This window comes from Hymenobacter sp. DG01 (assembly GCF_006352025.1).
In the GTDB taxonomy this organism is placed as follows: domain Bacteria; phylum Bacteroidota; class Bacteroidia; order Cytophagales; family Hymenobacteraceae; genus Hymenobacter.
Map to the genome: position 1 here is coordinate 570879 of NZ_CP040936.1, position 113496 is coordinate 684374.

Here is a 113496-nt window from a genome sequence, read left to right on the forward strand (position 1 = left end):
GCCGCCAACAGGCCGGCGGCTCCACCCCCAATAATCAGAATATCAGGTTCAGACATGCAGTACAAAGCACACCTAACGCCGGGGCTACCCCTTTCCGGAACATGAAAGCCGGCTCATGGCGCTGGTGCTGGTTCCGCTTATAACACCAACCGGGGGTAGCAGGTTTACCGCCCGGAGCATTGCGGGGCGGCTGGGCAGCGGCTTTACAGGTTGATCCAGCTGGTGCGGGCGGGCATGGCTACCGGGTGCGACTGCACTACGGCAGTAACTGCCAGGGGCTGGCCAGCCGCATCGTGGTAGCGGACCATGTATTGCGGGGCTGCGCCGGGCGGCAGAATGGCCATGTCGAGGAAGGGGCTGCGGGCGTTGCGGGCCACGCACTGCCAGCCTTCCTGCTGGCAGCGGCGGTACACAAAGGCAAAGCAGCCCGCATCCGTGGTAAAATCGAGGCGGCGGCCAGCCGGCACCAGATGAAGCTGCAGATGAGGCAAGAGAGTAGGGGTAGGCATAGGCATGGTGGGTAAGACGAACAGGACAGCTGGGTAGCACCCTCAGTCTGACAGGTGCCTAAACGAGCCCATCGGGCCTTTAGCTCCCGGGTTTATACGGATTTAGCTCCCGCGAAAACCCCGATTTTCCTCTGCGTATTCCGCCATTCCGGCCCGATTGAGCCTCGATGTACATAATCGGGGGATTCGCTAACTCGCTTGTTGTGAGCTCGTAAAGAGGTAATAAGCGGAATCGAATTGCCCACTTCATCTCCTTATCTCACATGACGACGACCTCATCCTACGCCCTGGTTACGGGCGCCACCAGCGGCATTGGCTACGAGCTGGCTAAACTGCTGGCCCAGGACCACTACAACCTGATACTGGTGGCCCGCAACCCCCAGGAGCTGGAGCAAACCGCAGCTGAGTTTCGGCAGCAGTACGGCGTAGAAGTAGAAACCATTGCCCAGGATCTGTTTCAGCGCGAGGCTCCCTTTGCGGTGTACGAGGCCGTGCAGGCCAAAGGCCTGCAGGTAGAGGTGCTGGTAAACAACGCCGGCCAGGGCCAGTACGGCGAGTTTATTGAAACCGACATCAACCGGGAGCTGGATATTATTCAGCTGAACATTGGGGCCTACGTGGTGCTCACCAAGAAATTCCTGCAGGAAATGGTGGCCCGCAAGCAGGGTAAAATTTTGCAGGTTTCCTCCATTGGGGGCGAGTTGCCGGGGCCGCTGCAGTCGGTGTACCACGGCACCAAGGCCTTTATCACCTCTTTCACGGAAGCCATTCGGGAGGAAACCAAGGAAACCGGCGTCACCATCACGGCCCTGCTGCCCGGCGTTACCGACACCGACTTCTTCAACAAGGCCGATATGACCCAATCGAAGCTGGTGAAGGAAGGCAACCCTGCTGACCCTGCCGAGGTAGCCAAAGACGGTTACGAAGCCCTGAAGGCCGGCAAAGACAAAGTAGTGTCGGGCTTCATGAACAAAGTGCAGGTAGCCGTCAGCAACATCATCCCCGATAGTCTGGTGGCCGCCAACCTGCACGAGCAGGGCAAGCCCAGCGAGAAGTAAGCACTCGGTTTTTGGTGTTTTGACAACAGCCCCTACCCCCGCCGCGGGGGTAGGGGCTGTTGCTTTGCGGTTGCTGAGTAGCGTGGGGGTAGCGTTTTAGGCGTGGTATTCCTCGTCGGCAGAAGGGCCGTAAATGCTGGGCACGGGCACATCGAGCAGGCGCAGGTACACGGAGAGCTGGCCGCGGTGATGCACGCAGTGGTTGATGAGGTGACGTACTACCTCCGCCCGGGTAAGGCGCATGATGATTTGCTCGTGGTAGCGCATTGTCCAGGTTTGCTCGAAGGTTTCGGGGGTAGCAGCCGTGAGGGCGGCGCAGGCGGCCGCCCCGCTTTCCTGGAGGCGCTGCAGCAACTCGGCGGTGCTGGCGGGCAAAGCCAACGCCTGGTCGTCGTAGCTGCTCAGGTCCAGCTCGTCCGTTGCGAAAGTGTTGGCAATGCCTCCAATCAGATCGACGACGTGCAGTACCAGGACGCCCAGCGTCATGGATTTGGGGTGCGGCTGCCAGGAAAACTGCGCTACTGGGGCGCGCTCCAGCACGCGGCGGGTTAGCTCCAGCTCGTGCTGAAGCTCGGGGAGGAGGGCCTGGGTCAGGGGGGCAAGCAGGGTAGCTTCCATGGGTAAGGTTGAAGTGTGGTGGATGATACTTCAAACCTAGAGGCGCCCACTGACAGCCCTATGTCAGGAGGGTAGTAGAAAATTTTCAGAAAGTAACCGTCCCTGCAAAACCCGTGGTTTAGCCGAAATAGGTGTGGGCCTGATTCACCAGCTCGCGCACCTGCTCCCGCAGCTCCGGCGGCGACACGATGGTGGCCTGCCCGGCGAAGAGCAGCAGCCAGCGGGCCAGATAATCGAGATTATGGGCCAGAAACGTGACTTCCCGCCAGCCATCGGGGAGGGCCTGCTCATGCGCCCACCCGAAATGATGCTTGTTTTCCTCTACGTGGGGTAGGGCCTCGGGGCCGAAGCGCACCACGGCGGCGTGGGTCTGGTGGCGTTGGGCTTCCTGGGCCCAGTAGGTTTGCAGGGTGTCGGGGCGGGGCTCGAAGTGCTCCTCGCGCAGGTGCAGGCCGGCAATCCGGTCGAGGCGGAAGTCGCGGAACTCCTGGCGCAGGCGGCAGAACGCCACTACGTGCCAGTACTGCCCGAAGTAGATGCCAATAGGCTCCACGTCGCGGCGGGTGGGGGTGCCGTGGTAGCCGGCCCGGTACTCCAGCGTTACTACCTGGCGCTGGGCAATGCTGGTGAGCAGGGGCTGGTGCAGGTTGGCGGGTGGGTCCGGAATGGCCGGGTGCGCTGGTGGCGGGGCTGCAGAATAGTAATGCGCGGGCTCAGCTCCTCCACGTAGTCACGGTCGGGGCGGCGGAGCACGGCGCGCAGCTTGTCCATGGCGGCGTTGCTTAGCTGGGCCGTGTGCGCATCGGTGAGCTGGTGGGCCAGCTTTTCGGCCGTGAGCAGGGCCAGGGCTTCTTCGCGGCTGAACATCACGGGGGGTAGGCGGTAGCCCTCGGCCAGGCAGTAGCCTACCCCCGCCTCGCCGCACAAAGGCACGCCGGCTTCTTCCAGGGTGCGCAGGTCGCGGTACACGGTGCGCAGGCTTACCCCGTAGCGGGTGGCCAGGTCCTGGGCCTTCACCACACGGCGGGCCTGCAGCTGCACCAGAATAGCCGTAATTCGATCAAAGCGGTTCATTACCTGCAAAGTAAGCAGCGGGGGGTAGGAGCCACTTATCCGGCTACCGGGAAAGTAAGCGTAACGCTGGTACCCCGCCCGGGCCTGGACTGCAGCGTGAAGGTGCCACCCAGCAGCCCCACCCGCGTGCGGATGCCCGCCAGCCCGATGCCGCCACCTGCCGCGGCCGCGCTGGTATCGGCCACGCCCACGCCGTCGTCTTCCACGCTTACGTGCAGCAGTTCCTCTTCGCGGGCTACCTGCACAAACACCTCGTGGGCCTGGGCGTGCTTCATAACGTTGTTGAGCAGCTCCTGCACGCTGCGGTACACGGTGGTTTCCAGGGGGCGGGGCAGGGGAGTAGTCAGGCCCGAAAGGTTCAGGTCGATGGTCAGGACCTGGGGCGGAATGCGCTTCACCAGCTCACGCAAGGCCAGCTCCAGGCCAAAGTCTTCCAGAATGCTGGGGGTCAGCTCGAAGGAAATGGCGCGGGTGGAGCGAATGGCGTCGCTGAGCAGCTGCTGGCAGGTGCGCAGCTGCTCCGAGGGTGGCAGGGTATCGAGGGTGAGGCGGGTAGCATAGAGCAGCTGCCCCACGCCGTTGTGCAGGCTTTCGGAAATGCGGCGGCGCTCCTCCTCCTGGGTGGTAATAATGGCCGACAGTACCTCCTGCTGCTGCCGCAGCTTCAGGCGGGTGGCCTCAGCCTGCATGGCGTTGCGCTCCGTCACGTCGCGGCCCACAATCAGGGCCCCGGTTACGCTGTCGTGGTTGTGCAGGGGCACGAAGTTGAGGTCCAGCACCAGCGTGCGGCTGGGACCAATCCAGTTGGGCACGTCTGTGGCCTCGCCGGCCAGGGCCCGCTTAATATGGGCCACTACCTCCGGCACAACGGCCAGGTTGGGGTGTACCGTCGTGAAGGGGCGGCCCAGGGCGGCGGCTTCCGGTACCCCGGTCAGGGCCACCATGCGCGCGTTCCAGCAGGTAATAAGCATTTCCTGGTCCAGGGCTACCACGCAGTCCACCGTGTTGTTGAGCAGGCTCTGGGTAAATTCTTTTTCGTGCTGCAGCTGGGCCCGGCTTTGCTCCACCTCCGTAACATCAATGGCAAAGGTGATGGCCTGCTGGCGCTGGTGGTCGAAGAAGCCATAGTTCTGGAAGTACACCGGCTGGCCGGCGTGCTCGGCCACGTCAATGAATGCCACCGGCTCGCCGGCGAGCAAGCGGCGGGTAGGCTCGGTCAGGGACGGAAACACCCCGAACACATGGTGGCCCACCAGCTCATTGTCCTGCACATCCAGGCGGCGCAGGCCTTTGCCCGTCAGCTCCAGGTAGGTGCCATCGGGGGCGAGGCGGCCCAGAATAAGAGGCAGCGAAGCCAGGATGTGGTCCAGCAGCTGGGTTTTGTATTCCAGTTCGGCTTCGGCCTCCTGGCGCTGGGTGATGTCGCGCATGAGGCCCACAAAGCGCGCGGCGCTGCCATCGGGCGCGGGCATCACCCGGCCCACCGCCGATACGTAACGCACCGTGCCATCGGGCCACACAATCCGGTGCTCCAGATCAAAGGGAACGTGCTCAGAGGCGGAGCGCTGCAGGGCCCTGGCCACGGCAGGCAGGTCAGTGGGGTGAATGGCATCCTGAATAACCTGGAAGGCAGTGGGCGTGGCGCTGTAGGGCCGCCCGAAAATCTGCTGGCAGCGGGCATCCCAGTGCACCAGATTAGTGGCGTAGTCAATAACCCACACGCCGGTTTCGGACCCATTGAGGGCCATGCTCAGGCGCTCCTCGCTTTCCCGGATGCGGGCCGTGGTCTGCTTTTCGGCCGTAATATCGCGCCAGGCAGCGTGTACCAGATGGCTGCCCGGCTCGGCTGACTCAGCCGGGTCGGGCAGGGCCGTCAGCAGAATGTCTTCCCAGAATACCTCGCCGTTGCTGCGCAGGCGGCACCACTCAAAGCGGCAGTAGCCCTTGCGGATGGTTTCCTCCCAGTAGGCATCGGCCAGCAGCACCGAGAACTGCCCGTTGGGCTGCTTTTCGGGGGAAAAGGCGGCCCCGTGGCGGCCTACCAGGTCGGCTTTGGTGCCCAGGCCCAGCAGGCGCAGGGCGGCCGCGTTGCAGTCCAGGAAGCGGTTGTCGCGCATGAGCAGCATGCCGTCCTGGTTACGCTCAAACAAGGTCCGGAAACGCTTCTCGCTTAGCTCCAGCGCCTGCCGGGTCTGGTGCTGCTCCGTAATATCGGTGAGGGCCAGGCGGCAGGAGGGTGGTACGGCAGCGCGGCTATCAGCCCCGGCGGGGGTAGGCATACCTTCCAGCCGGACCTGAATAGGCAGGCCCGACTCGCGCTGCAGCTGCACCGACACTACCTGGCGGCTCCGGCTCTGCAGCATCTTCTCCAGAAACTCAGTAAACGCGGGCCGGTACTGGGGCGCCACGAACAGGCCCAGGCGGCGGCCCTTGATTTGTTGGCGCGGGGCTCCCAGCAGCTGGCTGGCGCGCAGGTTCAGCTGCTCAATCACCCCATCGGGGGCCACGGTGCAGTAGCCTACCGGGGCAAACTCATACAGGTCCTCGTACTGCAGGCGCAGCGCCTCTGCCTCGGCCTGGGCCACCAGTAGCTCCTCGTTCTGCATTTCCAGCTCAATCTGGTGCACCTGCAGGTCCTGAACCAGCTGCTGCACCATGGCCGGCGTTTCGGGGGGTAGGGGCTGCACTACGTTGTGCCGGCGCTCGGCGCGTTTGCGCAAATCCCGGAGGGTAGCCTGCTGGTTTGGGGCAGAGTTGCTGGTTCCGTTATCAGCCTCACTCATAACGCAGGGGGTTAAAAATCAACAGACACTAGGCTATTCTACGTAGCTATTACGGGGTAGTATGCTTCACAGCCATGGGGCAGCCAGGCAGGAGTACCGGCCGCCCCTGGGCCAGGAAGCTACAGCCGGTTCGGCTGCTCATCCTGCGCTTATATGCCCAGCAGCACCCGGTTGGTAGGCTGGCCCTCGTGCAGCAGGCGGCGGCCGTAAAAGGTAAGCACCCGGCGGCTTTGGTCGGGCAGCTCAGTTGTCAGCCGCAGATTGTCAAACTCAACGCTGGTGGGCGTGGGCTCCAGCAGCTGGCGCAGCGGCTCCAGCAGCTCGGGCCGGTTCAGGCAGCCCTGCCCGATGGTCATCAGGGAAGCATCCAGCAGCTCGGCGGGGGTAGTGCCCAGCAGCTCGGCAAACGAGTGGTTGGTGAAGGCCACGCGCAGGCTGCTGTCCAGCACCAGAATAGGCTGGCGGATGGTTTCCTGCAGGCTGGTGGCCAGCCGGGCGCTGGACTGCAGCCGGGCTTCCAGATTTTTCAGCTCCGTGATATCGGAGAAGGTAATAACGGCCCCGCTGATGTAATTGTCGAGGGTGCGGTAGGGCAGGATGCGCATGGTGTACCACTCGCCCGAGGTGGCCTCAATGTTGGTTTCTACGCTGGTGAGGCGGCTGAGTACCTGCTGCACGTCGCGCAGCAGGTGCTGGTAGCGCAGGTTGGCGGCAAAGTGGCTAAGGGGGCGACCAACATCGGAGGGCAGCAGATGAATGATGTGGCTTACCGGCGGGGTGAAGCGCTTGATGTTGAGGTTATTGTCGAGGAAGATGATGGCAATTTCGGTGGCGTCCAACAGGTTTTTCATGTCGTTGGCGGCCTGGGTCAGCTCATCGGTTTTGGCCAGGTACTGCATGTTCAGAGTCATCAGCTCCTCGTTCAGGCTCTGCATTTCCTCCTTGTTGGTCATGGCCTCCTCGTTGGTGCTTTGCAGCTCCTCGTTGGCCGACTGCAGCTCCTCGTTGGTGCTTTTCAGCTCCTCCAGCGAGCTTTCCATTTCCTCAATGGTGGTCTGGAGGCGGTGGCGCGTGTACTGCAGCTCCTTGTCGAGGGCCGCTACGGCCGCGTCGCGGCTCAGGGCTTCATCCTGCACGCTGGCCTTGCCCAGGCGCACCCGGCGGGGGGTAGGCTGGTCCTGAAAGGCCACCAGCAGCAGGCCGGCCAGGGCCTCGGGCTCCTCCAGATACTTCACCGAGAGGCGCAGCAGCAGCTGGCCCGAGTCGGTTTTCACCTGCACGTTGTCCAGGGTTACGCTCTGGCGGGTTTCGGTGGCCCGGCGCACGGCCGCGCTGATTTCGTAGGTCAGCTCTTCGCGGGCCATGTCGAAGAGGTTCATGCCGCTCAGGCCCGGGGCGGGCTCCAAGTATTTGCCCGTGCGGCCATGCACGTACAAAATCTCGCCCTTGGGGTTGATAATCACCGACGGGGGTGCGTAGGTGTTCAGCAGGGTTTTCTGGACCTGGGCAGCAAAGGGGCCCCCTTCGCGGCGCCCCGTAACGGAAGCAGACATAACAACGGAAGGGTGCGGCGAGGGCAGGTTCTGCCGCGAGAGGTCAAAGGGAAAGTTGAGCAGGCGGGGCAGGGAGCCGGAGGTGGCCGTACGCCGCGAAATCTTCCACTTCACGTCCAGGGGCTGAAACAGATCCTGGAAGGCCGTGATGTTTTCGCTGGGCCCCAGAAACAGCAGGCCGCCGGGGTTGATGGCGTAGTGAAACACAGGCATCAGATTTTTCTGCAGCTCCGCGCTCAGGTAAATCAGCAGGTTGCGGCAGCAAAGCAGATCCAAGCGGGTGAAGGGCGCATCCTTGTTGATGTTGTGCAGGGCAAACACCACCACGTCGCGCACCTCCTTCCGGATCTGGTAGTGCCCGTCGGTGCGGTGAAAAAACCGCTGCAGGCGCTCCGGGCTCACGTCGCCCACAATGTTGTCGGTGTAAAACCCGATGCGGGCAAAGTCCACGGCCTCCGCCGAAATGTCAGTGGCAAAAATCTGCACCTTGAGGTAGCGGGCCGGGTCCATCTCATCCAGCAGCTCCATCAGGGTCATGCCCAGCGAGTACGCCTCCTCGCCGGTAGAGCAGCCCGGAGCCCACACCCGAATGGTGCTGTGCGGCTCCTTGGCCTGCAGAATCGGGCGCAGGTGCTGCTTGAGGTTTTCGAAGGCCTCCGGGTCGCGGAAAAACTTCGTGACGCCAATCAGCAGCTCCTTGAACAGCTGCTCTACTTCCTGGGGGTTTTCCTGGAGGTAGCGCACGTAGGTAGTAAACTCCTTGATCTGGTGGGAGTTCATGCGGCGCTCAATGCGGCGGAATACCGTGTTGCGCTTGTAGTAGCTGAAGTCGTGGCCGGTTTGCTGGCGGATAAGCAGAAAGATTTTCTGCAGGGCGTGGGCCGGCCGGGTCGTAGATTCCGCGTCCTGGTCGCGCAGGGGGCGGCCCAGCGGGGGGCGGTCCACGTAGTCGAGCAGCTTGGCCGGCATCAGCTCCGGGGCCAGCACAAAGTCCACGAACTCCGTGGCAATGGCCGCGCGCGGCATCGAGTCGAAGGTGGCCGTATCGGGGTCCTGCACCATCACCATCCCGAAGTTTTCCATCACCAGCTTCAGGCCGATGCTGCCATCGGAGCCCAGGCCCGAGAAGATAACGCAGATGGCCCGCTCCCGGGCGTCCTTAGCCAGGCTTTGCAGAAAAAAGTCGATGGGCATGCGCTGGGCCGGCGCCTGGGTAGGCGACAGCAGAAACAGCCCCCCGTGCAGCAGGTTCAGGTCCTGGTCGGGCGGAATCACGTACACCTGGTTGGGGCGCAGCTTCACGCCGTCGCGCACTTCCTGCACGGGTAGGGAGGTAAAGCCCTGCAACACCTGCACCAGCTCGCTGCTCTGGGTGGGCAGCAGGTGGGTTACCACCACGAAGGCCATGCCGGAGTGAGGCGTGAGGTGGGTGAAAAAGCGCTCCATGGCCTCAATAGAGCCCGCCGAGCCGCCCAGGGCCACAATCGGAAACTTCTCGGCCTGGGGCGAGCTACCCGGCTGGGACTTGCGGCCGGCGGGGCCGGTAGGGGCGGGCACCGGGGACGCGTCGGGCGTTTCTATGCCTAGCTCCTCAATAGGAAATTCCTCGGCCTCGGAAGAAGCCGGGTTGGTATCAGCTGTCATGCGGGAAATCGAAACCCAAGCCATCAGCGGCCTTTTAGCCGCGCCAGCTGCTCAGGGTGGAACTGGTCATAAACTCAAATGTACCAAAATGCCCCGGCCCCAGGGCAGGGGCCAGCCCAACTCCGCGGCGGAAAATGAAGCTCAACCAGAGCCGCCGGCTCCCAAACCACGTAGTAACGCGTATCCTGAAAAGTACTTAGGATTTTTCTGGCACTCTCCCTTTTTCTCCGTTTTTCGATTTTGTCGTCCGTGCCCTCTCCTGCTTATCTTATCGTTGTTGGTACTTCAGCTGGGGGAATGCCCGCACTGGTTCAGGTTGGTTGCCCAGCTGCCCGCCAGCCTGCCGGCCGCCGTGCTGGTTGTGCAGCACCTGGCCCCCGACTCCTCGGGTGAGCCCCTGCTGGAGCGGCTGAGCCAGCACAGCGACCTGCGCTGCCGCCTACCCCATGACAAGGAGCCCCTGCAGGCCGGTGCGCTGTACCTGGCCCCCCCCCGACCGGCACCTGCTGGTGAAAGACGGGCAGGTGCTGGTAACCAAAGGGCCCCGCGAAAACAACTACCGCCCCGCCGCCGATGCCCTGTTCCGCTCGGCTGCCGTGGCTTACGGCCCCAATGTGGTAGGAGTGGTGCTGACCGGAATGCTGCACGACGGCACGGCCGGCCTGGAGTTCATTAAGCGCTGCGGCGGCACCGCCGTGGTGCAGGACCCCGCAGATGCTGAGTACCCCAGCATGCCCGAAAGCGCCCTGCGCAACGTGGAGGTTGATTATGTACTGCCCATCAGCATGATGGGACGGGTACTCCTGGAGCTGGTCGGGACGCCAGGCCCGGCGCCGGGCTCCGTGCCCATTCCTGAGGATTTGCAGTTGGAAGCGGCTATTGCTGAACGTGTTGTGGGAAATATTGAAGATGTTCGGAAGCTGGGCGACCAGGTGCCTCTTACCTGCCCCGACTGTGGCGGCAGCCTTTGGGAGCTTAAACACGGCAGCGTGCCGCGCTACCGCTGCCACACGGGCCACTCGTTTACCGGTGATGTGCTGCTGGAAAAATCGCAGGAGGTTATGGAGGAAACCCTGTGGGTAGCCCTGCGCATGATGGAGGAGCGTAAAAACCTGCTGATCAGCATGTCCACGCACGGCACCGGGCCCTGGAGCGTGCAGCAGGCCGAAAAGCTGGAGGAAATCAAGCAGCACGTAAACCGACTGCGCGAGTTCCTGCTCAATGGCCATTCCGCCACCCCGCGCCCCGATGGCTCCCGCGAGGACGCCGGGCACTAGGCGGGGTAGGCCTTGGCAGTGGGCTGACGAAGGAGCAGGCAGGGCTACCCCCAAACTCTACACCAACTCCAGACAACGAAGTTGAGGCACGGATCGTTGAGCTGTAATTAGCTGGCCAACAGGGGCTCAGCTACATCATCTTACCTTCTGAATTTTCCCTGCCATGACTACTCACGCTACCGCTGGCCCCGATATCTACGCCGAATTTAAACAGGATGTGAACATGACGGCCAGCGAGCTGAAAAAGTGGCTGCAAACCGACGAGTCTAAGTCAGTGGGCCAGGACAGTGGCGATGGTACCAGCATCGGGCACCACTCCGGGGAGCGGATTATTGAGATACTGGGCAAGAAAAAGGCGGATCTTACGGCCGAAGATGAGGAGCATATGCACAAGGTGCACAGCTACATCAGCCGCCACCGGGCCCAGGGCCCCCACGATAAAAAGGACGTGGAAACCTCCCGCTGGCGCTACTCCCTGATGAACTGGGGCCACGACCCCCTGAAGAGCCACTAAGCCTACCTCCAGTTAAGTGCCCAACCCCTGCCCCGGCAGCCGGCGCGGGTGGGCTCAGGCTGGCGGCAAACTATCGGGGGGGAAGTGCAGGCGGAAGGTGGTGCCGCTGCCGGGCGTGCTCCTGATTTCAATGTGCCCGCCGGCCTGCTGCACAATGCGGTTGACCAGGTACAGGCCCAGCCCCGAGCCGGGAACGTGGTCGTGAAAGCGCCGAAACATCTTGAACAAATCCGGCCCGAACCGGTCCAGGTCCATGCCCAGTCCGTTGTCCTGCACCAGCAGCAGGGGGCCGCCACCGGCTGTTACGCGCGTACTGACGTGCACCACGGGCGGGCGGTCGGGGTGGGCGTATTTCAGGGCGTTGCTGAGCAGGTTGTACAGAATGCTTTGCAGGTTGAGCCGCCCGAACAGCAGACACGGCACGGCCGCAAAGTCCAGGATAAACCGGGCCTGCCGCTCGGCAATCTGGGTGCGCATGCTCTGCATTACGCTGGTGGTCAGGGGTAGCAGCTCCACTACCTCGCGGGGGTGGCCCTGGGTCAGGCGCTCGGCCTGCACCACCTGGGTCAGGCCCTGAATGGTGGCCCGGATCTGGCCCAAGGCATCCTCAAACATGGTCATCAGGCGCTCGGCGTCGGGGTCATGGAAGGTGGCCGTGCGCTTCAGCTCCTCAAATACGCCGGCCATGTTGTGCACCGGCTGCTGCAAATCGTGGGAGGCCGTGTACACAAAGTTGTCCAGGTCCTCGTTGATGCGGGTCAGCTGCTCGTTGGTCAGCTCCAGCTGCAGGTTCGCGGCCTGGGCCTGCTCGTTGGCGGCCCACAGCTCCTTGTTGGAAGCCGCCAGCTTCTGGGTAGCCAGCTGTAGTGCCTCGGCCAGCTCTTTCTGCTCATGAATGTCGGTGTTGGCGCCAAACCACTGGGTTACGTGCCCTTGCTCGTCGTGCAGGGGTAGGGCCCGCACCAAAAACCAGCGGTAGCTGCCGTTGAGGCGGCGCAGGCGCGCTTCGGCCTGGTAGGGCGCACCCGCCGAGAGGGCCGTATTCCATTGGCGGTACAGCTGGGGCAAATCCTGGGGGTGGAAGAACTTCATCCAGCTCTGGCCCAGCACCTGCTCTGGCGCCTGGCCGGTGTAGGCGTACCACTGCTCGTTGTAGTAGTCCACCTCGCCGGTAGGCCCGGCCGTCCAGACCAGGTTGGAAATGGCATTGGTGAGGGTGCGGAAGGCCTGCTCGCTTTGCTCCGTGCGCCGGCGGGCCAGCATCAGGTCGGTTACCTCGTAGGCAAATACCAGCACCCCATCAATGCGGCCATGCTCATCGTAGCGGGGCTGCTGAATGTAAGTGAAGTAGCGGTCCTGGAGCTGTCCGGTTTCGGGCTGCACAATGGGGATATGAATGGCCAGCTCTTGGTGCGTAGCCCCGGTTTCGTACACCTGCCGGAAGGTATGGTACATCTGGTGGCCGGCAATTTCGGGCAGGGCTTCCAGAATAGGCCGGCCCAGCAGCTTCCGGCCCGGAAACAGCTGCTCATAGTTGGGGTTTACCAGCTCAAACACCAGCTCGGGCCCGTCCAGGATGCAAATGGCGGCGGGGGCCTGCATGAAAAACCGCCGTAGGCGGGCTTGTTGGCGCTCGGCTTCGGCCTGGGCCCGCTGGGCCTCCCGGGTGCGCTGCTGCACACGGCGCTCTAGCTCACTATTGGTGGACTGCACTTCCAGGTTGGCCGAAATCAGCTCCTCGTTGGTAACGGTCAGCTCTTCATTGAGGGCCGCCAGCTCCTCGTTGGTTTCGGCCAGCATCCGTTCACTACCCTCGGCCCGCTGCCGGGAAAGCAGCAGCTCCGTTACCTCATTGGCAAACACCAGAATGCCATTTACTTCTCCGGCCTGGTTGCGGGTGGCCTGGTAAATAAAGTTATAGTACCGCTCGCCCAACTGGCCGGTATTGTCGTGGTCGAGCTGAACCTGCATTTCCGAAGCCCGGAAGGTTTCGCCGGTACGGTACACCCGGTCGAGCAGGGCGAAAATAGCCTGGTCCTTAAGCTCGGGCATGGCCTCCCGAATGGGCTTGCCCAGCAGCGGCCGGTTGCCGACCAGCTCCTGATACAAGGGGTTCACCAGCCGAAAAATGTGGTTCGGGCCTTCCAGCATGGTAATCATGGCCGGCGCCTGCATAAACAGGCCGTGGAGCACATTGCGTTGGGCTTCAGCCTCGGCCCGGGCGGCCTTTTCACGGGCCTGGCTTGCGCGCAGGGCCTCTTCTACGGCCGTTCTCGACTGCTCGGCCGTGTCCGTGAAGCTCACCAGCAGGGCCTCGCCCACGCGTCGGGCCGAGAGGTGGAAAAAGTTATCCAGCCCGTCGCCCTGGTAGTTGATGCTGTACTGCTCCTGCCTGCCGGAAGCAAAAGCCCGGCAGTGAAACTCGAATACACCCGTAGCCAAGGTATGGGGGTAAAGCTGCAGGTAGGTTTGGGAGGGCAGCTCCGTGAGGCCCAGAATTTGCCGGGCCTTGGGGTTGAGCAGGGCAAACGTAAAGTCGATGATTTCCGGGCTGACGGGCCTTGCGTAAACCGGTTTGTAGAGGGCCACCCCGGTCAGCGACACGGTCAGCAGGCCCTCCAGCAGGTCTTCCGGGGGCGTAAGGCTCCGCGCGTCTGCAGAATAGGACGTAGAAGCAGGGAAGTCAGACACAGTAAAGCCAAAAACAGAAACAGTGGGGACCCACGCCAGCCGGCGCCCCAGAGTTCAAAAGTACGTTGAAACTGCTGTTGCAGTTCAACTAAGGCCCAGGCCTGCCTCGGCAGAAGGGGAGCGGGTTAGTTTGTGATTAGCTGATAGGTAGATGCATATCCAATAAAAAACCGGAGCGGAAGAGGCTGCCCCTCCGCTCCGGCTACCCCACCGCTTACAGGGTATTGTAGTAAGTAAGCAGCTTAATCAGGTCGGCTTCCTGGCCCAGGTCGAGCTTCTGCTGGGCTATATACTGGGTTAGGGCCGCCGTATGGGTTGGGCTCAGGGCGGCCAGAACGGCCTTTTCGCTAAGCCGGATGGGCTGCAGCGTATTGTCGGGCTGCTTGAGGTAGTAGGCCGTGGTTTCCTGCCACACGTTGCTGGGCCGCGTGGCCAGGGACGGGCTGGTGCCCTTCTGAACCAGAAGCCGGGTGCGCTGCCGCAGCAGGCCGGTGCGGTCGGCATCGTAGCGAACCTCAAAAAACGGATTGCGGGAAGCCCGCTTCAGCTTTTGCGCCGCCGGGTACTGCCGAAACACAAACGGGCCGCCCTGCGCGGGGTCGCCGAGGGAAAACTCCTGCACATCGGCCGCCGATAGCTCCAGGGAGTCGGCGGGGGCACGCCGCCACAGCAAGCGGCCGTCCTCGGCCAGGTCGTACTTCAGCCAGGCCTGAGGCACCCGCCCGCGCGTAGTCAGAACGTTGCCCTGGGTCCAGGTGGGTACCAGATAGGGGCTGCCGGTGGTAACGGCGCCTCCCCGGGTTTTCCCCTTGTCCATTTCGCGGGTTATAAACTCGGCATTGGTGGCCCCGGTGGCGGTCCGACCAATCTGGGCCTGCGCGGTTACGGCCGTGCCCGCAAGTACCGCGAAAATCAGGGTAGGTTTTAACAAAGGATACATAAGCGGAAAGGATAAGAGACAATTACTGCAACAATATAGCAGGCTTTCTATGATGCAGTAAGTGCCGCCGGGCCCGAGGAGCCTAGCTGCTTTCGGCGGTAATATCCTGCACGGCAAACCCGGCGGCCTGCAGGGCCTGCTGCATGGCCTCGCGGCCGGGGTCCTGGGCCGAGGCTACGGCAACCTCAGCCTCGCCGGCTTCAATGCGGTCAACCAGCAGCCCCAGGCCCATCAGGACCTGGCGCACCTGCCCGATGCTGTCAGCGTCGGTAAGGGAAGGTATCTGCAGGCGGTAGCGCAGCAGCTGGGTAGGGTTGTTGTCGGGGGGTGGGGTGTGGGTCATGATAGGCGGGAAGTAACGGTGGCGGCTCCTGCCGGAGCCTATTGGAGTGTACTGAAATAGGCCGGCCAGGTTTTGTTGAGCCGGTGCTACCCCCGTAGTTTACGACAAACCCTTAGCTTCGGGCAGCCGGCGCAACCGTGGCCCCGGAGGCGCGTCTGTAGCCCACTTTCACTTTTCGTTTCCTACCCACACATGACTTCCTTTTTCCGTCCGGCTGCCGTGGCGGCCCTGCTGGCCCTGGCCGCGCCCGTGCTGGCCAAAGCCCCCCGCGAGCTGACGTACACCGTCAGCATGGACCCCGCTACCAACAGCAACGCCTTCCAGGTGAAGCTGCAGCTGCCCAAGCTCAAGAAAGAACAAGCCATTTACCAGTTCGCGGCTACCGCACCCGGTACCTACCAGGTCATGGACATGGGCCGCTTCGTGAGCAACTTCCAGGCCTTCGACGACAAGGGCAAGCCCCTGGAAAGCAAGCAGCTGGGTACTAATCAGTGGCAGCTCAGCCAGCCCGAGAAAACCCGCGAAATCCGCTACACCATTGCCGAAACCTGGGATACGCCGGTAAAGGAGCACAACATCTACCGCATGTGTGGCTCCTCCCTGGAAACCGACCACGCCCTGCTCAACGGCCAAACCCTGCTGGGCTACCCCCAGGGTATGCAGGACAAACCCCTGCGCCTGAAGCTGGAATACCCTAGCGGCTGGAAGGCCGGCTCGGTGCTGCAGGCGGATAAGGATGGCTACTACCACCTCCAGGACTACGACCACGCCGTGGACTCGCCCATTCTGCTGGGCCGCCTTACGGAGGCCAGCACCAAGCTCGGCAACGCCGATGTGGCCTTGTACTGCTACTCGGCTACCGATAAGGTACAGGCTGAGCCCCTGCTGGGCTACATGCAGAAAATGCTCAGCGCCGCCCAGAGCTTTTTCGGGGGCCAGCTTCCCGTGAACCGCTACGCCTTCCTGTATCACTTCGCCGACCGCTCGGCCGGAGCCTGGGAGCACTCCTACAGCTCAGAGTACGTGCTGACTGAGCAGGAGCTCACGCCCGAGTCGGCGCAGGGGGTAGTGGACATTGCGGCCCACGAGTTTTTCCACGTCATGACCCCGCTCAACATCCACTCGGAGGTGATTGAGCACTTCAACTTCGTGCAGCCCACTGGCTCTGAGCACCTGTGGCTGTATGAGGGCACCACGGAGTGGGCCTCGCACATGATGCAGCTGCGCGGCGGCCTCGTGCCCCTGGATGACTACCTGAGCATGCTGCACGACAAAGTGCAGTTCGACCGCACCCGCACCGACACCACCTACAGCCTCAGCCGCCTGGGCCTGAACTCCTTCAGCGACGAGGGGCAGCGCCAGTACGGCAACATCTACCAGCGCGGCGCCCTCACGGCGGGCCTGCTGGATTTGCGCCTGCTGGAGCTGAGCGGGGGCAAGCGCGGCCTCCGCGACGTGCTGCTGGAGCTGGCCAAGCAATACGGCCCCAACAAGCCCATCAGCGAGAAAAACTTCTTCCAGGACTTCACCAAGATGACCTACCCCGAAATCGGGGACTTTTTCAAGCGCTATGTCCAGAACGCCGAGCCCCTGCCGCTGCAGGAGTACTACAGCAAAATTGGGGTGCGCTACGAGCCAATTCAGCACACGGGCAAGCAGGTGGCTACCCTGGGTGCAGTGGGCCTGGCCCCGCGTGATGCCAGCGTGTATTTCACCCGGGTAGGTGGGCCGCTGCAGGCTGCCGGCGTACAGGTAGGCGACCAGCTGGTGGCCGTGGATGGCGTGCGCAACGACTTCACGGCCCTGCGCCGGGTAGCCAGCCGCCAGCCCGGCTCCGAGCTGCCCCTCACCATCAGCCGCAACGGCCAGGAGCAGACGGTACGCGTGAAGCTGGGTAGCACCGAGGACGTGAAGCGCTACATTTTCAGCCAGGACCCCGCCGCTACGCCCGCCCAGTTGGCCCTGCGCCAGGTGTGGCTGAAGAATCTGTAACCCGAAGGTTAGAGCTTCAACACCTAAACAAAAGCCCCGGCAACCTAGGTTGCCGGGGCTTTTGTTTAGGTGTTGAAGCAGGTGGCGGTGCACTCAGGCCCGGCGCACGGGGCGGGCACCCAGGCCCAGGTTTACCGGCTGGCTGTGTCCGGGCTGCGGGGCCTGCACGATGGGGGTTGAGTCGGTGATGTTCCCGGCCGCGTCGCAGTAGCACACCATGTACTCAATTACGCTGCCCGTGGTCGGAACGGTGCGGTCGAGGTGGGGGCTGCAGGCGTTGTGGGCAATACACTTCCAGGTTTGGTTAGCCTGGCGGCGGTACACGTAAGCAAAGCGGCCCGACAGGCGTGCAAAATCAAGCCGACAGCCGGCGGGCACCAGGTGCAACTGTAAATCGATGGTAGTAGCGGTCGGAGTGTTCATGATTTGAAAGAACTAAGATTTTATTGGCTTATTCTGGTTGAAAGATAGACAATGCCCCGCCCGCATTAGCTCCCGGGTTTCTACGTATTTGCCTGCGGGAAAACCCGTAATTTGGCAGGCTCCTCCGGGCCGGTAGGGCAATAATGGGTTTATAGTGACGCGCTTAGCCCCGTTTGCTCCGCTGGGTTAAGCACACGCGGCAGAGGCCACCTAGCAGTTTCCGTGGCAGTGAACAGATGCGAAAGAGCTGAGCCCAAGCGCAGCGGTAGAAGCACGGAAAAGCGTTTCGGGCCCTCTGGGGCAGAACTGCTGGTTAGGCTATGGTCCACCCAGCTTAGTGGGCATGCAGCGTAAGCACAGGGGGCGCGGCGTGCAGGGCCACATTCTCTGAGATGCTGCCTTGCAGCAAATGCCCGATGCCGGTGCGGCCGTGGGTGAGCATTACCACCAGATCGGCGTGGGCCTGCTCCGCGAAGCGCGGAATGCCGGTGGTAGCATTAGGCGCGTCAAACACGTCGGGCTCGTAGTGGGTTAGCTGGTGGCGGTCAGCGAAGCGGTGAATGCGCATCATGGCCGCCGTGCGCTGGTCGGGGTCGGGTACTACGTCCAGCAGGTGCAGCAGGGCCTCCGGAAATACTTCCTGCACCTGGCGCAGGCTGCGTACGGCCAGGTCGGCCTCGGCCGAAAAATCGGAGGCAAAGACGATGTGCCGCACCTCGAAGTGAGGGGTAGGGTGCTTAACCGTGAGTACTGGGCAGGGGGCGCGGCGCACCATGTGTTCGGTGCGCGAGCCGCTGAAAAACTGCTCCCAGGAGCTGTGTTCCTTGGCCCCCATCACTACCAAGTCAATCTGGCGCTCAGCAATGGTTCCCAGCATGGCCTCCTCGAAGTCGGCGGTGTGCACCACGTCGCGGACCAGCACGCCGGGGGCCGTGCGGGCGGCTTCCGATATCAGCTCGTGCATGCGGTGCTTGACCACCTGCAACAGCTTGAGGGTGTACACGTTGTTGAGGCCGCCGCCCCCGGCCAGGCCGCCCGTGGTAGCAAAGCGCGCCGTTTCGGGCAGGTCCACTACGTGCAGCAGACTGATGTTGCCGCCCGTGCGCCGGGCCAGCTGCAGGGCCGCCTCAAAGGCATTGTGAGCGGCGGGCGAAAAATCCGTGGGTACCAATATATTCTTCATAATACAGAAAAATGATGGTGGAAGAAACCCCGGCAGCACCTGGCTAACGCTGGTTTATTTATTGCATAATGTATATAAATAATTGTGTAATCACAAAGAGAGGCGCGACAAACCAGGGTCCTGTTCTACTAGCTTCGGCGCCTTACAGCTGCCCCAGCGCGTAGCGGATTCCGCCCAGCAGATGCCGCATGAACAGGGGCTCAGTGTAGCTTTCCGCAGTGTGGCCCCCAGCCGTGTAAAAGGCCCGGCCTCCGTCGTAGGCGCGGTACCAGGCTATGGGGTGCGCGGGGCCGTTGGTGCCGCCGGAGTAGGTGGTTTCATCCAGGGTAGCCAGAATGGTCAGGCCCGGCCGGATGCTTTTGAAGTTGTACCATTCATCGGTTCGGAGCCAGGCCGGGGGTAGGAAATCGGTGGCGGGGTGCTGCCGGTTGACGACGCGCACAGTAGCGGCTTGCACGGCCGGGTGGCTGCTGAAATATGCGCCCACTAACCCGTTGTACCAGGGCCAGTCGTACTCCGTATCGGTGGCCGCATGCACCCCCACAAAGCCCTTGCCCGCTCGGATGTACTGCTCGAAAGCCATTTGCTGAGCTGGGTTGAGTACATCCTGGGTTGTATTGAGGAAAACCACGGCTCCGTACGTGCGCAGCAAATCCGGGCTGAAACGAGCAGCGTTGTTGGTGGTGTCAACCGTAAAGCCATTCTCTGCCCCTAGTTGCTGAATGGCTCGCAGCCCCGCCGGAATCGACTCGTGCCGGAACCCGGCCGTTTTGTAGAAAACCAGCAGGGCAGGTTTAGCTGGACTGGGAGGGGTAGGCGTTTTGGAGCTGGTGCAGCTCAGCAGCAAGGCAGCCACCAGGCCGGAAGAAAGCCAGAATGTAGTCATAGGTAAGGGGGGTAGGGTGTAGAATGAAGGATGCTCATTACAGTAAGGGAGCCAGCTGCCCACGATGTTGCCCGAATAGCAAAAAGACCGCCCCGCAGGGCTTAACCTTGCATGACGGCCTTCTATTGTCTGGGACCTAGTTGCTACCTAGCGCTCCAGTTTGAAATCGGGGTCCACGGTAACGCGCTGCGGGGTGGCCGATACGACCCAGCCAGTGGCGTACATCCAGCGCGTCATGCGGGTGAGCTTGGCAACGTCAATGCGCGAAGCCTCGTCGCGGGGCGTGTGGTAATCGGGGTGGAGCAGGGTAGTGAAGAAGATGGCCGGAATGCCCGCGCGGGCATAGGGCAGGTGGTCGGAGCGGAAGTACCAGCCCTCGGGGTGCCTAGCCTCATCCCAGGAGGTATCGAGCAAGAACTTGGTGTGGTCCTGGTTGGCTTTCAGGGCCATATCGACCAGGGCCCGGGAGTTGCGGTGGGGCGGAATAGAGCCCAGCAAAGCGGCCGAGTCGGGAGCGTTGCGGCCCATCATGTCGCCATTGAGCACCGCCACGATGGAGGCCTTACTTACGGTGGGGTGCTCGGCGTACCAGCGGGAGCCCAACAGGCCACGCTCCTCGGCTCCGTGCCACACAAACAAGGCCGAGCGGGCACCCGGGCGCTGCTTCCAGGCCCGACCAATAGCCAGCAGAGCCACGCTTACCGTCGCGTTATCATCGGCCCCGTTCCAGATTGAGTCGCCCTGTACGGGCGTTCCGATGCCGTCGTGGTCGTGGTGGCCGCTGAACAGGACGTGCTCCGCGCGGCGGGCCGGGTCGGTGCCGGGGGCGCGGGCTACCACGTTCATGGAAGGGTAGAGGTAGTCGTTGGCGGCCAGCTCGGCTTGCAGGCGGGCACCTTTGGCCTGCAACTGGGTAGCAACCGCCTGGCGCACCAGCAGCACCGGTACCGGGGAGGCGGGCAAAGGCATAGATGGCAACAGGTAGAGGCCATCTTCATAGCGGTGACCCACAAATTCCAGGCTGGGTTCGGCGGTGGCATCGGCAGTCAGCACGATGCCGGCTACCCCGCGGCTACGTAAAGCGGCGCTCTGCTGCCCAATGCCGGCCAGGGTGTAGCGCATGGCCCAGAGGCTCATCTTCGGGGCCGGGAGGGGGGTAGGGGCCTGCAGGGGCATGGCTACAATCTTGCCCCGCAGGTCGCGGCGCACGGTGTCGGCCAAGGAGTTGAGCCATACCACTGGTCCATCAAGGCGGGCATTGAGCGGTGAGGTTACCCAGGCATCTTTCCAGAGAGCCAGCGGCTTGCCACTGATGCTGAGGCGGGTAGAAGCAGCCACCGTTACGCGGCGCAGGGGGTAGAACTGGAAGTAGGTGCCATCGTCGCCGGCCGGTTCGAGGCCAGCTTCGCGGGCCCGCTCGGCTACCCACACGGCGGCGCGCAGCTCATCGGGAGTGCCGGCGCGGCGGCCCCGGAAGTTATCATCGGCCAGGGCAAATAGGTCGCGCTTCACCTCATCTTCCCGAATAGCACTCAGCATGGGCTCGCCGGGGGCTTTGGCAGCGGTGGAGGAGGTAGGGCCAGGAGTACGGGTGCAGGCTGATAGTAGTGCAGTAGCCAGACTCAGGCTCGCCAGGAGGGTAGTAAACCGCATAGGCAGGAAAGGAAGTAAGGTTTAGGAAGTCAGAAGGGGTAGGGGCCTCGCTCCTGAAGGTAGGTAATTCAAGTTATGAGCTATGAATTAGAACTAGAGCTAGTTCCCCTCCTTGGATAAGGAGGGGCTGGGGGTGGTTGACTACTGCTTGAACGACAGATTAATTCTATTTTCTATCTCTAGTTTTTCAACCACCCCCAACCCCTCCTCATCTGAGGAGGGGAGCTAGTTTCTAATTCTAGCTTTGGCTACATACTGAGCAACTTGAACTAGGCCGGGGGCGCCCACCAAAATCGGTGGAATACGGTTCATAGGTATGAACCCGTGATTCTCATTCGCCGCCGTATTTGCTTTTGCCTCCGCCACCGGCATCCATGCGCACAATACGTGGGCGGAAGGAGCCGAGCACGTCTACGAGGTCCTGCTGGTGAGCCATTACCTGGTGAATGTCCTTGTAGGCCTGGGGTGCTTCGTCGAGGCCGCCCCCGATGAGCTCAATGCCCTGGTCCCGCAGGAGGCGGCGCAGTTCTCCCTCGCTTACCTGTTGCTTGGCCTGAGTACGCGAGAGGCGTCGCCCCGCCCCGTGGGAAGCCGACTGAATAGAGTCCCGCTCGCCCCGGCCGCGCACAATGAAACCAGGCGCCGTCATGGAGCCCGGAATTACGCCCAGCACACCCTGGCCGGCGGGGGTAGCGCCCTTGCGGTGCACAATGGCCTCGCGCCCATCGGGCAGGGTTTCCTTCCAGGCGAAGTTGTGGTGGTTTTCCACTTTGGCCAGGGGCTTTTCGCCGAGGGCCAAGCTGAGGCGGCGGTGAATGTCGCGGTGACAGGCAGAGGCGTAGTCGCCGGCCAGGTTCATGGCCCGCCAGTATTCCTGGCCCGCCTGAGTATCCAAATCAAGCCAGGCCAGGTAGCGCGCCTCGGGAGGCAGGGGGCACTTCTGCATGGCTACTTTGGTGTAGTGCTGGGCAATGGCCGCGCCCAGCCCCCGGGAGCCGGAGTGGGAAAGCAGTCCCAGGTATTGGCCAATGGGCACGCCCAGCTCGTTGTCTTCGGTGGTAATATCCACAATGCCCCACTCCACAAAGTGGTTGCCGGAGCCCGAGGAGCCGAGCTGGTTGATGGCCGCTTCCCGCTTGCCCTTCACCACCGGAATTTCCCGGAACTCGGGCCGATCCAGAATGGGGTCGTCGGCGGGATTCTTGAACACTTCCTTGGCCCCAAAGCGGGTGTGGTTGTGCAGCAGCTTTTTCAATTCCTGGGTGCGCTGGTCGAGGTAGCGCGGGGGCAACTCAAACACCGAGAGGGCCATGCGGCAGCCAATATCCATGCCCACGCCGTAAGGAATTACGGCATTATCTACGGCCAGCACCCCGCCAATGGGCAGGCCGTAGCCCTGGTGCGCATCGGGCATGAGGGCCCCATCCAGCGTTACCGGGAGCTTCATGGCGGTGTCCATCTGCTTGCGGGCCCCATCCTCAATAAAGGCCTCGCCGTAGCGGCGGTAGTCCTTTATTTCGGGGCTTAGGGTCACGTCGCGGCTGGGGTCGGGCACGAATTCCTTGGCCAGCTCGCGCCACAGCGAGTCGCGGAGGTAGGCGTAGGGGTCTTCCTTTATTTTTTGAAGCAGAGCCAGGGCGCTGCCTTTGTCCATCTTCTTGAGTTGGCGGTCTTCCAGAATATCCAGGGCCAGGGTAGTGGCGCGGCCTTCGGGGTAGCCAATTTTGCGCAGGTCGTTGCCGCGCAGCTTTTGCGTTGCCATAGGAGGGAGGGGTAGGGTGGTCAGAAGGTTGTAGCGTGATTTCGGGGTAGGGGTTATGGCCGAGCTTTGTTCCCCCTGCCCCGGTCCGATGCCACATGTGCCCGCTTGATTGCCGTTCATGCCTCTAGAGCAACATCCGCCTACCCCCTCTGTCTGCCTGAACCCAGCCGGACACACGCCAACATAAAACCGACCGGGTGGATGCCTCTGGCGTTACACCGGGGTGGGGAAGCGCAGGCTTCAGTACAGGTGCTGAGGTCCAGCTCCCAGGCCGCTGCTACGGTTTAGCTGGCGGGTTTGCTGAACCCGACGGTGGAAACTTGTAGGGTAGTTTCGCGTTTTCGATGTCGTTGGTGCTTGCTTTCGCCGGCGCCCTTTTGCTTTCTTCCTATGTCTGCTACCCCCCAATCAATAGATCAGGCTTCCTTCCAGAATTCCTTTGTAGAGGAGCTGCGCGGCGAAGCTTCCATGGATAAGCGCCCGCGCCAAGTGCCCGGCTACCACTACTCCCGCGTGGACCCTACCCCCGTACAGGACCCGCACCTGCTGGCCTGGTCCGAGGAGCTGGCAGACTTCCTGGGGCTGCAGCGCCCGCCGGAGCGCGGCCCATCCGTAGAGGTGCTGGCCGGCAACCGGCAGGCCGCTACCATGAAACCCTTTGCGGCTCGCTACGGCGGCCACCAGTTCGGCAACTGGGCCGGGCAGCTCGGCGACGGCCGCGCCATTTCTCTGGGCGAGCTGACAGCTGTGGATGGTACTACCTGGGAAATTCAGCTGAAAGGTGCCGGCCCCACGCCGTATTCACGCCGCGCCGATGGGCGGGCCGTGCTGCGCTCTTCGGTGCGGGAGTTTCTGTGCTCCGAGGCCATGTACCACCTGGGCGTGCCCACTACCCGGGCCCTAAGCCTGGTAGCAACCGGCGACGAGGTAATCCGGGACATGTTTTACAATGGCAACGCCCGCCCCGAGCCCGGCGCCATTGTGGCCCGGGTGGCGCCTACCTTCGTGCGCTTCGGCAACTTCCAGATTTTCCTGGCTACCGGCGAAATCGACAACCTGCGTGCCCTGGCCGACTACGTCATCCGGCGCCACTACCCCGAGCTGGGCGAGCCCTCACCCGAGGTGTACGCCCGCTGGTTTGAGGAAGTCTGCCGCCGCACCGCCATCATGATTGCGCACTGGCAGTCAGTGGGGTTTGTGCACGGGGTAATGAACACCGACAACATGAGCATTCTGGGTCTGACCATCGACTACGGCCCCTACGGCTGGCTGGAGCCCTATGACCTTGACTGGACGCCCAACACCACCGACTTCGGCGGGCGGCGCTATGCCTTCGGACAGCAGCCGCGGGTAGCCCTCTGGAACCTGATGCAGCTGGGTCAGGCCATTTTACCCCTGGTCAGTGGGGTAGAGGCTCTGAATCCGTCGCTGGATGTGTACATCAACACCCTGGGTACTACCCGTTACGAGATGATGCTGCGCAAGCTCGGGCTTACGGCCGGCAATCAGGAGGAAGACCAAGCGCTGTTTGAAGCGTTGGAGCAGGCCCTGGCCGAATCGGAAGTGGATATGACCGTGTTCTTCCGCCACCTTTCGCATACGGCCCCGGCCGTGCTGGCCGCCCCGGAAAACGGCGATGCGCAGTGGCGGGAGCTGCTGGCCGCCGCTGCCTACTCCATGGCTCCGGCCGAAGAGCAGGCGCTACTAGGCTGGCTGCAACGCTACTTCGTGCGCCTGCAGCAGGAGCAGGCCTCGCCGGATACTATTCGGGAGAAGATGCTGGCGGCCAACCCCAAGTACGTGCTGCGCAACTACCTGGCCCAGCAGGCCATTGAAGCCGCCGAAACCGGCGACCTGAGCCTGCTGAACCGGCTAATGGAAGTTCTGAAAAAGCCCTTCGACGAGCAGCCCGAACACAACGACCTGGCCGCCAAGCGCCCCGACTGGGCCCGCGAGAAACCGGGCAGCGCTACCCTTTCCTGCAGCTCGTAAGCGGAAGGGGGGAAAAGAACTCTCATTCCGAGCGCAGCGAGGAAGCTGAATTGCTTATTGAAGATTGCCCCAGATTCCTCGCTACGCTCGGAATGACAAGTGTTCTGACGTACTCTCCCACCCCTTTCGGCTACCCCTGCTGTAAGCCATGATGCTCGTCCGGGCTTCGTTTCTCACCTTTGCCGCATGCACACGCTTGCCCAACTACGCGCCGGGGAACTGGCCGGCGCTACCCGGCTCGACTTATCCGAAGGACTAAGAGAGTTTCCGCGCGAAATCTTCGGCCTGGCCGAGACCCTGGAAATCCTGAATCTGACGGGCAACCAACTCTCAGAACTACCTCCGGACCTGGGACGGCTGCGGAAGCTGCACATCCTGTTCTGCTCCGACAACCAGTTTACCTCCCTGCCCGAGGTGTTGGGCGAGTGCCCCGAGCTGAGCATGATCGGGTTCAAGGCCAACCAGATTCGTACGCTGCCGGCCGCCGCTCTGCCGCCCAAGCTGCGCTGGCTGATTCTAACCGACAACCAGATCCGGGAGGTGCCGCCGGAAATTGGAAGCTGCCCGGACCTGCAGAAGCTCATGCTGGCCGGCAACCACCTGACCAACCTACCCGAAACTCTGGCTAACTGCACCAACCTGGAACTGCTCCGGATTGCGGCCAACCGCTTTACCAGTTTACCGGAGTGGCTGCTGACTATGCCCCGCCTGACGTGGCTGGCCTTTGCCGGTAACCCGTTCAGTGAGCCCGCGCAGGCCGCAGCAGAAGCACGCAGCCCTATTCAAGCCATCGACTGGAATGAGCTGACTCTAGAGCACAAGTTGGGTGAGGGTGCATCGGGGGTGATTTCGCGGGCGCAGTGGCAGCCGGCGGCTTCCGCTACCCAGGCCGTAGCCGTGAAGGTGTTCAAAGGCCAGATAACCAGCGACGGGCTGCCCCACAGCGAAATGGTGGCCTGCATCAGTGCCGGCACTCATCCCAGCCTGATTGCGGTCAAAGGGCAACTAACCAACTGTCCCGGCACCGAAGGCCTGGTGCTGGAGCTCATTAACCCGGCGTTTCGCACCCTGGCCGGTCCGCCTAGCTTTGCCTCCTGCACCCGCGACGTGTACGCCCCCGAGGTTGGGTTTACGTTGGAGGCAGCCTTGCGCCTTGCGCGGGGGGTAGCCAGTGCTGCTGCTCACCTGCACGCCCGCGGTATTCTGCACGGCGACCTGTACGCCCACAACCTCCTGACTACAACTACCGGCGAGGCCCTGCTCGGTGATTTTGGAGCGGCCTGCTTTTTTGATCCGGCTGAGGCGGCAACCGCCCGAGCCCTGCAGCAGCTGGAGGTGCGGGCCTTTGGGTGCCTGCTGGAAGAGCTGCTGGAGCGCATCCAGGCCCCGACAGCTACCCAGAACGGCGCGCTGCAACAGCTATGGGCGCTGCAGCGGCAGTGCGTGGCTCCCGAGGTAGCTGCCCGCCCGTTGCCACCGGAAATCGGGCAGGTGCTGGCTTCCATAGCGGAGGCCTGCTAGTCTACCCCCCAATTCGGCCGCTGCCGGCGCTACCAGTTCGGGCAAGAATAGCAGGCCTACGACGGTTGCGCGGCAGCACCCAATGCCCTGAAAGCCGACGGCCTTTGAGGACTGATTGGGGGTAAGGCACGGCTGCGGCTTCCCGGCGCGGAGGCTACGACTGCCGGAGCAGCCAGGCGTAGGCAGTTGCCAGGTCGTCGAAGAGTACTACCATGGGCTGGGTAACAAACTGCATGGCCGTATCCATGGATTTGCGGGCCGACCAGTTGGGAGGGCAGACCCAGGCCACAAAGCGGATGCCCTGCTCGGAGAGGGTTTTGTAGTAGTGGCTGCCCACCCACCGGGAGCCCTCTTCCCAGCCAGTAGTTACCTGGCTGTTGTCGTTGAGCATTTTGCGGCAGGGGTGCAGCTGCAGATGGTGCAGGATTAGCTCGCCGCCGCTTTGGGCTGAAGCGGCCGAATGGGCCCCTTTCCACTCTACGTACAACCACTCGTGGCCGTCATCGTAGAAAATGGAGAGGGGAGGAGAGTCGTAGAGAGTTTCCATCTGGAAACAGAGGGGAGGTGGCAGACACTAATGGGCTTGGCTTTATAAATGTAATATTTTTAGGGCGCCGTATCACTAAAGATGCTGTATGCTTCGCTGGATTGACGTCCTGAAATTTGCCCGATACAGCAACCCCGAGCCCCCGCGTCGCCTGGAGCTACTTGAAACTGAGTGGCAGGTGCAACTAAGCCCCGCCCAATTTCAGGTGCTGCGCCAAAAAGCCACCGAGCCGCCTTACCGCAACGCCTACTGCCGCTCCTACGAGCCCGGCGTGTACGCCTGCGCCGGCTGCGGCACCCTGCTCTTTAACTCCGAAACCAAGTACCACGCCATGTCGGGCTGGCCCAGTTTCACGCAGCCGGTAGCCAAAAACGTCATCCGCTACGCCTTCGATTCCAGCCACCATATGGAGCGCATCGAGGCCCTGTGCAACGTCTGCGGCGGCCACCTGGGCCACGTTTTCCCCGACGGGCCCGAGCCCAGCGGCCTGCGCTACTGCATGAACTCCGAGAGCATGGTGCGGTTGCCGCCGGGCCAGGGGTAGGGTGCCGGTAGTGACTAAGCTACTGGACCCAGCCGGCGCCCTGCAGAAACTGAACCAGGGTCGGATCATTAGCCGATAACGGCGGCAGCCAGATATCAACCCGCTCGCGGTGCCACCATAGGCCCTCGGCGTTGCCCGGTGGGGCAAAGCGGTAGCGGTAACGCACCGCCCGGATGTAGCGCGGGGGCTTGTTCGGGAACGGGGTGCGCGCAAACAAACCTACCGCGCCCGGGTCGTTGTGCAGCAGCTTCCAAACCAGGTGCAGGGTCCAGGGATACTCGTTGGGCGAGGCCATAGCGGCAAACCACATCTGCCAATCGAGGCGCAACTGGTAGGGCGCAACCTGCGGCGGGCGCTGGTCGAGGGCTACGGGCAGGCCTTTGTAAATGTAGGGTTGCCAGTTAGCCTGTTCGCTCGGGTTTTCGTCCAGGGTGCCCTCAAACACCACGTTTAGCCGCTCCTGACCTACCGTCCCGAAGGCTCCGTAGGTGTTTACCAGCTCCAGCGGGTCGAAGGACGTATTCATGATCTGGCCGGGCGAAACCAGGTTCAGCGCCGGCTGAATGCTCAGCAAGCCAATAACCCCTGTTACCACCCAACTCGTCAGGCGCATGGGCCGGGAGTCTTCGGCTTGCTCCGCTGCGGAGGCCGCCTTTCGGACCAGGCGCTGGGGTAGCACCCGGGCCCAGAAGCTGTCATCGAAGCAGGCCAGCGCCGGCACGATGGTCAGCCAGTTCAGAAACGCGAGGTTGCCGCTGACAATGATGTTGAGCTGAAACAGGATAATGGCTCCGCCTGCTAAGTGCCGGGCCAGCCGGGGGCCAAAAACGAAGAAAGGAGCCACCAACTCGGCCAGCCAGTTAAACCACACGCCCGCCTGCAACATCGGGCGCGGCAAAAAGTGAAACCACCGGCTCAGGGGCCCCGGTATGGGTTGGGTTTCGAAGTGGTAATAGAGAGCCGTGCTGTTGCGCCATATTTCGTCGCCGCGCACCTTAATCAGCCCCGCTCCCAGCATAATGCGGAAGGCTAGCCACCGAAACAGCACGATAATGGGGTAGGGCGGTGCGTACGGCGGAAAGGGCCGCATATCGAGCAATGGGCACAGGAAAATAGCCAGGAAACCCGTTTCCAGGAGCTGAATTTCCCAGCCGTAGCCGTACCACTCCTGCCCTACGTGTACAAATGACATGTACAGCATCCAAAGCAGCGCCAGCACCAAGGCGTTGGCGAAGCCCGCCACGACCAGGCAGGAAAGCAGCAGGCCCACCCAGGCTCCCACGAGCAAGGCAGTATCAGAATGCCAGAACCAGAAAAAAGAAGGCAGGCGCGCAAACCCCACCCAATCGGAACCCAGCACCTGGCTTATCTGGCTCAGGTAAGAGCCAACAGGCAAAAGGCCCTGGGAGCCCATCAGGGGTAGTACTTGCTGCACGGCCACCAGAAAGGCCACTGCATACAGCGCCCCCAACAGGCGCAGAAGTACAAACCGGGTAAGCCAGTACGTAGAAGGCGCACCAGGCACCAAACCAAGAGCAGAGCCGCTATCCATGTTGTGTTGAATGCCGGAGCGCAGCCGCATAACAGGACTGCCGGGTAGGATCACCGATACAGTGGGTGCGGCCAGGTAGGGGCAATGAATACCCCTGCCTGACGGTGGCCGTTGGCAACTACATACTACGGAACGGCAGGTTGGTTTTGGTCGAGGTTGGGCAAGCTGAACCGCGCATAGCGCTGTTGAAGCAACCCCAAGCGGAGGATCACGCGGAAATCAGTGGGCAGAATTACCTTACCGATTCCCATTGAACGAGCACTTAGCCTGATGCCGAGTCAATGGGCAGGGAAAAGTATTCTGCAGCGCGTGCAATTGCGGCAGGGGCAGTTAGTGCTGGCGAAAACTCTGAGGGTATAGGCGTGCGGCTTACCCCGGTTGCCAGCCTAAACCTGTTAGGCAGCCATCCGGTCGTCCTCGTCCTCTTGTTCGTCGAGGGCCGGGTGAAGCTCGTACTCGAGCTGTTCCAAAAAATCAAAATCTAGCTGCCCATACTCGTCCATCAGGATGAGCTCAGCAGCGGCAAGGGCGGAAGTGGAGTGCTGGGTCATCATACCTGCCTATACCCATCCGGCGGCGGCGAAGTTTCATGACCGGTTCAGATGCCATCATCTTGTAACCGGCCGCGTATGCATCTTTCGCACCCTTTCCTACCCCCGTCAGCCCCATGAACTACTTCCACGACACGCTGCTGCGCCATGGCTTTACCGAGCAGCGCACGGGTTTCTATACCTATTCCGCCGCGCCCGGCGGCCCCCTCTACTGCCTCATTGAGGAAGGCGGCTACCCCCGGCAGTTGCTGCTCTGGCAGGCGCATAGGGTGTTGCTGCAAGGCGAGGTAGTGACCCTGGCCGCGCTGGAGCAGGTGCTGGCGCGGGTGCTGCCAGTTGCTTAGCATTGTAAACCTTAAGGCGTAAGTAAAAAAGGGGACAGGCGGCACCTTGGTCAGGTGGTAAATGGCTGTCAGACTGAACCCGCAAGGGGGCTTCAGGACTTTCAGCCCAACCAGGGGTAGCAAAACAGGCTATAACCCTGCGGGCCGGAAAAAGGTAACAGCAGAGACTGACCGCGCCCGGGGCCGAAACTGGCGTCCGCTGTCCCGGCTCTGCTGCCTATTACCCCTCCGCTATGGCGAAACCTTCGCAGACTCCTACCCCCGATCCATCCTTCAACGGCTTCGTGCAGGTGCGCGGGGCCCGGGAGCACAACCTCAAAAACATCGACGTAGAAATTCCGCGCGACGCCCTGGTGGTGTTTACTGGCGTGTCGGGCTCGGGCAAATCAAGCCTGGCGTTCGGGACGCTCTACGCTGAGGCCCAGCGCCGCTACCTGGAGTCGGTGTCGCCCTACGCCCGGCGCCTGTTCCATCAGATGGCCGTGCCCGAGGTAGATGCCATTGAGGGCCTGCCCCCGGCGGTGGCCCTGCAGCAGCAGCGCGGTACACCTACCACCCGCTCGTCGGTGGGCTCGGTTACTACGCTCTCCAACCTGCTGCGCATGCTCTACTCCCGGGCCGGCGACTACCCCGCCGGGCAAAGCATTGTGTACGCCGAGGGCTTTTCGCCCAACACCCCCGAAGGCGCCTGCCCCCAGTGCCACGGTCTGGGCCGCATTTATGAGGTGACGGAAGAAAGCATGGTGCCCGACCCTTCGCTGACCATCCGGGAGCGGGCCATTGCGGCCTGGCCCCAGGCCTGGGGCGGCCAGAACCAGCGCGACATCCTCGTGACCCTGGGCTACAACGTGGACATTCCGTGGCGGGAGCTGCCCCAGGAGCAGCGCGACTGGATTCTGTTCACCGATGAGCAGCCCGTAGTGCCTGTGTACCCCGGCTACACCCCCGAGCAAACCCAGCGGGCCCTCAAGCGCAAGGAGCCGCCCAACTATATGGGCACCTTTACGGGGGTGAAGCGCCACGTTTTGCACACCTTCGCCAACACCCAGAGCCCGCTCATGAAAAAGCGTGCCCTGCAGTACATGCTCAGCACCGAGTGCCCCACCTGCCACGGCAAGCGCCTGCGGCCCGAGTCGTTGGCCGTCACGTTTGCGGGGCTGGACATTGCCGATATGTCGGGGCTGCCGCTGAAGCGGGTGGCACAGCTGCTAAAGCCCTACGCTGAGGGCAACGCTACAGGACGCCAGAAGCAGGATGCCGCCCACCCCGAGCAGGCCATTGTGGCCCAGCGCATTGCCCAGGACCTGTGCGCCCGCCTGTCGGTGCTGCTGGACCTGGGGTTGGGCTACCTGCAGTTGGAGCGCAGTACGCCCACCTTGTCGCCGGGGGAGCTGCAGCGCCTGCGGCTGGCCACCCAGTTGTATTCCAACTTGTTTGGGGTAGTGTATGTGCTCGATGAGCCCTCGGCCGGCCTGCACCCATCGGATACCGAAGCCCTGTTGAAAGCCCTGCACAGCCTCAAGCAGGCTGGCAATTCTCTGTTCGTGGTAGAGCACAACCTCGATGTAATCCGGCAGGCCGATTGGCTGGTGGACGTGGGCCCAGCGGCCGGGGAGCAGGGTGGGCAAATCCTGTACAGCGGTCCGCCCGCCGGTCTGGCTAAGGTAGAAGCTTCCCAAACGCGCCGCTTCCTGTTCACGGAGGGCGAGGGGGTAGGGGCCCCGCAGCCCCGCACGCCCACTGGCTGGCTGCGACTGCAGGGCGTGCGGCGCAACAACCTCGAAAACCTGACGGTGGAGTTTCCGTTGGGCGTGTTTACTACCGTCACGGGCGTGTCGGGGTCCGGCAAATCCAGCTTGGTAAGTCAGGTGCTGGTGGAGCTGGTGGCCGAGTGCCTGGGGCAAACCGTGGAGGCCGAGGAGGAAGAAGCCGATCCGCTGGAGCGGGCCGCGCCGCCCGAAACCGGCGGCAAAATCGTGGGCGGCATGGAGTACATCAAGCGGCTGGTGCGCGTCGATCAGAAGCCCATTGGCCGCACGCCGCGCTCCAACATGGCCACCTACACCGGACTCTTTGACCATGTGCGCAAGCTGTTTGCCGCCACCCCCGCCGCCCGCAAGCGCCGCTACGATGCCGGCCGCTTCTCCTTCAACGTGGCCAAAGGCCGCTGCGAAAACTGCCAGGGCGAAGGCTTCGTGATGGTGGAGCTGCTGTTTCTGCCCAGTGTGTACGCGCCCTGCCCGGTCTGTCACGGGGCCCGCTACAACGCCAAAACCCTCGAAATAACCTACCGCGACAAGAACATTGCCGAGGTGCTGAGTCTGACCGTGGACGCGGCCTGGGAGTTTTTCGATGAGGAGCCTACCATTCAGCGGGCCCTCACGGTGCTGCGCGAGGTAGGGCTGGGCTACCTGCGCCTGGGCCAGCCGGCCACCGAGCTGTCGGGCGGCGAGGCCCAGCGCATCAAGCTGGCCACGGAACTGCAGCGGGCCCAGCGCGGCAACTCCCTCTACGTGCTCGATGAACCTACCACCGGCCTGCACCCCTCCGACGTGGAAAAGCTGTTGGTTCAGCTCGACGGGCTAGTGGAAGCCGGCAACACCGTCATTGTGGTAGAGCACGACATGCGCGTGGTGGCCGCCTCCGACTGGGTGATGGATATCGGGCCTGGTGCCGGCGACGAGGGCGGCCAGGTGGTAGCCGCTGGCCCGCCGGCCGAGGTAGCCCGCCACAAGCAAAGCCGTACCGGCCCCTACCTGGCCCGCTTCATGAAAGGCGCCGGGAGTAGGTGATACGCGCTTTTCCCGCACATCATGCGGAGGCGCAGCATGACGCGCGATTCGCCTCACCCCCCCGCCCCCTCTCCCTCTGGAGAGGGAAGCAGATACTTTGGCAACATCAGCACGCGAGATTCCTCGGCAAGCTCGGAATGACGTTCTGGAGAAACACGCGAGATGCCGCGCTTGGTTTGATTGTTAAAGTTTGAGCATAAACCGTTTGCGCGCTACAATAGAAAACTATCCGGACGTTTAAGCCGACTGGCTTCCTACCCCCTCCGCATCCCCCAAACCCTTCCAGCGTCAGTTATGCTTTCTCCTTTTGTTGAAGAGTTCTTCCGCAACCCCGCCACCGTTGGCTCCCTGATTCCCAGCTCGCCGGCCCTGACCAGCAAGGTGATGGAGCCGATTGACTTTGCCACGGCTAGCTGCATTGTGGAGTACGGCCCCGGTACGGGCGTTTTTACCGACGTGCTTATGGGCCGGCGCCGGCCCGAAACGACGCTGGTGCTGATAGAGGCCAACCGCCGTTTTGCCCAGCTGCTGCGCCAGCGCTACGCCGGCCACGCGGGCGTCCACGTTGTGCACGGCTCCGCCGACAAAACCGGGCAGTACCTGCAGGAACTGGGCGTAGGGCAGGTTGATTATGTGGTGTGCGGCCTGCCGTTTTCCTCGTTGCCGCGGCGCCTGGGCTGGCGTATTCTGGAGCATACGGCGCAGCTGCTTGGGCCTGAAGGCCGACTTGTTCTTTTTCAGTATTCGTTGCAGAACAAGCGGCTGTTCGAGCGGTTTTTCCGGCCTTTGCAGGAAGAGCATGTGCTGCTGAACCTACCCCCGGCCTACGTGCTAACCTACGCGCCTACCCCACCAGGTAAGGCGTAACCTACTCCCGGTCGGTGGCCACGCGGTACTCGGGGTCTTCCAGGATGTTGACCTCGATGAGGGCGCCGGCGTTGTGCAGGAGCTGGCGGCAGTCGGGGCTGAGGTGGCGCAGGTGTAGAGTTTTGCCCAGGCGGCTGTAGCGTTCCGTGAGCTTGTTCAGAGCCTCAATACCCGACATATCGGCCACGCGGCTGTCCTGGAAGTCGATGATAACCTGGGTGGGGTCTTGCTGCACATCGAACTTCTCGGTGAAAGCCTGCACCGAGCCAAAAAACAGCGGCCCGAAGATTTCGTAGTGCTTGGCCCCGGCGGCATCCACGAATTTGCGGGCCCGGATGCGCTTGGCGTTTTCCCAGGCAAAGGCCAGCGCCGACACCACTACCCCCAGCAGCACGGCCAAGGCCAGATTCTGGGAAATGGCCGTTACCAGCGTCACGAGCAGCATCACCAGCACATCGGTAAGCGGCATGCGGCGCAGGATGCGCAGGCTGGCCCACTCGAAGGTGCCGATAACCACCATGAACATCACGCCCACCAACGCGGCCAGGGGCAGGCGCTCAATGAGAGAGGAGCCCACCACCACAAACAAAGCCAGCGCCACCGCCGCCACTACCCCCGAAAGCCGCCCGCGCCCCCGGCTTTCCAGGTTCACCATCGTCTGCCCAATCATGGCGCAGCCGCCCATACCCCCGAACATTCCGGAGGTAATGTTGGCCAGACCCTGGGCCACACAGTCCTGGTTGCTGCGGCCGCGGGTGTCGGTTATTTCATCCACCACGGTCAAGGTCAGCAGGCTTTCCGTGAGGCCGACCAAGGCCATAATCACGGAGTACGGGAAGATGATGACGAGCGTGTTCCACGCCAGGGGCACCTGCGGCCAGTGAAACTGCGGCAGCCCACCCGCAATAGAGGCAATATCGCCCACCGACTTAGTTTCCAGCCCGCCCATAATCACCAGCCCTGACACCACAATAATGGCCGTGAGGGAGGCCGGTACCGCCTTCGTGAGCTTGGGCAGCAGGTACACAATGGCCATGGTCAGGGCCACCAGCCCCAGCATCAGCCACAGGGCCGGGCCCGTAAGCCAGTGCTCGGTGCCCGCAGCATCGTGCACCTTAAACTGTTCCAGCTGGGCCATGAAGATGATGAGGGCCAACCCATTCACGAAGCCAAACACCACCGGCTGCGGCACCAGCCGGATAAACTTGCCAAACCGCAGCAGCCCCACGGCCACCTGCAGCAGCCCCATCAGGGCCACAGCGGCAAACAGGTACTCTACCCCGTGCTGCACCACCAAACTCACAATCACGACGGCCACCGAACCGGCCGCACCCGATATCATGCCTGGCCTACCCCCGAATATGCTGGTAAGCAGGCAGATGATAAAGGCCGAGCCGATGCCCACCAACGGGCTGATGTACGCCAGCAAAGCAAAAGCCACCACCTCCGGCACCAGGGCCAAAGCCGTCGTAAGCCCGGCCAGTATTTCGTTTTTGGGGTTGACTTTATACTGCGCGAGGTAAGCGGAAACAGAAAGCATAAGAAGGCTGAGAGAAGGCAAAAACAGAGAAGCCCGCTTCCGGTAGAAAGCAGGGGTAGGAGGTAGGTCGGCCTATTCTCAGGGTGGGGTGAGGGCGAAAAGACGAGGAAGGCAACAGCACATGGGCAGCCGCAAAAGTACGCCTATGTTATGTGCTTTACAGAAGCCTCCGCTAGCTTGTTGGATTGACAGGAATTGGCGCACCGGATTTACGCTGCTGCCACAGGTAGGCACCGGCCGCCGCGGCCAGCAGCGCGGCGCCCCACCAGGTGCCACGGCCGCGCGGGGCAGCGGGCGCGAGCCAGCCTCCGGAAATATCGGAGCCGTGAGGAGCAGGCTGGGGGCGGAACAGGCTGTTTTCGGAAACGGGAGCAGGCTGAGCCTGGGCCAGATACCCCCTGAACAGGCGGGCGGCGGCCCAGGCGGTAGTTTGCGGGGCCAGCTGGTATAGCAGCCGCAGCGCCGGCCCCGACCAGCCCACCATGGTGCTTGGGCGGGGGTGGCGCGTCAGCTTCACAATGGTATCGGCTACTTTTTGGGCCGGAAACACGGGCGGCGCGGGCTTAATCAGGCGGCCGGTATAGTTAGCGCCGTGCTGGAAACCGGGCGTGTCGATGTACGAGGGGTGCACGTCGCAGACGTGAATGTGCGGCTCGGAGCTCAGCTCGGCGCGCAGGGTGTCCATGAGGCCGCGCAGGCCATATTTGCTGGCGCTGTACGAGGCCGTGAAAGGCTCGGGCAGCCAGGACCCCAACGATACCACGTTGATCAGGATGCCGTGGCCTTGCCGCCGGAAGTAGGGTAGCACCGCGTACGCCCCGTAGAGGTAGCCAAACAGATTCAGGTGCAGCACCTGCTCGTGGGCGGCCAGCGGCACCTTATCAAACTCCCCGATGGCCCCGCTGCCGGCGTTGTTTACCCACACGTCAATCTGGCCGCCTCCCAGCGCGGCAGCAGCTTCCGCCAAGTGGTGCACGGCCCGGGCGTCGGTTACGTCGGTAGGTACCGCCAGCGTACGGGCGCCCTGCTGCGCGCACTCGGCGGCTACCTCCGCCAGCACGGCCGCCCGCCGGGCGGCCAGCACCAGCCGCACGCCCGGGCGGGCAAAAGCCAGGGCCGTAGCCCGGCCAATGCCGCTGGAAGCGCCCGTAATAACAATGGTAGCGGAGGCAGGAATAGCGTGGGTCATACACAAAAACCGAGATGGAGCAGCAACCTGCCTATACCTTGTGCCGGCTTCCGAAGTTATGGTTGAGGTAGCCGCTGCGGGCTTTCGCAGTGCCTTCGCGGCCTGATCTTCGCCCTGGAAATACTAAAAACCGTACTACCGTGGGGTCGGGCCCGGGGCTTCAACTCTGCGGTGGCAGCCCGGCCGGTAGCGCCTATGCCTCGGCACAAGAACAAAAAATGAACGATTAGAAAGTAAAATAGCTGCTGGTCAGGGAGTAATGAGTGTCGGATGGCTGGGCGGTATTGGGCGGCACCAGAGCCGGGCATTTGCTATTTTGGGAAAAACCCCCTAAAGTGCTGCTGCGTCTTGCTTAATTTATTTGTGTTGGGGCCTATGAACCGCGACGTACGACAACTATTGGAGGGAAAGAAGCGGTTTTGGTCGTTATTTGAGCATAACCCCGATCTAATTCTCTTTCAGGACGCTGCCGGAGTTATCCTGGATGCCAACCCGGCTTTTCTGGAGGCCGTGCACCAGACGCGGGCCGAGGTTCTGGACCGCCCCTTCCGGGATTTTTTACCGCCCGATAAGGTGCCCCTGTTCGATGAAAAACTGGCCGAGGCGTTTCGGGGAACCAAGGTAGCGTTTGAGGTAAACGTGCAGCTGCTGGGGGCCGAGCCGCGGGTACTGCACGTAACAAAGGTGCCGCTCTGGCTGAATGGGCATATTCCGGGCGTGCACATGATAGCCCAGGACGTTACTTCCGAAGCCGCTTCCCGGGCCATCATCGAGCAGCAGATCAAACGCCTGCACACCGTTCTGGAAAGCATTACAGATGCCTTTTTCCTGCTGGATAAGCACTGGACCTTCAGCTTCATCAACAGTGAGGTGGAGCGCCTGCTGGGCATGAGCCGCGAGCAGCTGCTGGGGCGCATCATCTGGCAGATATTCAAAAACGAGGACCTCAATCAGTTTTACCGCCAGTGCCGCTACGCCGTGGCTACGGGCCAGGCCGTGCACTTTGAGGCTTTCTTCGAGCCGCGTCAGCTCTGGCTGGAAATCAAGGCTTTCCCCTCCCAGGAAGGCCTGTCCGTGTATTTCACCGACATCACCGATAAGGTAAAGGCCCACGAGCAGCTCTACCGTCAAAACAAGGATTTGCAGCAGTTCGCCTACATTGTGTCGCATAACCTGCGGGCCCCGCTCACCAACATGCTGGGGCTGCTGGATTTGCTGGTGGCCCAGGCCGGCAATGCCCCCGAGTATGCGCCCCTGCTCAGCCACCTGCAACTCAGCACCCAGCAGCTGGATACGGTTCTGCACGACATGAACACGATTCTGACCATCCGCGACAAACAGGGGGTATCGGAGCCGGAGCTGGTGCCGCTGGCCGAAGTGATAGAGCAGGTAGTTGTCAACCTGCAGGACCTGCTGGAGCAGTGTGGCGGGCAAGTGCACTGCACCGTGGCGCCCGAGCTGTGCGTGCACGGCAACCGGGCCTACGTGTACAGTATATTCTTTAACCTCTTGTCCAATGCCATTAAATACCGCTCAGAGCACCGCCCTCTGCGCGTAGATGTTACGGCCGCTGCCGGGACCGGCCCCGAGCCAGCCGTGCAGGTAGTGGTGGCCGATAACGGCTCCGGCTTCGATGTGCAGAAGGCCGGCCCCGATGTTTTCCGGCTCTACAAACGCTTTCATTCCCAGCCCGCGGGGCGGGGCCTGGGCCTATACCTGGTGAAAACGCACGTAGAAGCTATGGGCGGTCATATTTCAGTACACAGCGAAGTAGAGGTTGGCACCCGCTTCATTTTACGCTTACCCTAGCATTCTGTATGCACACTGTTTTAATCGACGACGACTCAACCAGTATTTTTCTGATGCGCCTGCTGCTGCAGCGCGAGGAGTTTGCTGACCATATCACGGCCTTCCAGTCGGCGGAGGAGGCCCTGGGCTACCTCCAGCAGGCGCCTGCCACCCAGCTGCCCAAAGTAATTCTGCTGGATCTGAACATGCCCGTCATGAATGGGTGGGAGTTTCTGGAGGCCCTGCAGCCCATCGTTCCCCAGGTACTCAGCCACACCCGCATCTACATCCTGACCTCGTCTCTGGCTCAGACCGACATGGCCCGAGCAGAGCAGAATCCGCTGGTAACGCGCCTCATCCATAAGCCCCTGGATAAGCTGGAGCTGCAGCTCATCAGGGCCGAGGCCGAGCAGGCCGACGATACCGGAGCCCTGTAGGCGCGGCGCGGCAGCGGCTTCCGCCCGGAGCGGGGGGTAGCCCTGAAGGCGCTGTGGCGGGGGCCCGGGCCGATAGCTCAGGCTGCGGGCGCGGCCGTATGAAACAGGCGGCTGAGCTGCAGCAGGTGCAGGCATCGGGCCAGCACCGGGTCCACGTTATGCAGCCACACATCGGCGCCGGCATTGTGCAGCACCAGCAGCTCCGAAACCACGTAGCTGACGCCCAGTGTCCGCAGGCACTTCAGGGCGCCGCAGTCGATGAGCAGGCGGGGGCGGGGCTGCCGGGGGCTGCCCGGCAGGGTGCCGGCCACCTGGGCGGCCGTCATCAAATCCAGATTAATAGCTGTGAAGCCGGGCGTTAGCGGTAGTCGGGAGGTTAGGGACGTGGCAGGCATACAGGTGGCGTTAGAGGTACACAAGTAGCAGAATAGGTGGGCGGCCGGCAGCCGGATAAGTGCCGGACTATCCCAGTATTACAAATCTAGTGCTCAATCAGTCAGATAGATAGGGTTAAAATACTGATTTACTGATCCGTACTTGCCCCCTGCCGCGAACGTAGTTATGCCGCGTGGGCTGCGGGTAGGGCAGGGGGTAGCCCGCCGGGAAACCGGCTCCCGCCCAAGGGGTGATGGGGCTTTCCGCGCATCAGCTGTATAGTAAGGAAGGTAGAGAAAGTTGAACTTAAGCGTCGGGATGCCGCTTGGTTAAAGTACCAGGGCCTTCCAGGGGGGCGGAAGCGGTAGCTTTCCGGGCGCGGTACCCGCTGGCTTCCGGCGTTTCCGCCTGACGGCGCTTTCTGGAGCAGAACTGCTTACCTTGTTGCGCCAGGTAACCCGGGCGGCCGACTTATTTTCTTCTGACTGATTCCTTTTTTCCTATTCTGATGACCGATGTGTACCTGCGAGGCTTAGGCTTTGCCCCCACCGATGAAACCAACAAGGCCAGCCGACCCACCTTCAGCCAGGCCTGGCGCTACCAGCACCAGCGCGTAGCCCAGGATGGCGCCCGGCTGTTCATTGAGCATCCGCTGGGCATTGACTGCTGCCGCCTGAGTGCCGTGGCCGCTCCACTAGCCGCGCAGGATGTATTCGCTACCCTGCCCCTCCACGACGAAGCAGGGCTGGAAACGGCCGTAGCGGCTTACTATGCGGCGCACGGTGGGGTAGGGCCGCTGGCGCCGCATACCAGCCCCTCCATGTACCGGCCCTACCGGCGGCAGGAGTAGGAGCCGCCTTTTCTTTTGCCTTATACCCCACCTATGGACCAGGACCTGCAACTTAGCCTCGCCAATAATGCCAAGGAATGGCTGGCCTTATCCCTCTCAATATCTTCGGCCGAAAAGCAGGCGTTCAGGAAAGTCCACGATGGATTTTTTACCAGCTACGGGGCCAAGTTTATGGCCCATGTTTACCGGACCACCTTTGAGCAGATGCTGCAGAGCATGCCGGATACGGAGCGCAACCGGCTGCTAACCACCCTCCAGTATGTAATGGATCAGGCCATTGATGAGCACTACGGCACCCTGCACGGCTAAGCGCCGACGGTAACCCGCACACCCAGCGCCCTGGCAAACTGCCGGGGCGCTGGCGTTTCCGGCGGCGCGAGCAGGCCCCGGCCGGCTCGTGCTTTCGGCGGCTTCCCCGGGCCCAGGGCCTGAAAAACGAAGCCAGGCTGGCCGCCTTATTCCGGAACCGCTACCTTAGAGGTAGGCGCCGAGGCCGGCACCAGGGCGGTGGCTGGGCCGCGCTTATCTTTTTACAGGCTTGATTGCTCGGCTATGGATGTTCTCAAACGCAACAACGTCACGGTTTCCGGCGCCGGGCAACGGGCGCTGGTGTTTGTGCACGGCTTCGGCTGCGACCAGCGCATGTGGCGGATGGTGGCTCCCGCGTTTGAGGCCCATTACCGGACGGTGCTGCTGGATCTGGTAGGCGCCGGCCACTCCGAGCTGACGGCCTACAACCCGGCCCGGTACAGCACCCTGGCCGCGCACGCCGAGGATGTGCTGGCCGTGCTGGCGGCCCTTCACCTGACGGAGGTAGTGCTAGTGGGGCACTCCGTAAGCGCCATGATTGGGGTGCTGGCCGCTATTCAGGAGCCGGAGCGCTTTTCCCGGCTGGTATTGGTAGCGCCCTCGCCCCGCTTTATTAATGATGCCGGCTATACCGGCGGCTTCGAGCAAACCGATATTGAGGAACTGCTTGAAGCCATGGACAACAACTACCTGGGCTGGTCGGGTGCCATTACGCCCGTCATTATGGGGCACCCCGAGCAGCCGGAGCTGGCGGCCGAGCTGAATGCCAGCTTCTGCCAGACCGACCCCACCATTGCCCACCATTTCGCGCGCGTCACCTTCCTCTCCGATGTCCGGCCTGAGCTGCCGCGGCTACGCACGCCCGCTCTGATTGTGCAGTGCTCCCAGGACGCGCTGGCTCCCCTAGCCGTGGGCGAGTACCTGCGGGAGCAGCTAGCCGGCAGCGAGCTGGTGGTGCTGAATACCTCCGGCCATTGCCCCCACCTGAGCGCCCCGCAGGCCACCACGGCAGCTATTCACCACTATTTGGGCACCGCACCCGCCCCCAGCCAATGAGCACTGCCGCCGATGAGCCCCTGCCCGAGCTGGACCTGCGCCTGACCCAGGAAAACCTGGAAGACCTGTATGAGCATGCCCCCTGCGGCTACTGCAGCTGCCTCCCCGATGGTACGCTGGTAAAGCTCAACCAGACCCTGCTGGGTTGGCTGGGCTACACCGCCCCCGAGCTGGTAGCCCGCCAGTGCCTGCAGCAGCTGTTTACCGTTGGCGGGCGCCTGCACTACGAAATGTACTGCGCGCCCCTGTTGCTGCTGCAAAACCAGGTGCGCGAGCTGAGCTACCTGCTGCGGCGCAAAGACGGAACCACCCTGCCCGTGCTGATGAGCGCTGTGCTGCTGCGCGATACCAACGGGCAACCCCTGGTGGTGCGCGTTACCCTGTTTGATATTACCGAGCGCCGCAAGTACGAGCAGGAGCTGCTGCGCGCCCGCCAGCAGGCTGATGAGCAGCGCGAGCAGGTAGCCCTGGCAAACGAGCAGCTGACCCGGAAAAACGAGCAGCTCAGCCGCATCAACGCCGACCTGGATAGCTTCGTGTACACGGCCTCCCACGACTTAAAGCAGCCCATTGATAACATGACCGGTCTGTTTCAGGAACTGCGGCGCACCGTTAGGTTCTCCGACGCCGAAGCCGTGCCCATGCTGGAAATGTTTGCTGAGGCGTTGCAGCAGATTCTGGGCACCATCCAGGGCCTGACGGAGGTAGTGCAGCTGCAGCGCCAGCTGGAGCAGGTGCCCACCGAAACCATAGAGCTGCGCCCGTTCACCGAGGAAATTGTCCGCAGCCTGCAGCCCTCCGAGCCCGCGGCCACGTTTGCCCTCGATTTTGAGGCGGCACCTACTGTCAGTATGGCGCGCTCCAGCCTGCACAGCATGCTGTACAACCTGCTCAGCAACAGTCTGCGCTACGCCCAGCCCGGGCGGCCGGCCCACATCCGGATTAGCGCCGCGCCGGCGGGTAGTGGGCTGGAGCTCAGGGTGCAGGACAACGGCCGTGGTATTGATCTGGTGCGGCATGAGCGGGAGTTGTTCCAGCTGTTCCGGCGGTTTCATCCGGAGGTAGCCGGCACGGGCATGGGCTTGTACCTGGTAAACCGGCTGGTAAACCAGGCCGGCGGCCGGATAGAGGTAGAAAGCGCCGTGGGCCAGGGTACCACCTTCCGGGTTTTTCTGCCCCACAGCATGGTCGCCCTACCTGCCTCCGGGCCAGGTGCTACCCCCGCCTAAATCCCTTTGCCCGGCTGGGGCCCGGCAGCTTATCAGCAAGTCCTCTCCGCGTCCGGAAAGCAAAAGCCCGGCTACCAGACCCTACTAAATAAGGGTGGTAGCCGGGCTGGGCAGGATAGCCGGCCGCTCAGTCCAGAATCTGGTAGCCAATGGGCTTAAAGGCGTAGTTGTTCGACATTTCCGCCGAGCAGGCCGTCATGCCGATGAGCAGGTCGGTTTTGGCTTCCAGCACCACGTAGTCGCCGGCTTTGCTCTTGGGGGGTAGCACATCCACCTTGCCCGTATTGCCATCCACGGTTACGTGCATGAAAATGTTGAAACAGATAGGAATGGCATCGGGGCTGATGCCGTACTCCTGCAGGGCCTCACAGAGGTTGCCGAAGCAGCCCCGGTGCGGGTGCTGGTGCCCATAAATAATGCGAAACGTATCGGCGCTGCAGGGCGTGAGCAGGAAGTCGTGGCGGCCCACGGTGTCCTCCACCAGCTCGAACATAATGTTGCTGCGGTTGGAGTAGAACGGGTGCCCCTTGGTCAGGAAAATGGTTTCGGCGTAGTCGATGGTGCGTCCCGAGGACAGGTACTCGGCTCGGTCCTCAAGGTTGTAGCAGATAAAATCCGATACCTGTTCGCCCTCTATATCTACTACCTTCAGCTTCTGGCCTTTGCGCAGTACGAAAGCGGTGCCGCTACGCGGCGGAATGATGGTTAACTGATTCATGCTGACTTAAAAAGGGACATTTCCAGGCTTCGGTGTACAGTTTGCCGGTGTATTGGTAGGCCTCCGATGCCTCCCCGAAATCCTGGAGCATGGGGTTGATGGAGCCGGAGTACGCCACGTCGCGGGTGCGGATGGTGTCGCGCAGGTTCTCGTAGCGGCCGTTAGCCCGAATCTGCTCAAACTGGGCGTGGGCATTGAACACTAGGGTGGGGTAGGAAAACTGCCGGGCCGGGCGGGAGCTGCCGGGGTGCAGCCCTATCACAAAGAAGGCCTCCTCTTTCAGGCTGAAGCTGAAATCGGGCGAAGTAGGGTCGGCTACCACCCGCCGGTCGTAGTCGTAGCGCTGGGCATCCAGGTTGGAAAGGGCTTGCAGGCGCTGCCAGAACAGTTCCTCAAACAAGGCCTCGTTGGGCGTTTCGGGACCTTTGAAAATAACAGCGGCGCTGTGGTAGAGCTTGTCCGACTGCCGGTAGTCATCCACGAACTGGTAAATAAAGTCCAGGATAGCGGCGTCGTCTTTGGGGCAGGCCAAGTGGTCAACCACCAAGCAGTGAAGCTGATTCCAGGTCAGGGCCGTCTTGGCGGCTACACACGGGAATTCTTTCTTATTTATAAAAGAAAGATATTCCTTCGTGTATATATTATCTTGTGTATCAATCATGTGGTAAGGCAGGTTTTTCAGGAGAGAATGAAATAGTCATACTTTCCTTTCAGGCTTTTTACGCGTAACCTCGACCAGATGTTGACCCAACAGTAATATGGCCCGGGTGGTAGGGCCTGCGGCCCTACGCTTCAGCCAGCGCACGATACACGGCAGGCACCGAAGCCAACCGCTTAGCTAAGCGGTAGTTACCGGGTAGCATTGCATACGGGTAAACTACCGTTGAGTGACGGAAAGAAGTTTTTACCCAGACTTTCTCAGCGGTAAGTGTCATAAAATCATACACAAAAAATGCCCGGTGGCTGGCCGTGGCCAAAGCTCACCCGGGATTTTAGCGGCTGGCCTGACCCTGCTCACAGGCTATAAAAAACGCAACCGGCCCGGCAAACACCGGCGCCGGTTGCGGCCGAAACCCAGGGTAGGAACTATGCTTAGGCGCTCTTGCGGCTCAGGCCCTTAACAAAGCTCAGCACAGCCTTGCGGAAGGCCGCCGGGGCCTCCACGAAGGGAACGTGGCCGGTTTGGAGCCGGGCCACGCGCTGGTCGGGAAAGCGGAACTGGCGGTAGTGTTCAGGCCCTACGCAGTAATCGGTGGTGCCCGTAATAACCAGCACGGGAGCAGTAATGGCGGGTGTGAGCAGCGTAAAATCTTTGCGGTAGTCGGGCAGGCTGAAGCCGTAGCCGCCAAACTCGCCGGTGCCGGGGTTGCCCTGGTCGGCGGCGGTTACCTTCTGGTGGCCGGCCTGGGTTTGGTACTGGAGCTTAAACCAGCCGTTCTGGGCCGTCAGGTGGGGCATGAGCAAGCCAAAACGCTCATCCAGGGGCTTGCTTTCATCGAGGAAAGCAGCCGGATCGGGCACCTGCACAAACTGCAAGCCGTGGGTTAGGGTGCTGGTCATGGCCTCGTGCAGGTTTAGGGTGCAGTTGATGAGTACCAGCCCACGCACGCGCTGGGGGTAGCGGACGGCATACTCGGTGGCAATGGTGCCCCCGAACGAATGGGCCATCACGACCCAGCTTTCCAGGCCCAGCTGCTGGCGCAGCTCTTCCAAGTCCTGCACCATCCGGTCGAGGGAGTAATTGTGGTCGGGGGCATTCTGGGAGCGGCCGCTACCCCGCTGTCCATCCAAATCATCTGGAGCCGGTCTTCGAGGCTGGGGCCGGCCAGGGCCTCAGGCATGCCACTCCAGGCGCCTGGTCCGCCGTGCACGAACACGCACGGCAGGCCCTGGCCCGATATTTTGGTGTACAGCCGGACCCCGTCGGAGGTGGTGATAAGCGGCGTACCGTTGGGCAGCTGGGTCGGGGTAGGGGCGGCGGCCAAGGGGCGGAAAAGCAGCAGGTGCAGCAGCGCCATAAAAAAACCGAGGCGGAATAAAGGGAGCATAGGAGTAGAGGAGGGTGGAAGAAAACAGACTACTTCCTTACAGACGCCGCTACCCCCGGCAACCGTTGCCTACCCCACTTGGGCCTGGCAACGCCGGGAAATACCGCCCGGCTCAGGCCGAAACTACCCCGGTACCCGCCCTGCGGCCGGCTTAGCCGAAGGTTCTAAAAATAAATGTCGAGCTCTTGATTTTATCTAATAGAGAATTGCTATGTTTAGCAAGTAAATCCACCTATATCATTCTTATATGCAAAACACGCCTACACCTCTTTTTAACGCGCGTACCCCTCTGCTCCGTGCCCTGCAGCGCGCCTTCGGGCTGGCCGTTGTCGCCAACGAGCCCGGAGCCCCATCGGCCGAAGAGCTGGCTGACCTAGCCACTACTCGCACCCGCCGCGACTTTCTGACCAGCACGGCCAAAATGGGCTTGCTGGTTGGGGCCGGGGGGCTACTGGCCGCCTGTGAGGCTGATGTGGTAGCGCCCGCCGCCCCTGCCGGCCAAAGCAGCCTCGATGGCAAAGGCACCCAGCCAAACATTGTGGTAGTTGGGGCTGGCATGGCGGGTCTCAACTGTGCCTACCAGCTGAAAAAAGCGGGTTTGCGCACTACCGTTTACGAGGCCAGCTCCCGCGCCGGCGGCCGCATCTTCACGGCCCGCGACCTGATGGCCCCCGGCCTGACCACCGAGCTGGGCGGCGAGTTTATTGACAGCGGCCACCGCGACATGCTGCAGCTGGCTCAGGAGTTCGGCCTGGACCTCTACGATGTGGAGGCGCCCAGCGAAACGGTGCTAAAAAAGGATGCCTACTTCTTTGGCGGGCGCCAGTACACCGTAACCGAAGTAATTGAGGCCTTCCAGCCCTACGCCCGCCAAATTGGGACCGACATCCGAACTCTGCCGGGCACCATCACCTTCGACAACCTGACGCCCGCTGCTGCCCGCTTCGATCAGCTTTCCATTGCCGCCTACTTCGATTCCATTGGCCTGAGCGGCCTGATCCGGGAACTGCTGGAGGTAGCCTACCTCACCGAGTACGGCCGCGAGGTCAGCGAACAGTCGGCCATTAACTTCCTGTGGCTGTTTTCGGCCGCTACCAACCAAGGCGCCTTCGATATCTTCGGCGTCAGCGACGAGCGGTACAAGATTAAGGGGGGCAACCAGCAGCTCACCGACGCGCTGGCCCAGCAGCTCAGCGGCCAGATTACCCTGCAGCATAAGCTGGTAAAACTAGCTCAGAACTCCAGTAAGGAATATGTGCTGACCTTTGAGCAGAGCGGTGGCCGCCGCCTGGAAGTTACCGCCGACTACGTAGTGCTGACCCTGCCCTTCACCGTGCTACGCAAGGTAGAGCTGCAGGTAGCCCTGCCCACCTGGAAAACTAATGCCATCCAGAATCTGGGGTACGGCACCAACGCTAAGCTATTTCTGGGCTTCAATGGGCGCCCCTGGCGCACCGAGGGGTACACGGGCTACCTCTTCTCTGATTTGCCCGCGCAAAGCGGCTGGGACAGCGGGCAGTTGCAGCCCACGGCCAAATCGGCGTACACGGTGTACCTGGGCGGGCAGGAAGGCGTGCGCGTAGGCGCGGGCACGGCCCAGTCGCAGGTGAGCCGGTACCTGCCAGCGCTGGAAGCCGCCTGGCCAGCCTGCCGCGGGCAGTACAACGGCCGCGCCGAGCGTATGCACTGGCCTACCCACCCCCATACCCTGGCAAGCTACGCCTGCTTCCTGCCGGGCCAGTACAGCACCATTGCCGGCGCCGAGGGCCGGCCGGTAGATAATCTGTTCTTCGCCGGGGAGCATTGCAGCGCCTGGTACCAGGGATTTATGAACGGAGCCGCCGAAACCGGCCGCATGGCATCCGAAGACCTTCAGGCTGCCCTGCGCAAAGGCAACACGGCTCTGCACCGCCGCCTGCGTCAGCGCGAAGCTTCTTTAGCCTAGCAGCATAACCCCTGGCCTAGTCCCTTTAGCACCAAAAAGGCCCCGGCAGTTGCCGGGGCCTTTTTGGTATCGGAGAGCCCAGCGCCACCAGGAAAGGGGTAGAAACGCAACAAAGCAGCCCTGCATTTGGGCTGCATCGCTGCATTTATAAAATACAGATCAATAGCAATGTCTGAAGCGGTATAGACATGCCTACTTACGTCTAATCGTTGAATGACGACGCCTGCCCAGCGCCAGTAGGGAGAAACAAGTAGGCGTCTTTTTACCGCTTCTCAATTCGCAGCCAGCACGCAAGTGTTTGTGTGGTATTTATAATATAATTATATAAATTTGTTCTTTGTTAAGTATGGTATTACGATATTTAACCGACGTAGTCTTATTGCCAACCCTATGAGCGGGTAGTAGTGTTTCTTATGCATCCGGACCAAACGCTCGAATCCCTCCTCCAATCGGCTTTGGCCGGCCCGGCCCTGGTGCCATTGGCTGCGGCTGTGCAGGCCGAGGTACCGGTGCTTCAACAGGCCGCCGCGCAAGTGCTGAAGCTGGTGATTCCGGCCTTCGCGGGGCGCAGCCAGCAGCCCGGTGGGGCCGACGCCCTCTGGAGTTGGATAGAGGCAGGGCCTACCCCCACCTGGCAGGTGGTACTGGCTCCCGGCGAAGCGCACGGCTGGCGGGGGCGCGGCGCCACCCTGTTAGAAGCCTTGCTGGGACCTGCCTACGCCAGCCGTACAGGGTTTATAAGCCAGACCAGCGGCCTGCCGATAGAGGCTATTCCTATGCTGGTAGATGTGGTGGTAGCTGCTACGCTGGGCGTGTTGCGCGAGCAGGCATCAGCCCGGCAGCTGGATGCCGCCGGCCTCAGCTCCTGGCTGCAGCAGCAGCCGGGTGCCGTGCCGCGCCTACCCCCGCCACCTCGCCCCGCAGATACTCCGGAAACGGCTGCCGGTGCCCGCGGCGCAACTTACCGCCTGGGCCTGCTCCAGGCGTGGCAGGTGGCTCGGCGCAGCGCCGCCACCCCCCAGCACTGGGCGCTGCTGCTGTTGCCGGCCGTGGCTTTGGGCTTCGGGATAGGCCGGCTGAACTCTTCGCCTTCCGTTGCCGCCGGGCTGACAAACGGAGCCGCTTTACCGGCCGCTGTTACCGCCGGGCCGGCCACAGGCTTACAACCGACTCTGCTGCCTACCCCCCCGGCCGGCGCCGAACTGCCCGCCGCTCCCGCGAAGTATGTGGGCTTGCCGGCCGCGGCGGCTCCGGCTGCCACGCCGGGAGCCTACGCCATCGGTTCTACCATTTCCCCCTACCACTCTGAGTCGCCCGGCCAGCCCGTGCTGCTCCTGCTCAGCGACGGAACCAGCCAGCGCGTAACCACCCGCTCCACCGAGTACCGGCTCTACCGCCTGCTGGCCGGTGCCGACCAACCCGCTCCGCCTCTGGGCCCCGGCTCCCGCTGGGTTCCGGTGGACCGGGTTTACTTCCGGGCGGGGCAGGCTACCCTGCCTGCGGCGGCGCGGCAGCAGCTGCAAAGCCTGGCCAATATTCTGCGGGCTTTCCCGCGGGCTAGCTTTCAGGTGAAAGGCTACAGCGACAGCCTCGACGGCTATCATGCCCCCCCTAGGCTAAGCGAGTCGCGGGCCTGGGCCGCCGTGCAAACCCTGCGGGAATTTGGTATTGCCAAAAACCGCCTGCAGGTGCGGGCCAGTGAGGTCCGGCCCGAGGAGCTGTCTTCGGCCATGGATGAGGCCGGCAACAGCTATCAGCCCTACCTGAGCTTGCAGTTCATGGGCAACCTGCCGGCCGGCGCTCCGGTACCCGGTACCCCGGGCGGCGGTAAACCCGCAACAGGTAGCACGGCCAGTACAGTCGGCACCGCTGGCCAGGTCGCCCGCCTACGCCGCACCCGCAGCACGGCGGCCAAAGTGCGCGCGCGCCACTTCCGGGCTAAAAAACAGCGCCCGACCAAAGCCCGGCTGTGGTTCCGGCGCCTCGGCCACCGGCTGCGGGGCCAGCACTCGGGCCGGTAAGGCCTCTGCCACCTACAAAACCCACCAGGCCCAAACAAACAACGGCCCCGATGCTATATCGGGGCCGTTGCCATAGGTAAGTACGAAAGCAAGTAACGGGCTGACTTAGCCCAGGAAAGCTGGGGCGTTACTGAATCACGATGCGCTGGGTGCTGGTTTTGTCGCCGGTGAAGCGCATCAGGTACACGCCGGGCTTCAGCTTGTCGCTGTGGATGTTGAGCAGGGTTTGCTTGCCCACGCTCACCTGCGAAAGTACCCGGCCCATCAGGTCCACTACTTCAATGCTTTTTACGTGCAGTGGGTTGGTGCCCAGCTTCACGGTGAGCTTATCGTGGGCCGGATTGGGGAACACATCAATGCCGATGCCGGCCAGGCTGCTGGCGTTTGAGCTAACGGTGCAGTTCATAGCCGTTCCGCCCAGGCCGCTGATAGAAGCCATGGAGGTAGCCAGCACCATCTTATCCAGCTGGGCCCCACCACCGGTGTTGTAGGCAATAGTCAGAGTGTGGGGGCCTGCGGGCAGTACCATGTCTCTGAGCTTGGTCCAGCCCCAGCCGCCGCCGGCATTCACCTCTTTCACGCTCACGTCATCAATGTAATACGTGTTGGCTACCTGGCCCATGTCGAACAGGAAGGTGGTAGAAGCTATGGAAGCCGTGATGGTCCAGGAAACCTGCTTCCACTCCGTGTCAATGGTCTGATCGGCCTGGTACTGGGCGCCCGAAGGACCCGTGGACAGGCGGATGGAGCCCCCGGCCGCGGCCGCTTTTACCCAGTAGGAAATGGTGTACTGCTTGCCTACGGTAGTAGGGAAGGCGGCGCTGGTTACTTGCACTCGCCACTGGTTGCCGGGCTGGGCGGTGGGGTTCACCACTTTCATAGAGCCGGTGCCGCTGTGAGCCTCCGTGGCTACGGTATTGGCCGTGATGGTCGCGCCCGTCGTGTTCAGGGTCGTCCAGCCGGTCAGGCCGTTCTCGAAACCGCCGTTGGATACCAGCTGGCTGCCTACCGACTGGAAGGCCTCATTATCCACTTTGAGCCAGTAGCCATACTCCTCGCCGGCCGGCACGTTCTGGCGCGCCACCAGATTGTAGGTAGCCGCGCTGTCGATCAAGAAGGGTATGGTCAGGTAGGAAATGGCGCCAGTAGGGGCAGTGGTGGGGCTGGTCAGGCCGTTTTTCACCCGCACGTACTTGCCACCCGAAGCGTCAGCATTCGACACCACCTCCCAGTTGGAGCCCACGGCGGCGCATTCGGCTTCCATCCAGAGGCGCTTTCCCAAGGGCTCAGCCGGCAGCACGGCGTTGTTGGTACCCCACCACTTATACCAGCGCTGGTAATCCAGGGCGGGGTAGGGGTGGGTGGTGATGTTGGTGTTTACGCTGGTGTTACCCAGCAGGAATTTGTCCACGAAGGCCTCGATGGCCGGGCGCTGGGTGGTAGGAATGGCGCAGTGGTTGTGGCCGCCGTCGATGTAGAAGCCGAACCGGTCGCCGATGCCGAAGGTCTTCCACACCTCGTGCGCGGCCCTGGCCGATACGTAAGCCGCCGGGTTAGCCAGCCACTCAAAATCGGTGTTGCCGGTTACCAGCAGCGCGCGGGGCGCAATCATGGCCATCAGCTCGTGGTGGTCGTGGGGCAGCTTGTTTACGTTGGTGTTCTCAAACCGCTTCATGTCGTCCTTAAACCAGCGGTAATCGGTAGCACCCAGCTTTTCTACGGCGCCCAGCGTTTCGGAAACGCGCCAGGCCGGCGCCCCGCCCCCGCCCGACTCCTGGGCGATGGTAAGAGCAATCCGCTCATCAAGCGCCCCGGAGAACAGGGCCATTTTGCCGGCGTAGGAGCAGCCCGTTACGCCAATGTGCTTCAGGTCAACGGGCAGCTGAGACTGCACCAGCTCCAGGCCGTCTATGATGCGGCTCACGCCCCAGGCCCAGGCGCTGTACTGGCCCGAGTTGTCGAGGTTCTGCTCGGGGTAGAGCTTATAGTAAGGGTCCGTTATCAGGGGGTTGCCGTAGGTAGTTACCTGATTGTGGCTGAAGGTGATACGGGCCACGTTGCGACTGGTAAAAATATCGGCCGGCAGGCTGCCGTTGGCGCTGTTCATCCCAATAACGGCCGGGAACGGACCGGTGCCCGTAGGCAGGGCTATCTGCGAGGTCAGGACCAGGGTTTGCCCGTTTACCGTCACGTTCACGGTGAGCACGCCCGTGCCGGCGGTGGTACCGGCGGCGTAGCTGGCTGTAATGGTTTCGGGCTTGGCCGGCTTGCGGCCTATCTCATAGTTCTCAATTTCGGCCTTGATTTCGTTGCGGCGGCACTCCCAGTCCGTAAAGCTAGTGGAGCGGCCCCGGCCATCTGACCACATAAACGGGTCGGGGAGGGGGGCAATGGCCGGCAGTTGGTCGAAGCTGGGCAGGGGCGGCGCGGTGCAGGTAGTGCCGGTGTTTTCGGAGGAATACACCAGTGGAATCTGCTGGCCGAAGGAGCTCAGGCCCAGAACGCTCAGCAGCAGGGTAGCAACGGCTGTTTTTGCTATTCGGGCCGGGGCGGCTTGTCTTGTAGAGGTGTTACCAGAAGAGGAAATCATTGTTTTCATGTGGTGGGAGTTTGGATTGGGAAGGGGGGTAGGTCAGGAGCTTGTTTTCATTGGCAGCGGTTAGAGGAAAAGAAGGACAGAAGAAGCATGGAGTAGCAGCCTGCGCCAACAGCGGCGCATCAATTCAGAAAGCAATAAGGCATAAGTACTTCGCCGGAAAATGCAAATACTTAGGTTCGGGCGGCCGGCTATGTACCAGCGTCTGCAACCAGCTATAGAAGCCGCCAGAGCTTATTTGCCTCGGAAGATAGTAGGCTTGCCAAGTGGTAGCAGCCCCTCACACGGCCCCAGGGAAAATGAAAAGACCGAAATCGTTACCGGAAACGTTTGTATATAAAAAGAGGATAAAATATTGTTATGCTGCCATGAGTAATGACTTGCTCACCCTGCATAAAACCGGGCCGCGAGCCACTGGCACCAGCAAGGCCTCCTCTCGGTGGTAGGAGGTAGGCGTACTGGCGGGAGGTAGCCTTTCCTGCGCTGCCCAGCGCTTTGTAGCGTGTACTTGCTGCAACCCAGCGGCCCCGGAAGAGGCCGCAACGGGTAAGCCCAACGGTGCCCTACCTGCCGGCCACGGGGCAACCTATCTAAAAAAGCACCGTTGCAAGTGGGTATGAAAGAAGAAAACAAACTCAGCCGACGTCAGATAATCAGTGGCTTAGGTGCCAGCCTGGCCGTTGCCACCGTAGCACCCATTTTATCCGTGGAAGGAGCCACCAGCTCCGCCAACCTAGCCCCCGAACCCTTGAAAGACCCGACCACCGCCTACCCCCGTCCCCCTTTCAAAAGCCAGACCCAGCCCTGGCCCGGCCTGGCCGGCAAAATGGAGCCCGTGCCCGACCACGGCGAAAAAACCTATAAAGGCTCGGGCCGCCTGAAGGGCCGGAAAGCCCTGATTACGGGCGGCGACTCCGGCATGGGCCGCGCCGCCGCCATAGCCTACGCCCGCGAAGGCGCCGACGTAGCCATAAACTATCTGCCCGCCGAAGAAGCCGACGCCAAAGAGGTAATTGCCCTGATTAAGGCCGCCGGCCAGAAAGGCGTGGCTATTCCCGGCGACCTGCGCGACGAAGCCTTCTGCAAGAAGCTGGTGGAGGAAGCCGTGCGCCAACTAGGCGGCCTCGATATTGTGGTCAGCAACGCCGCGCGCCAGCAGCAGCGCCAGTCCATCATGGACCTGACCACCGAGGACTTCGACGCGACGATGAAAACCAACATCTACGCCCCGTTCTGGATTATTAAGGCGGCGCTGCCCCACCTCAAGCCCGGCTCGGCCATCATCGGGACTACCTCCGAGCAGGCCACCGACCCCTCCGAGGACCTCTATGACTACGCTCAGACCAAGGCCGCAACCACCAACTACGTCCGCTCCCTGGCCAAGCAGCTGGCCCCGAAGGGTATCCGGGTGAACGGTGTGGCCCCCGGCCCCATCTGGACGCCCCTGCAGGTAAGCGGCGGCGCTACCCAGGAAAAGCTTCAGAAGTTCGGCGGCGATACGCCCATGAAGCGGCCGGGGCAGCCCGTGGAGCTGGCCTCCATTTACGTGCAGCTCGCCGACCCGCAGGCCAGCTACGCTACCGGGCAGGTGTATGGGGCCGCCGGCGGCAAAGGCATGCCGTAGCACTCGGAGTTGTTCTGTCAGAATAGAAAATGCCTCGATGGTCATCGGGGCATTTTCTGTTTTTGGGGTAATCAAATAGAGCATATTTCCCTCAGCGCTGACGCCCGTCGGCAAGCCGGAAAGGCTCACTGCGAGGGGAGGGAGCCTGGCGCGCAAACCCATTCACTTTCCGGCTGCGTTAAATATCTTTTGCAGCCCCTTCCGCTTATATGGACCCAAACGCGTCTCTAGCTCAGCAACTGCAGGCCCTGGAAACGGTGCCCGATTCCTACCTGATTCTGTCGCCGGAGCTGATTATTCTTACGGCCAGCAACGCTTATCTGGCCAATACGCTTACGCGGCGCGAGCAACTGGTAGGCCAGTATATCTTTGATGCTTTTCCCGATAATCCGGCGGCATCCCAGGCCAATGCCGTGCGCAACCTGCGCGCTTCCCTGGCGCGGGTAGTGGCTACAGGCAAGCCTCAGCATATGCTGCTGCAACACTACGACGTCCCGGACCCGGAACAGCCCGGTCGGTTTGTGGAGCGCCACTGGCAAGTGCTGAATACACCCGTTTTTGATCGGGAAAGTACCCTGCAGTACATCATTCACAGCACCATAAACGTCACGGAAGCCGATCTCACGCGCCGGGCCCTGCGCCGGAGCCAGCACCGGGAGCACGATGCCCTGGCCGAAGCCGAACGGGATAGGCAGCGCCTGAGCCACCTGGTTATGCGGGCCCCGGCCGCCATCTGCATTCTGCAGGGCCCCGACATGGTGTATGAGCTGGTGAACCCCGAATATCAGGCCCTGTTTCCAGACCGCTTCCAGCAGGGCCGGCCCCTGCTGGAAGCGGTGCCCGAGTTTCGGGATACGTTTTTGTGGGAGCAGCTGCAGAACGTGTTCCGAACCGGACGTACCTACCAGGCGCACGATACGCGCATACCGCTGGTGCGCCTGGCTCAGGCCGATCCGGAAGAAGCTTACTTCAACTACACAATGCAGGCCCGCTACGATGAGCATCAGCAGATAGATGCCGTGTATGTGTTTGCCTTTGAGGTAACGGAGCAGGTGCGGGGCCGACGGCAGGTGCAGGCTCTCAACCACGAGCTGGACCAGGCCAACCGGCAGCTCACCCGCGTTAATGCCGACCTCGACAGTTTCGTGTACATGGCTGCCCACGACCTGAAGGGGCCCATCAATAACCTGGAAGGGCTGGTGCAGGCCCTGCACGGCGCCCTCCCCGCCCCGAAGCCTGCCGATGTGGATGCTTTGCTGGGCATGATGCAGGAAGCGGTGGGTCGTTTCCAACGGACCCTGGTGCAGCTCAGCGACGTGCTGCAGCTGCACCAGGCCTACGAACCCACCGCTCCGCCCGCCGATCTGGCGGCCATAGTCGATGACCTGCGCCAGGACCTGCTGCCTGCTCTGCAGCAAACCGGTGGGGTGTTGGAGGTGGATGCCGACGCCTGCCCTTTGGTGAGCATGCCGGCCAAAAGCCTGCGCTCCTTGCTGTATAATCTGCTCAGTAACGCCATTAAGTACCGCCACCCCGACCGACCACCCCACGTGCGCCTGAACTGCCGCACCCAGGATGGATTTTGGCATCTCACTGTGCAAGACAATGGCCTAGGCCTCGATACCATTCAGCAGGCTTCCTTATTTGCCTTGTTTCGCCGCTTTCACAACCATGTAGAGGGCTCTGGGCTAGGCCTCTACACCGTCAAGAAGATAGTGGAAAACCTGGGTGGCCGAGTGGAGGTGAAAAGCGAGCTGGGGGTAGGCTCCACGTTCTCAGTGTACGTCCCGAGCTGAGGGCGGCAAGCCAGGGGAGCAGAGTGGCGGTGTCTCACAAACCTGAATTATGCGAATTATAGATTTATAGACCCGTCGTGTTTCATACAGCTTCTATATATCGGAGCACGAGGGGCCTATGGTCAATAACTTACTCCTTACTGGGGTATGCAGGCGATACAGTCTGGTCAGTGAAGTAGTGCCCCTGCTCCAGGTCGGCCAGCAGGCCAGTGTGGCCGGGTCGCCAGCCCAGGCGCTGCTGGGTAAGGGAGCTGGAAGCCGCAATGTCAAGGCCCGCGAAGCCTGCCATCCAGCCGAAATGCGCGGGGGCTTCTTGCACTGTTTTGCTGACCACCGGCACGTTCAGATGGCGGCCAATAACTTCGGCAATGGTGCGCAACGGAATGCCTTCATCGGCTACGCCGTGGTAGCGGGCCCCGGCCGTGCCGTGCTCCAGGGCCAGCCGGTAGAGGCGGGCCGCGTCGAGGCGGTGTACGCTGGGCCAGCGGTTGCTGCCGTCGCCAATGTAGGCCGCTACCCCTTTCTCGCGCGCCAGGGTGATAAGGGTTGGCACGAAGCCGTGGTCGTTCTGGTCGTGCACGGAAGCGGCCAGCCGTATCACCATGGCCCTCACGCCCTGGGGCACAAGGGCTAGCGCCGCATCTTCGGAGTGGCGCATGGCGGGCAGGCTGGGGTCACGGGTATCGTCCTCGGTCAGCAGCTCGCCTGCTCGCGTGAGGCCGGCAACGCCCGACGTAGCAATAAACGGCCGGTTCGAGCCGGCCAGAACAGCGCCCATAGCCTCAATAGCGCGGCGGTCGGCTTCGGCGGCGGCAGCGTACTGCGTGAAGTCGTGAATAAACGCGCAGTGAATAACCCCATCGACGGCCGCCACGCCCCGTTGCAGACTGTCGAGGTCATTGAGGGAGCCGCGGTGTGCTTCTGCCCCGACGGCAGTCAGCGCCTGGGCGGATTCAGCAGAGCGGGCCAGCCCGAGCACCTGGTGGCCAGCCCCAAGTAGTTCCTGAACAACGGCCGAGCCCACAAAGCCCGTAGCGCCGGTAATAAAAATTCGCATGTGTGTGGTCCTTTAGTGAAGCGGTGATTTACTCCACAAAGGTGGCCTAGATGGGGTACTGGCAGTTTGCGTTGCTCAAACCATCTACTGAAGAATTCAAATAAACATGCATAGAATGTCATGCCGAGCCCGCTGAGACAGCTCGCGTGCTGCCGTTGCCAACGTAAACTAGCCCAACTAGCACGTCATCCTGAGCTTGCGAAGGATCTTTTCACGTCAGCACGAGTCGCTATGCCAGTTGTTCACGCGTGGGAAGAGTGTTCGTTGCACTCAGGATGACGTGCGATAGTAGTATTCTAGGCCAGTTTGATTACTGGCACACCGTCAGCACGCGAGCTGTCTCAGCAAGCTCGACATGACGTTCTGTTTTCGCCAGTACGTTCAATCTACCCCCGAAACGCTCCCGGAACCAAGCCGGTCTGGCGCTTGAAGAAGTTGCAGAAGTGGGCTACATCCGCGAAGCCCAGGGCGTCGGCAATTTCGGAAACGGTCCAGGTGGTTTGTTTCAGCAGCATCTTGGCTTCCTGGGCTACGCGGCGACTGATAAGGGTGGTGGTGGTGTGGCCTGTAGTTTCCTTTAGTACCCTGTTGAGGTGGTTGACATGCACGGACAGGACATCGGCGTAGTCTTTGGCCGTGCGCAGGTTTTGCTGCTGCTGGGGGGTAGCCAGGGGAAATTGCCGCTCCAGCAGGTCGGTGAACTGCGCTGCTACCCGTGCTGAGGCGTTGTGAGCGGGGACCTGAGCGGGCACAGGCTGCAGCTTCTGGCCGACATGAATCAGCTCCAGCAGGTAGGCGCGCAGCAGGTCGTATTTATAGGCGTAGCCGGAGGCCATTTCCTGCTCCATCTTCTGGAAAATCGCTTCCAGACTAGCATACTCGGCGCTGCTGAGAGGCACTACGGGGCAGCCGCCCAACTGAAAAACCGGCAGCTCCTCCAGGGCCACGCTACCCCTGGCCGGGAGCAGAAACTCCTCCGTGAAGATGCAGAAGTAGCCGCGCTGATCTGGGTCGTGGGGGAGCCAGCGGTAGGGCACCCGCGAGGTCACAAACCACAAGGCGTGCGCGGCTACCTCCACGCTCTGGTCGGCGTACTCGATGCGGCTGCGGCCCTGAATCAGGCTGATTTTGTAGAATGAGCGCCGGTCGAAGGTCATCGGGGGGCGCTCGTGGCGGCGGTTCATCAGCACGGCCACGTTAAACACGTTGAAATGCCCGATTTCCCGCTGCTGCTCCAGTGGAGATAGTGCGCCGGGTTCCGGGCTGTCTTCCGCTTGGAGCTTGGTGTAAAATGCTTCGAGGGAGTTCGGGTTCATAACCAAATAGCCGTTGTATAAATCAAAGGTAATCGATTCGCCGTGGCCTGGCCGTGGTAGTGGGCCACCGTTTCGGTAGTTGTGTTTTCAGGCATGTTGAGAAGCTAGCCGGACATATGCTGCCTGCTCACTACCTTGGGGTAGAATTTTATCTTACTTATCCATTGGAGTATGCGTAGCAAAAGCATTGTGATTCTATTACTAGTTGTGGCGACTGGCCTAGGAGCCTGTTCACAGGCCGACACCCAACAGAATGAACCCAAAGCCGAGGATGTTTCGCTCGTTACTCCTGCAGCAACAGCGGCTACTGCTACCCCTAAAACCGCCGAAGATGTTGTCATCAACGGCAGCAACACAGTGCAAACGCAGGCCTTGCGGGGTCAGAACATTGAGGTAACCGGCGACGGAAATACTGCCACGTTCACGGGCCACAGCCAGGAGTTCAGTATTACCGGCAGCGACAATGTGGTGGTGCTGGAAAACGTGAAAGCCATTGACGTAACCGGCGACAACAACACCGTAACCTGGCGCGGCAGCATGCCCACTATTACCAACCTGGGGCAGCATAACGTAATCGAGCGGGCCAAATAAGTGAGGCGCGTTGTGGCCGGGGTTAGAACTGACCTAGCATAAAGTAGGGGTGATACTTCACTTGCTTTCTGCGTAAGCAGCTTTGCTGGAACTGCATTTCATTCCTACCCCTGCGCTATGCTTATAACCCGCATCTGGCATGGCATCACGGCTGCGCACCACGCTGATACCTATTTACAGTACCTGCAGCAGTCGGGTATTGCTGACTATAAGAACACGCCCGGCAACCTAGGCGTGCAGGTGTTGCGGCGAGTAGAGACGGAGGTCTGCCACTTCTGGACGGTCACGCGCTGGGACAGTTACGAGAGCATCAAACGCTTCGCCGGCGAGCAGTACGAGCAGGCTCGCTACTACCCCGAGGATGCGCAGTATCTATTAGAGTTCGAGCCCACCGTGCTGCACTGCGAGACCTTTGAGTTCTAGGCTACAACTGCAACGCCCAATGGCCTTCCTACATCGAGCATCTGCCGAGGCGCACCGAGATGGCCTAGTGAAGGAGAACAACCCAAACCAGAACGTCATGTCGAGCGCAGTCGAGACATCTCGCGTGCTGAGGTTGTGGTGGTAATCAAATAGGCTTAGAACAACACAACATCCCCAAGCGGAGGACCAGGCCCCGTCGAACAACTGGCCTAGCGCCCCATGCTGAGAAGAGAAACTCTCTCGCGTGAGCGCGAAACGACGGGTTTTATGATAGTTTGCTGCTACAATGTCAGGCACTCGGGATGCTTTGGGCAACTCTATCTGACGGGCTTCTCCACGCGCATCTCAGACAGAAAAAATAGCCATATGGAAGACCACAACAATGAAACGGCCCCTGCCTTCGCGGGCGCCCTACCCCCTAAAGTGACGGGAATCGGTGGGATTTTCTTTGTGTCCGATAACCCCCAGGCCACTCGGGAGTGGTACGCTAACCACCTGGGGCTGGAAACTAACGACTGGGGCGCGAGCTTTACCTCCCGGAGTGCGGACAACCCCGATGAGGTGACATCTCTGCAGTGGAGCCCCTTTCCCAAAGGCAGCGACTATTTCGCGCCTTCTGCCAAGGAGTTTATGATCAACTACCGGGTGCAGAATATTGAAGGCCTGGTAAGCCAGCTCGCCGCCAGCGGCGTAACCATCCTGGACAGCATTACGAGCTACGACTACGGCAAATTCGTGCACATCCTGGACGCCGATGGCAACAAGCTTGAGCTGTGGGAACCCGCTTAACCCCGCAGCCCCGCCAACTGGCAGGAGGGGCTGCGGGACCTAGAACCCGGTGAACTTTCGGTGGCGGCGCTAACACCGGCCCTGGTCAAATACCGGTCTGCCTGCGTTAGTTGCAAGTAATAGCGCAAGCCAGATTCGCTGTGGATGGTGGGCACCTACTGAACGGCACCGTTCGCTTGGTCAGGATCCAGCGTAGGCACCTAAATAGCCTCCAGCCCCGGCAAGCCGAGCACCTCGACGGCGCGGCGCGCCACTGTTTTAACGCCGGCGACATCCGGGCCGGTGATGGTTAGGTGGCCCATTTTGCGACCCCGGCGCGCTTCGGTTTTGCCGTAGAGGTGCAGGTGTGTGCCCGGCAGGCTCAGCACGGCCTGCCAATCCGGCTCCCGTTGCTGACCGGTGGCGTCAAACCACACATCACCCAGCAGGTTGAGCATAATGGCCGGGGAATGCTGGCGCGGCTGCGGCAGGGGCAGGCCCGCCATGGCATGTACCTGCAGGTCAAACTGCGAGGCGTTGCAGGCATCGAGGGTGTAGTGGCCGCTGTTGTGCGGGCGCGGAGCCATTTCGTTGACGACCAGGCCACCGTGCGCGCTGCCATCGTCCACCACAAAAAACTCGACACACAGCACCCCGACATAGCCCAGATGTTGCGCAATAGCCACGGCCGCGTCGCGGGCACTGGTGGCCAGGGCGGGCGGCATATTGCCTTCGTAGGCGTGGGTCACGGCCAGAATGCCAGCTACGTGCACGTTGCGCTGCGGAGCAAAGCTGACCACTTGCCCGTCCCAGCCGCGCGCCACCAGCACTGAGCACTCGGCGGTGAGCGGCAGCATCTTTTCCAACACGCAGGCCACGCCACCCAGCTCCGCCCAGGCGGCAGCCAGCTCAGTGGCAGTCTTAACGCGGATCTGGCCCTTACCGTCGTAGCCCATGCGGGCGGTTTTCAGGATGCCGGGCAGCAAATCCGCCCGCTCGTTCTGGACGGCCTGCAGCTGGGCTGGGGTTTCAATTACGGCGTAGGGCGCGCAGGTTACCCCCGAGATGTCGGCGCAGGCTGTGAAGTGCGCTTTTTCCTCGATGCGGTCTTGAGCAATGCCCACCACGGCCGCTCCGGGCGCTACGGGGCGGGTTTGCGCCAGCGTTTGCAGGGCCTGGGCGGGCACATTTTCAAACTCGGTAGTGATGGCCTGGCACAAATCGGCGAGTTGCGCTAGGCCGGCCGGGTCGTTGTAGTTGGTCTGGATGTGGTGGTGACTCACCAGCCCGGCTGGGCTTTGCGCGTCAGGGTCCAGCACGGCCGTAAAGTACCCCAGGCGCTGGGCGGCATGCACAAACATCCGGCCCAGTTGGCCGCCCCCCATTACCCCCAGCGTAGCCCGGCGGCCGGCGGCGTCCTGGCTGCCCGGAAAAATTGGGGTCATCGTCCTGGCGTTGCTATCTACGCTCATACCGGCAACGTCATGGCGCGAGCGGCCTCTGTTTGTTCGGCGCGAAACGCCTGCAGCTTGGTCGCCAGGTCCGGGTTGTGCAGGGCCAATTGGCTGATGGCGAACAGCGCGGCATTGGCCGCGCCGGCATCACCGATAGCAAAAGTGGCTACCGGCACCCCTTTGGGCATTTGCACGATGCTGTGCAGCGAATCTACCCCCTGCAAATGGCGACTGGCCACCGGCACCCCCAGTACGGGCACGGTGGTTTTGGCCGCCAGCATGCCCGGCAGGTGAGCGGCGCCCCCTGCGCCGGCAATAATAGCCTGCAGGCCCCTCGGGCCGGCCTGTTCGGCGTAGGCAAACAGGTCGTCGGGCATGCGGTGGGCCGACACCACGCGCGCCTCGTGGGCCACGCCAAAGTGCGTGAGAATCTGCACGGCGTGCTGCATGGTGTTCCAGTCGCTGCTGGAGCCCATAACCACGCCGATTAGGGGTACGTCTGGGGTATTGGGGGAGGAAGGAGTAGTCATTGAATTTATTTGGTCGTCATGCTGAGCGAAGTCGAAGCATCTCTACCGCTTCGTTGGGGTCAAGCTCAGTACGTAGGCTTCTTCAGCAACAACGACTGCGTCGAGGCCAACTGAAGAATTAATCGTGCATTTGATGCTACTTTTTTCTTCTTCAAGTATCAGCTCAAAAATGACGTTTTGGTGGCTGAAATAGTCGAACTCCATTTCTTTGATGCCGATAAACTGAAGTTCTATTTTACAGTGCTTGGTAAGCTTGTAATAGCCCTTTTCATCAATCTCGCTTGTTATTTCGAAAGCATCTATGAGGAAAGTAACCGAAGAACGTCCGGTTGAGTGAGCCTCGAAAGTTGCCTTGGTAATTTCGGCGTCGTGAAATTCTGGCCAGTACCCAAAATGTTGAAGAACAATTTCGGAATTGACGATTCGATTTAAGTTAACGCTTTCTGTTTCGGACATAGTATCAAGCTAGTTGCAAGAGCTCTAACGAAGCGGTAGAGATGCTTCGACAAGCTCAGCATGACGGGCTTCTAGCGCTCCAGCAGGACTTCCGTGCCCAACACCACTAGGTCCACACTACCTTTCAGGGTTTGGTCGATGAAGGGGGTGTTTTGGGACTTCGATTTCATGAAATCCCGCGTAAAGGTCGTTTCTGCTTCGGTATCGAACAAAATGCAGTTAGCTTCTTGCCCGACTTCGATGGTGGGCACCGGCAGGTCCATCAAGCGGCGGGGCTCCGCTGAGTAGCGCTTCACCACCAAATCCCACCCAAATTTGCCGGGCTCCACGAAGAAGTGATACAGCGACACCAGGGCCGTATCCAGGCCGGTGATGCCATTGGGGGCGCTGATGAAATCCTGGGCTTTCTCGAAGGGCGTGTGCGGGGCGTGGTCGGTGGCAATGAGGTCGAATACGCCTTCCTTGAGGCCTTCGAGCAGAGCGTCACAATCGGCCTGGGTGCGCAGGGGCGGGTTCATTTTGTAGTTCGTGTCGTAGTCGCCGATGTGCTCGTCGGTGAACAGCAGGTGGTGAGGGGCCACTTCGGCCGTCACTTTTACATCGCCCCTGGACTTCCACCAGCGGATGGTTTCCATGCCCTCCTTGCTGGAAACGTGCTGGATGTGGACGTGCGCGCCCGCCGCCCGGGCCAGCCGAATGTCGCGGTCAATGATGATTTCCTCGGCGCAGGCCGGTGAGCCTTTGATGCCGAGCCGGTAGCTCATCACGCCTTCGTTGAGGGCGCGCGGCCCGGCCAGCTCCGGCACCTCGCAGTGGCTGGCGAAAAACATCCCGAACTCGGTGGCGTACTGCATGGCCCGCAGCAGCACGGCCGGGTCGCTGGTGGTGTCGCCGTCGTCGGTGAGCATTTTCACGCCCAGTTCACGCATACCCTCAATTTCGGCCAGCTCCTTGCCCTCGCGGTTTTTGGTGACGCAGCCGGAAGTATAGACCGGAATGCGAGCCCGGTCGCGGGCGTTTTCCAGCACCGACGCCACCGCAGAGGCCGAGTCGAGGGCCGGGCGGGTGTTGGGCATCATCACCACGCCGGTAATGCCGCCGTTAATGGCCGCCTCGCTGCCTGTGGTAATGGTTTCCTTGTTCTCGAAGCCGGGGGCGCGGAAATGGACGTGGGCATCAAACATGCCCGGCATCAGAATACGCCTGCGTGCGTCGATGACCCGGGCCCCCTCGGGAGCGGTCAGGCTTTTGCCGATGTCCTGGATTTTTCCTTCGACAATCAGGACATCGCCCTCGAGCAGTGCGGGTGAGTTTTCGGAGGCTATGCGGGCGTTTTGAAGGAGAAGCATGAAGAGGGTAGTGGGTTTGGTAAACCGCTTAGGGGTAGGGAAGAAGTAAGGAAAGAACAGAATCGGGTGGCCTAGTCGGTGCTTAGGGCAGCACCACGGACGCGCTGGCCCGTTGCGGGGCGGCATACGCCTGCTGGCGCGGAAACTCCCCGCCCGGCGTGAGCCAGTCGAGCACGGCCATGCGTACGGAAATGCCGTTTTCGACCTGGTTGGTGATGAGGCTGCGCTCGTAGTCCATCACGGCGTCGCAGAGCTCCACGCCCCGGTTTACGGGGCCGGGGTGCATGATGTAGAGGCCCCGGTCGCGGATTTCGGCCAGCCGGGCCGTAGTGATGCCGTACACGCGGTGGTATTCCCGGACGCTGGGGAAGAACTGCACATCCTGGCGCTCCATCTGCACCCGGAGCAGGTACACCACATCGGGCGCCCAGGCCATGGCCGCCTCGTAGTCGGTGAAGCGGCGGATGCTTTCCGGTACGTACTTGGGTACCAGGGAGCCCGGCCCGAGGTAGGCCACCTCCACGCCCAACTTTTGCAGCAGGGTGCTGGTAGAGCGCGCCACGCGGGAGTGCAGGATATCCCCGATGATGAGGACTTTTTTACCCCGGGGGTCGGGGAATTTCTCCCGGATGGTGAAAGCGTCGAGCAGGGCCTGGGTGGGGTGCTCGTGCGCGCCGTCGCCGGCATTGATGACGGAGGCCGTGGTTTGGCGGGCAATCATGCCGGGCAGGCCGGGGTGGCTATGGCGCACCACGATGTAATCGGTGCGCATGGCCTGGAGTGTTTCAATCGTCTCGCGCACCGACTCGCCTTTGCTGATGGAGGAGTGGGCGACGTCGAAATTCGTGACTTCCGCCGAGAGGCGTTTGGCCGCTACCTCAAAGGAGGAGTGCGTCCGGGTGCTGGCCTCGTAGAACAGCATGAGCACGGACTTGCCCTCGAGCGCCGGGATTTTCTTCACCGAATGGGTGAACAGCTTCTTGAAAGACGTGGATTGGTCGAGCAGAAACTCGATTTCCTCGCGGTGAAGGGATGCAATGTCGAGCAGGTCTTTACGTGCCATACCGGGAATGAGGAAAAGTGAGGAGATCTAGCTAAAACGGACAAGTGGAAGTCGGATCGGGCCCTACCCCGGCCAGTGAAGCCAACTCCCGGCGCGGCCCAAAGCAAAGGCCGCCGCCCCGGTTTGGGGCGGGAGGTTGCCGGTCAGGAGAGGGGTAGGAGAAGCCTGGGCGCGCCGGAGGTTGAGTTGGCGGCAGGGGGTAGCCGACGAACTCAGCGGGCATAAAAAAACCGTTTCGGAATCCGAAACGGCGGCGGGGAAATACCCAGAAAAGAAAACGGAAATAACAGAGGCGAAATCAGGAGAACCAAAGGCGGCGTGGGCCTTCTGGCCCACTCGCGGTTCCTTGCCAAGCAGGGTTCCACGCTTCATCAACAGGTTTTTTGGTTGAAGCATACTGCAAAACTACGGCATTGTTCCGGATCCTGTGAGCATGTCAGGCAAAAAAAACCGTTGGGCCGAACGGACGGGGTAGCACCAAACCAGCAAAGCTCCGGCAGCTGAGGACGCCCGGCAGAGGCGTTCCGGGCCGGTTGTGATGTGGCCTAGCGTGGGCGGATAGTGAAAAAGGAACGTCATGCTGAGCGTAGCCGAAGCATCTCTACCTCTGGCTAACTCAACTGGCCTAGGCCTATGGCAACGAAGCGGTAGAGATGCTTCGACAAGCGGACGCCAGATCAAGCATGACGGATACTTCCACAACATCAGCACGCGAGATTCCTCGACTGCGCTCGGAATGACGTTCTTTTTTCTGTTCATACGCCCTAGGCCACTCTCAGAAGTAGCTGCCTAGCGACCAGCAGACTGGCCTAGATACCCGTGAGCTTACCGTCGAGGCTGCGGGCGTTGCGGTTGTGCCAGTACTGCGCTACCTGCTCGGGGCCGCGCTGTTCCATATAGTCGTTCAGCTCGTTGCGCTCGGCTTGGTACTCGAAGAAGGGCACGGCCATGCCGCAGGAAGTTTGCACCAGGTCCACGTCTACCACCACTATCTGCCGGGAGCCGGGCAGGGGCGGGAATAGCGGCAGCAGCTCGGCCCACTCCGCGCCGCGGGGGTGGTACACGGTGGCGGTGCCGTAGAGGCGCAGGATGTTGGGCTTGCCTTCGAAGGCGCACCACATCAGGGTAATGCGGTTTACTTCCAGCAGGAGGGCGGCGGTTTCGTTGCCGCTGCCGGTTAGGTTCAGCCAGGCCACGCGGTTGGCATCGAGTACGCGCAGGGTATCCTGGCCCTTGGGCGAGATATTGACGCGCCCATCCGCGGCAGCCGTGCCCACGAAGAACACGTGCTGCCGCTCGATAAAGGCCTGGGTGTAAGCGCTGATGGCGGGGTATTGCTTGCCCATGCGGAAGAGGATTTAGCCGGGTGGCAAGGTAGAGCGTGTCCTGTGGTGCTAAACAAGGTTGGCAGGACAAATACGACTGTACCCGCTTAATGAGAATGTTTATAATTATTATTGATATAATTATAAACATGGCTATTGTATATTTTTTAATAGCAAATCATAGCGCGGCTATAAGTCATTATATTTAGGCGTCTCACTGTAAAATTTATGATTCATTCTAGTACTGCTCGCTTTGAAGATAGAGTTTTAACATTAAAAGGTTGTTTCGAGGCCAAAAGGATGTTAGATGCTTGGACTAAATATGTGCTACCTGGTTTTAGAAGTCAGCCTATACTAGACTTACATGATTATTATGACTTTCATAAGAATAGAAAAGAAAAAATTGAAGTAATAATTAGGCAAGTAATAGGAGGGACATACAGGCCCAAACCGCCTATTATTGTTCGTCTTGAAAAGAAACATGGAGTTTCAAGGCATTTGCCTATACCTTCTCCAGAGGATGCTGTTATTTTACAGACATTGTCTGATTATCTTTCTCCATATATAGAAAAGAGTCAACCTTCAAAACGAGCCTTCTATTCAAGAGCTCACGGGTTTATCAGTGAAGAGAATATTGATGAAAGTTTTCCATATGCTTGGTGGCAACTATGGCCGGAATTTCAGAAAAGGATATATAAATTTACATCCCAATTTAATTATGTAGTTGTTACAGATGTTTCAAATTATTATGACAACATCCAATTCAAGCATCTTAGACATAATTTGGCAAGTGCTGGCCAGTTTGATGAACCGGTTCTTGATTTGCTTTTTTATTTATTGGAGTCATTTCTATGGCGGCCGGATTATCTTCCAATAACGGGTGTAGGTTTGCCTCAGCTGAATTTTGATGCGCCAAGGTTGCTTGCGCATAGTTTTTTGTTTGATATTGATAAATATCTACATAATAAAACTAAGGGTAATTTTGTTAGATGGATGGATGACATAGATTTTGGCGTAGACTCAATTCAAGAAGCTAAGGTTATTCTTAAAGAGCTTGATGAAATATTATTGGTCAAGGGCCTTCGATTGAATATGGGTAAAACAAAGATCTTATCAAGTGCTGAAGCTAAAGATTATTTTCTTCCTGATGAAAATCGTTGGATAAATGTTATGTCTAATAGAATTGACTATATGTTATCTATTGGAAAGCCTATCAATATCGAGGTAAAGAAGGTGAGAAATAGATTTAGAAAATTTCTTAGAAAACCGCATGTAGGAAGATGGAGTAAAGTCTATTGTAGATATTTTACATTGGCTCATCAAATTAATGATGATTTTCTTGACAAGTATGTTCCTGGTTTACTTGATCATAACCCAGAGATGCGAGATAATATATTTAAATATTATAGTGTAATGGGATATAGTAAGCAGAGGTTGAAATGCTTGATGGATTTCTATGAAGGCTCGCACTGCGTTGATGAATGTACAGTATTTGCTGTAGTAAAGGTGTTGATTGCTTGGAAAGTGAAATGTGGTTCCTCTACGAGAAAGAGCATTGTTGATCTTGCAAATAGAACGTTAAGTATATCCAAAACACATTTTGTGGCTGGGTTATGGTTGCTTGCTAAATATGGACTGGTTACTGATATATATATAGCTATAAATTCAAACGTAGATTTATGGAAGTATTCAGGGTTTATAGCACGTCAAGTTGCATCTATTATACCGCGTATTCGAAACATTAAAGCAGAATATGACCTTATAGTTAAAAGTATATATAGGGCAGGGCAGTTAGATGCATTAAATATACTTTATCATCATGATTCTATGCGTGATAAAGTTCCTTCCACACTAGCTGAGATGTCATATTTTATGCATGGAAGTGCTGCTAATCCTATGTATCCTTTGCAAAAAGTGATTATGATAGAAAATATACTGAGTAATAACGCTCATGATATAACTAAAAGGAGAATGTTTCAAGCTAAAGTATTAACCAGAATAGTTGATCCTGTATACATAGAAATTATTAAGTCAGCTGTGTAATATATGTATTTGGACCTGTTATAATCATTAACCAAAAGATCAAGCTGTTCTTACTTTAATTGTTTAGGAAATGGATTTTTCAATACCTCCCGAATACCACTCAACCCCCCGGCAATGCTTTCCAGCTTATCCAGCATCTGTAGGAGTTGGCCGGCGCCGGAGTTGCGGAGGTTGTCGCGGAAGGTGGCTTTGATTTCCTGCCAGCGGGCCTGCTCGGCGGGGGTGAGCCAGCCCAGCAGCTCGCGCAGCTTGAGCAGGTTGGCTTCGGTGGCGCTGGTCAGGGTTTGGGCTTCGCTTTCGTAGTGGGCGGCCAGCAGGTCGGTTATTTCCTGGTCGTTCATTACGGGGCGCACCTTCTCGGCCAGCTTGTTCATGTTGCGGTAGGAGCCCTGCAACTTAAACGGCGGCTCGGTACGGTAGGCGTCGGCCTGGGCGGCAGAGGCAATGTAGGCCGCATTCACGCGGGCCACTACGTCGCGCAGGCGCAGCAGCTTCTGGAGCACCGCCACGTACTCGTTTAGCTCCTCGGGCGAGTGGTTTCCCTCGAAGCTCAGGCCATCTTGCTGCCCGGTTTCGGCGAGGCGGATGAGGGCGGGCACGTCTTGGGGGCTTTGGGTGGCGAGGCGGCCCAGGGCGGCGTTGCTGGTGAGGGCGTTTTCGAGGTAGGAGAGGCGGAAGGCTTCCTCGGAGCCGGTGCTCAGGATGTCGCCGAGGTTGTAGATGTCGGCGCGGTTGGCCAGCATGTCGGGCAGCTGAAACACGTCGCCGCTTTCGGTGTAGGGGTTGCCGGCCATCACCACTGCCACCTTGCGGCCGCGGAAGTCGTAGGTGCGGGCGCGGCCCTCGTACACGCCCTCAATCTTGCGCTGGGCGTCGCAGAGGGAGATGAACTTCTGCAGAAACTCGGGGTTGCAGTGCTGAATGTCGTCCACGTAAATCATCACGTTGTCGCCCATCTCGAAGGCCAGGTTCAGCTTCTCCAGCTCCTGCCGCGCCCCGGCGTTGGGGGCCTGGGCGGGGTCCACGCTGGTCACGGCGTGCCCAATGGCCGGCCCGTTGATCTTCATAAAAATGAGGCCTAGGCGGTTGGCTACGTACTCCATGAGCGTGGTTTTGCCGTAGCCGGGCGGCGAGATGAGCAGGAGCAGGCCCATGAGGTCGGTGCGCTTGCCCTCACCCGCCGTCCCGATCTGTTTGGCCAGGTTGGCCCCAATCAGCGGCAGATACACTTTGTCAATCAGCTGATTGCGCACAAACGAGGTGAGCACCCGCGGCCGGAAATCTTCCAGGCGCATGTCCTGGGCGGCGCGCACCAGCAGCTGCTTTTTCAGCTCCTGAAACTGCTCGAACTGCGGCACCAGCACCCGGTCGTAGTGCAGCAGCCGGCGGCGGAAGTCGGGGAAGTTGAGGTGGTAGCTGGGAGTTGGGGTCTTCGGGTCTTGGGGGCTTGGATTTTCCGGCGTGACAATGCGCGGGTGGCTGCCCTGGAAGCCGGTGAGATTTTCACGCAGGGGCGTGTGCACCACCCGCGCAGGGTCGTAGGTGGCGGTGAGTAGGAGCACGGCGCACTCGTTGCAGAAGTCGGAGAGGGTAGCGGCGGTCGGGGCTTGGCGCAGGTAGGCCTGCAGCCACTGCCGAATCAGGGGCAGCTGGGCGGCGGGCTGGTCCTGTAGGCTCGTTACCGACTGCTGGAACAGCTCCGTGGCCTGGCGCTCCTGCAGCTGCTTCTGGAACTGCTGGTACAGCTCGGCGGCTTCGGCGGCGATGATGAAGGTGCCGGTGTGGGTCAGCTCGTGGAAGAGGTAGTCGCCGGCTTCCGCTACCTGGCTTAGTATGAAGAGGCCGGTTTGCTGGGCGAAGGTTTCTACGGCAGCTTGCAGCTCGGTTTTCAGCTCGTCGAACTCCTGCGAATCGGGGAACACCTGCAGCAGCACCCCGATGCCCTGGAGCTGACGCTCCCAGTGGGCGCGTTGGTCGGGGTCGGCGAAGCGCAGCCAGTAGAGGGCCGCGGCGGCGCGGGTATCTGCCGGGTAGCGGAGCAGGTCGGCGGTGCGGGTGAGGCGCACCAGGGCCGAGAGCAGCAGGGCGGCGTCGTGGTCGTGTACACCTTTGAGGTAGCCTTCCTGGTAGCGCGCGGCCATGAACTGCTGCACGTAGGCCAGTAGCTCAGCGGCGCTGAGGTGGCCTAGCTCGGTAACGGACAGCCCGGCGGGGGGGCCCGCTTCCGCATCGGCGGGGGCGGGGTGCTGAGCGGCCTGCAGAATGCGCCAGGCCAGGAATTCAGCACGGTACACGTCCTGGTTTTCCGACACGACGGTTTGCTCCCAGACTGGCCTAGCCCCCAGCAGCGTAGGGTCGGTAATCTTCTGGAAGAAGTTCGTGCCGGTGAGGTGGTAGTACAAGGCATCGTCGCGCAACACCACCGTCAGCTCCAGAGGCTGGGTATTCACGGTGAAGGCGTGGGGACCAAACTTGAGGGTCTGGCCACCATCGGCGAACAGGTCGGCCCGGTCGCGGAGCTGGCGCACGGCGTCTTCGCGAAGGGTTTTCAGTCGGCTCTGCACGTCGTCCGACTTCACCGAGTCGCCGAGGTTGATGAGCTCTTGGGCGGTCTGGCGTACCTTCTCCACCATCACGTCGGCGGCGAAGTATCCGTTGATGTCCGCCACCGATTCCAGACGGGTAAGGCGACTTTGCACCGCTTTCAGCAGCCGCTCGGCGCTTTGCAGCAGGGCCGTGGCGCGCTGGTTGCGGGCGGCTACCAGGGCCGTTTTCTTCGATTCGAAGGCTTCTACTACCTGCTCGCGCCGGGTGGTGAGCTGCTCAATAAACTGGTCGAAGTCGGGAAACTTACCTTCCAGCTCCTCCAGCTGCACCATGAGCTTGGTTAGGTACTCGTCGCACTTGGCGGGCGTGTCGGCCAGGTCGAGGTAGTTGGTGAGGGCCTGTTCCAGCAGCTTGAGCTGGGCCGTAAATTCAGCCTGGGCCTCGGTGCCGGCCAACGCCTGCCGCCGCCGCTTCAGCGCCGCCCGAATCTGGTTGAAGCGGGCGTACACCGTCGAGATGTTGTCGATGATGGCCGTGGTTTGGGTCGGGTCGGGGATGGGCAGGTTGCTGACTACCTCAATCAGCAGCTCCAGCTCCTGGGCCACGGCGGTGGTTTCCTGCTCGCGCTGGTCGGCCTCGATGGTTTTCTGCACTTGCTCCACGCCGTCGGCAATGGCCTGCACGCGCTGGGAGTAGGGCAGGAGGGCATCGGGCTTCAGCAGGAAGTCCACGGTTTGGGTGGCTACTTCCTTGCTCAGCTCCTCTAGGCCAGTGGCGTGCTGTTCCACGGCCGGCAGCTCCACGTAGCGCAGCTCCTTGATGGAAATGACTTCGCCCCGCACCCCGCGCAGTTCGCCCAGCAGCTGCACGAACTCCGTCACAGTATCGGGCGCCGAGCGGCGGATGCGGCCTACTAGCTCGTTGGCTTTCTGAAAAACGGTTTGGGTTTGCTGGGAGGTGTTTTTGCGGATGCTCTGCACCTTCTCAAACTCCTCCACGGCGGCCGTGGCCGTCTGCCGAATGTCGCCCAGCGGCTCGGCCAGGGCTTGGGCGGCGGGCTCGCGCAGCCAGTGGTAGGCGTCGGTGAGGGAGGTCGTCTGGCGGATCAGGTCGAGGTAGAGCCCGGCGTAGGAATCGTCCTTGCTAGTCAGCGTCAGTACTTCCTGCACTTCGCTCATAGCCCGTACAATCTCCTTGTTGCCCAGTTTGTAGAGGTAGGAATCGGAGGTGACGGGCAGCTCAAAATCCGGAGCCGTGTAGGGCGTCTGCCAGATCTGCACGGCGTGGTGCTTCTTGGGTTCGTCGTCGGCGCGGAAGTAGCACAGCTCCCCATTCTCAAACAGGGCATAGCCGTGGCACACAATGGGATTATCGACGCGCTGAGCAATGCGGTTGTAGCTCAGCAGCAGGTAGGTGCCCTGGTCCTTGTTGTAAAACACGTACAGGAAATCCTCCCCGTTCGGCGATACCACGCGCTTCTCAAACAGCATCTCCCGCAGCCCGTTGTCGAAGAGCTTGTTGTCGCCGGTTTGCAGGTAGAAGCCGTGGGGGAAAATCAGGCCCTGCCCATCGGGCAGCAGCACGCAGGCATCGGCCAGGGCATCGAGGCGCTGGGCGGTTTTAAGCTTGAAGTTGAAGATGAAGTAACGGTACTGCTGCTCCTGGTAAGGCCGGATCTTGAGCAGAATCAGGTTGCCCACCACGGCGTAGTAGATTTCCGAGTCGTCCAGGGTCTGGTCCTTGTCGTCGACTGGCTCGCTGAGAATACCCTGCCCGGTGCTGGTATTGTCCTCGACTTTGATGGTCAAATCACCCCCGATGGTCTCCACGAACACCTTGTCCTCGATGCTGATGTGGGGGTGCTTGCCGCCGCGCTGCATGTCGCGGGTGGCGCGCTTCCACTGGAACTCGTGCTGGGGCGGGAAGGTGTACTCGTGGTCGGAGCGGTTGTCGAGGTAGGTGAGCGTGTCGCCCTGCACGAGCCACTTGAACGTCTTCACATCCGAGGCGCTCTTGCCCACCCGAAACACCATAAACAGGTGTGTGCCCAGCACCGCGAACTTCACGAACTGGGTGTTCTTGTAGTAGCGGTACAGGTTGCGGAACTCCTCCAGAAACTGCGGGTTTTGCAGCATCTCCAGCCCCAGCGGCCGGAAATCGTGCTCCGCGTACTCGTACACCCCAAACACGTCGGCCAAATCCGGCTCCGCCTTCAGCCCCAGCACCACGTTGTACCCGAAAACGAACTGCTGCCCCACCGGCACCATGTCCCAGGGCACGCAGTTGTTTTCCGTAGTGATGCGGCCGGTGCCCAGCAGGCGCGTATCCACGGCTCCAAACACCTGCTTACGCTCGGTATTCAGCTTGTCCAGGCGCTGCCGTAAATCGGTGCTGCTCTTGAGCAGGCGGTTGCGCAGGATTTCGTAGGTGCCGGTTTCGAGTTGTTCCATAGGTGATAGTGGCCTAGCCCTCATAGCCTCACCCCAACCCCTCTCCGAAAAAGGAGAGGGGCTCTAGTTGTAGCTTGTAGAGGTAATAATTAGAGCTAGAATCTAGTTTTAGATGATCAGAAGTCCGAGCGAGACTCGTATTTCCGGATGCGTAATACCTCGCCGGTGTGAGCGTTTAAAGCTATTTTTCTGATGTCGGACGCAAAATCAGTTTTGCGTTGACGTACAGTGATGATCCACCGTAGCACGCCCAATTCGGGGGAGTAGCTTATTTCAGCTTGAACATCCTCTGGCCGGTCGCTCTTCCGGAGTACCTGTTTGCGCCGTGCTATCTGGAGTGCTGCGCTTCTCGAAATCAAGCGGCCTCTTTCCGGGTACCGGCTTATTTCCGGCAGTGTAAGGTCGTTGACGGGCTGGCCCCATTTGTCGAGTCCCACCTGAGCTGTCGCACCCTGAAAGGCAAAGCAGAGATAATAACTGCACACATTCCACTTGATGTCGTTGGGCTGTTTCAGCACGCTATCCACATCAACAACTCGCCCTTCTAAAAACCTCACCTGGGAATATGCGGCTTCGCCCAGACGGTCCTTCATATAGGAGGCCAGTTTGTAGCGAACATTGGCAGGCAATTTGTCTAGTGACGTTATGGCTGAGGAAGGAGAAATGAGCGGCCCGCAGTACAACGATGTTGTTGGGGTGCTATCCTCCATCAGTTGAGGTTGATAACCCTGAGCACGGACACTATAGGAATAGACTGCTGCTATAAGCAGCGCAGTCCAAAATCGACACAGCATAAAACTAGAAGCTAGTTCCCCCTCGCCTTTTCTGGAGAGGGGGCTAGGGGGGGCGAGGTACCCGTGAGCGCCGTAAGTTTTTACTTCAACTCCAGCATCCGGGCGGGCTTATCCCCAATGCCTAACGCAGTGGCCGTACCGGCCAACTGCGTGATGGTGGCGCGGGTGGCGTCGTCGCCGGCTTGGTTCATCATCTTCAGCAGCAGGGCCGAGACGCTCAGATTCTTCATGTCCTCACTGCTCAGGCCGAACTGGTCCACGAAACGGCGCAGGTTGGTTTTGAAGTCGCCGCCCCCGTCGAGGGAGAAGAAGGCGTCCTTCACAGTGCCCAGCACTTCGGAGTTGTGCACGGCGCGGTCCACCATTTTGCCTTTGGTGATAGAGCCGATAATCTGGTCAAAGAACATGGTTTCCCCACCCACGATGTCGATTTTGGCGGCTTTGAGGGCTTCGCCGATAACGTCGGCCTGGGAAGCGGCAATGTCTTTCTGGATGCTGATCTGGGCCAGCTCCACCGACTTCTCTTTGTCGAGGCGCAGCTTGAACTCCTCGTGGTCTTTGCCCACTCCGTCGAGCTTCTTCATGGCGTCGGCCTTGGCTTCGATGCCTTTAGCTTCCACGGCAAACTTTTGCTCCGACACGGCGGCTTCGGCTAGGCCTTTCTTCTGATCGGCATCGGCTTTGGCCTGAATGATGTCGGCATCGGCGAGGCCTTTCTCGCGGTTTACTTTGGCGGCTACCAGGCCCAGCTTCTCGTCGGCTTCGGCTTGGGCGCCCGCTTTGGCCTGAATGGCCTGGGCCTCGGCAGCAGCGGTGAGCTGCAGCACGGTGGCCTGGGTTTCGCCTTCTTTCTGGCGGGCAGTGGCTTTGGCTTGCATTACCTGGGCTTCGGCCAGGCCTACGGCGGCGGCTTTGCTGGCTTCGGCTTCGGCCAGGGTGCGGATGGCCTGGGCCTTGAACTCGGCGGAAGCTTTTTCAGCCTCGGCGTCGATCAGGGCTTGTTTGGCGCGGAACTCGGCGGCCTGCTTCTCCATGTCGGCGTTGCCTACCAGGGCCACGGTAGCGGCTTCGGCTTGCTGCTTAGCGGCGGTGAGGGCTACCAGCTTTTCGCGGTCGGCCTGAGCCTGGGCGCGGGTGTCCTTGATGCGCTCCTCTTCCTGCACGGTAGCTTTTTCCACTACCACCCGCTCCCGGATAATGGTCTGGATATTCTTCTTTTCTTCTTCCAGGGCCTTTTCCTTTTCAATCTGGGCCAGTGCTACGATCCGCTCCCGCTCGTTGGCTTCCAGGGCCTGGGCCTGCGCCACGCGCTCTGTTTCCACGGCATCGGTGCGCTGCTTGTTGCGCTCAGCCACCAGCACCTGCCGGTCGCGGTTCTGCTCGGCAATGCGCACTTCCTCTTCAGTGGTAATGCGGGCGCGCTCCGATTTCAGGCGCTCCTCCTGCTGAATCTTCTCGGTTTCGGCCAGCTCGCGGGCCCGAATGCTGGCAATTTCGCGCTTCTGCTTTTCCTGGTTTTCGGTGAGCTGCTTGTCGAGTTGCAGAATGGTTTCCTGGGCCTCTACGTCCTGCTTTTTGATGGTTTTCTGCTGCTCCCGCTGAATCAGGTTGGCCTGAATCTTCTGCTCCGAGGTGAGGGCAATAATTTTCTTGATACCCTCGGCGTCCAGAATGTTGTCTTGGTTGAGGGCGGCCAGCGGGGTTTGCTCCAGGTAATCAATGGCGCAGTCGTCGAGCACGTAGCCGTTGAGGTCGGTGCCGATGATGGTCAGGATCTGCTGCTTGAACTGCTCGCGGGAGTTGTAGAGCTCAATGAAATCGAAGTGCTTGCCTACGGTTTTGAGAGCTTCCGAGAACTTGGCGTCGAAGAGATTTTCGAGGGCGGCGGGGTCGGAGGCGCGGTGGGCGCCAATGCTCTGGGCCACGTTGATGACGTCCTGCTCGGTTTTATTTACCCGCACGAAGAAGTTCACCTTCACATCGGCCCGCAGGTTGTCTTTACACACCAGCCCCTCGGACCCGGCCCGGGAAATGACGATGGTCTTGAGCTTGATGTCCATCACCTCCAGCTTGTGCAAAACAGGTACCACCAGGATGCCGCTGAACGATACCTTGGTGTCGCCCAGGCCGGTGCGCACCAGCGCTTCGCCCTGCACGGCCTTCTGATACATGCGGGCCACCAGAGCCAGAAAACCCAATACGAGGACGGCGACGATGACAATCACCGCCAGGGAAAGTTGTTCCAACATGGAATTAGGGGGTAGGAGTAGTAAATAGACTCAGGGAAAAAAGTACCCGCGGCGGGGTGCCGGTTAGCAAAGGGCAAAAGCAGAGCGCTTACCAGGGTTCGGGCCCGGGCAGGGGTAGCCCCTGCAGAGGCTACGGGCGGAGGGCACCGGGCGGGGCCATCGTCTCAGGGAAACAGCCACTCGGCCAGCCAGGCGAACAGGTCGGCCAGCAGCCCATCCAGCAGCAGGTTGCCCAGCCAGTGCCAGAACGCTTTCAGAGTACCCAGCAAATCAATCATGACGAATAGCGGGATTAAGCCGGAGCAGCGCGGCCAGCAACGGCCAGGCCAGCGCAGAATTATACTTGCCGTAGCGAACTTCCAGTCGGGCAGGCGACGGGGCCGGGGAGCTAAGCGGGGTGCGGACGGGCAATCTGGTACGGGGCATCTGCCCGGCCCGCAGGCCGCACACACTGGCTATTTCAGGGGCCGGAAGGGGGTAGCGGGGGCACAGCAATAACACGATCATAAGGGCTAGCGGCAAGACCAGCGGGAGGGCCGCCGCCCGGAACAGGAGGCCGACTACCCCTACCGCAAGCAGCAGAATGAAGCTGAACAGCCACCAGCCGTTTTTTAATTTAAACACCTGATTCATAGTAGAAGCGCAAGTAACCGAAAAACCCGACGATTACCAGCGGTGGGCCGTTTTCGGTGGCCCGCTCAGGGCACTTCGTAAGCCTCAATGAGGTAGCAGCGCCCTTGCTCATCGTAGTCGATAATCAGGGCCGAGTCGCCTTTCTGCAGTTCCGGGGCCGGGGAAGCCAAACGCACGTTCAGCACCAGCGGGGCGCCCTGCCGCACCGGTACCCGGGCCTGGCCCAACCGCTCCCGGCTGGTGGGCAGCAGCACAGTACACACCCGGCCCACAGGCCGCAGGCCCGCATCGTGGTTTTTCTCCAGGCTGGCAAACAGGTGCACCAGGGGTGCCGTCAGCAGCTTGGCCAGCAGTAGGCTTGCTGGCAGCAGTGGTACCAGCAGCACCAGGCCCACCCCGAAGGAAGTGTTGCCGAGGTAGTAGTTCGTCAGGATGCTGCCCACCCATAAAGGCAGCACCACTAGGCTCACCAGCATCATCAGGGGCACCCGGCCCAGGTTGAAAAACGCCAGCACGTGGTTCAGCCATACTACGCCGCCGGTTTCGGTTGTGGGCGGGCCGTGGTGGCCCGCGTCGAAGACGTGGGTGGTATCCAGGTCCAGGGTTTTCATATCCAGCATCCCGGCCAGCACTGTAAGCCAGTACAGCAGCACAAACACCAGCAGGGCCGTGGGCAGCAGGTTGGGCGGGAGCAGGGCCGCGTGGAACAGGTCAGTCATGGTAATACTAAAAGTGCGGGCCGCGTCGCGTTAGCGCATTTCAGGACGGAAAGAAGCGCAAAAGCCGGCAAAGCTCAACTATACCCAGGAAGTGCCCTCCGCTGCCGGCTGCCGCAGCGCGTGGTTTTCCTGCTCCAGCCGCCGCATATAGCGGCTGACACCCACGCCGTATAAGGTGCTGCCAGCCACCAGCATCCTGACTACCGAGGCCGGCGGCAGCTGCTCAAACAGGCTCAGCAAAATAGCCGTGGTAAGCAGCGCCACGCCCATCCAGTGGAACAGTTTTTCGGTGGTATTCATTGGGTTGGGGCTCTGAACAGGGGTAGGAAAATGCCGGGGCGGCAGAAGACGACGCCAGCGGAGCTTTTGGTGCGGCGTTACGGCGCTTTCATGGCCAGCGAATAACGGTTAGTGTCGGGCCTGCAGGTGCTGTCCGCGGCCTCTACAGGCCCAGCTTGGCCTTCAGGGCCTGCAGCTCGGTAGCAGCCTGGCTGCTGCCATCCTGCCCCAGGGCCTGGTTTATTTCCTGCTCCAGCGACTTGCCCTGCTGGGCCAGCTGCCCGTACGACTCGGCCAGAGCCTCCTCGGTGGCTACTTTTTCCTTCATGCGCTCCAGCAGAGCCACCGTCCCCGACGAATCGAGCTGGGTGAGCTGCTGGTTGATGGTTTTAGTGGCCGTGCTCACCGTTACGCGGGCCTTGAGGGTGCGCAGCTCGTTATCCCACTGATTAATGGTGTGTTTTAGCTGCTGCACGTTCTGGTCGAGCTGCTGGGCCGAGGCCTCAAACCTGGCCTGGTCCTGGGTGGCGCGGTCGGCCTGGGCTTCGTGCTGGGTTTTCTGGCGCAGGGCCTCGGTAGCCAGGCGGTCGGCCTCGGCGGCCTCCAGCTCCTGGCGGCCGGCTTTCTGGAGCAGCAGCACGGCCTTGTTTTCATAGTCGAGGGCGCGGGTCCGCTCGGTGTCGGCCTCGTTGCGGCTCCGGATGGCCAGGGCTTTCACCTCAGCCAGGGCATGCAAGGCCTGGTCAAGGTCCTGGCGCAGGTCGCGCAGGGCCTGCTCGGTCATCTTAATCGGGTCTTCAAGCTGATTGACAGCGGAATGGGCTTCGGCTTGCCCGATTTTGAAAAGGCGGTTGAAGAGGTTCATGGGGGTAGGGGTAGGGGGTGGGGGTAGGAACCTGGGGCCTTAGGTACTTGACTGACGGTTTTTCAAGCAGAGTGTCATTGAACATCAACCAAGTCTCTAATCCGCTAAGTCCCCAACTCCCCAATTCCCGGTTTAGAAAAGGCAATTAGCTCGTCGCTGAACTCGCTGAGCAGCAGGGCCAGGGAGTTCAGCACGGCTTCCAGCTCGGGGCGGTCGAGGTGTTCCAGCTGCAGGGTGTCGCGGAAGATGACCTTACGGCCCGACTCGTCGAGCACAAAGGCGCCGTGGATGATGTCGCGGTTTTTCTGCAGCAGCACCCGGTACACCTCGCCGCTGGGGGCGGGCAGCTCCAGCAGGTACTGCTCCAGAATCAGGAGCGGGTCGCCGCAGCTGAGCACCAGGTTCTCAATGCCCAGATCCGGCTTGCTGGCCACCAGCAGGTTACTGTTTTCCTGTTGGTAGCGCAGCTCGAACCCTAGTTCCAGCAGATAGGTCCGGATAAGATGATAGTAGCGGTTGGCCATCGGAGCGGGGGGTAGGAGAGAGAAGGTAGATAGCAAATGGAAGCAGGTAGCTCAAAAAAATAGCAGTCGCTGAAACCGAAGTGCAAAGGTTTGTAGTAGCTTTACGATGCAATCATACGGAAAGTTTGATATGTGCTCAAAGTTTGAGCGAATAATTTTTTTGACTGCATGTCGTACGTAGGAAAAAATATCCGCAAGATCAGAACGGTTAAAAAGCTGAGTCAGGCTGCTTTTGCGGAATTGTTTGGGTTGGCGCGGCCTAGCGTGGGCGCATACGAGGAGGGAAGATCAGAGCCAAAAATGGAAACGCTGATTCAGATTGCTCAGCATTTTGGCCTCTCCGTAGATCTGTTGCTCACCAAAGAGCTTACCGTAAATGATCTCTACGGTTTTGAGCAATATCAGCAAACCCTACTAACTACCCCCGCCGCTCCTGAGCGGGCCGCTTCCGACCAGGACCAGCGCCTGACGCCTTTCGTGCCCGCCGCTCAGCTGCTGGAGTACATTGTGCGCCACCACGACCTCGCGTACATCGACGCGCTGCCTTCCCTCACATTTCCGCATCAGCTTGGGCCCGCCACCCGCGCCTTTGAGCTGCACGGAGCCGACATGCAGCCCACCCTGCGCCACCAGGACGTGCTGCTGACCTGCATCGTGGATAAAACAACGTTGCGCCTGAAGGCCGGGCGAGTGTACGCCCTGGTGCTGCAGAACCGGCTGCTGGTGCGGCGCCTGCAGGAGCATCGCTCCGACAACACCCTGCGTCTGCGCGCCGACAACCCCGATTACCCAGTACAGGACCTGCCCTTCGTGGATGTGCTGGAGGTGTGGGAGGTGCAGGGCGTGTTCAGCACCCACCTGCGGCCGCCAGCCCTAGTAGAAGAGCGTGTGACGCGGCTGGAGCGCCAGGTAGAGGAGCTGCTGGCCCGGCTGGGGTAGGCGCTAACGCCCGGTGACCTTCAGGGTAGTGCCGATGGCGGACCACTCCTCTTCCAGCTCGGCCTCTGCCACGGGGTTGTACTGGCCCACCAGCCAGTCGAGGGCCGGCGGCAGGTGGTGAAAAAACTGAATATCGTAGTGCATCAAATGGCGCCCCAGGTGAATCAGGCTTTCCACTACCAGCTGGTTGTACACGTCGCGGGCGGGCAGCACCAGGCCCACCTGCTGCAGGGCCGGCACCGACACGCGCGGCATCCATTGGGTGGTCAGCCACATCTGGTCCTCGATGCTGATGGAGGGCAGCTCGTGGAGGTCAATAATAAAATCCCGAACGTCTCCTTGTTCCAGCAGGTAGGCCACCGAGTTCAGGCTGGTCTGAAAGCGCGCCATGCTGTGCGTGTCTGCCCGCCATTGAATCCGAAGAAAAGCGACTTCCGGCGAATACTGAGCAATAAAATCGAACAAGGATAAGATCATGGAGAGCGGCAGGTGTACCAAGGCCGGGCAGCCACTTACGCTAACACCAGGCAAACGGATTTAGCGCGAGGCGCGATATTTCGCCCCACCGTCCGGGTACCCGCCGCCCCAATTCGCGGCCGGGCCGCATCTTTGCGGTTAATGACGACATCTGTTCCCGGCCCCGCTGCCTCGCCGCGCTACCCTTCGCCCCCGCCCGCCATCCGCTATCTGCGCCTGAAGTTTCGGCTGCTGGCGGCTATATCCACGGAGCTGGCCTTCGGGGCTGCCTGGAAGCTGTTCACCTCGCCGCGCCGGCTGCCGGAAAAGAAGTGGGAGCCGGCTGCTCTGGTCGGCGCCCGGCACTTTGGGGTAGCCACCGCCCGCGGCCACGTGGCGGCGTATGAGTGGAACCCGGCGGGCCGCCGTACCGTGCTGCTGGTGCACGGCTGGGAGCACCGGGCCAGTTTCTGGGGCTACATGGCCCGGGAGCTGGCGGCGGCCGGGTTTCGGGTGGTGGCTCTGGATGCGCCGGCTCACGGAGCCTCGGCTGGTACGCGCGTGACCCTGCCTGCCTACGCCCGCGCCGTGCAGGCCGTGGCCGATGAGCTGGGCGAAGTGTACGGGGTAGTGGCCCACTCCCTGGGCGGGGCGGCCACGGCCGGGGTGCCGGTGCGCTTCAACAAGGAAAAAGGTGGCGTGCTGCCCCGGCTGGTTTTGCTGGCCGTGCCCGGTAGCACCACGGCCGTGGCCCGGCGCTTCGCTCAGCTGCTGCAGCTGTCCCCGGCCGTGGTAGCGCGCATGAACCGCTACGTACGCGAGCAGCACGGCCGCGACGCCGAGAGCTTCAGCCTGATCCACACCGGCCGCACCTTGCCCGTGGGCAGGGCCCTGCTGCTGCACGACCACGACGACGCCAGCATACCCTTTGCCGAGGCCCAGGAAATTGCAGGCAGCTGGCCCGGCCTCGACTTCCGGCCTACCTCGGGCCTGGGTCACAACCGCATTATGCGCGACCCCGGCGTTATCGGGCAGGTAGTAGAGTTTCTGGGCTGATGCCGGCGCGCCGGTTTTTTGCGTAGGCATACCTGGCCTCAGCGGCCGGCGGCTTTCTGAACCCTCTTTACCGGCTGACGCAGGTTGGCTGCTACCCCCTAACCAATGCGCAACCCCGAATACGATGCCGTGGTGGTAGGCTCCGGGCCCAACGGGCTGGCGGCAGCCATTGAGCTGCAGCAGGCCGGCCTGGCCGTGCTCCTGCTGGAAGGCAGCCAGCAGCTGGGCGGCGGCCTGCGCACCTCGGAGCTGACGCTGCCGGGTTTTCGCCACGATGTCTGCTCGGCCATTCACCCGCTGGCGGCCGGCTCGCCCTTCCTGCAAACCCTGCCCCTGGCCCAATACGGCCTGGAGTATTGTACGCCACCCGTGGCCGCGGCCCACCCCTTCGATGACGGTCGGGCTGCGGCTGTGCTCAACAGCCTGCCCGAAACCGCCCGCCGCCTGGGGCCCGATGAGCGGGCGTACCGGCAGCTGCTGGAGCCCCTGGTAGCAGCCTGGCCGGGGCTGGCAAATGATGTGCTGGGGCCCCTGCAGCTGCCCCGTCACCCCCTGGATATGGCCCGGTTCGGCCTCTCGGCCCTGCAGCCCGCTACCTGGCTAACCAAACGATTTCAGACCCGGGAAGCTCGGGGACTATTTGCCGGTATGGCCGCTCACGCCATTCAGCCGCTTACTAACCTGACTACCTCCGCCATTGGGCTGGTGCTGCTCACGGCCGCCCACCGCCGGGGCTGGCCCCTGCCCAAAGGCGGCTCCCAGGCCATTGCCGATGCCCTGGTGGCGCACTTCCGGGCCCTGGGCGGCACCGTGGAAACGGGCACCTACATCCGCTCCTTAAGCCAGCTGCCGCCCGCCAAAGCAGTGCTCCTGGACGTAACACCGGCCCAGTTGCTCCAGATTGCCGGCCACAGCCTGTCGGCGGTGTACCAGTGGCAGCTGCGGCGCTACCGCTACGGCATGGGCGTGTTCAAGATAGATTGGGCCCTGGACGGTCCGATTCCATTCACGGCCGAAGAATGCCGACAAGCCGGTACCGTACACCTGGGCGGCACCCTGGAAGAAATTAACGCTAGCGAAGCCGCCGCCTCGCGCGGCCACCACCCCGAGCGGCCCTTCGTGCTGCTGGCCCAGCAGAGCCTCTTTGATGCTACCCGCGCCCCCGCCGGCAAGCACACGGCCTGGGCCTACTGTCACGTCCCGAACGGCTCCACTACAGATATGACAGACGCCATTGAGCGTCAGGTGGAGCGGTTTGCTCCCGGCTTCCGGGACCGAATCATCGGGCGGCATACATTTAACACGCGTCAGCTCGAAGCCTACAACCCTAACTACGTAGGGGGCGACATCAACGGCGGCCTGCTGGATGTAACGCAGCTGTTTACCCGTCCGGCACTGCGGGCCTCGTCCTACCGCACCTCTAAGCCGGGGCTTTATCTCTGCTCCTCGGCTACCCCGCCCGGTGGCGGCGTGCACGGCATGTGCGGCTACCACGCCGCCTGCCAAGCCCTCCACGACGTGTTTCACCTTCGGGCCAGTTCGCTTTACCAGGAGGGGTAGGGGCATGACTTATCAGGCTGCGCGGCGACAATTCCAATCCACAGTTTAGAAACTGCCGGAGTACTGTGCTTTTCCGGCAGCGCTAAATCGTTTCGTGGCCTTCGGCGGCCAGTTCGCGCAGTACCTGGCGCAGGCCTTCCGGTTCCTGCATCAGCCGGTGGATATGGGTCAGGTACTCGGCTTCGGCGCGCAGGTGGCGCTTGAGCTGGCGAATTTCCTGCTCCCGCTTCTTGCCGGTGCTCCCCATAAAGCCGTTTTCGCCGAATTTCAGGGCGTTGAGCTGCTGCTTTAGCTCCGTTGTCTGCTGGTGCAGGGCCTGGGTGTAGCGCGTAAGTACGTCCTCGTCGGTAGCCTCGGTGGGGCCGGTTTCGGAGAGCAGTTGCAGTAGGGTGTAGAGGTCGTTGGTTTCGTAGGCTTCCGTGATGCGCTGCATCAGGACGGTTTTCTGCGCTTGCGCGGCCGGGTCGCGGGCCAGGTCGGGGTGATGGATGCGGGCCAGCTGGCGGTAGAGGGCTTTGGTATTGGAAAGCAGGCGCTGCTGCTGCTCGCGGGCCTCCTGAGCGGCGGCTTCTTCGGCGCGTTGGGCCTTTGTTTTGCGGCGGGCGCGGGCGTGCGCGGCGGCCTGCTCATGGGGTGGCAGGTGGGGGTCGATGGCAGGGGTAGGGGCTGGAGCTTCGGCCGCCGGAGCATCGTCGTCATAGTCGTCCACGCGGCGGCGCGGGCCGTATTTGCGCAGCATGTCCTCGGCATCTTCCCCGAACCGGTCCTGCAGGGCCCGCGCGTTGCCCAGAATTACCTCCTGAATCTGGCGGTGCTCCAGGCGGCTGAAGTAGTCGAGCAGCAGCGCTTCTTCCAGCGGCCCGAACAGGGCTCGACGGGCTTCCACTACTGTGGCCGCGACCGGGCCTACCTGCTGCCAATAGCGGCGGCGCGCCTCAGCCTGCTCCTGGCGCAGCTCGCGCAGGCGCTGCCGCAGCCCTTCCACCTGCTCCACCGCCGCCCGAAAGGCCTGCTGGGCCGGCGTGCCCGGTGCTTGTTCGGGCACCGGAACGGGCAGGGCATTGGCGGCGGGTAGGTCGGTAGCGGGGTTGTGCAGGTTCATAGAACAAAGGTAGGGCCGGATGTACCTATGGCATCTTTGTAGTATGAGCAAGAAGCGTAAAAAATCGCCCTATCACCACCCTCAGATTTCTTCCAATCACTAGTACTGGGATCTGTTCCTAGCCACAAAAGCTGTCTTCTTAGTTCTATTGCTGCTATTTATCTGGTGAAGGAGAGAGGCGTTTTTTAATCCACGGCTGGAATATCTTGTCCAAAGCATAGGCAGCGGCAAGGGCCAGCACAAGGTACACAACCGCACGAATTGAAAAAGTGAGTGCCGAGCCAGAAAACGCTACTACTTGGTGGAATAAAACCAGGATGGGGAAATGAATGACGTACAAGCCGTAGCTAATCAGCCCTAGGTCGATTAGCTGCTGTTGGAATAAGTTACTCCAGCGCGAAACCAGTTTAAATTGGAAGAAGAACAGAACGGTGCTTATGGCATATAGCACGCTGGGAATAACAAACTCTTCCATATGGGGCTCCCCCCAATGACGTATCATGTAGAGAACACCTACAGCAGGTATCACCTGCAACACAAGGCCAGCCCAGCGTATGACTACCCCCCTCACTCCAGCTACACATAGCACAATACTGGCCGCATACGGCAGCGCCGCATAATCGAAAATATTGATAATGTAGGTGGCCCAAATGCTGGGTTCCACCAGCTGCCGGGCCTCTAGCAAGTTCACCAGTTTATGTGCTACCGTCGTTAGCGGATTTAGATATTCAATGCTCATAAGCAAGGTGAGGCTGCTAAGCACACGTGACCATTCTACTGGTTGCTGGGGTTGGGGCAGGTTCGATAAAGCCCAGCCCAATGCCCAGAACGAAAACCCGAACAAGTATTGAGTGAGGTGGTCTAGTTAGAGGAGAGAGAATTGGGTGGTAATTTCCGACCCATGGACAAGACTGATAAGCGCCGCAAATACGACGAGGCCTTCAAAGCCGAAGCCCTGCGCGTGGCCCGTGAGAGCCGCTCGGCGCAGGCGGCGGCCCGCGCCCTCAACATTCGCCCGAAGCTGATTTATGAGTGGCAAAAAGCCGCCCAACCGCCGCTGCCCGCCGACCCGGCCGAGGCCGCCGAGGTGCGCCAGCTGCGGGCCGCCAACCGGCGGCTGGAGCAGGAGCTGGAAATTTTAAAAAAAGCCATCGCCATCTTCTCCACCCCACCTGCCCGATGAGCTGCTGGCAATTTATTGACCAGGAGCGTACTAGCTACGCGGTTGAGTTGCTCTGCCGGATGCTGCAGGTGTCCGCCAGCCGCTACTATGCCTGGCGCAAGCAGCAGCAGCCCACCCCGGCTCAGCCGACGGCAGCGAACTGGGAAGAGGCGCTGAAAGAAGCCTTCGGCCAGCACAAACGTTGCTACGGCACCCGCCGCTTACGGGTCGAGCTGCAAGCCCAGGGCCACTGCGTGGGCCGCCAGCGCCTGCGCTCGGCCATGCGGCGGCATGGGCTGCGGGCCTTGCAGCCCCGCGCCTACACCCCGCGCACCACCGATTCGACCCACGGGCTGCGCTGCGCGCCCAACCGGCTGCTCGACCAGCCCAAGCCAACCACGCCTAACCGGGTCTGGGTCAGCGATATCACCTACCTGCCGCTGGCCTCGGGGCAATGGGCCTACCTGTGCGCCTTTCAGGACGCCTGTACCCGGCAGGTGGTCGGGTGGCGGGTGCTCGATACGATGCCCGAAGAGCTGGTCACCAGTGCCTTACGCCAAGCCCTGCTGGCCCGTCGGCCCGCCCCCGGCCTGGTGGTGCACTCGGACCGCGGCGGGCAGTACTGCGCCAACACCTACCGCGCCCTGCTCGACCAGTACGGCTGTCAGCGCTCGCAGAGCCGCCGCGCCGAATGCCTGGACAACGCGCAGGCCGAGAGCCTGTGGTCGCGGCTCAAAACTGAGGAGCTGGGGCCGCGCGAGTGGCCCGTGTTCCGCGACTTAGCCGACGCGCAGCACAGCGTGGCCACTTATTTCGACTACTACAACCACGAGCGCCGGCATTCAGCACTCGCGTATCAGACCCCGCAAACCTTTTACCTCCAACAACTTAAAAATACCGCCCTATTCTCTACGCTCTAACTGGACCACCTCAGAGCAAACCCTCCATATCCACTCAGTAGCAACCCAATGCCGACTAGCGTCGCCAGTAACGTTATCAGCCACGGCCGCGCTCTGATGAGTGAAAGAGGGATAAATGCCAGGTAGAAAATAATTTCATACTGCAGGCTCCACAACGGGTTATTTTCAACTAATACAGGTGACCACCATCCTTGCAGAAACAGTAGGTGCTGCCCAATAGAAGCCCACCCTACAGTAAAGCCACTGGCTGCCACGCCTGCAAATAGAGCTACCACATACATGGGGTACAGTCGCTCGAACCGCTTCCGCACGTAGCTACGCACTTCGCTTCGCTGCATGGGTTCCGGATAGCGCCGACCGATCACGAACCCCGAAAGCAAAAAGAATATTAATACCGCAAAATGGCCTGGGGCATTATAGGCACCGATTCCTGTCGGTGCATAGTTAGGATCTAGCTGGCGCGAATGCACAATCACATGATGCCAGACCACCACCAGGGCCGCCAAGCCACGCAGGGCCTCCAGGTTAAAATCAAATCTTCTTTGAACAGCAGAAGGAAAATCTACTGGCTTAGCAAAAAGCTGTGGCATACAGAGTAAAAGAAATAACGGCATCAAAGATAAGCAGTAGGCTATCTATTGTAGGTCCATTTTGCTTAATGATTCCGTTTCAATGGAGTCTTCCGGCTCTTTCCATTCCACCCAGGCCCGTTGCGCTGCTGGCCTCTTGCGTCTGCGCTAGGCCAAGTCTTAGTTCGCCCGAGCTGACCCGCTGCAACCAACCTGCCGCCACCAATCCTGCCAGTGCATTGCTCACGCTGGTAGTGAACTTTGTGATATCCATCTTCATCACTTTCGGTCTTTTCAGCTTCCCGATGCTGATTTTTCCTTGCCACATGCGCATGCAGTATCACGGTCACATTTTCAGGCACAACGCATGTTAAGATGTGGCCTGCCAGCGTGCTCAGCGGAAGGTGAGGCAATAGGCAGTAAGCTGGGTTATCATCTATACCGCAGGAGAAATCTATTACAGGAGTCCACCCTGGCTTGTTTGTAGTGCTTGGAGTAGCAGGTTGTTGTAGCTTGTTCCTCTACCCATACACCTCATACGCTACCCGGAATGTGTTGCAGTGGGCATCCACAATGTCGGAAAGGCGCTCAGAGTAGCCGCCGCCCATGCTCACGGCTACGGGCAGCCGGTGCTGCTGGCAGAGGCGCAGCACGTACTCGTCGCGGAGGCGGCAGCCGGCCTGGGTGAGGGCCAGCTTGCCCAGCTTGTCGGTGGCCAATACATCGACGCCGGCCTGGAAGAAAATAAAGTCGGGGCGGGTTTGCGCCAGTAGCGGGGGTAGGGTTTCCCGCAGAATCCGGAGGTAGGTAGCGTCGTCGGTGCCCAGGTCTAGGGCCACATCCAGGTCTGACTGCTCTTTGCGTAGGGGGTAGTTGGCGCCGGCGTGCATCGAGAAGGTAAACACGCGCGGCTCATCCCGGAAAATACTGGCCGTGCCGTCGCCCTGGTGCACGTCCAGGTCCACTACCAGCACCTGCCGCGCTAACCCGTGGTGGAGCAAGTGGGCGGCGGCAATGGCAATGTCGTTGAGGACGCAGAACCCCTCGCCCCGGTCGCGGAAGGCGTGGTGGGTGCCTCCGGCCAGACTCAGGCCAATGCCGTGCTCCAGGGCCTTGCGCGCCGACTGCACCGTGCCGGCCGAGCTGCTCAGGGAGCGGCGCACCAGCTCTGGGCTCTGGGGTAGCCCCAGCCGCCGCACTTCAGCTGGCGTCAACTGCAGGTCGCGGACGCGGTGCCAATAATCTTTGGAATGTACCCGCAAAATGTCCTCTTCGGCGCAGAAACCTGGGTCGTAAAAATCCTCGGGTGGCGCAATGCCCTGCCACAGCAGCTGCTCCCGAATCAGGGCGTATTTGGCAATGGGAAAGCGGTGGCCGGCCGGCAGCTGAATACTATACCGGTCAGAAGTAGCAAGGCAGGGCATGCGGGAATGGGCAGTAATATGCAGCTCCCTGTACGAAGAGAAGCCGAAAGAAGGCGAAAGAGCCGGTTTACACCTTCCTAACCCGCCTCAACCTCTTCATCGTTTTAACTTAAATCGAGCAGCCACTGCGGCGGCTCAGCTTCCAGCGCCAAGGCCGCTAGGTTAAGCCAGGCCCCTGCCCGGTCTAGCACCGCCGAATCGGAAGTCACGACAATATCAGTGGTTTCGGCTAGCACATTATCGGGGTTCATTACTACCTCCACCGTCCAGGGCAACCCGAGCACTGGGCCCAGCTCGCGCAGGCGCGCCGCCAGCCGGCCGCTGTTAGACACGGGCTGATCCAGCAGCCACCGCACGGGGCCAGGCGCAAGGGGGAACAGGGCCGCCGCGGCCAGCCGAATGGCCCGGTCAGTTTCCTGCACGGCCCGGTAGGTGCCGTGTATGCTCGATAGGTCGCGTAAAGCTCCGTCGCGGCCGCGCAGCACCACGCCCCCGCTCAGAGCCGTTTCCAGGGTAATCAGCAGGTTGAATCCATCAATGGACACCGGTCGGTTGCCGAGGTTGGCGGCCGGGAGCTGGGTAGCTCGGCGCTGCTGGTACTGCTCGTCGGTGCAGGCGGCCCGGCCCACGGCCCAGCGCTGCCGCTCGGTCAGGGCGTATCGGTTGCCGACCAGCTGGAGGGTAGCCGCCGGTGGATACCCGCGTGTGAGGAGCCAGGACAGCTCCCCAACGGCCTTGCGTAATACCGGTACCCAATTGGGAGCAAACAGTTGGGTATCGGCCGGGTGGGGGCCCCGGTGGCGCGTGTCGGCAGGTCGCATAGTAGGCGTTGTGGATAATGGACAGCAAAGAAAGAACGTCATATCGAACTGGTCGAGACATCTTGCGTGCTGATGCTGTAGTACTACCCCAACGATTCGAGCGAGATGTCTCGACAAGCTCGACATGACGTTCTTAAGTACTTATATAAGTATTGTTCAGGTGATGCTACCTGTTCACAAACTTTGGTAAGAACGGAGGGGTAGCGAAGGCAGGATGCGCGGTAAAGCACCGGATTTCTCCGGCAACGCCTGCCCGTCAAATACACCACTTCACAAGTTCACCATCTAGTGCATGTTGCGCTCCTCGATCAGCTTGAAAAAGGCCTCCGCGTACGACTCGCCGATGGGAATGATTGCCTCGCCCATGTAGATGCGGTTTTTGCGGATGGAGTCGATGTGGGCCAGGGCCACGATGTAGGAGCGGTGCACACGCACGAAATCCTGGGGTGGCAGGCGGTCCTCGAAAGCTTTGAGGGAGTTAAGGGTGAGGATGGGCTTGGCGCCGGCGTAAATCTTGATGTAGTCCTTGAGGCCCTCCAGGTAGCGAATATCGCGCAGGTTGAGGCGCTGGGTGTGGTAGTCGGCCTTCACGAAGATGTAGTCGTCGTGTGGGGTTGGGTTGGGGGCTGGCGCGGGGGTAGGAGCTGGGGCGGCCGACTCGGGCGGGTGAGGCGTGAGCCGGTCCTGGGCTTTCTGGGCCGCTCTCACGAACCGCTCGAAGGCAATGGGTTTCACCAGGTAGTCCACGGCATTCAGGTTGAAGCCTTCCAGGGCAAACTGCTCATAGGCGGTGGTGAAAATTACGAGGGCCTGGGGCTGCATGCTGCGCACAAACTCTATGCCCGTCAGGTCGGGCATCTGAATATCCAGAAACAGCACATCTACGGCTTCGCGCTGGAGCACCGTCATGGCTTCGAGGGCGCTACGGCAGGTGCCCACCAGCTTCAGAAACGGCACACGCTCCACGTAGCTGGTTAGCAGGCGCAGGGCCAAGGGTTCATCATCAACGAGCAGGCACCGGAGCATGGGCAAGGGTCAGGGTTAGTTCTACTAGAAATTCATCGTCGGTTTCCTCTACGTGCAGTAGGTGACGGCCGTCGGGGTAGAGCAGGCTGAGGCGCTGGCGCACATTGGGTAGCCCGATGCCCGAGTTGGGGTCGGGGGAGCCGGTGCGGGGGAAGCGCGAGTTCTGCACCGTAAACAGCAGCTGGTTTTCGCGCACGATTATATTCACGGCAATGCGCGAGAAGTTGCGGGCGCTGATGCCGTGCTTGAAAGCGTTTTCCACGAAGGGAATCAACAGCATGGGCTCAATCAGATGCCCATCCAGCGGGCCATCCACGGTAAACCGGATGTCCACCTGCTCGGGGTCGAGGCGCAGGCGCTGCAGGTCGATGTAGGTGCGTAGGTACTCCGTTTCGCGGGCCAGCGGCACCCTAGCGGCGGCCGACTCATAGAGCATGTAGCGCATGAGCTGGGAGAGCTGCATAATGGCCTCCGGTGTATCATCGGACTTGAGCTGGGCCAGGGAGTAGATATTGTTAAGCGTGTTGAAGAGAAAGTGCGGGCTTACCTGCGACTTGAGAAAGGCCAGCTCGGCCGTGAGCTGCTTGTTTTCCAGTTCGCGCCGGGCACCTTCCGCATCAAACCACGCGCTAGTAATGCGCATGCCGCTGCTGATAATCCAGACCAGAATACCCATCAGCCACATGCCGTGCGGGGGCCGGGAGTAGCGCATGGCGCCGGGCGGCGGTCCATGGTGCAGAGGCTGAATCAGGCCCGTAACCCGAAGCAGCAAGGGCATATACAGCAGCGCCAGCAGCCCCAGGGCCACCAGGAAATACAACGCGAACTTCCTGCGGGCGAAAAGGCGCGGAATCAGCACGTAGTAGTTCAGGTAAAAGTAGCCGGCCAGCAGCAGCGGCAGCACTAAGTGCCGGGGCTGAAACGGCGGCGGGTTATCTGACAGCAGCCGCGGAATGGCCGCTACCCCCACCCAGGCCGCCACGTGCACAATCACGCGCAGTATCCGCTGACGGGTGGTTTTGTCTTGGTTGAACATGCAGTAGGTGGGTAACTAAAAGCTGGTAAGAATACGAAGGGTACTAATAAACCTATCATCCTGAGCGCAGCGAAGGACCTTCTCACGTCCGAACAGGCTATGGGGCGCTTATCGTGTAAGCGTGAGAAGGTCCTTCGCTGCGCTCAGGATGACAGTCTTTTCGTAGGCCCTGGCTAGCGGGTACCGCCGCCCTGAGGGCCGGGGCGGCGCATGCGCTCCTGCTTTTTGGCCTGGTACTTCTGCAACTGCTCGGGCGTGAGCACGTCCTTCAGCTTGGCATCGGTGCCTGCCTGGAGGCTTTGCATTTGTTGCATGCGGGCCTGGCGGTCGGTGGTTTCGCCGCTGGCGCGCAGGCTCTGCATTTGCTGCCGCTGCTCCTGCTGAATGGCAGCTACTTTGGTTTGCTGGTCGGCGGTGAGGTTCAGCTCCCTGGTCATTTCAGCCAGCAGGTTGCCGCGTCCGCCCCGGCCCCCACCCGGAGCTCCGCGGCCCTCGGCGGGGGTAGCAGCTTCGGCCGTGCCTTTGGCTTTCACTTTGTCTTTTTTGGCTTTGACTTTGGTTTTGGCGGGAGCCGTCTGGGCCAGCGCGGCGGGAGCGGTAGCACCGGCCAACAGGCCGAGCAGGAGGGAAGCTGCCAGAAACTTTTTCATGGAGTTGTACAGAGAGAAAGAAGAAGTTGAATGCTGATCTGGTTTGGTAGATCAGTGCACAAACCTACCCTGCAGCCTTCCTGGCCCACGAAAAACATCTACCAACTCCGCCGTTTCCTCGACGCTACCCCCACTTGGCTGCACAGAAGGGTGACATAAGGCAGCCTACTCCCGCTCCCAGGGCTAAAGACGGCCAGCTTACACAAGGCCATGCAAGTAAGATAGTGGGCATATGCCTGCCATCTTGAGTCACTAGGATGCTGCTGGCTTTACCAGGAACTGATAAAGTAGATTATCAACCGATAAAAACTACTGCGGTATGGGTATTTGCGTTCTTGTCGAATATAAATTTGAATTTAAATCATTCTAAATAATGATCAAAAACGCCGAGCATATAATCTAAAACAACATTTTTGCGCAGGGTGAAAAATATTTTATAAAATTTTTGAACTCGTATTGTATATAAGAAAACAACTTTTCTACCTTTGTCACGTTCAACAGCCCAAACGCTAACGACTTTACGCCTTCCTCTGTCATGCGCCGCCACTTTAATCAATATATGCCATCACTCAGCAAGCTGGATCGGGAGATTCAGCCGGGGTTCGGCGCGCCAGCAGACAGGTAAGGTTTCTATCTTAGGACCATCCTCCGCAAAACGCCCGAATCCTACCAGGTTCGGGCGTTTTTGTTTTCTTCATTACCCTATTCTGACTTCCTGCCATGTTATTCTTCCTACCCTCACGCTCCATTCCTACTACCGTTACTTGTCACGTACTATCAGGGGTAGCACCTTGGCAAAAGGGTAGTAAACCGGAGTAACCGCACCAGCTAACGGCTTACGTTTTCGCGCAATCAGGCGCCGTGTAAGCCCGGTTTGGTTAATTAATTTTTCTGGTGATTACATACTATGCGCTGCTGATTTGTAGCGCAAATGAAAATTATTGCCTCTGATTTTTAGGGCTATTGCTTAATAATTCATTGCGTGAATTATGCTGGAAAAACTACGCGCTTTTCTGAGTAATAATTACGAGTTATTAATTCTGCCTGCCAGCTTTCATCCACTACTCACTACCTGATTTTCCATCCGATGCGTTTCAACTTACCCTTCCGCCGGCCTTCTCCGGCTCCGGTGCTCAACCACGAGGGCGCACCGGCCTATACCCTCACCCCCGCCTTGGAGCTGTACGCCGCCGTGGCTACCGCCGCCCTCAGCGACCAGTTCTACGAAACCGCCGACACCCGCCTGGTGCGCCTGCGCGAGCTGGTAGCCCGCAACGACCCCGAGTTTGTGGCCCGCTTGGCCGTATATGCCCGCGAAAAGCTGCATCTGCGCTCCGTGCCGTTGGTGCTGGCCGTGGAGCTGGCCCGCCAGCACCAGGGCACCAACCTGGTTAGCCGCCTGGTAGCCAGCGTGGTGCAGCGCCCCGATGAAATCACGGAACTGCTGGCCTACTACGCCCATGCCAACGGCCGCACCGGCCTCAAAACACTGAATCGCCTCTCCAAGCAGGTGCAAAAAGGGTTGGCCCAGTCCTTCAACCGCTTCGATGGCTACCAGTTGGCCAAGTACGACCGGGCCGGCGCCGTGCGCCTCCGCGACGCGCTGTTCCTGGTGCACCCCCGCCCCGCCGACGAGGCCCGGCAGGCCCTGTTCAACCAACTGGTGGCCGGCACCCTGCCCAGGCCCTACACCTGGGAAACCGAGTTGTCGGCCCTGGGGCAGGTAGGCTTTGCCACGGATGCTGAAAAAGCGGCTGCGTTCCGCCAAAAATGGACTGAGCTGATTGGCAGCGGTAAGCTGGGCTACATGGCCTTGCTGCGCAACCTGCGCAATATTTTGCAGGCCGGCGTGCCCGCGGAGGTAGTAACGCAGGTGTGCGCTACCCTGGCCGATGCCCGGGCCGTGGCCCGCAGCAAGCAGCTGCCTTTCCGCTTCCTGGCTGCCTACCGCGAGGTGCTGGCCCTGGAAGAAGGCACGCTGAAGTCGGTGCTGGCCGCCGTGGGTTTGCGCCAAAGCCCGGTGCCGCAGGTGCTGGCCGCCCTGGAAGCCGCCATTGGCCACAGCGCCGCCAATCTGCGCGGGTTTGGTCCCGAAACCCGGGTAGTAGTGGCCTGCGACGTGTCGGGCTCCATGCAACAGCCCATTTCTCCGCGCAGCAAAGTGCTGCACTATGATGTAGGCCTGGTGCTGGGGATGCTCTTGCAGAGCCGCTGCCAAAACGTGGTAACCGGCATGTTCGGCAACACCTGGAAGCGGCTGGCCCTGCCCCGCGGCCCGGTGCTCGGCAACGTGCAGGAGTTCTACAAGCGCGAAGGCGAGGTAGGGTACAGCACCAACGGCTACCTCGTTATCGAGGACTTGCGCCTGCGTCGGGAGGTGGTGGATAAGGTGATGCTGTTCACCGACTGTCAGCTCTGGAACTCTCACTTCAACGGCTCCAGCGTAGCCAAAGAGTGGGCGGAGTACCGGCGCATGGTCGCCCCGCAGGCCCAGCTCTACCTCTTCGACTTGGCCGGCCACGGCACCACGCCCCTGCAGGTACACCCCGAGCACGGCGCCGCCCTGATTGCCGGCTGGTCGGATAAGATTTTCGACGTGCTGGCGGCCCTCGACAACGGCGGCTCCGCCCTCACCGAAATCGAGCAGATCGAGCTGTAATACTCATAGAGTGCCACTTCAACCCTACTTACTTCATCCTTCCCGCTGCATCACTAGCCCCTATTCCTACCCCTCTATAGCTACTAAACCATGCGGCCCCGGGAGTGGCTTGCGGCAGCCCAATAGCGGTGCCACTCCCGGGTCACGTCCCGACAACCTGTACTTCAATGAACCGAGAAATACGACAACGCATAGCCCACAGCACCCTTGACGCTTTGCAGCGAGGTAGCTACGAAAACCCGGCCGGCCAGCCGGTGCTCCTGACGGAATACCAGCAAGCCGCCGAAACCGGCAGCTGCTTGTACCGCCCGGAAGATGGAGCGGACCTGCTGCGCGAGTTTGATCAGCCCGCGGGTGATCCGGCTGAGTTGAGGGTATATCAGGCTACGACCCTCGAAGCGGCCGCCAACCTGGTGAGCCAGTTCGAGCGGGTAGGTTGTCTGAACTTCGCTTCGGCCCGCAACCCCGGCGGCGGTTTCCTGGGTGGCAGCCAGGCCCAGGAAGAAAGCCTGGCGCGCTCCTCGGGGTTATATCCGTGCCTGACGCAGTTCAAGGAAATGTACCGCCACAACAGCCTTCCCGGCAGCACCGGCCTCTACAGCGACTACCTGGTGTACTCGCCCCAGGTGCCCGTGCTGCGCGGCGAAGCGGGGGAGTGGCTGCCCCAGCCCTTCCGGCTGGACGTGCTGACGGCCCCGGCCGTGAATGCCGGCGCCCTGCGGCGCAACTCCCCGGAGTTGCTACCCCAGCTGGAGCCCGTGATGCGCCACCGCCTGCGGCTGGTGCTGGCCGCCGCTGTCCGCCACGGCGTGGAGGCGCTGGTCCTCGGAGCCTGGGGCTGCGGGGTGTTTGGCAACGACCCAGCGCAGGTAGCTGGGTTATTTGCCGAAGCCTTAGCTGACCCGGCCATCCGGGGCCGTTTCCGTCGCCTCGACTTTGCCATCTTCGACCCCAAACCGCCCCACGCGGTGCTGACAGCCTTTCAGCAGATAATTCATTCTCCGGCTGCGAAAACCTAGTAGAAATACAAACACGGCAGTAACAGAGTAGCCAGGTGCTGCTACCCCTGTAAAGAGGCCTAAACCTAGCTGAAGCGTAGTTTTTTTACGCTTTTTATCATATCATAATCACCTGTTGTCACGTTCATACCCATGAAGTCTTCTTGCCAAACTCCTCTTATAGTAACATAACTACTCCCAGAAGCCACGGCTTCTACTGATTGGGGCGGCGGCTGACCACTTGATGGCTGCCGCCGGCCGGGGCGGCATACCGCCGGGGCACTGAGCTCCGGCGGCCCGCTCCAAACCGGCTGACCTCTGCCCGTTTGGGTGCCATAGGCAGGCGTTACTTCGTCTTGGTTGAATACGCCGGTGCTCCCGGTGTAGGGTTCGATTCCCACCCCGCAGCTCCGGCTGTGGGGTACTCGCCGGCCGCTAGTTGCCCCAAACGCCGAGGTGCAGCCGAAAAATCACCCTGCCGGGTGTCGTAGCGCAGCGTTACTTCGGGTCGCCCGTTCGATTCGGGCCAGTCCAGCCCCATTTTTTTACCTTGGACTGTAGCTCAGTTGGTAGAGCAGAACGGCCTTCGGGCTGGTCATTTCGCTGCTCGTTCGTTGCCCCGGTAGGTTTTATTTTTCCGTGGGAGTAGGTGCCGTAACCAGGCCCTACTTCGCGCTCTTAACGCCCAGGTCGCGGGTTCAAATCCCGCTGGTAGCTGTTTCACAGTTGCTGTAGCTCAGTCAGGTAGAGCAGGACAGAAGGCCCGGTGCTTGTTGCCCCACCCCCGCGGAAAACAGAAAGGTGAGTGTCGTAGGAAAGCGCTACTTCGTCGGTTGGCCTTCTGTGGCCCGCGGGTTCGAATCCCGCCTTGCTCCCTAGCGTGGGCAAGTGGCTGAGTGGTCAAAACCGCCCAGTTTACAGAACGCTTTCCGCTGGTTACCTCACCTCTACTAGTATCTGTTCGGGTGCCGTAGGGCGGCCATACTTCGCATTTGGGTCGCCCGGGTCGTGGGTTCGAGTCCCACCAGTTGCTACCCTCGGGTAGGAGCTGTAGCTCAGCTAGGTAGAGCAGGATACAGGGGCCGCCCGCCTGTTGCCCCGAACAGATGGTATTGATTACTCCCGAGCGGCCGGCCGGTGTCGTAGGGCAGGCATACTTCGTTAACTGTTCATTAGCCCCAAGGGCCTGTCCGCCTTATTACCCTGCTGGCCGCTCCTTTCTCTTCCGCTTTCGGATGCCGTAGGGTCGCGTTACTTCGGCCTGAGAGCGGGTGCACACCCACCCCTCAGGATACGCTGCCCGCCCGTTGCTCCGTCGCGCCGGAAATTTCTCTCAAGTACATTCTTACTCGTATGGCCTCACAACTACGCGGCAACGACCTTCGGCAGCTTGGCTTCCCGGAAGGCCGTGCCATCGGACTCGCGCTGGCCCAACTGCAGCGCAAACACCTCAAAAAACTTTCTCAAACCGATCAGCTCACGCTCCTGAAGGAGCTGCTGGCGAATCCCGCCTCTTACCTCACCCACCTCGACTGGAGCCACACGGCCGCCGCGTTGCTACCCCCGCCCAGCCGGCACATTGCCCTCACCGAGCGCAAGGAGTACGCCGTGTTCGGGGCCGAGTACATCGAGCAGGGCGCCATCCACCAGATGGAAACGGCCATGAAGCTGCCCGTCACCGTGGCCGGGGCTCTCATGCCCGACGCCCACCACGGCTATGGCCTGCCCATTGGCGGGGTGCTGGCCACCGATAACGCTGTAATTCCCTACGCCGTAGGCGTGGACATTGGCTGCCGCATGGCGCTGTCGGTGTTTGCCCTGCCTCCAAAGTTTCTGGACCAGCGGGTGCAGGAGTTGCGCAAGCTGCTGCTCGACAACACTAAGTTCGGCAACCGCGACGTGTTCCGCCACGGCCAGAAGCTGGGCCACGCCGTCCTCGACCGCTCCGAGTTCCAGGAAATTCCCTTCCTACGCAACAAGCTCGACACAGCCGCCGCGCAAATCGGCTCCTCCGGGGGCGGCAACCACTTTGTGGAGTGGGGCGTGGTCGACATCACCGACCCCCGCAACGAGCTGGGGATGCCCGTGGGCCAGTACCTGGGGCTGCTTTCCCACTCCGGTTCCCGCGGCCTGGGCGCCAGCATCGCCAACCACTACACCAAGCTGGCCCAGGATACCTGCCAACTGCCTGCCGAAGCCCGTCACCTCGCCTGGCTGGGCCTCGACACCGAAGCCGGGCAGGAGTACTGGGCCGCCATGAACCTGGCTGGTGATTACGCCTCGGCCTGCCACCACCAGATTCACCAGCGCCTGGCTAAGGCCCTGGGCGAGCGGCCCCTGGCCAAAGTGGAAAACCACCACAACTTCGCCTGGAAAGAGCGCCTCATCGACGGCCGGGAGGTGGTCGTCCACCGGAAAGGGGCCACGCCAGCCGGCAAAGGTGTGCTGGGCATCATCCCGGGCTCCATGACGGCTCCTGGCTTTATTGTGCGGGGTAGGGGCGAGGCGGCCTCGCTGGCCTCGGCTTCCCACGGCGCGGGCCGGCAGATGTCGCGCACCCGGGCCAAGCAGGAGCTGGGCGAAGCCGACGTGCGCCGTTACCTCCAGCAGCACGGCGTAGAGCTGCTGGGCGGGGGCGTGGATGAGGCCCCCCAGGCCTACAAAGACATTCACCAAGTCATGCAAAGCCAAACCGACCTAGTGGATGTGCTCGGCTCTTTCCTGCCGCGTATCGTGCGCATGGAAGGTGGTGTGTAGCCACCAGCAGCCCCTTGCGGCCAGCATCAAAAAAGCCCCAGCCCCGCTTTTATCGGGGTTGGGGCTTTTGGTTTGAAGTCAGAGAAAGCAAGCGCTACGGGCGGTGGCGCCGATGACGATATACTACTGCCGACTGGGCTGCCGCTCCCGGGAACAAGCCCGGCCCGTGTCCGGCCCGCGGAAACGAGGGTAGTAGATCAGCCAGCAATAACAAGGCCACTGCAGTAGCCGCCAGGTTGGGAATAGAGCCGGAGGAATTCATAGGAGCCAGAGTAAAGCATACGGAATGTGAGCAGACGCCGGCGGCCGGTGCGTAGGCCTGAGGCTGTATAGAATAGGACGGAGGAGCTAACACTGGCAGAGATAAGAAAAGAGCCCTGAAGCGGTAGCTCTTTTATATACGAAAACAAAGGTATCAACGGATTGCCAGGGGACTGAAAATTTTGGTACGAACTACGCCTTACACTCGATGAACTGCGCTTTAATGCCTGCTAATCAGGTGAAAAACGGGTTGTGAATATTCTTTCTGATAAGAGTTATAAATAGCATTTAATTTATTCCAGGAGTTGAACGAACTGTCCGCAGGTTAACTGCGCTTGCCTGCTGCCTTACGCGCAGCCGCGTCTGCCGGGGCTGCGGTTAAAATACGCTCAAGCTCAGCGGCTTCCGCGAGCAGGGCGGCCCGACGTGCCTGCAGTAGCGCCTGAGCACTGCTGCCGCTACGCAGCAGTTCCGTGCGAGCCTCATTAGCAAACTCGTGCAGCCAGGCAGGGGGTGGGGTGCCAGCCGGAGCTACTACGGCCGTGAGGGTAGGCAGCGCCGCCAGCCGCCGCCGCGCCCAAAGGGCCCGCTCCGGCATGCGGCTTAGGTCGGCTGTGAGTTGCTCGGCCCGGTGCTGGCACGTTTGCTGGTGCTGGCGCAGAGCGGCCGCATCCGGTGCTTCCGCGGTTGGCGCAGCGGGAGTAGCCTGCTGGGCCAGCGTGAGGGCCGCCTGGGGCAGCGACGCCCGCAAGGGTAGCCGGCGCACCCCCCGCTCTACCTGCGACACCATGGCCTTGCCCAGGCCCAGGCAGCGGCCCAAACCCGCCTGGCTTAGGCCAAACCATGCCCGCAAGGTAGGCAGCAGGGTAATCGGTTCGTTTTTCATGTTCGTAGCACTGCTTTTCACTTTCCCGCAACGCAGAAAAGCGGAAAGCAGTTGCCCGATTTATTTGCTTTACAGCCTGATACTGGTTAAAAGATGTAAAGCATTAGCTTTGGCAAACAGTGCCTGCAGGTGCAGTTGCAATATTGCCGCCAGCACCCCCGGCCTGCCAAATACGGGTAACCGGGGCGTGGTAAGGTAAGCAAAAGGACCTTGGCGGCCGAGGTTGCCCAGCGGTTTTCGGCTTCGTTGAGGTAGGGTAGGGCATCGGCAGAAGCTAAACTTCTGGTGGGCTTCCCAAATTAGTAAAGCTCCCAGCGCAAGGAATTGGCTGCAGCTGCCTAGATTTCCGGCCGCTCCTCCTGGTATCAGGGGTAGCGGCCGGCCTTTCCCATGCCGGCCCCGCTCTGATTTCTCCAGACTTAGTTAGTATGACTACTTCCGCTATTAAGCGAACCGCTGCCGCCCACTGGCAGGGCCGCGGCACCGATGGTGCCGGCCAACTTACAACCGGCAGCACTATTCTGCAAGACGCCCGCTATAGCTACCTCACCCGCTTTGAAGAAGGCATCGGTACTAACCCCGAGGAACTGATTGCGGCAGCGCACGCGGGCTGTTTCGCCATGAAGCTTGCCTTCAACCTGCAGGCCGCCGGCTTCACGGCCGATTACATTGATGCGCGCTGTGAAGTGGTGCTGCAGGACGGCTGCATCAGTGCATCGCATCTGTCAATAAATGCCAGCGTACCGGGGCTGAGCTTGGCTCGCTTTCGGGAACTCGTGGACGATGCCCGGCAAAAATGCCCCGTGTCGCAGGTGCTGCGGGCCGATATTCATTGCACCGCCCACTTAAACCAGTAGAGCAGGACGGCTCTGTCTGCCGCTAGGCTCCCGCAGGCAAGGCAGAGGCAGCAGGAGGCGTCGGCTCCAGATACACGGCGTCGCCAACCCGGATGCGGCCGCCCTGCACGATGCGGGCGGTGAGGCCCCCATGCCCCCGCATGGCATTGTAGCCGCCCGGTCCCAGCTCTTCCTCCATGCGCGAACAGGGGTGACACTCGCCGGTAATTTCCAGAATAGCCTCTTCGCCGATGCGGACACGGCGGTTTTTCAGGGCCAGCAGGTTCAGGCCACTCACAGCCAGATTGCGGCGGAGTCGGCCCGGCTCTACCGGCTCTGTGAGTCCCAGAAAGCCAGCTACGGCCGCCAGATGCTCCTGCTGCACCAAAGTAACCTGGCGCTTGCCCCCGGGCTTGGGGCGGGCATGGTCGCCCAGCAGGTGGCGGTCGGTTTCCAGGGTGGCCTCAGTTACGGCCTGCAGGGGCTGGCGCCGGGCCGGGCGCAGCCCAATCCACTCCAGGCGACCTACCTGCGGCAAGGTGCCCAGCAACCGGGCAATGGTGGATTTATCGTCGCCGACAAAAGGGAAAGGCATAGAACTGAAGTGAGAAGTAAAACATGGAGAGCCCGCGCGGCGGCCGATAGGGCCAGCCTACCGGGCCGCCGCCCGGATTTCGGGGTGCCGGATAGCACCGCCCAGATTAGCCGCGCGGGCCAGCAACCCCAGGCTCAGCAGCGCCCCCACCACCGTTAGCCAGGCCATTAGCCGCAACCGGCTGGTAAGCTGCAGCGTCACCAGTGCCAAGGCCCCCGTCAGCTCCAGCGCCCAGAAACCCAGCTCAGCGGCCTTCTCGTGGGCCTGAATGAGGGAGGGGGAAATGCCCGGCAAAGACGAAAGAGCCTCCTCGGCGCCTTCGCCGGTGAGTTGGGTGGGCAGGCAAAGCACGGCCGCCACCAGTATGGTCCAGAGTCCCGTGCGGATCAGCACGGGGGTAGGGCGCAACAGCCCGATAAGCAGCAATACTAGCCCGAACAGGCAGGTCAGCAGGGGGCTATGGTTCAGGAGCAGGTGCAGGTGAGCTTCGTTCATGCCAGCGCGGCGCAAGGAGGGAGGACACAAGCTGCCGTTTTTCTGGCAACTAAAAAACAGTGGAACAGCCGCGTAGTAATTAAGTCAAATCCATAGCAAATATAGGGCTCACGCTAACCCCGTGCAGGCTTATGCGTATGGTAACACGGCGGTGCGCCCTGCGTTGCCCGCCTTCTACGCAAATCAATTCCTGCAACTATCATGGCCAAAACCACCGCCAAAAATGCACCGGCTGCTGCCGCTGCCCCAAAAGCTTCGGCCGCCAAAAAGGCTGCTGCCTCTGCCACTGCTCCGGCTGCCAATGGCCAGTCCGGCCCCAGCGTGCAGCCCATTCTCAACCAGCAGTTTAACGCCCCCGCGGCCCTGCAGAAGTACGGAACCGTGTCGCAGCGCCTGCCCATCGGCCTCGACACTCAAATCCGTCAGGAAAGTGTGGAGATGCTCAACCAGATGCTGGCTGACACCTGCTCCATTCGGGATATGTACAAAAAGCACCACTGGCAGGTAGTGGGCCCCACGTTTTACCAGCTGCACCTGCTCTACGATAAGCACTACGAGGAGCAGGACGCCCTGATTGACATGATTGCCGAGCGCATCCAGATTCTGGGCGGCGTAGCCGTAGCCATGGCCGCCGATATTGCCGAAGTGACCAGCATCCCGCGTCCCCCCCGCGACCGGGAGGAAGCTCCCATCCAGGTGTCGCGCCTGCTGGAAGCCCACCAGATCATCCTCAAGAACTGCCACGACTTTGCCAAGCGCGCCGCCGACTCCGGCGACGATGGCACCAACGACCTGATTGTGAGCAATGTGCTGCGCACCAACGAAATGCAGGTGTGGTTTGTATCGGAGCACGTAGTGGATACCCCCTTGGCCCGCGCCGAATAATTCGGCTTCTTCGGATTTTAAAAAGGCTCCTGTCCGGGAGCCTTTTTTTGTTGGTGGGGGATAGGAAACGGCTCCTCTGACGGGTTTGCTGCGTAAATCAGCTTTTTTTTCAGCCTGATAATGAGGGCGAAACCTCTCCAGATAAGCCTAAAGGCAGCCCTCTGGCGAAAAAACAGCCGGTCGGATTTGGTCCCTTCCGCCCAAGACTCTACTTTTGTCCTCGATTCACCGCCTCAGTGAATCCGAAGGCTTCGGCTTTTGCTTAGTAAGAAGAGTGCTTGCCGTTATCTGCGCACGTGGTGAAACTGGTAGACACGCCATCTTGAGGGGGTGGTGCCTTCGGGTGTGGGAGTTCGAATCTCCCCGCGCGCACTCTTGAAAATCCCGCTTCAGCTTGCTGAGGCGGGATTTTTGTTTTTTGGCTACTTAAAGCACCGGCTCTGAAACAGATTCCGCAATGCTGGGCTGGGCCGGACAGTTCACTTGAATTATAGGGGCAACAAACTCGTCCGGCTAGGCTTAGCTTCGAGGCACTCCGCACGGTGCTCTCAGGCTCCACTACTCAGTCGTTCTGGCGGATGCATATTGGCCAGAGCCACCTATTCCGCCCGCTCGAAGGGGTTGGCGGGCACCACTAGGAGCACGTTTTCGCGTTCCACTACTACTTGCCCGGTAATGGCGCCTTTGGGCTTGCGCACAAACTTTTTGGGCGTGTATGTAACGGGACAGAGCGAATCGTTTTTGCGGCGTGAGTACCAGGCGGCCAGTTGCGCCGCCCGCTCCAGCACTGGCGCCGGCACCGTCTGGCCCGGCCGCTGCCGGATGACCACATGGGAGCCGGTTACGTCCTTGGCGTGCAGCCACAGGTCGTCTTTGTGGGCGTAGCGCTGGGTTAGCAGGTCGTTGTTCTGAGCATTACGGCCCACCAGAATAGTAAAGCCGCTGTCTTCAAATACCTTGAACGGTAGCTCCTGGGCGGCTTTGGCGGCCGTGGCCGGGTCGAGGCCGTGCTGCTTGCGCCACTGACGCAGGGTTCGGAGGTCGCCGGGGGGTAGGGCGGCCAGTTCCTCCAGGCGCTCCAGGCACCACATAGCTTCGGTTTCGCGGCGCTCGGCGCGGGCGCTCAGCTCCCGCGTTTCCAGCTGCTGGTTTTTGGCTTTGCGGTAAAGGTTCTGGGCCGTGCGCTGGGGCGTTTCGGAGGGCTTGAGCTTGATGACGCGCGGCTGGTTGTCCTGGTAGAAATCGACCACTTCTACCTGCTTGGCGCCGGCCGGAATCTGGCTGAGGTGAGCCATAATCAGGTCGGCGGTCTGGCGGTAGCCCACGGTGTTTTCCAGGGCGTGCAGGCGTAGCCGGACGTGCTGGGCGCTGGTGGCGGCTTCGTCGGCGCGCTTTTCCAGCTGCTGGCGCACCTGCCGCAGCTCGCCCTCATAGGCCCGGCGGTTGAGCAGCAGCGGCACGAAGCGGCGCAGCGCCCCAATGGGGTCGGTGGCGGGCAACGTCAGCTCTACCTCACCCACAGGCAGCAAACTCAGGCGCGTGCGCCCATCCAGCCGGATAACGTAGAAAGCCGCCGGATTTTCCAGCTCCTGTACCACCTCTTGCACCAATTGCCACTTGTGCTCCAGCGGGGCCGGATCGTAGCCACGGGTGCGCAGATAAGCTGCCACTACGTCGTTGAGGCTGGGGTATGCTTTCAGTGGATTGCTCGGCAGGTCGGCGGCCTCGGGAGGGGTAGGGGCGGTGAGGGCCGAGGTAGGCTGCAGCTCCGCATCGGCAGTGTAACGCTGGTGGAACAGCTGGACCGGAGCTTCGGGGGTAGGGCGGAAGATGGCGTTGGGCCGGGTGCTATAGAGCTTCAGCAGTAGGGTAGCGCCGCTCTGGAAGGTAAACTGCAGCACCCGGTCGTTGGGCCAGGCGGCTACCTCGGCTACCTGCTGGCCCAGTAGCTCCGGCAATAAATCAACGGAGTTCTGCCGGGCCCGGTGAAACGACTCAGGCAGGGTAATCAGCGGGCCGGCCGCGGCCAGTAGTACCCGCAGCCAGAACTCTTCTGCACCATTGGTCAGGCCCAGTACCAACTCATCCTTTTCCTGCGAAAAGCATGCTACTACCGTATAGCCAGTTAATTGCTGGGTAAGGGCCGGGGCGAGCTGGCGCAGGAAGTAGTAGTTGGTGTGCATAGGTACAAAAACGCAATATTACCTAAGCAGCAGTACGCATTAGGTGAAGCTGCTTAGTTAAGACTTGGCTGGTGAGGTGCAGAGTAGTTGATCCAATAACCGGCTAACACGCCGCGTTTCCAGCCAGAACCCCAGTAGAAAGAGGCTATATAGGCCTAAGGCCATCAGCAGAGGCAATACTACGTTGCCAACATCTAGGGTACTGCTATCCGGCTTGAGCAACAACGGGACTGCGCTCCACAACATGCTGCCACAGACGATTAGTGTAATCCCTAAAACCATATATGACTGCCAGGCCACCCGCATGAAAAGCCAGAGTCGGCTGCCGGTGCTTGTCGCTACTATATGCCCCCGGACTTGAGTACCAGGCGTTTTGCTTAGCGCGGGTGTTGCTACCTCGAAGGCAAATCTGTACTTCGTGTCCGGTTGCTGCAGCGGGTCAACAGCAGGTATCTTCTTATCTACTACCCCCGAAGCATTGTGCAACTGCTTTAGTACGGCTTCGGGTGGTAACAAGCTGTGTAGGGTCAGACAAGAAAACAAAAGAAGCTGCATCGTGATATATCAGCTTGGCGTGGTTACACCGTCACGCGCAGCCCATCATAGGCCAGCTTGATAAAGCTAGGCAACTCGGCTTCAATCTCGCGGTGGCGGCCCAACTGGTGACTGATGTGGGTGAGGTAGGCGCGGGTAGGGGCCAGGTCCTCCAGAATATCAATGGCTTCCTGCAGGGTGAAGTGCGAAATGTGCTGCTCGTGGCGCAGGGCGTTGAGCACAATCACCTCGGAGCCGCGCATGCGCTCCAGGGCCTCGGGGCTGAGGTAGTTGGCGTCCGTAACGTAGGTGAAGTTCTTCACCCGAAAACCCAGCACTGGGAGCTTGTAGTGCAGGGCCCGGATAGGCTGAAACTCCACGCCTTCCACCCAAAAACTGTCGGTGTCGCTGAGAATGGGGTGCACCTGCACCTGCGGAATGCCAGGGTACTTGTGTTCGGCAAAGATGTATTCGTACTCGCGCCGGAGCTGGTCGAGCACACGCGGCTCAGCGTACAGGGGCATGTCCTGCTGCTGGCGGAAATTATAAGCCCGAATGTCGTCGAGGCCGCCGGTGTGGTCCTTGTGCTCGTGGGTGAACACCAGCGCATCGAGATGGTTGATGTGCTCCCGCAGGGCCTGCTGCCGGAAGTCAGGGCCCGAATCAATAATGATGCTCTTGCCCTGCACCTGCAGGTGCACCGACACGCGCAGGCGCTTGTCGCGGTAGTCCACCGAGCGGCAGACCACACAGGAGCAACCAATAACGGGCACGCCCTGCGACGTGCCCGTACCAAGGAAGGTGATTTCCATGAGAAATGGAGACTGGGGGACTTGAGGGCTTAGAAACTTGGTTAACGTTCAACGACACCTCAAAAAGGCTGTTTAAACATCAACCAAGTCTCCAAACCCTCAAGTCTTCCAGTCCCTATCAATTAACCAATGTACTGCTTCACCACACGCACCAGAGCATCAAAGTCGAGGGGTTTGGGCAGGTAGTCGGTTACGCCGGCCTCCCGGAACTGCTCCATGGAATAGTTGTTGGCGTTGCCGGTAATGGCAATAACCGGAATTTTGGCAATGCGCGGATCGGTGTGGCGGCGGATTTCGCGGGTGCATTCCATCCCATCTTTCACAGGAATATTGATGTCCATCAGGACGCAGTCGATGGGCTGAGTTTCCACCTGCTTGATGACCTCGCCGCCATTTTTGGCCGATACGATACGGTATTTCTGGAGTTCCAGAATTTTCTTGGTCAGGTTCAGGATAACGGAGCTGTCCTCAGCAATCAGAATCGTTTTAGAGTCGGCCATGAGGGAGAAGGATTGGATAGTGCGATGAGAGAGTTGTAAGTTCGTTTTCAGGGGCTGGCCCGGAAAATTCCCGGGCCAGGGTCGGCTACAGTGCCTGGGTTAAGGAAGGGTAGGCGGCCTTGAATTGTGCAAAGTAATCAAGCAGACGTTGAAATTCCGCCGGTGTGTTTTCCGTACGACCGTTTTTCAACTCATGTTCTAGTGCTTTGACACATTCTGCCATTTCCTGAATCCCCAACGTGAAGCCCGTGCCCTTAAGCTGGTGCAAATGTGGCAAAATCTGCTCGTACTGGCCAGCCTCGACGAACGCGCCCGCTTCCTGCAGCACTTGTTCGGCTTCCACCTCGAAGTCCTGGTAGAGCTGGGCCGCGAACTCGCCTCCCCCCAGCTGGCGCAGCTGCTCCACAATTTCCAGGTCGATGGGCGGCGGAGTAGCCGGGGCAGTTTCTTCCGCCACTACCCCGGCGGCCGTGCCGGCCTCGGGAGCAGCCCGCCCGGTGGTCCAGCGGCGCAGAATGGCGTACAGGTCCTGGCTTTTCACCGGTTTTGAGACGTAGTCGTCCATGCCCTGCTGCACAAACCGCTCGGCATCCTCCTTCATGGAGTAGGCCGTCATGGCCACGATGGGCGGGCTGGCCGCTCCCAGGCGCTGCCGGATTTCCTGCATGGCTGTGACGCCATCCATCTCCGGCATCTGAATGTCCATGAAAATCAGGTCGTAGTGGGCTTTAGGGGCTGTGGCCCGGCTAATGGCCTCAAACCCATCGGAGGCCACCACAATGTCGCAGCCCAGCTTATCGAGCAGGCGGGTAGCTACCTTCTGGTTGATGGGGTTATCATCGACGAGCAGCACCCGCGGGGCCGACTCGAAGCGGACTACCTCCTGGGGCCGCTCGCGGGCCGTGAGGCGCTCCTGCACAATCTGCTCCTCGTTGAGGGCTACCTGGCAGCGGATGGTAAACCAGAACGTAGAGCCGTCGCCGACGTTGGAATACACCCCGATTTCGCCTCCCAGCAGCTCAGCCAGCTGCTTGCTGATGGCTAGGCCCAGGCCCGTTCCCCCGAACGCCTTAGTGGGGGTAGTATCAAGCTGGGTGAAGTTGGTGAAGAGCAGCTTTTCGTTTTCCTCTGATATACCAATGCCCGAATCCTGCACCGCAAAGCGCAGGGTATGCTCCTCGCCATCCGTCACCGTGGAGGATACAATGATGCTTACCGTGCCCGAAGACGTGAATTTAATGGCGTTGGAGGTGAGGTTGCTCAGGATCTGGAGCAGGCGGGTTTCATCGGTAATGATGAAGCGCGGCGTGTGCGGGGTGATGTGGTAGGTGAAGGTGAGATGCTTCTGGTTGGCCCGGTTGGCAAACAGGGAGTGAATCTTGTCCAGGGTATAGTGCAGATCAATACCTGACTCGCTGAGCTGGAGCTTGCCGGCCTGAATTTTCGACAAGTCCAGAATGTCGTTGAGAATGGCCAACAGCGCATCCGACGACTTACGCAGGGTATCCACGTACTCTTCCTGCTCCTCGGAGGCTACGGTCTGGTGCAGCAGGTCAATCATGCCGATGATGCCGTTCATGGGCGTGCGCAGCTCGTGGCTCATGTTGGCCAGGAACAGGGTTTTGGCCTCCAGGGCCTGCTCGGCCGCTTCCTTGGCCTGGCGCAGGTCGTCCTGCATCTGCTTGAGCTCCGTAATGTCGCGGGCAATGCCCTCGGTGCCCCCGCCGGCCCCGTCGCCTACCTGCCGGGCGTTTACCAGCACGCTCACGGCGTGGCCGGCCTTGTGGCGCATGGCAATTTCGAAGTTGCGGGCCAGCCCGTTCTGCTGCACGCTCTCCAGCAGAGATATCCGCTGCTGCGGATACATGTAAAACTCGCCGATGTAGTGGCCCAGGGCTTCCTCTGGGGTGTAGCCCAGAATGTCGCGCACGGAGGGGCTCAGCAGCGTCAGGGTGCCTTCGTCGTCGGTGCGGTAATACACGTCCTGGAACGACTCGAAAATGGCCCGGAACTTCTCTTCCTGAGCGGCCAGCTCCAGCTGGGAGCGTTTCTTATCGGTAATGTCGTGGGCAATGCCCGAAATTTCCTCGAAGGAGCCGTCGTCGAGGTAAATAGGGTTGAGGTAGATCTCGCGCCAAGTGTCCTGGCCGCGGGCGTCGCGCAGGCGCACCTCGAAGCGCTGCGGGTGTCCCTGGAAGGCCTTGCGGTAGTTTTCAATGAAGGCGCGGCGGGCTTCTTCCTCCATCAGGGCCACGTCGGCCTGCCACAGGTTCACGTTCAGGGCTGGGTACACGCCGTTGCGGCGCAGGAAGTAGGCGGCGTAGTTGCGGTTAAACGACGAGAGGCGGGAGTGCGTATCCACGGACCACATCAGGTGGGAGCCGCTCTCAAAAATGGCGTTCAGGCGGGCATTCTGCTTCTGAATCTGAACCTCGTTGCGCTTGCGCTCAATGGCCAGGGCTACCTGGTTGGAAATAAAGTGCAGAATCTCAATGTCGGCGGCGGTATAGGCGTCGGCTTTTTGGTAGTCCTGCACGGCAATCACCCCAATGATGCGCTCCCCAATGCTGAGGGGCGAGCAGAGCATGACCTCCGGCATCAGCCCGTAGGCCGTGATGGTGCCACTCTGGATCAGTTCCTGCAGGTCGTCGCGCAGCAGGTACTGGGGCCGCCCCGTCCGGATGATGTACTCCGAGATGCCCGAGGAGAAGGGCCGCGCCATCATGCTCTGGTCACCCTGGGCATTCTGGTCCACGAAGTAGGCAAACTGCAACTGGGTCCGGGCCTCGTCGCAGAGGGCAATGTAGAAGTTGTTGGTTTCAATGATCTTGCTCAGCTCCCGGTGAATGGCTCCGTAGAGGGAGTGCAAATCCTTGGAGCTGATGGCCAGGTTGGCAATGCTGTAGTACACCTTCTGCAGACGCTCGGCCTTGATGCGGTCGGTGATGTCGTGCAGAATGGCGCGGGTGCTCACCGGCTCTCCATCCTGCCAGGAGCAGCTAATGGAGCCGATCAGGTGCACCGGCTTGCCCGATTTGGTCAGGAATACGGTTTCCAGCTTGTTGACTTTCTCGCCCTTATACAGGTTGCGCAGCTGGTAGAGCAGCTTGGCCTTATAGTAGGGGTGCACCACATCCGAGAGGCTCAGCTGGGGCAGGTCGTGGTCGTCGTAGCCCAGCTTTTCCTTCCAGGCCTTGTTCACGAACAGGAACCGGTTGTCAATGCTCAGGTTCTGAATCAGGTCGTGGGCATTGTCGAAAAAGTCCTGGAGGCGGTTGCGGTTATCGGTGAGGGCGCGCACGGCCACCTGCTTGTCGGTGATGTCGCGGCCCACGAACAGGATGCCCGTAATAGCGCCCTGGGTGTCGCGCTCAAACTCCGAGTGCCAGAAAAAGGTGCGGCCCTGCCCGGAAACCGTCAGCAGGGAGCGTTCAAAGAAATCCTGGAGCTGCTCATCCTCGATAGCGCGCTGGAAGGCAAAGCGGCGGGGTTCCTGCTCCGTATCGGGCGCAAACAAAGCGAAATACTCCTTGCCGTAGAGGGTAGAGGCCGGGCGGCCAGTTACCTCGCAGAAGTACTCATTGATATCCTGAATCCGGGCTTCACGGTCCAGGAGCAGGTAGCACATGCCCGCCCGGCTGAGTACGTCGCGGAACTGCCCGCGCGAAAAATCAGCCAGCTGCACGCCCGAAGCTTCGCGTCGCCGACTAGATGCTGCGGGGGGAGCTTCTACGTACGGGGCCACATCGCGCAGCGTCAGCAACACCAGCCAGGAGCCATTGGCGCCCAGGCGGCTTAGGGTAGCCCAAGCCTCCAGGGCGGAGCCATTGGTGTGGCGGCCGCTCCAGCGCAGAGAGGCCCGCTCGCCGGTTTGCAGGCAGCGCGCCACCTGCTCCTGCAGCTGCTCGGCGGAGGCAAGCTGGTTGGCCGGGGTAGGGTCAGGGCTCAGGGAAAAGGCCATAAGCCCGGCTCCCAACAGTATGGGCCGGGTAGTACCCAGGTAGTGCACTGCCCGCTGGTTGCAGTCGAGCAATGCGCCCGCGGAATCATATAGCAACAGGCCATCGAACGATTCTTCGAACAAAGCCCGATACACGTCGGCCGACAGGCCGGACCCCTGAGAGGGAGCCGCCGCCGAGGTACTCGAAAGTGTATTCATGGAATAAGGAGGATGCGCGGGAGCAATCCGGCCACAGGCCGGCACTGAATGAAGTTCTTAAATTTGCGACAATTCCTGAAACTACTGCCTTTTTTCACCCAGGACCTTGCCTTCAACTGTGCCGCTTCGTCTGGTTTTCACCGTTACTACGGATTTAAATTATGACCAACGGATGCAGCGCATCTGCGGTTCCCTGGCCCGGGCGGGCTACCAGGTGCTGCTGGTGGGCCGGCAGTGGGCCGCCTCGGAGCCGCTCACGCCCCAGCCCTACCAGCAGCACCGTCTGCACTGCCACTTCCGGCGGGGCAAGCTGTTTTACCTGGAGTACAACCTACGCCTGCTGGGCTACCTGCTGGGCCGCCGTGCTGCCGCCTGGTGCGCCATCGACCTGGATACGGCCCTGCCCGTGTGGCTGCGGGCCCGCCTGGGTGGGCAGCCTTTTCTTTATGATGCCCACGAGCTGTTCACCGAAACCCCGGAGGTAGTGGCCCGCCCCCGGGTGCAGGGCCTATGGCGGCGGGTAGAGGGGTTTATTGTGCCGCGGGCTACCCGGGCCTACACAGTGGGGCCGGCGCTGGCCCGCCTGCTAGAGCAGCGCTACGGTCGGCCGTTCGCGGTGGTGCGCAACATCAGCCGCCTGTCTGAGGCGCCGCTACCACCCGCCCCGATGGCGGCCCCGGAAAACGGGTTTATTCTGTACCAGGGAGCCCTGAACGTGGGCCGGGGGCTGGAGCAGCTGCTGGAAGCCATGCCCCACGTAAACGGGCGGCTGGTGCTCTGCGGGGAAGGTGACTTGTCGGGGGCGCTCCGGACGCGGGCCGCCGAGCTGGGCCTACTCCAGAGCGGGCAGGTAGAGTTTCGGGGGTACGTACTGCCCGCTGCCCTCCGGGAGCTGACCCTGCAGGCCACCGTGGGCGTCATGCTACTCGAAAACCAGGGCCTAAGCTATTATTATTCCTTGGCCAACAAGTTTTTTGACTACCTACACGCTGGTATTCCGCAGGTAGTCATCGACTTTCCGGAGTACCGGGCGCTAACCGAGCAGTACCCCATAGCCGACCTGGTGGCCGACCTGCAGCCCGCTACCCTGGCTGCGGCCCTCAACCGCCTGCTGCCCGGCGGCGACGCCGCCCACTACCACCGCCTCGCCGAAAGCTGCCGCCACGCCCGCCTGGAGCTCAACTGGCAGCAGGAAGAAGCCCGGCTGCTGGCGTTGTACCAGGAAGTGGTAGGAGGGGAGAAGGCGATGAGGTGACAAGTAAATAGTGAGTGACAGGTAAACTGGCGTGCGAAGGCTACTGCCCGGGGCGTTCTGGTGGGGGCCCTCTCCCGGCCTTCTCTTACCGGGGAGGGGGGCATAATTGAGTTAGTCAGAGGTATAGATATTTTGACTCCGGCTGCGTCCCCGCTCATTAGAAATATGCTTCTCACCCGCCATCACTCACCTCCTCCCTTCTCACCTCTTACTTTTCACCTGTCACCTGTCACTATTCACCTCATCACCTTTTTACATGCTTGCTGAACTTGCCGCCGCTACCCAACCTACGCTACTGGTGATTACCGGACCCACAGCCGTAGGTAAAACGGAGTTGTGCGTGCGCCTGGCCCGGCAGCTGGGCACCGAAATCGTATCGGCTGACTCGCGGCAGTTTTTCCGGGAGCTGAACATCGGCACGGCCAAGCCTACCCCTGCAGAAATGCAGGGCGTGCCCCATCACTTCATCAACTCCCACAGTATTTCCGAGGAGTATAATGCCGGGCGCTTCGAGCAGGATGCGCTGGCCCTGCTAACTCAGCTGTTTCAGCGGCACCGGGTGGTTATCCTCACGGGCGGCTCGGGGCTGTACCTGCAGGCCGTTACCGAAGGCCTCGACGAGCTGCCGGCCGTGCCGCCCGAGGTGCGTCAGCAGCTGCGTACCGAGCTGGAAGCCCACGGCCTGGAACCTCTGGTGGCCGAACTCGCCCGCCTCGACCCCGTTGCCTACGCCCGCCTCGACCGTCAAAACCCTCAGCGGGTGTTGCGGGCCCTGGAAATCAGCCGGGGAACCGGGCAGCCATTCAGCTCCTTTCACGGCGGGAAGGCGGCTGAACGGCCCTTCCGAACGGTGAAAATTGCCCTAACCCGCGAGCGGGAGGAGCTTTATCAGCGCATTGATGAGCGCATGGACCTCATGCTGGCCGCCGGACTGGAGGAGGAAGCCCGCCGCCTCTACCCCCACCGCCACCACAATGCCCTCCAGACGGTAGGCTATCAGGAGCTGTTCGCGTATTTCGAGGGCCACTACGACTACGCCGAAGCCGTGCGCCTGCTCAAGCGCAACTCCCGCCGCTACGCCAAGCGCCAGCTCACCTGGCTCCGCCGCGACCCGGACTACCAGTGGTTTCATCCGGAAGAGGTGCAAAGAGTAACTGAGTAGCTGAGGGAAGTGCCATGGCGAGGGTACCGAAGCCATCCTTCCTGACCAACCTGCTACCCCCTTGAAACGTGATAAGCCCTTGACGTATAGTAGCGTCAAGGGCTTAATCTATTTATCGGGTTTGTCACAGGAGGAGAGGAAGGATGGCTTCGATACCCTCGCCATGACAGCACGTTACTCTGATGCTCAGTTACTCTCTATACGCTCAGGATTTCCACCATGCGCATGAAGCTCTGGTTGATCATCTTCTTTTTGTGAATGGTATCCACGAAGGGCGTGTACACCAGCTTGCGGTCCACGATGCCGGCCATCACGTTGCGCATGCCGTTCATGAGGCCCTCCACGGCGGCAATGCCGATTTGCGAGGCCAGCATGCGGTCAGAGGCCGAAGGGGCGCCGCCCCGCTGAATGTGGCCGATGATGGTAACGCGGGTATCCAGCTCCGGAATGGCCGTTTTTACCTGCTGGGCCACGGCGTGCACATTGCCTTCTTCCTCGCCCTCAGCCACTACTACCAGAAACGAGGTTTTGGAGCGCTGCCAGCTGGTTTTCAGGCTGTCAATAACGGCTTCCGTTGACATCTGCGTTTCCGGAACCATCACAATTTCGGCCCCGCCACCAATGGCGCACGGAATGGCAATGTAGCCCGAGTCGCGGCCCATTACTTCCACGAAGAAGCACCGGTCGTGGGAGTCGGCCGTGTCGCGGATTTTGTCGATGGCCTCCAGGGCCGTGTTCACGGCCGTATCGTATCCGATGGTGTAGTCGGTGCCGTAAAGGTCGTTGTCGATGGTGCCGGGAATGCCTACCGTCGGGATGCCGAACTCCTGCTCGAAAATCATGGCCCCGGTGAAGGTGCCGTTGCCGCCAATGGCCACCAGCCCATCAATGCCGTGGTTCACCAGCTGGTCGAAGGCCTGCTGGCGGCCCTCCTTGGTTACAAACTTCTGGCTGCGCGCCGATTTCAGGATGGTACCGCCCTTCTGGATGGTATTGGCCACGGAGGCCGAATCCAGCTTTACGAACTCGCCCTTAATCATACCGCTGTAGCCGCGCATGATGCCATAAACCTCAATACCGTGGTACACGGCCGTGCGCACCACGGCACGAATGGCCGCGTTCATGCCGGGCGCGTCGCCGCCGCTGGTGAAAACTGCAATGCGTTTCATCATATACTCGCTCTTCCGTACTCAAACAAAAACCCGACGAGGCCGGGTCGGGCAAAGGTG

At 60.9% G+C, this 113496-nt stretch carries 96 protein-coding genes, 1 tRNA gene and 1 pseudogene (1 of these 98 cut by a window edge); 38 read left to right on the forward strand and 60 right to left on the reverse strand.

Going from position 1 to position 113496, the window contains the following annotated elements; all coding sequences use genetic code 11:
* Positions 1 to 56 carry the beginning of an NAD(P)/FAD-dependent oxidoreductase gene (locus FGZ14_RS02405; protein ID WP_139920836.1) on the reverse strand. Its footprint begins 1273 nt before the window's first position, so the window shows 56 of its 1329 coding nt (coding positions 1-56); it begins with the start codon at positions 54 to 56; the stop codon falls past the left edge of the window.
* Positions 57 to 203: 147 nt separating this feature from the next.
* On the reverse strand, positions 204 to 509 hold the full coding sequence (locus tag FGZ14_RS02410; protein ID WP_139920838.1) for a hypothetical protein: 306 nt from the start codon (positions 507 to 509) through the stop codon (positions 204 to 206).
* 263 nt (positions 510 to 772) lie between these two features.
* On the opposite strand from FGZ14_RS02410, the gene FGZ14_RS02415 reads away from it, so the two are divergent.
* Positions 773 to 1567: an SDR family oxidoreductase gene (locus FGZ14_RS02415; protein WP_139920840.1), complete on the forward strand. Its 795-nt coding sequence runs from the start codon at positions 773 to 775 to the stop codon at positions 1565 to 1567.
* A 96-nt stretch (positions 1568 to 1663) separates the two neighbouring features.
* On the opposite strand, the gene FGZ14_RS02420 is transcribed toward FGZ14_RS02415, so the two are convergent.
* The 5 genes from FGZ14_RS02420 to FGZ14_RS02440 form a co-directional block, all read right to left on the reverse strand.
* A complete protein-coding gene (locus tag FGZ14_RS02420; RefSeq protein WP_139920842.1) occupies positions 1664 to 2185 on the reverse strand; it encodes a DinB family protein in 522 nt (173 codons plus the stop codon).
* A 118-nt stretch (positions 2186 to 2303) separates the two neighbouring features.
* A complete protein-coding gene (locus FGZ14_RS02425; RefSeq protein WP_139920844.1) occupies positions 2304 to 2852 on the reverse strand; it encodes a YafY family protein in 549 nt (182 codons plus the stop codon).
* Positions 2789 to 3259 carry a YafY family protein gene (locus tag FGZ14_RS02430; RefSeq protein ID WP_139920847.1) on the reverse strand — a complete coding sequence of 157 codons (471 nt, stop codon included), beginning with the start codon at positions 3257 to 3259 and terminating at the stop codon, positions 2789 to 2791. The genes FGZ14_RS02425 and FGZ14_RS02430 overlap by 64 nt, the downstream gene beginning before the upstream one ends.
* Positions 3260 to 3294: 35 nt before the next feature.
* Positions 3295 to 6042 (reverse strand): PAS domain S-box protein, encoded by a 2748-nt coding sequence (locus tag FGZ14_RS02435; RefSeq protein ID WP_139920849.1) that lies wholly within the window; start codon positions 6040 to 6042, stop codon positions 3295 to 3297.
* 149 nt (positions 6043 to 6191) lie between these two features.
* The gene (locus FGZ14_RS02440) at positions 6192 to 9239 is read right to left on the reverse strand and encodes a CheR family methyltransferase (protein ID WP_180754460.1); all 3048 of its coding nucleotides are present in this window, start codon (positions 9237 to 9239) and stop codon (positions 6192 to 6194) included.
* An 88-nt stretch (positions 9240 to 9327) separates the two neighbouring features.
* Between FGZ14_RS02440 and FGZ14_RS22310 the strand changes: the two are divergent.
* The 3 genes and pseudogenes from FGZ14_RS22310 to FGZ14_RS02450 form a co-directional block, all read left to right on the forward strand.
* Positions 9328 to 9690, forward strand: a pseudogene (locus tag FGZ14_RS22310) (chemotaxis protein CheB); the annotation flags it as partial.
* Between the two features lie 19 nt (positions 9691 to 9709).
* Positions 9710 to 10516, forward strand: a complete 807-nt coding sequence (locus FGZ14_RS21955; protein ID WP_257883322.1) for a chemotaxis protein CheB — start codon at positions 9710 to 9712, stop codon at positions 10514 to 10516.
* Positions 10517 to 10679: 163 nt separating this feature from the next.
* Positions 10680 to 11030 (forward strand): DUF3140 domain-containing protein, encoded by a 351-nt coding sequence (locus FGZ14_RS02450; RefSeq protein WP_139920853.1) that lies wholly within the window; start codon positions 10680 to 10682, stop codon positions 11028 to 11030.
* 54 nt (positions 11031 to 11084) lie between these two features.
* Here FGZ14_RS02450 and FGZ14_RS02455 read toward each other — a convergent pair whose 3' ends face one another.
* The 3 genes from FGZ14_RS02455 to FGZ14_RS02465 form a co-directional block, all read right to left on the reverse strand.
* Positions 11085 to 13721 (reverse strand): PAS domain-containing protein, encoded by a 2637-nt coding sequence (locus FGZ14_RS02455; protein WP_139920855.1) that lies wholly within the window; start codon positions 13719 to 13721, stop codon positions 11085 to 11087.
* A gap of 214 nt (positions 13722 to 13935) precedes the next feature.
* The gene (locus FGZ14_RS02460; protein WP_139920857.1) at positions 13936 to 14661 is read right to left on the reverse strand and encodes a hypothetical protein; all 726 of its coding nucleotides are present in this window, start codon (positions 14659 to 14661) and stop codon (positions 13936 to 13938) included.
* An 82-nt stretch (positions 14662 to 14743) separates the two neighbouring features.
* Complete coding sequence (locus FGZ14_RS02465; RefSeq protein ID WP_139920859.1) at positions 14744 to 15004, reverse strand: hypothetical protein; 261 nt, start codon at positions 15002 to 15004, stop codon at positions 14744 to 14746.
* A gap of 192 nt (positions 15005 to 15196) precedes the next feature.
* Between FGZ14_RS02465 and FGZ14_RS02470 the strand changes: the two genes are divergently transcribed.
* Positions 15197 to 16996 carry a PDZ domain-containing protein gene (locus tag FGZ14_RS02470; RefSeq protein WP_139920861.1) on the forward strand — a complete coding sequence of 600 codons (1800 nt, stop codon included), beginning with the start codon at positions 15197 to 15199 and terminating at the stop codon, positions 16994 to 16996.
* A gap of 93 nt (positions 16997 to 17089) precedes the next feature.
* Here the strand turns inward: FGZ14_RS02470 and FGZ14_RS02475 are convergent, their stop codons facing one another.
* The 5 genes from FGZ14_RS02475 to FGZ14_RS02495 form a co-directional block, all read right to left on the reverse strand.
* Entirely contained in the window at positions 17090 to 17419 is a 330-nt protein-coding gene (locus tag FGZ14_RS02475; protein WP_139920863.1) for a hypothetical protein, read from the reverse strand.
* A gap of 334 nt (positions 17420 to 17753) precedes the next feature.
* A complete protein-coding gene (locus FGZ14_RS02480; RefSeq protein WP_139920866.1) occupies positions 17754 to 18602 on the reverse strand; it encodes a universal stress protein in 849 nt (282 codons plus the stop codon).
* A gap of 142 nt (positions 18603 to 18744) precedes the next feature.
* Positions 18745 to 19488 carry a ThuA domain-containing protein gene (locus FGZ14_RS02485; protein WP_139920868.1) on the reverse strand — a complete coding sequence of 248 codons (744 nt, stop codon included), beginning with the start codon at positions 19486 to 19488 and terminating at the stop codon, positions 18745 to 18747.
* 147 nt (positions 19489 to 19635) lie between these two features.
* Positions 19636 to 21141 (reverse strand): M28 family metallopeptidase, encoded by a 1506-nt coding sequence (locus FGZ14_RS02490; RefSeq protein WP_139920870.1) that lies wholly within the window; start codon positions 21139 to 21141, stop codon positions 19636 to 19638.
* A 331-nt stretch (positions 21142 to 21472) separates the two neighbouring features.
* On the reverse strand, positions 21473 to 22903 hold the full coding sequence (locus FGZ14_RS02495) for an RtcB family protein (protein WP_139920872.1): 1431 nt from the start codon (positions 22901 to 22903) through the stop codon (positions 21473 to 21475).
* Between the two features lie 390 nt (positions 22904 to 23293).
* On the opposite strand from FGZ14_RS02495, the gene FGZ14_RS02500 reads away from it, so the two are divergent.
* Positions 23294 to 24895 carry a YdiU family protein gene (locus FGZ14_RS02500; RefSeq protein WP_139920874.1) on the forward strand — a complete coding sequence of 534 codons (1602 nt, stop codon included), beginning with the start codon at positions 23294 to 23296 and terminating at the stop codon, positions 24893 to 24895.
* A gap of 186 nt (positions 24896 to 25081) precedes the next feature.
* A complete protein-coding gene (locus FGZ14_RS02505; RefSeq protein ID WP_139920875.1) occupies positions 25082 to 26416 on the forward strand; it encodes a leucine-rich repeat-containing protein kinase family protein in 1335 nt (444 codons plus the stop codon).
* A 154-nt stretch (positions 26417 to 26570) separates the two neighbouring features.
* Here FGZ14_RS02505 and FGZ14_RS02510 read toward each other — a convergent pair whose 3' ends face one another.
* On the reverse strand, positions 26571 to 26963 hold the full coding sequence (locus tag FGZ14_RS02510) for an STAS/SEC14 domain-containing protein (protein WP_139920877.1): 393 nt from the start codon (positions 26961 to 26963) through the stop codon (positions 26571 to 26573).
* A gap of 88 nt (positions 26964 to 27051) precedes the next feature.
* Between FGZ14_RS02510 and msrB the strand changes: the two genes are divergently transcribed.
* Positions 27052 to 27507: a peptide-methionine (R)-S-oxide reductase MsrB gene (msrB, locus tag FGZ14_RS02515; RefSeq protein WP_139920880.1), complete on the forward strand. Its 456-nt coding sequence runs from the start codon at positions 27052 to 27054 to the stop codon at positions 27505 to 27507.
* Positions 27508 to 27526: 19 nt separating this feature from the next.
* On the opposite strand, the gene FGZ14_RS02520 is transcribed toward msrB, so the two are convergent.
* The gene (locus tag FGZ14_RS02520) at positions 27527 to 29089 is read right to left on the reverse strand and encodes a lipase maturation factor family protein (protein ID WP_219601045.1); all 1563 of its coding nucleotides are present in this window, start codon (positions 29087 to 29089) and stop codon (positions 27527 to 27529) included.
* Between the two features lie 365 nt (positions 29090 to 29454).
* On the reverse strand, positions 29455 to 29613 hold the full coding sequence (locus FGZ14_RS21650; RefSeq protein WP_180754461.1) for a hypothetical protein: 159 nt from the start codon (positions 29611 to 29613) through the stop codon (positions 29455 to 29457).
* A gap of 113 nt (positions 29614 to 29726) precedes the next feature.
* Between FGZ14_RS21650 and FGZ14_RS02525 the strand changes: the two genes are divergently transcribed.
* The 3 genes from FGZ14_RS02525 (at position 29727) to FGZ14_RS02535 (ending at position 33613) form a co-directional block, all read left to right on the forward strand.
* Positions 29727 to 29954 carry a hypothetical protein gene (locus FGZ14_RS02525; protein WP_139920882.1) on the forward strand — a complete coding sequence of 76 codons (228 nt, stop codon included), beginning with the start codon at positions 29727 to 29729 and terminating at the stop codon, positions 29952 to 29954.
* A 233-nt stretch (positions 29955 to 30187) separates the two neighbouring features.
* On the forward strand, positions 30188 to 32746 hold the full coding sequence (gene uvrA, locus FGZ14_RS02530; RefSeq protein ID WP_139920884.1) for an excinuclease ABC subunit UvrA: 2559 nt from the start codon (positions 30188 to 30190) through the stop codon (positions 32744 to 32746).
* A gap of 294 nt (positions 32747 to 33040) precedes the next feature.
* Entirely contained in the window at positions 33041 to 33613 is a 573-nt protein-coding gene (locus tag FGZ14_RS02535) for a class I SAM-dependent methyltransferase (protein ID WP_139920887.1), read from the forward strand.
* A 1-nt stretch (position 33614) separates the two neighbouring features.
* Here FGZ14_RS02535 and FGZ14_RS02540 read toward each other — a convergent pair whose 3' ends face one another.
* Both FGZ14_RS02540 and FGZ14_RS02545 read right to left on the reverse strand, forming a co-directional pair.
* Entirely contained in the window at positions 33615 to 35153 is a 1539-nt protein-coding gene (locus FGZ14_RS02540; RefSeq protein ID WP_139920889.1) for a SulP family inorganic anion transporter, read from the reverse strand.
* A 172-nt stretch (positions 35154 to 35325) separates the two neighbouring features.
* On the reverse strand, positions 35326 to 36342 hold the full coding sequence (locus FGZ14_RS02545) for an SDR family oxidoreductase (RefSeq protein WP_139920891.1): 1017 nt from the start codon (positions 36340 to 36342) through the stop codon (positions 35326 to 35328).
* A gap of 375 nt (positions 36343 to 36717) precedes the next feature.
* Here FGZ14_RS02545 and FGZ14_RS02550 point away from each other — a divergent pair, with 375 nt between their 5' ends.
* Together FGZ14_RS02550 and FGZ14_RS02555 are read left to right on the forward strand one after the other, a co-directional pair.
* Entirely contained in the window at positions 36718 to 38151 is a 1434-nt protein-coding gene (locus tag FGZ14_RS02550) for a PAS domain-containing protein (protein ID WP_180754462.1), read from the forward strand.
* Positions 38152 to 38159: 8 nt separating this feature from the next.
* Positions 38160 to 38567, forward strand: coding sequence for a two-component system response regulator (locus tag FGZ14_RS02555; RefSeq protein WP_139920895.1), 408 nt, complete (start codon positions 38160 to 38162; stop codon positions 38565 to 38567).
* 77 nt (positions 38568 to 38644) lie between these two features.
* Here FGZ14_RS02555 and FGZ14_RS02560 read toward each other — a convergent pair whose 3' ends face one another.
* Entirely contained in the window at positions 38645 to 38962 is a 318-nt protein-coding gene (locus tag FGZ14_RS02560; RefSeq protein ID WP_139920897.1) for a hypothetical protein, read from the reverse strand.
* A 488-nt stretch (positions 38963 to 39450) separates the two neighbouring features.
* Here FGZ14_RS02560 and FGZ14_RS02565 point away from each other — a divergent pair, with 488 nt between their 5' ends.
* The 4 genes from FGZ14_RS02565 (at position 39451) to FGZ14_RS02580 (ending at position 42386) form a co-directional block, all read left to right on the forward strand.
* Positions 39451 to 39792: a hypothetical protein gene (locus FGZ14_RS02565; protein WP_139920899.1), complete on the forward strand. Its 342-nt coding sequence runs from the start codon at positions 39451 to 39453 to the stop codon at positions 39790 to 39792.
* Positions 39793 to 39825: 33 nt separating this feature from the next.
* On the forward strand, positions 39826 to 40101 hold the full coding sequence (locus tag FGZ14_RS02570) for a hypothetical protein (protein WP_139920901.1): 276 nt from the start codon (positions 39826 to 39828) through the stop codon (positions 40099 to 40101).
* A gap of 243 nt (positions 40102 to 40344) precedes the next feature.
* Positions 40345 to 41157 carry an alpha/beta fold hydrolase gene (locus FGZ14_RS02575; protein ID WP_139920904.1) on the forward strand — a complete coding sequence of 271 codons (813 nt, stop codon included), beginning with the start codon at positions 40345 to 40347 and terminating at the stop codon, positions 41155 to 41157.
* Complete coding sequence (locus FGZ14_RS02580; RefSeq protein ID WP_139920906.1) at positions 41154 to 42386, forward strand: HAMP domain-containing sensor histidine kinase; 1233 nt, start codon at positions 41154 to 41156, stop codon at positions 42384 to 42386. The genes FGZ14_RS02575 and FGZ14_RS02580 overlap by 4 nt, the downstream gene beginning before the upstream one ends.
* A gap of 127 nt (positions 42387 to 42513) precedes the next feature.
* Here FGZ14_RS02580 and FGZ14_RS02585 read toward each other — a convergent pair whose 3' ends face one another.
* The 4 genes from FGZ14_RS02585 to FGZ14_RS21960 all read right to left on the reverse strand — a co-directional run bounded on the left by FGZ14_RS02585 (position 42514) and on the right by FGZ14_RS21960 (position 45152).
* Entirely contained in the window at positions 42514 to 43104 is a 591-nt protein-coding gene (locus FGZ14_RS02585; RefSeq protein WP_139920908.1) for a DUF1989 domain-containing protein, read from the reverse strand.
* Positions 43073 to 43765, reverse strand: a complete 693-nt coding sequence (gene gntA / locus FGZ14_RS02590; protein ID WP_139920910.1) for a guanitoxin biosynthesis heme-dependent pre-guanitoxin N-hydroxylase GntA — start codon at positions 43763 to 43765, stop codon at positions 43073 to 43075. Before gntA ends, FGZ14_RS02585 begins: the two co-directional genes overlap by 32 nt.
* A gap of 431 nt (positions 43766 to 44196) precedes the next feature.
* Positions 44197 to 44829: an alpha/beta fold hydrolase gene (locus tag FGZ14_RS02595; RefSeq protein ID WP_257883323.1), complete on the reverse strand. Its 633-nt coding sequence runs from the start codon at positions 44827 to 44829 to the stop codon at positions 44197 to 44199.
* On the reverse strand, positions 44772 to 45152 hold the full coding sequence (locus FGZ14_RS21960) for a hypothetical protein (RefSeq protein WP_257883324.1): 381 nt from the start codon (positions 45150 to 45152) through the stop codon (positions 44772 to 44774). The genes FGZ14_RS02595 and FGZ14_RS21960 overlap by 58 nt, the downstream gene beginning before the upstream one ends.
* A 247-nt stretch (positions 45153 to 45399) precedes the next feature.
* Here FGZ14_RS21960 and FGZ14_RS02600 point away from each other — a divergent pair, with 247 nt between their 5' ends.
* Both FGZ14_RS02600 and FGZ14_RS02605 read left to right on the forward strand, forming a co-directional pair.
* Positions 45400 to 47097 (forward strand): NAD(P)/FAD-dependent oxidoreductase, encoded by a 1698-nt coding sequence (locus tag FGZ14_RS02600; protein ID WP_139920914.1) that lies wholly within the window; start codon positions 45400 to 45402, stop codon positions 47095 to 47097.
* 413 nt (positions 47098 to 47510) lie between these two features.
* The gene (locus tag FGZ14_RS02605) at positions 47511 to 49118 is read left to right on the forward strand and encodes an OmpA family protein (RefSeq protein WP_139920916.1); all 1608 of its coding nucleotides are present in this window, start codon (positions 47511 to 47513) and stop codon (positions 49116 to 49118) included.
* Between the two features lie 127 nt (positions 49119 to 49245).
* On the opposite strand, the gene FGZ14_RS02610 is transcribed toward FGZ14_RS02605, so the two are convergent.
* Positions 49246 to 51717, reverse strand: a complete 2472-nt coding sequence (locus tag FGZ14_RS02610; protein ID WP_139920918.1) for a T9SS type A sorting domain-containing protein — start codon at positions 51715 to 51717, stop codon at positions 49246 to 49248.
* Positions 51718 to 52330: 613 nt separating this feature from the next.
* Between FGZ14_RS02610 and FGZ14_RS02615 the strand changes: the two genes are divergently transcribed.
* Both FGZ14_RS02615 and FGZ14_RS02620 read left to right on the forward strand, forming a co-directional pair.
* Positions 52331 to 53338 (forward strand): SDR family oxidoreductase, encoded by a 1008-nt coding sequence (locus FGZ14_RS02615; RefSeq protein WP_139920920.1) that lies wholly within the window; start codon positions 52331 to 52333, stop codon positions 53336 to 53338.
* A 209-nt stretch (positions 53339 to 53547) separates the two neighbouring features.
* Complete coding sequence (locus tag FGZ14_RS02620) at positions 53548 to 55134, forward strand: ATP-binding protein (RefSeq protein ID WP_139920922.1); 1587 nt, start codon at positions 53548 to 53550, stop codon at positions 55132 to 55134.
* A 130-nt stretch (positions 55135 to 55264) separates the two neighbouring features.
* Here FGZ14_RS02620 and FGZ14_RS02625 read toward each other — a convergent pair whose 3' ends face one another.
* Together FGZ14_RS02625 and FGZ14_RS02630 are read right to left on the reverse strand one after the other, a co-directional pair.
* Positions 55265 to 56191 carry an SDR family oxidoreductase gene (locus FGZ14_RS02625; RefSeq protein WP_139920924.1) on the reverse strand — a complete coding sequence of 309 codons (927 nt, stop codon included), beginning with the start codon at positions 56189 to 56191 and terminating at the stop codon, positions 55265 to 55267.
* A 386-nt stretch (positions 56192 to 56577) separates the two neighbouring features.
* Positions 56578 to 57507: an AraC family transcriptional regulator gene (locus FGZ14_RS02630; RefSeq protein ID WP_139920926.1), complete on the reverse strand. Its 930-nt coding sequence runs from the start codon at positions 57505 to 57507 to the stop codon at positions 56578 to 56580.
* A 171-nt stretch (positions 57508 to 57678) separates the two neighbouring features.
* On the opposite strand from FGZ14_RS02630, the gene FGZ14_RS02635 reads away from it, so the two are divergent.
* From FGZ14_RS02635 to FGZ14_RS02645, 3 genes are all read left to right on the forward strand, one after another.
* Complete coding sequence (locus FGZ14_RS02635; RefSeq protein WP_139920928.1) at positions 57679 to 58098, forward strand: DUF3060 domain-containing protein; 420 nt, start codon at positions 57679 to 57681, stop codon at positions 58096 to 58098.
* 117 nt (positions 58099 to 58215) lie between these two features.
* Positions 58216 to 58521: an antibiotic biosynthesis monooxygenase gene (locus FGZ14_RS02640; protein ID WP_139920930.1), complete on the forward strand. Its 306-nt coding sequence runs from the start codon at positions 58216 to 58218 to the stop codon at positions 58519 to 58521.
* Between the two features lie 366 nt (positions 58522 to 58887).
* The gene (locus FGZ14_RS02645; RefSeq protein WP_139920932.1) at positions 58888 to 59310 is read left to right on the forward strand and encodes a VOC family protein; all 423 of its coding nucleotides are present in this window, start codon (positions 58888 to 58890) and stop codon (positions 59308 to 59310) included.
* Positions 59311 to 59510: 200 nt separating this feature from the next.
* Here the strand turns inward: FGZ14_RS02645 and FGZ14_RS02650 are convergent, their stop codons facing one another.
* The 6 genes from FGZ14_RS02650 to FGZ14_RS02675 form a co-directional block, all read right to left on the reverse strand.
* Positions 59511 to 60734: a 5-(carboxyamino)imidazole ribonucleotide synthase gene (locus tag FGZ14_RS02650; RefSeq protein ID WP_139920934.1), complete on the reverse strand. Its 1224-nt coding sequence runs from the start codon at positions 60732 to 60734 to the stop codon at positions 59511 to 59513.
* A gap of 23 nt (positions 60735 to 60757) precedes the next feature.
* The gene (gene purE / locus FGZ14_RS02655) at positions 60758 to 61273 is read right to left on the reverse strand and encodes a 5-(carboxyamino)imidazole ribonucleotide mutase (protein WP_139920937.1); all 516 of its coding nucleotides are present in this window, start codon (positions 61271 to 61273) and stop codon (positions 60758 to 60760) included.
* A gap of 42 nt (positions 61274 to 61315) precedes the next feature.
* Complete coding sequence (locus tag FGZ14_RS02660) at positions 61316 to 61729, reverse strand: Imm50 family immunity protein (protein WP_139920939.1); 414 nt, start codon at positions 61727 to 61729, stop codon at positions 61316 to 61318.
* Positions 61730 to 61800: 71 nt separating this feature from the next.
* A complete protein-coding gene (locus FGZ14_RS02665; protein ID WP_139920941.1) occupies positions 61801 to 63078 on the reverse strand; it encodes a dihydroorotase in 1278 nt (425 codons plus the stop codon).
* Positions 63079 to 63160: 82 nt separating this feature from the next.
* Positions 63161 to 64141 carry an aspartate carbamoyltransferase catalytic subunit gene (locus FGZ14_RS02670; protein ID WP_139920943.1) on the reverse strand — a complete coding sequence of 327 codons (981 nt, stop codon included), beginning with the start codon at positions 64139 to 64141 and terminating at the stop codon, positions 63161 to 63163.
* 809 nt (positions 64142 to 64950) lie between these two features.
* Complete coding sequence (locus FGZ14_RS02675) at positions 64951 to 65487, reverse strand: pyridoxamine 5'-phosphate oxidase family protein (protein WP_139920946.1); 537 nt, start codon at positions 65485 to 65487, stop codon at positions 64951 to 64953.
* 207 nt (positions 65488 to 65694) lie between these two features.
* Here FGZ14_RS02675 and FGZ14_RS02680 point away from each other — a divergent pair, with 207 nt between their 5' ends.
* On the forward strand, positions 65695 to 67509 hold the full coding sequence (locus tag FGZ14_RS02680) for an RNA-directed DNA polymerase (protein WP_139920948.1): 1815 nt from the start codon (positions 65695 to 65697) through the stop codon (positions 67507 to 67509).
* A 50-nt stretch (positions 67510 to 67559) separates the two neighbouring features.
* Here the strand turns inward: FGZ14_RS02680 and FGZ14_RS02685 are convergent, their stop codons facing one another.
* The 8 genes from FGZ14_RS02685 to FGZ14_RS02720 all read right to left on the reverse strand — a co-directional run bounded on the left by FGZ14_RS02685 (position 67560) and on the right by FGZ14_RS02720 (position 78605).
* On the reverse strand, positions 67560 to 72506 hold the full coding sequence (locus tag FGZ14_RS02685) for a DNA repair ATPase (protein ID WP_139920950.1): 4947 nt from the start codon (positions 72504 to 72506) through the stop codon (positions 67560 to 67562).
* A gap of 116 nt (positions 72507 to 72622) precedes the next feature.
* Positions 72623 to 73099 (reverse strand): PepSY domain-containing protein, encoded by a 477-nt coding sequence (locus tag FGZ14_RS02690; RefSeq protein ID WP_139920952.1) that lies wholly within the window; start codon positions 73097 to 73099, stop codon positions 72623 to 72625.
* 281 nt (positions 73100 to 73380) lie between these two features.
* Positions 73381 to 75549 (reverse strand): flotillin family protein, encoded by a 2169-nt coding sequence (locus tag FGZ14_RS02695; RefSeq protein ID WP_257883325.1) that lies wholly within the window; start codon positions 75547 to 75549, stop codon positions 73381 to 73383.
* 270 nt (positions 75550 to 75819) lie between these two features.
* Positions 75820 to 76182 (reverse strand): hypothetical protein, encoded by a 363-nt coding sequence (locus FGZ14_RS02700; protein ID WP_139920954.1) that lies wholly within the window; start codon positions 76180 to 76182, stop codon positions 75820 to 75822.
* A gap of 65 nt (positions 76183 to 76247) precedes the next feature.
* Positions 76248 to 76901 carry an OB-fold-containig protein gene (locus FGZ14_RS02705; protein WP_139920956.1) on the reverse strand — a complete coding sequence of 218 codons (654 nt, stop codon included), beginning with the start codon at positions 76899 to 76901 and terminating at the stop codon, positions 76248 to 76250.
* Positions 76902 to 76979: 78 nt separating this feature from the next.
* Positions 76980 to 77201, reverse strand: a complete 222-nt coding sequence (locus FGZ14_RS02710; protein ID WP_139920958.1) for a hypothetical protein — start codon at positions 77199 to 77201, stop codon at positions 76980 to 76982.
* Positions 77202 to 77343: 142 nt separating this feature from the next.
* Positions 77344 to 78045 carry a PspA/IM30 family protein gene (locus tag FGZ14_RS02715; protein ID WP_139920961.1) on the reverse strand — a complete coding sequence of 234 codons (702 nt, stop codon included), beginning with the start codon at positions 78043 to 78045 and terminating at the stop codon, positions 77344 to 77346.
* Between the two features lie 104 nt (positions 78046 to 78149).
* Positions 78150 to 78605: a YbjN domain-containing protein gene (locus FGZ14_RS02720; RefSeq protein ID WP_257883326.1), complete on the reverse strand. Its 456-nt coding sequence runs from the start codon at positions 78603 to 78605 to the stop codon at positions 78150 to 78152.
* Between the two features lie 132 nt (positions 78606 to 78737).
* Between FGZ14_RS02720 and FGZ14_RS02725 the strand changes: the two genes are divergently transcribed.
* Positions 78738 to 79508, forward strand: coding sequence for a LexA family transcriptional regulator (locus tag FGZ14_RS02725; RefSeq protein ID WP_139920963.1), 771 nt, complete (start codon positions 78738 to 78740; stop codon positions 79506 to 79508).
* 3 nt (positions 79509 to 79511) lie between these two features.
* On the opposite strand, the gene FGZ14_RS02730 is transcribed toward FGZ14_RS02725, so the two are convergent.
* Positions 79512 to 79985: a hypothetical protein gene (locus FGZ14_RS02730; RefSeq protein ID WP_139920965.1), complete on the reverse strand. Its 474-nt coding sequence runs from the start codon at positions 79983 to 79985 to the stop codon at positions 79512 to 79514.
* A gap of 141 nt (positions 79986 to 80126) precedes the next feature.
* Here FGZ14_RS02730 and FGZ14_RS02735 point away from each other — a divergent pair, with 141 nt between their 5' ends.
* Entirely contained in the window at positions 80127 to 81020 is an 894-nt protein-coding gene (locus tag FGZ14_RS02735; RefSeq protein WP_139920967.1) for an alpha/beta hydrolase, read from the forward strand.
* Between the two features lie 105 nt (positions 81021 to 81125).
* Positions 81126 to 82580 (forward strand): NAD(P)/FAD-dependent oxidoreductase, encoded by a 1455-nt coding sequence (locus FGZ14_RS02740; protein WP_139920970.1) that lies wholly within the window; start codon positions 81126 to 81128, stop codon positions 82578 to 82580.
* Between the two features lie 82 nt (positions 82581 to 82662).
* Here FGZ14_RS02740 and FGZ14_RS02745 read toward each other — a convergent pair whose 3' ends face one another.
* Positions 82663 to 83682, reverse strand: coding sequence for a J domain-containing protein (locus tag FGZ14_RS02745; protein ID WP_139920972.1), 1020 nt, complete (start codon positions 83680 to 83682; stop codon positions 82663 to 82665).
* A 154-nt stretch (positions 83683 to 83836) separates the two neighbouring features.
* The gene (locus FGZ14_RS02750; protein WP_139920974.1) at positions 83837 to 84421 is read right to left on the reverse strand and encodes an acyltransferase family protein; all 585 of its coding nucleotides are present in this window, start codon (positions 84419 to 84421) and stop codon (positions 83837 to 83839) included.
* A 162-nt stretch (positions 84422 to 84583) separates the two neighbouring features.
* Between FGZ14_RS02750 and FGZ14_RS02755 the strand changes: the two genes are divergently transcribed.
* Together FGZ14_RS02755 and FGZ14_RS02760 are read left to right on the forward strand one after the other, a co-directional pair.
* A complete protein-coding gene (locus FGZ14_RS02755; protein WP_139920976.1) occupies positions 84584 to 84865 on the forward strand; it encodes a transposase in 282 nt (93 codons plus the stop codon).
* Positions 84862 to 85764 (forward strand): IS3 family transposase, encoded by a 903-nt coding sequence (locus FGZ14_RS02760; RefSeq protein ID WP_139920978.1) that lies wholly within the window; start codon positions 84862 to 84864, stop codon positions 85762 to 85764. The genes FGZ14_RS02755 and FGZ14_RS02760 overlap by 4 nt, the downstream gene beginning before the upstream one ends.
* On the opposite strand, the gene FGZ14_RS02765 is transcribed toward FGZ14_RS02760, so the two are convergent.
* From FGZ14_RS02765 to FGZ14_RS02790, 6 genes are all read right to left on the reverse strand, one after another.
* Positions 85761 to 86354, reverse strand: coding sequence for an acyltransferase (locus FGZ14_RS02765; RefSeq protein ID WP_180754463.1), 594 nt, complete (start codon positions 86352 to 86354; stop codon positions 85761 to 85763). The two genes, FGZ14_RS02760 and FGZ14_RS02765, sit on opposite strands and share 4 nt — an antisense overlap.
* 500 nt (positions 86355 to 86854) lie before the next feature.
* On the reverse strand, positions 86855 to 87757 hold the full coding sequence (locus tag FGZ14_RS02770) for a histone deacetylase (protein WP_139920982.1): 903 nt from the start codon (positions 87755 to 87757) through the stop codon (positions 86855 to 86857).
* 104 nt (positions 87758 to 87861) lie between these two features.
* The gene (locus tag FGZ14_RS02775; RefSeq protein WP_180754464.1) at positions 87862 to 88578 is read right to left on the reverse strand and encodes a DUF434 domain-containing protein; all 717 of its coding nucleotides are present in this window, start codon (positions 88576 to 88578) and stop codon (positions 87862 to 87864) included.
* 285 nt (positions 88579 to 88863) lie between these two features.
* Positions 88864 to 89604 (reverse strand): LytTR family DNA-binding domain-containing protein, encoded by a 741-nt coding sequence (locus FGZ14_RS02780; RefSeq protein ID WP_139920987.1) that lies wholly within the window; start codon positions 89602 to 89604, stop codon positions 88864 to 88866.
* Positions 89582 to 90640 carry a sensor histidine kinase gene (locus FGZ14_RS02785; RefSeq protein ID WP_139920989.1) on the reverse strand — a complete coding sequence of 353 codons (1059 nt, stop codon included), beginning with the start codon at positions 90638 to 90640 and terminating at the stop codon, positions 89582 to 89584. Before FGZ14_RS02785 ends, FGZ14_RS02780 begins: the two co-directional genes overlap by 23 nt.
* Positions 90641 to 90813: 173 nt before the next feature.
* The gene (locus FGZ14_RS02790; RefSeq protein ID WP_139920991.1) at positions 90814 to 91290 is read right to left on the reverse strand and encodes a hypothetical protein; all 477 of its coding nucleotides are present in this window, start codon (positions 91288 to 91290) and stop codon (positions 90814 to 90816) included.
* Between the two features lie 1087 nt (positions 91291 to 92377).
* Between FGZ14_RS02790 and FGZ14_RS02795 the strand changes: the two genes are divergently transcribed.
* The 3 genes from FGZ14_RS02795 to FGZ14_RS02805 all read left to right on the forward strand — a co-directional run bounded on the left by FGZ14_RS02795 (position 92378) and on the right by FGZ14_RS02805 (position 97704).
* The gene (locus tag FGZ14_RS02795) at positions 92378 to 93949 is read left to right on the forward strand and encodes a TROVE domain-containing protein (protein ID WP_139920993.1); all 1572 of its coding nucleotides are present in this window, start codon (positions 92378 to 92380) and stop codon (positions 93947 to 93949) included.
* Positions 93950 to 94116: 167 nt separating this feature from the next.
* The gene (locus FGZ14_RS02800) at positions 94117 to 94968 is read left to right on the forward strand and encodes a TIGR02452 family protein (RefSeq protein WP_139920995.1); all 852 of its coding nucleotides are present in this window, start codon (positions 94117 to 94119) and stop codon (positions 94966 to 94968) included.
* 1332 nt (positions 94969 to 96300) lie between these two features.
* The gene (locus tag FGZ14_RS02805; RefSeq protein ID WP_139920998.1) at positions 96301 to 97704 is read left to right on the forward strand and encodes an RtcB family protein; all 1404 of its coding nucleotides are present in this window, start codon (positions 96301 to 96303) and stop codon (positions 97702 to 97704) included.
* A 94-nt stretch (positions 97705 to 97798) separates the two neighbouring features.
* On the opposite strand, the gene FGZ14_RS21655 is transcribed toward FGZ14_RS02805, so the two are convergent.
* Together FGZ14_RS21655 and FGZ14_RS02810 are read right to left on the reverse strand one after the other, a co-directional pair.
* The gene (locus FGZ14_RS21655; protein ID WP_180754465.1) at positions 97799 to 97966 is read right to left on the reverse strand and encodes a hypothetical protein; all 168 of its coding nucleotides are present in this window, start codon (positions 97964 to 97966) and stop codon (positions 97799 to 97801) included.
* 324 nt (positions 97967 to 98290) lie between these two features.
* Positions 98291 to 98851: a hypothetical protein gene (locus tag FGZ14_RS02810; protein ID WP_139921000.1), complete on the reverse strand. Its 561-nt coding sequence runs from the start codon at positions 98849 to 98851 to the stop codon at positions 98291 to 98293.
* A 428-nt stretch (positions 98852 to 99279) separates the two neighbouring features.
* On the opposite strand from FGZ14_RS02810, the gene FGZ14_RS02815 reads away from it, so the two are divergent.
* Positions 99280 to 99708 carry an OsmC family peroxiredoxin gene (locus FGZ14_RS02815; protein ID WP_139921002.1) on the forward strand — a complete coding sequence of 143 codons (429 nt, stop codon included), beginning with the start codon at positions 99280 to 99282 and terminating at the stop codon, positions 99706 to 99708.
* 22 nt (positions 99709 to 99730) lie between these two features.
* Here the strand turns inward: FGZ14_RS02815 and FGZ14_RS02820 are convergent, their stop codons facing one another.
* Entirely contained in the window at positions 99731 to 100282 is a 552-nt protein-coding gene (locus tag FGZ14_RS02820; protein ID WP_139921004.1) for an MOSC domain-containing protein, read from the reverse strand.
* 57 nt (positions 100283 to 100339) lie between these two features.
* Entirely contained in the window at positions 100340 to 100777 is a 438-nt protein-coding gene (locus FGZ14_RS02825) for a hypothetical protein (RefSeq protein WP_139921006.1), read from the reverse strand.
* A 201-nt stretch (positions 100778 to 100978) separates the two neighbouring features.
* On the opposite strand from FGZ14_RS02825, the gene FGZ14_RS02830 reads away from it, so the two are divergent.
* Together FGZ14_RS02830 and FGZ14_RS02835 are read left to right on the forward strand one after the other, a co-directional pair.
* Positions 100979 to 101662, forward strand: a complete 684-nt coding sequence (locus FGZ14_RS02830; RefSeq protein WP_139921008.1) for a Dps family protein — start codon at positions 100979 to 100981, stop codon at positions 101660 to 101662.
* A gap of 290 nt (positions 101663 to 101952) precedes the next feature.
* Positions 101953 to 102034 (forward strand) — tRNA-Leu (locus tag FGZ14_RS02835).
* 227 nt (positions 102035 to 102261) lie between these two features.
* Here FGZ14_RS02835 and FGZ14_RS02840 read toward each other — a convergent pair.
* From FGZ14_RS02840 to FGZ14_RS02855, 4 genes are all read right to left on the reverse strand, one after another.
* The gene (locus FGZ14_RS02840) at positions 102262 to 103845 is read right to left on the reverse strand and encodes an NFACT RNA binding domain-containing protein (RefSeq protein WP_139921011.1); all 1584 of its coding nucleotides are present in this window, start codon (positions 103843 to 103845) and stop codon (positions 102262 to 102264) included.
* A gap of 578 nt (positions 103846 to 104423) precedes the next feature.
* Entirely contained in the window at positions 104424 to 105191 is a 768-nt protein-coding gene (locus FGZ14_RS02845) for an MBL fold metallo-hydrolase (RefSeq protein WP_139921013.1), read from the reverse strand.
* A 122-nt stretch (positions 105192 to 105313) separates the two neighbouring features.
* The gene (locus tag FGZ14_RS02850) at positions 105314 to 105691 is read right to left on the reverse strand and encodes a response regulator (protein WP_139921015.1); all 378 of its coding nucleotides are present in this window, start codon (positions 105689 to 105691) and stop codon (positions 105314 to 105316) included.
* Between the two features lie 85 nt (positions 105692 to 105776).
* Entirely contained in the window at positions 105777 to 109850 is a 4074-nt protein-coding gene (locus FGZ14_RS02855; protein WP_139921017.1) for a PAS domain S-box protein, read from the reverse strand.
* 118 nt (positions 109851 to 109968) lie between these two features.
* Between FGZ14_RS02855 and FGZ14_RS02860 the strand changes: the two genes are divergently transcribed.
* Both FGZ14_RS02860 and miaA read left to right on the forward strand, forming a co-directional pair.
* Positions 109969 to 111105 carry a glycosyltransferase gene (locus FGZ14_RS02860; protein ID WP_139921019.1) on the forward strand — a complete coding sequence of 379 codons (1137 nt, stop codon included), beginning with the start codon at positions 109969 to 109971 and terminating at the stop codon, positions 111103 to 111105.
* A gap of 256 nt (positions 111106 to 111361) precedes the next feature.
* Positions 111362 to 112267 carry a tRNA (adenosine(37)-N6)-dimethylallyltransferase MiaA gene (gene miaA, locus FGZ14_RS02865; RefSeq protein WP_139921021.1) on the forward strand — a complete coding sequence of 302 codons (906 nt, stop codon included), beginning with the start codon at positions 111362 to 111364 and terminating at the stop codon, positions 112265 to 112267.
* Positions 112268 to 112464: 197 nt separating this feature from the next.
* Here miaA and pfkA read toward each other — a convergent pair whose 3' ends face one another.
* Positions 112465 to 113436, reverse strand: a complete 972-nt coding sequence (gene pfkA, locus FGZ14_RS02870; protein ID WP_139921023.1) for a 6-phosphofructokinase — start codon at positions 113434 to 113436, stop codon at positions 112465 to 112467.
* Between the last annotated feature and the right edge of the window lie 60 nt (positions 113437 to 113496).

Bases quoted from the DNA above. Each gene is read 5' to 3' on its own strand.
- FGZ14_RS02525 (WP_139920882.1), top strand. From the start codon at position 29,727: ATGAACTACTTCCACGACACGCTGCTGCGCCATGGCTTTACCGAGCAG.
- FGZ14_RS02830 (WP_139921008.1), top strand. From the start codon at position 100,979: ATGGCCAAAACCACCGCCAAAAATGCACCGGCTGCTGCCGCTGCCCCA.
- FGZ14_RS02440 (WP_180754460.1), bottom strand. From the start codon at position 9,239: ATGACAGCTGATACCAACCCGGCTTCTTCCGAGGCCGAGGAATTTCCT.
- FGZ14_RS02430 (WP_139920847.1), bottom strand. From the start codon at position 3,259: ATGAACCGCTTTGATCGAATTACGGCTATTCTGGTGCAGCTGCAGGCC.
- FGZ14_RS02825 (WP_139921006.1), bottom strand. From the start codon at position 100,777: ATGAACGAAGCTCACCTGCACCTGCTCCTGAACCATAGCCCCCTGCTG.
- FGZ14_RS02640 (WP_139920930.1), top strand. From the start codon at position 58,216: ATGCTTATAACCCGCATCTGGCATGGCATCACGGCTGCGCACCACGCT.
- FGZ14_RS02485 (WP_139920868.1), bottom strand. From the start codon at position 19,488: ATGACTACATTCTGGCTTTCTTCCGGCCTGGTGGCTGCCTTGCTGCTG.
- FGZ14_RS02750 (WP_139920974.1), bottom strand. From the start codon at position 84,421: ATGAGCATTGAATATCTAAATCCGCTAACGACGGTAGCACATAAACTG.
- FGZ14_RS02790 (WP_139920991.1), bottom strand. From the start codon at position 91,290: ATGAAAAAGTTTCTGGCAGCTTCCCTCCTGCTCGGCCTGTTGGCCGGT.
- gntA (WP_139920910.1), bottom strand. From the start codon at position 43,765: ATGATTGATACACAAGATAATATATACACGAAGGAATATCTTTCTTTT.
- FGZ14_RS02615 (WP_139920920.1), top strand. From the start codon at position 52,331: ATGAAAGAAGAAAACAAACTCAGCCGACGTCAGATAATCAGTGGCTTA.
- FGZ14_RS02415 (WP_139920840.1), top strand. From the start codon at position 773: ATGACGACGACCTCATCCTACGCCCTGGTTACGGGCGCCACCAGCGGC.
- FGZ14_RS02735 (WP_139920967.1), top strand. From the start codon at position 80,127: ATGACGACATCTGTTCCCGGCCCCGCTGCCTCGCCGCGCTACCCTTCG.
- FGZ14_RS02805 (WP_139920998.1), top strand. From the start codon at position 96,301: ATGGCCTCACAACTACGCGGCAACGACCTTCGGCAGCTTGGCTTCCCG.
- FGZ14_RS02645 (WP_139920932.1), top strand. From the start codon at position 58,888: ATGGAAGACCACAACAATGAAACGGCCCCTGCCTTCGCGGGCGCCCTA.
- FGZ14_RS02520 (WP_219601045.1), bottom strand. From the start codon at position 29,089: ATGCGGCTGCGCTCCGGCATTCAACACAACATGGATAGCGGCTCTGCT.
- pfkA (WP_139921023.1), bottom strand. From the start codon at position 113,436: ATGAAACGCATTGCAGTTTTCACCAGCGGCGGCGACGCGCCCGGCATG.
- FGZ14_RS02495 (WP_139920872.1), bottom strand. From the start codon at position 22,903: ATGGCAACGCAAAAGCTGCGCGGCAACGACCTGCGCAAAATTGGCTAC.
- FGZ14_RS02690 (WP_139920952.1), bottom strand. From the start codon at position 73,099: ATGAAGGACCGTCTGGGCGAAGCCGCATATTCCCAGGTGAGGTTTTTA.
- FGZ14_RS02490 (WP_139920870.1), bottom strand. From the start codon at position 21,141: ATGCGGTTTACTACCCTCCTGGCGAGCCTGAGTCTGGCTACTGCACTA.
- FGZ14_RS02550 (WP_180754462.1), top strand. From the start codon at position 36,718: ATGAACCGCGACGTACGACAACTATTGGAGGGAAAGAAGCGGTTTTGG.
- FGZ14_RS02510 (WP_139920877.1), bottom strand. From the start codon at position 26,963: ATGGAAACTCTCTACGACTCTCCTCCCCTCTCCATTTTCTACGATGAC.
- FGZ14_RS02770 (WP_139920982.1), bottom strand. From the start codon at position 87,757: ATGCCCTGCCTTGCTACTTCTGACCGGTATAGTATTCAGCTGCCGGCC.
- miaA (WP_139921021.1), top strand. From the start codon at position 111,362: ATGCTTGCTGAACTTGCCGCCGCTACCCAACCTACGCTACTGGTGATT.
- FGZ14_RS02465 (WP_139920859.1), bottom strand. From the start codon at position 15,004: ATGACCCACACCCCACCCCCCGACAACAACCCTACCCAGCTGCTGCGC.
- FGZ14_RS02700 (WP_139920954.1), bottom strand. From the start codon at position 76,182: ATGAATCAGGTGTTTAAATTAAAAAACGGCTGGTGGCTGTTCAGCTTC.
- FGZ14_RS02600 (WP_139920914.1), top strand. From the start codon at position 45,400: ATGCAAAACACGCCTACACCTCTTTTTAACGCGCGTACCCCTCTGCTC.
- FGZ14_RS02650 (WP_139920934.1), bottom strand. From the start codon at position 60,734: ATGACCCCAATTTTTCCGGGCAGCCAGGACGCCGCCGGCCGCCGGGCT.
- FGZ14_RS02820 (WP_139921004.1), bottom strand. From the start codon at position 100,282: ATGCCTTTCCCTTTTGTCGGCGACGATAAATCCACCATTGCCCGGTTG.
- FGZ14_RS02460 (WP_139920857.1), bottom strand. From the start codon at position 14,661: ATGTATCCTTTGTTAAAACCTACCCTGATTTTCGCGGTACTTGCGGGC.
- FGZ14_RS02545 (WP_139920891.1), bottom strand. From the start codon at position 36,342: ATGACCCACGCTATTCCTGCCTCCGCTACCATTGTTATTACGGGCGCT.
- FGZ14_RS02680 (WP_139920948.1), top strand. From the start codon at position 65,695: ATGATTCATTCTAGTACTGCTCGCTTTGAAGATAGAGTTTTAACATTA.
- FGZ14_RS02570 (WP_139920901.1), top strand. From the start codon at position 39,826: ATGGACCAGGACCTGCAACTTAGCCTCGCCAATAATGCCAAGGAATGG.
- FGZ14_RS02815 (WP_139921002.1), top strand. From the start codon at position 99,280: ATGACTACTTCCGCTATTAAGCGAACCGCTGCCGCCCACTGGCAGGGC.
- FGZ14_RS02730 (WP_139920965.1), bottom strand. From the start codon at position 79,985: ATGATCTTATCCTTGTTCGATTTTATTGCTCAGTATTCGCCGGAAGTC.
- msrB (WP_139920880.1), top strand. From the start codon at position 27,052: ATGCTTCGCTGGATTGACGTCCTGAAATTTGCCCGATACAGCAACCCC.
- FGZ14_RS21650 (WP_180754461.1), bottom strand. From the start codon at position 29,613: ATGATGACCCAGCACTCCACTTCCGCCCTTGCCGCTGCTGAGCTCATC.
- FGZ14_RS02710 (WP_139920958.1), bottom strand. From the start codon at position 77,201: ATGAATACCACCGAAAAACTGTTCCACTGGATGGGCGTGGCGCTGCTT.
- FGZ14_RS02780 (WP_139920987.1), bottom strand. From the start codon at position 89,604: ATGCTCCGGTGCCTGCTCGTTGATGATGAACCCTTGGCCCTGCGCCTG.
- FGZ14_RS02850 (WP_139921015.1), bottom strand. From the start codon at position 105,691: ATGGCCGACTCTAAAACGATTCTGATTGCTGAGGACAGCTCCGTTATC.
- FGZ14_RS21960 (WP_257883324.1), bottom strand. From the start codon at position 45,152: ATGCTCCCTTTATTCCGCCTCGGTTTTTTTATGGCGCTGCTGCACCTG.
- FGZ14_RS02625 (WP_139920924.1), bottom strand. From the start codon at position 56,191: ATGCGAATTTTTATTACCGGCGCTACGGGCTTTGTGGGCTCGGCCGTT.
- FGZ14_RS02740 (WP_139920970.1), top strand. From the start codon at position 81,126: ATGCGCAACCCCGAATACGATGCCGTGGTGGTAGGCTCCGGGCCCAAC.
- FGZ14_RS02410 (WP_139920838.1), bottom strand. From the start codon at position 509: ATGCCTACCCCTACTCTCTTGCCTCATCTGCAGCTTCATCTGGTGCCG.
- FGZ14_RS02620 (WP_139920922.1), top strand. From the start codon at position 53,548: ATGGACCCAAACGCGTCTCTAGCTCAGCAACTGCAGGCCCTGGAAACG.
- FGZ14_RS02435 (WP_139920849.1), bottom strand. From the start codon at position 6,042: ATGAGTGAGGCTGATAACGGAACCAGCAACTCTGCCCCAAACCAGCAG.
- FGZ14_RS02585 (WP_139920908.1), bottom strand. From the start codon at position 43,104: ATGAATCAGTTAACCATCATTCCGCCGCGTAGCGGCACCGCTTTCGTA.
- purE (WP_139920937.1), bottom strand. From the start codon at position 61,273: ATGACTACTCCTTCCTCCCCCAATACCCCAGACGTACCCCTAATCGGC.
- FGZ14_RS02500 (WP_139920874.1), top strand. From the start codon at position 23,294: ATGTCTGCTACCCCCCAATCAATAGATCAGGCTTCCTTCCAGAATTCC.
- FGZ14_RS02725 (WP_139920963.1), top strand. From the start codon at position 78,738: ATGTCGTACGTAGGAAAAAATATCCGCAAGATCAGAACGGTTAAAAAG.
- FGZ14_RS02695 (WP_257883325.1), bottom strand. From the start codon at position 75,549: ATGTTGGAACAACTTTCCCTGGCGGTGATTGTCATCGTCGCCGTCCTC.
- FGZ14_RS02450 (WP_139920853.1), top strand. From the start codon at position 10,680: ATGACTACTCACGCTACCGCTGGCCCCGATATCTACGCCGAATTTAAA.
- FGZ14_RS02660 (WP_139920939.1), bottom strand. From the start codon at position 61,729: ATGTCCGAAACAGAAAGCGTTAACTTAAATCGAATCGTCAATTCCGAA.
- FGZ14_RS02760 (WP_139920978.1), top strand. From the start codon at position 84,862: ATGAGCTGCTGGCAATTTATTGACCAGGAGCGTACTAGCTACGCGGTT.
- FGZ14_RS02475 (WP_139920863.1), bottom strand. From the start codon at position 17,419: ATGAACACTCCGACCGCTACTACCATCGATTTACAGTTGCACCTGGTG.
- FGZ14_RS02470 (WP_139920861.1), top strand. From the start codon at position 15,197: ATGACTTCCTTTTTCCGTCCGGCTGCCGTGGCGGCCCTGCTGGCCCTG.
- FGZ14_RS02420 (WP_139920842.1), bottom strand. From the start codon at position 2,185: ATGGAAGCTACCCTGCTTGCCCCCCTGACCCAGGCCCTCCTCCCCGAG.
- FGZ14_RS02665 (WP_139920941.1), bottom strand. From the start codon at position 63,078: ATGCTTCTCCTTCAAAACGCCCGCATAGCCTCCGAAAACTCACCCGCA.
- FGZ14_RS02810 (WP_139921000.1), bottom strand. From the start codon at position 98,851: ATGAAAAACGAACCGATTACCCTGCTGCCTACCTTGCGGGCATGGTTT.
- FGZ14_RS02845 (WP_139921013.1), bottom strand. From the start codon at position 105,191: ATGGAAATCACCTTCCTTGGTACGGGCACGTCGCAGGGCGTGCCCGTT.
- FGZ14_RS02775 (WP_180754464.1), bottom strand. From the start codon at position 88,578: ATGCGACCTGCCGACACGCGCCACCGGGGCCCCCACCCGGCCGATACC.
- FGZ14_RS02580 (WP_139920906.1), top strand. From the start codon at position 41,154: ATGAGCACTGCCGCCGATGAGCCCCTGCCCGAGCTGGACCTGCGCCTG.
- FGZ14_RS02800 (WP_139920995.1), top strand. From the start codon at position 94,117: ATGAACCGAGAAATACGACAACGCATAGCCCACAGCACCCTTGACGCT.
- FGZ14_RS21655 (WP_180754465.1), bottom strand. From the start codon at position 97,966: ATGAATTCCTCCGGCTCTATTCCCAACCTGGCGGCTACTGCAGTGGCC.
- uvrA (WP_139920884.1), top strand. From the start codon at position 30,188: ATGGCGAAACCTTCGCAGACTCCTACCCCCGATCCATCCTTCAACGGC.
- FGZ14_RS02745 (WP_139920972.1), bottom strand. From the start codon at position 83,682: ATGAACCTGCACAACCCCGCTACCGACCTACCCGCCGCCAATGCCCTG.
- FGZ14_RS02575 (WP_139920904.1), top strand. From the start codon at position 40,345: ATGGATGTTCTCAAACGCAACAACGTCACGGTTTCCGGCGCCGGGCAA.
- FGZ14_RS02635 (WP_139920928.1), top strand. From the start codon at position 57,679: ATGCGTAGCAAAAGCATTGTGATTCTATTACTAGTTGTGGCGACTGGC.
- FGZ14_RS02565 (WP_139920899.1), top strand. From the start codon at position 39,451: ATGACCGATGTGTACCTGCGAGGCTTAGGCTTTGCCCCCACCGATGAA.
- FGZ14_RS02715 (WP_139920961.1), bottom strand. From the start codon at position 78,045: ATGAACCTCTTCAACCGCCTTTTCAAAATCGGGCAAGCCGAAGCCCAT.
- FGZ14_RS02785 (WP_139920989.1), bottom strand. From the start codon at position 90,640: ATGTTCAACCAAGACAAAACCACCCGTCAGCGGATACTGCGCGTGATT.
- FGZ14_RS02840 (WP_139921011.1), bottom strand. From the start codon at position 103,845: ATGCACACCAACTACTACTTCCTGCGCCAGCTCGCCCCGGCCCTTACC.
- FGZ14_RS02480 (WP_139920866.1), bottom strand. From the start codon at position 18,602: ATGAAGAATATATTGGTACCCACGGATTTTTCGCCCGCCGCTCACAAT.
- FGZ14_RS02555 (WP_139920895.1), top strand. From the start codon at position 38,160: ATGCACACTGTTTTAATCGACGACGACTCAACCAGTATTTTTCTGATG.
- FGZ14_RS02505 (WP_139920875.1), top strand. From the start codon at position 25,082: ATGCACACGCTTGCCCAACTACGCGCCGGGGAACTGGCCGGCGCTACC.
- FGZ14_RS02795 (WP_139920993.1), top strand. From the start codon at position 92,378: ATGCGTTTCAACTTACCCTTCCGCCGGCCTTCTCCGGCTCCGGTGCTC.
- FGZ14_RS02540 (WP_139920889.1), bottom strand. From the start codon at position 35,153: ATGCTTTCTGTTTCCGCTTACCTCGCGCAGTATAAAGTCAACCCCAAA.
- FGZ14_RS02630 (WP_139920926.1), bottom strand. From the start codon at position 57,507: ATGAACCCGAACTCCCTCGAAGCATTTTACACCAAGCTCCAAGCGGAA.
- FGZ14_RS02705 (WP_139920956.1), bottom strand. From the start codon at position 76,901: ATGACTGACCTGTTCCACGCGGCCCTGCTCCCGCCCAACCTGCTGCCC.
- FGZ14_RS02755 (WP_139920976.1), top strand. From the start codon at position 84,584: ATGGACAAGACTGATAAGCGCCGCAAATACGACGAGGCCTTCAAAGCC.
- FGZ14_RS02675 (WP_139920946.1), bottom strand. From the start codon at position 65,487: ATGGGCAAGCAATACCCCGCCATCAGCGCTTACACCCAGGCCTTTATC.
- FGZ14_RS02670 (WP_139920943.1), bottom strand. From the start codon at position 64,141: ATGGCACGTAAAGACCTGCTCGACATTGCATCCCTTCACCGCGAGGAA.
- FGZ14_RS02535 (WP_139920887.1), top strand. From the start codon at position 33,041: ATGCTTTCTCCTTTTGTTGAAGAGTTCTTCCGCAACCCCGCCACCGTT.
- FGZ14_RS02685 (WP_139920950.1), bottom strand. From the start codon at position 72,506: ATGGAACAACTCGAAACCGGCACCTACGAAATCCTGCGCAACCGCCTG.
- FGZ14_RS02765 (WP_180754463.1), bottom strand. From the start codon at position 86,354: ATGCCACAGCTTTTTGCTAAGCCAGTAGATTTTCCTTCTGCTGTTCAA.
- FGZ14_RS02595 (WP_257883323.1), bottom strand. From the start codon at position 44,829: ATGGTGCAGGACTTGGAAGAGCTGCGCCAGCAGCTGGGCCTGGAAAGC.
- FGZ14_RS02610 (WP_139920918.1), bottom strand. From the start codon at position 51,717: ATGAAAACAATGATTTCCTCTTCTGGTAACACCTCTACAAGACAAGCC.
- FGZ14_RS02855 (WP_139921017.1), bottom strand. From the start codon at position 109,850: ATGAATACACTTTCGAGTACCTCGGCGGCGGCTCCCTCTCAGGGGTCC.
- FGZ14_RS02605 (WP_139920916.1), top strand. From the start codon at position 47,511: ATGCATCCGGACCAAACGCTCGAATCCCTCCTCCAATCGGCTTTGGCC.
- FGZ14_RS02560 (WP_139920897.1), bottom strand. From the start codon at position 38,962: ATGCCTGCCACGTCCCTAACCTCCCGACTACCGCTAACGCCCGGCTTC.